The following is a 115,343-nucleotide window of genomic DNA, read 5'->3' as shown; positions in this document are numbered from 1 at the left end:
CGGTTGAATTGGCCTGTGACGACAAGCTGCTGTTGCTGGGGGTTCGGGTCAACCTGCGCGATTTCGCGGCCTCCTTGTAACCAGTTAGGACCCGCCCATGGACCTGCGTCGTAGGCTACCCGCATTGAAGCTGCTGTCGCGGCTGCCGCCACCGGCGTTTCTGGCGCTGCTCTATGGGACGTTGGTGGTGCTGGGGACGTTTCTGCTGAAACTGCCCGCGGCGCATAACGGGCCCCTCAATTGGATGGAGGCGTTGTTTACCTCGGCGTCGGCGGTGACGGTGACCGGGCTGTCGGTGGTGGATACGGGAACCGTGTTTACCGCGTTCGGACAGGCCGTGATCATGGTGTTGATCCAGCTGGGCGGCCTTGGCCTGATGACCTTTGCCGTGTTGCTGCTGTCGGCCATGGGGATCCCGATGGGCATGAACCAGCGGATCATCCTGCGCGAGGATCTGAACCAGACCTCGCTCAGTCGGCTCGGGACGCTGGCCCAGCTTATCTTGAAGATCGCGATTGCGTGTGAATTGCTGGGCGTGGCGGTGCTGGCCGTGGTGTTCGTGCCGGAATTTGGCTGGGGCACCGGGCTGTGGCATGCGTTGTTTCATTCCGTATCGGCCTTTAACAATGCCGGATTTGCGTTGTTCCCGGACGGGCTGTCGCGCTGGGTTGGCGACCCGATCATCAATCTGGCGATCCCGCTGATGTTTATTCTGGGGGGCTTGGGTTTCGTGGTGATCGGCGACATCTCGGCCAAACGGCGTTGGCGCACCTTAAGTCTGCACAGCAAGTTGATGCTGTCGGGCACTGCGGCGCTGATCCTTGGGCCGTGGGCCATTTTTCTGGCGCTGGAATGGACCAATCCGAACACGCTGGGCGCGATAGCTGATGTTCCGACCCGGGTGATGGCCGCGTGGTTTCAGGTGGTGACCACCCGGACGGCGGGGTTCAACACGCTGGAGATCGAATCGCTGCATGACAGCACGTCACTGATGATGATGCTGTTGATGGTGATTGGCGGCGGCAGCACCTCGACCGCGGGCGGCATCAAGGTGACGACGTTCATCTTGCTGTTGGTGGTGATGGTGGCGTTTTTCCAACGGCGCACGACTCTGCACGTGTTCGGGCGCAGCCTTGGGCTGGAAGAAGCGATGAAGGTGATGGCCCTGACCACGGTTAGTCTGCTGACCGTGATGGTGGCCGTGTTCGCAATCTCAATCTCACATGACGGGGCGATTTTCGATCTGGGTTTCGAGGTGGCATCGGCCTTTGGCACAGTGGGCCTGTCGCGCGGAACCACGACCGAATTGGACACGTTCGGGCGGTTGGTGATCATCGTGGTGATGATGATTGGCCGAGTCGGCCCGCTGACTTTGGGCTTCTTTTTGGCAACCCGTAGCGTGCCGCGGGTGCGCTATCCGGCGGGGCAGGTCCATTTGGGCTGAGCCCCGGCCCCCCATCCCTGCGACGCCGGGCTGTGGACTTGCGGGGAACAGAATGTCAGCATCAGGATCCGCGTAGGACATTAGGGGACGGCGATGGAACAGGGCTTGTCACATAAGGGGATGTCGGACCCGCGCACGATCGAGATCGATACGGCGCGGATCCTGTCCCGGCAGCAGGCGCATTACGGGGTCATCGATATCGGCTCAAACTCATTGCGCTTGGTGGTCTATGACGATCTCAGCCGCGCGCCGTTTCCCCGTTTCAACGAAAAATCGATGGTTGCGCTGGGGGCCGGGATCGACGCCGACGGCAACTTTACCGAGGATGCGATCCGCCGCGCTTTGCATGCGGTGGTCCGTCTGCATGCCATCGCCAAGGCCATGCAGGTCGACCGGATCGATGTGCTGGCAACCGAAGCGACCCGGCGTGCGGGCAATGGCGCGGATCTGATTCGGGCGATTCGGGACAAGACCGGGCTGCAGCCGCGCATTCTGACCGGCGAAGAAGAGGCGACCTTTACGGCAACGGGGGTGATCTCGGGGTTTTTTCAGCCCACCGGTCTGGTGGGCGATATTGGCGGCGGCAGTCTGGAAGTGGCCGAGGTGATCGGGGACCGGGTCGGGGACCGGCTAAGCAGCATGCCGTTGGGGGCGCTGCCGGTCGGGCGGATGATGGAAGACGGCGTGGATGCCGCCAAAAAGCAGATCGATGCGATTTTGGATGCGAATCTGCCGCCGATGCTGACCCAGCCGGCGTTTTATGCTGTGGGCGGTGGCTGGCGGGCCTTGGCGCGGATTCACATTGCCATGACCGGGGCGCCGATCAGTGTGGTGCATGGCTATAATCTGCCCGCGGCCGAGCTTCAGGCGTTGTCCAAAAAGATCGCCCGGATGTCCCAAGACGAGGTGGCGGATCTGCCGGACGTTCCGGGGCGGCGGATCAAGACCTTGCCTGCGGCAGCATTGGTAATGTGGCGGGTGTTGCGGAACCTCAAGCCGGAGCGGATCGTGTTTTCCGATTGTGGGCTGCGCGAGGGCTGGCTCTATGGGCAACTGGATCCGACCGAACAATACCGCGATCCGCTGTTGGAAGGGGCACAGGCCATCGGTTTGCCCATCGCCCGGGTGCCGGAATTCAGCGCCGCGTTGGCGCGATGGACCGATGATCTGTTCCCCGGCGAAAGCCAACAGGACCGACGGTTGCGGCTGGCGGCCTGCGCCCTGACGGATATGGCGTGGCGCGATCACGCCAAGGTCCGGGCGCGCGAGACCTTTCGGCGGCTGCTGCAATTTCCCTTTATCGGGGTGACACATCCCGAGCGGGCGTTTCTGGCGGTGACGATCTTGGCGCGTTACGGCGGCAAGGTGGATGGCACTGTGACTGAGATTACCGATCAGCTTCTGACCCCGAACGAGGTGCGCCGGGCCGAGATTTTGGGCCGGGCGTTGCTGTTGGGGCACCGGTTCTCGGCCAGCGTGCCCGAGTTGTTGGGCCATTGCCGTCTGCGGATTGAGGCCGACGCCGTCCGCCTTGAAGTGCTGAACAATGTCAGTGTGCCCGACAGTGATGCTGTCCAGACCCGGCTGCGGCAGTTGGCGTCGGCCACCGGGGTTGCCGGGGCCGAGGTCGTCATTGTCACCGAGGATGACTGACCGCGCCCGCTAGTCGTAGCGGGCGGCGGTCAGACCGTCGAAATCGATCTCGGGGGTCTTGCCCAGCACCACATCTGCGACGGCACGCCCCGACCCGCAGGCCATGGTCCAGCCCAGCGTGCCATGGCCGGTGTTCAGAAACAGGTTGGGGTATTTCGAGGCCCCCAGAACCGGGGTGCCGTCAGGGGTCATCGGGCGCAGCCCCGTCCAGCCTTCTGCCCGGTCCACGTCGCCGCCCTGTGGGAACAGATCGCCGATCACGTGGCGCACCGTATCGGTGGCATGGGGGCCGAGGCGGTTGGAATAACCAGCGATCTCGGCAGTACCCGCCACCCGGATCCGGTCACCCAGCCGAGTGATGGCCACTTTATGGGTCTCGTCCATGATCGTCGATTGCGGTGCCATGGCATCGTCGGTGACCGGCAGGGTCACGGAATAGCCTTTGACCGGATAGATCGGCAGCCGCACCCCGATCGGGTTCAGAACATTGGGTCCATAAGAGCCCAAGGCACAGACATAGGCGTCACCGGTGATCCGTCCCGCCGGATCGGTATCGACGCCGACGACCTTGCCGTTTTCGACGCAGATGCTGTCGATATTTTGGCCATAGAGAAACTCAACCCCCATCTCGGCGGCCTTTTCGGCCAAAGCGATGGTAAACAGCCGGCAATCGCCAGTGCGGTCGGCGGTCAGTTGCAACCCGCCGACAAATTTGTCCCGTACGAAGGCCAAGGCCGGTTCCGCGGCGATGCAGCCATCCCGGTCGAGGACCTGATAGGGGCTGTCGAACTCTGCCAAAATTTGTTGGTCAGCCTTCGAGCCTTTCAACTGCTTTTCAGTTCGGAACAGCTGTAACGTGCCCTGCGCCCGCCCATCATACTCAATGCCGGTCTCGGCGATCAGTTCGGGCATCACGTCGCGGCTGTAGTTCGAAATGCGCACCATCCGGGCCTTGTTCAGGGCATAGGCTTTGTCGTTACAATTGTTCACCATCTTCGCGGCCCAGACCCACATGGTCGGGCTGATCAGCGGCCAGATGAATAGCGGGCGGCGCTTCATGAACATCCATTTGACGGCTTTCATCGGGATGCCGGGCGCGGCCCATGGCGAGGTCATGCCATAAGACAGCTCTCCCGCATTGGCATAAGAGGTCTCAAGACCCGGCCCCTTTTGCCGATCCAGCACCGTGACTTCGGCGCCTTGCCGGGCAAGATAATAGGCAGTCGTGACGCCGATAACCCCGGCACCCATGACGATCACTTTCATGCCGCTTCCTTTCCGCGCGTGTCTGATGTGTGGTCACAGTGCGACGGCGACGTGATGGGTGCAAGGGGGCGCGGGGACGGCGCTGTTCCGCGATGGGCTTGGCCTTAGGCTTTGGGGTCAGGTCGGTCCTGCGACCCGTGTGACGGCCACGTGATGACCCGCCAAAGATACCAGCCCAGCATTCCGACCAAGACGGCAGTGGCGAGGGGATCCATCCACTTGCCCACGTCAGTATAGCTGGACCGCAGGGCGTAGCCCGCCACAGCCAGAAGTCCGGACCAGACTGCGGTGCCAAGGCTGGTCCAGATCAGGAACGAGCCTTGGCTCATCCGGGCCGCGCCGGCCGGGACCGAGATCAGGGTGCGCACTGCCGGGACCAAACGCCCCAGCAAGACCGCAATGGCGCCATGGCGGTGAAACCAGTCTTCGGCCCGGGTGATGTCCTGCGGCGACAGGGTAAGCCAGCGGCCATGGCGAGCTGCCAGTCGCCGCATCCGGTCACTGCCGACCCGGCGTCCGACCCAATACCACATCACCGCCCCGGCGACGGAGCCAAGGGTTCCGGCCAGAATGACCGCCCAAAGGTCGTGTTGACCGGTCGCGGCTGTAAAGCCTGCTAGCGGCATGATCAATTCTGACGGGATCGGCGGGAAGACGTTTTCGAGAAACATCAGCCACGCGATCCCGATCAGGCCCAAACCGCCGACCAGCGCCGTTACCCACTCTACCATTCACCTCATCCCGCGCAGAATAATCTTAGGACCAAACGCGGGGCACGGCGGGGCGGTTCCAGGCAGTGGGTCAGCCCGCATCCGGCAGGGGCGGAACGCTGCGCAGATATAGGATCAGCGCGTCCAGATCCTCGGGCGTCATCCGCGCCAGATAAGGATAGGGCATCGGCGGCAGCATCGCGCTGCCATCCGGGCGCTGGCCCGCGATGATCATGTCCGCGATCTCGGCGTCGGTATAGGCCAGCAGCCCGTCTGGCCCATTGGTGATATTCGGGGCAATCGACACCCCCCAAGGTCCGTGAAATTCAAACCCGCCAGCCCCCAGATGGGTGTCGATCATCGGCCCGGTTGGCCCCCAGCCGCTGTGGCATTCCATGCAATGGCTGACCTGCGCCACATATTCCCCCCATTCGACGGTCACGCCGCGGGGAAGATCGGCGACCGCATCCAGTGGGGGGCCATAGGCGGGCGGCAGTGGAATGTTCCAGACCGAAGCGGGCTGGACCAAATCGACGACAGGCACGCTGCGCAGATAGGTCACGATGGCGGCAAGGTCGGTATCCGAGATGTTGCGATAAAAGCCAAAGGGCATCAGCGGACCGATCACGGTGCCGTCTGGCCGGATGCCTTCGCGGATCGCGCGCCCCAGTTCCGCATCGGTCCAATCGGCGATCACGCCGCCGGGGGTGATGTTGGCGGCATAGGCGGTGAACATGTCCGAATCTTCGACCAGTCGCCCGCCGAGATGCTGATCCATGATCGGTCCGTCCGGCCCCAGTGGCGTGTGACAGTTGCCGCAACCCATCGGGCCTTCGACCAGATATTCGCCCCGTTCAAGCGCGGTTTCAGCATTGGTGGTGGTGGCCAAGGTGGTCGATAGAGTCAGGCAGCCGAACGCAAGCATAAAGCGATACATTGTGGTGTCCCTCCCGCAAAATAACATCAAGATCAATTCGTGCAGATCATCGTTATCGGCGGGTCAGGGGGGGGCGGGCCTTGCCGCAAGCCCCCGCGTCATGTCAGGGGGCGATCCGGCGTCCAGCTTCGTCAATTTAATACGAATCGTGCCCTCCCCGGCGCGCCTCACGGGAAGTTTACCTCAGATCGGGCTCTGTCGTTGGATTTTTTCCGGCGCGTCGATGATGCCGCACCGGAGAAATGATCGGATGCAGTTAGCCCGCGGACGACGTGAGCGACAGGAACACGTCCTCAAGATCGGGTTCTTCGGTGGCGACATCGCGCAGGACAATGGAGGCATTGCGCACCGCGTCCAGAATTTCCGCGGGCGATGTCAGCGAACGGCGATAGGCAAAGTCCAGACGCCCATCCGCGCGGGTCGTCACCTCGACATTCGGGATTGACGGCAACGGGCCGGTGGGGGGCGTTTCCGGCGTGACCACCAGTGTTTTGGCGTCCAAGCGGCCAAGCAGCGCTGTTGTCGTGTCGCGCACCACCACCTGACCGTGGTTGATGATGGCGATCTCGTCGCACATCTCTTGGGCTTCTTCCAGATAATGGGTGGTCAGGATGATGGTCATGCCTTGGTCGTTCAATCGGCGGACATTGCGCCACAGCATCTGGCGCAATTCGATGTCCACGCCCGCGGTGGGTTCGTCCAGCACCAAAACCTGCGGCGTATGGACCAGTGCCTTGCCCAACAACAACCGCCGCCGCATCCCACCAGACAGCGACCGGGAATAGGCATCGGCCTTGTCTGTCAGCCCGACCAGATCAAGAATTTCATCGGTGCGCCGCTGGGATTTCGGGACGCCATAGAGGCCGGCCTGAACCTCAAGCGAGGCACGCGGCGAAAAGAACGGATCGAGGTTCAATTCCTGCGGCATCACCCCGATGGCAGCCCGGGATTGGCGCGGGTTCACATCCTGATCAAAGCCCCAAATTCGGACGTTGCCGGATGTTTTCAGGACCAGACCGGCCATGATATTGATCATGGTCGATTTTCCCGCGCCGTTTGGCCCGAGAAGTCCGAAGATCGATCCGGCAGGCACGGCCAGATCCACCCCTTTCAGGGCGTGGGTCGCGGCCTGATTGCCGCGTGCCGTGTATGTTTTGGTCAAGCCGGTCAGTTCGATGGCGTTTTGTGTCATGTGTCCCCGAAGTCCGTGCGCGCCGCAGACCATTGGGTCGCGGTGATGCCAACCCATACGACCTGAGGGCGGCCCGGGCAAGGCAGCGTGCGGCCGGGATGTGGGCTGTGGTGGCAAAGATCAGGGTCGACAGGGAGGGTCCGGGCGCGGGGGCTGCGCGAATCTGCCATGGCGGGATCCTGCCGCCGGGGTGAGCTGCGGTCTTGTCGCGGCTTTCTGGATCGCTATGCTGCCCGCCAAAGATTAAGCCCCTGCCCAAGGAGACCGCGATGACCATTGCCCCGCCGGAAATAGAAGTGGTGACCGCGTTTCGCGTGGCCTGTGACGGTGGCGGCGCGTCGCTGGGACATCCGCGGGTTTGGTTGAGCATCCCGCATGACCGCGGCTGGGTCGAATGCCCCTATTGCGACAAGAAAATCGTGCACCAGGATTTCGCTGATCAAGCCTAAACGGCGGTCGCATCGGTGTGATACTTTGCAGGACGGACACAACTGGGCGCAGCCCCGGGCTTGTGCTTGTTCGGCTGTAGCCTGGAATTCAAGTCGTATGGTTATGAGTTTTACCACGTTCAAAGACCGGATTTGGTCGGTCTTTGACGGGGGCACCCGCCGGATCGCCGCCGCACCGAAGCCGATACAAGACGTCGGCTATGGTCTGATCACAGGGGTGCTGAACGGGGCATATTATCTGCCCGGGGCGCCTTTGCGCGCCATTGCTTCGGATCTTGTGGCGGTGTTGGGGTCGGGAACGGCGCGGCAGTATCACCGGGATTTTTCGGCGCGCTTCATGCTAAGCCTTCGCCGGATGGAGGCGTTACGGCTGGGCCAGACCGAAAAGATTGATGGATTGCTGCAAATCCCCGAACTGGATCGTCTGGATGCGCTCTCGGGGCAGGGCGGGATCATCATGGTGATGCCGCATTGCCACGCGTCGGTGCTGGTGGCGCGGGGGTTGGCGGCGCGATATCCGACATTGCTTTTGGTCCGCGAAACCAAAAACGAAGCCCGGGCCGAGGCGCAGCGGTCGTTCTATCGCAAACTGGGCTGCGATTATCTGGATGTGCGGCGCAACAACGAGGTGACGGTCGCGCGGACGGTGCTGGGTGCCTTGCGTCAGGGCAAAATTGTGATTGGCGTGGTCGACCGGATCCGAAATGCGCCGCGAGGCGGGGCAGAGTTCAGTAAATCCGATGACACCGTTCGCACGCGGACCTTTGGCCAGTCGGTTGGGGCGGTGGGCTGGCCCGCCCGGTTTGCCGTGAAATGCCGTGTGCCGATCTTGCCGGTGACGGTTGAACAAACGGACGCGGCGATGATTCTGCATCTGGGCGACGCCATCACTGGCGGCGATCTGGTGCCCACCACGCAGTCATGGATGACGGCGATCGAAGCGCTGATCTTGCGCTTTCCGAAAGACTGGCTGTTCGTTTATGACAAGCATTGGGCGCGGGTCCTGAAGACGGCGCGCGGCTGAACGGGCGCAATCGGGCTTTTGCGCGGCCGGGTTCCGCGTTAACACCTCAGTATCCGGTCTTTCGTGGTCATTCGGTGGCCACGGATCGCCCGGTGCCCATGATCCGACAGAAGGCCCACACCATGATCCGACTCTCATTTCCGTCTCTGCCGTTTGTTGCTGCTGGTCTGGCACTGTTCGGCCTCGCGGCTTGCGATGGTGGGCTATCGCCGCGCAAAGCCCCCAGTGCTGCCGAACTTCAGACCCAAGCCGATTTCGATCAGCGGATCGCCCCAAGCTTGGCTGGCCAATGCGCGCCCGAGGTAATCTCTGGCCTCAGAGAGGTTGCTGTGCTTGCCGTGACGGCGCAAATGGCCGGCGATTCCGGCGCGATGCGCAATGCCGCAGCCCAAGGGCAGACGATCACCGCCAATGCATCCCCCGCCTGTATGACGGCGCTGCAATCCATTCCGGCGGCGACCTAAGGCGCAGGCGGCGCTGTCGGTGTCATATTCAGCCGAACAGCGCCGGTTTCCGGTCGCCATAGGGCATGGGTTGTCCTAAACAGGCCCGATATCACGGGACCGGCGCAGGGACAAAGCACATGGCATTTGGCAAGGGACATCACCTTCACCTGATTGACGGCTCGGCCTTCATCTTTCGGGCCTATCACGCGCTGCCGCCGCTGACGCGGAAGTCTGACGGGCTGCCCGTGGGCGCGGTCAGCGGCTTTTGCAACATGTTGTTCCGCTATATCGAGGACAACCATGGTCCCGATGCACCGACCCATGCGGCGGTGATTTTTGACAAGGGCAGTCACACCTTCCGCAATGATATGTACGACCAGTACAAGGCCAACCGCGAAGCGATGCCCGAAGACCTGCGCCCGCAGATTCCCCTGACCCGGGAAGCCACCATCGCCTTCAACATCGCCTGCAAAGAGTTGGAGGGGTTCGAGGCCGATGACATCATCGCCACCTTGGCCTGCCAAGCCCGTGATGCAGGCGGGCGCGTGACCATCATCAGTTCGGACAAGGATCTGATGCAATTGGTGGGCGGCGGCGTGGAAATGCTGGATGCCATGAAGAACGCCCGGATCGACACTGCCGGGGTCGAGGCCAAGTTCGGGGTCAAGCCCGACCGCGTCGTCGATGTACAGGCGCTGGCCGGGGATGCGGTGGACAATGTGCCGGGGGCGCCGGGGATCGGGATCAAGACCGCCGCTCTGCTGATCAATGAATTTGGCGATCTGGAAACGCTGCTGGAGCGGGCGGGCGAGATCAAGCAGCCCAAACGGCGTCAGACCCTGATCGATCATGCCGATCAGATCCGCTTGTCGAAGCGGTTGGTGCAGCTCGATTGTGATATGGAACTGGATTTCGGGCTGGACGATCTGGAAGTGCGCGACCCGGAAGCCGAGGCCTTGTTGACGTTTCTCAGCGCGATGGAATTTCGGACCATTGCCAAGCGGGTTGCGGATCGATTTGGCGCGCCGGTCCCTCATGTGGTCGAGACCCCGGCCATCACTGGCGCAGGACCCGCTGCCGAAGCGCCGCCCTTTGATGTGTCCAAATATCAGACCGTGGGCGATGCGGACGCTCTGCAAGGCTGGATTGACCAGATTTATGAACGGGGTTGGGTCGCCGTCGATACAGAAACCACCAGTCTGAACGAAATGCGGGCGGAATTGGTCGGGATCAGCCTAGCGGTCGAGGCGGGCACGGCCTGCTACATTCCGTTGACGCACAAGGCCTCGGCCACGGACGATCTGTTCGGCGCCGAAGGGCTGGCCGAGGGGCAGATGCCGCTGGAACTGGCGCTGGAGATGCTGACGCCGATGCTGGAGGATCCCTCGATCCTGAAAATCGGCCAGAACATGAAATATGACGCCAAGATTTTCGCCAATCTGGGCATTACGGTCGCCCCCATCGATGACACCATGCTGCTGTCCTATGCGCAACATGCCGGGCTGCACGGACATGGAATGGATCTGCTGAGCGAACGGTATCTTGGCCACGTGCCGATTCCGATTAAGCCGTTGCTTGGCAGTGGAAAATCGGCGGTGACTTTTGACCGGGTGCCCATCGACAAGGCCACCCCCTATGCAGCCGAAGATGCCGACGTGACCCTGCGATTGTGGCATGCGCTGAAGCCGGGCTTGCACAAGGCGCAGGTGACGACGGTCTACGAGACGCTGGAGCGGCCACTGGTGCCGGTTCTGGCGGCAATGGAACGGTCCGGCATCAAGGTCGATCGCAACACCCTGAGCCGGATGTCGTCGGTCTTTGCCCAGAAAATGGCGGCGCTAGAGGCCGAGATCCATGACCTGGCGGGGGAAAAGTTCAACGTCGGCAGCCCCAAGCAACTGGGGGAAATCCTGTTCGACAAGATGGGGCTTGATGGCGGCAAGAAGGGCAAGACCGGGGCCTATGCCACTGGCGCAGATGTGCTGGAGGATCTGGCGACCGAGCATGAATTGCCCGGGCGGGTGTTGGACTGGCGGCAACTATCCAAGCTGAAATCCACCTATACCGACGCGTTGCAAGAACATATCAATCCAGACACCGGCCGGGTGCATACGTCCTATTCCATCGCCGGAGCGTCGACCGGGCGGCTGGCCTCGACCGACCCAAATTTGCAAAACATCCCAGTGCGCAGTGACGAAGGGCGCCGCATCCGCGAAGCGTTTGTCGCCGACACCGGCAAGGTTCTGGTGTCGCTTGACTATTCCCAGATCGAATTGCGTATTCTGGCCCATGTGGCGCAGATCGATAGCCTGAAACAGGCCTTCAAAGACGGGCAGGATATTCACGCGCTGACCGCCTCTGAGATGTTCAACGTGCCATTGGATGAGATGACGCCGCAAATTCGGCGGCAGGCCAAGGCGATCAACTTTGGGGTGATCTACGGGATTTCAGGCTTTGGTTTGGCGCGCAATCTGCGCATTCCTCGGGCCGAAGCGCAGGGCTTTATCGACCGTTATTTCGAACGCTTCCCCGGCATTCGCGCCTATATGGACGAAACCACGGCCTTTGCGAAAGAGCACGGCTTTGTGCAGACCCTGTTTGGCCGCAAAATCCACACGCCCGAGATCAGTGCCAAAGGCCCGCGTGCCGGATTTGCCAAGCGCGCCGCCATCAATGCGCCGATCCAAGGCACGGCTGCGGATGTGATCCGCCGCGCCATGATCCGGATGCCTGACGCGATCAAGGGGTTGCCGGCCACCATGCTGCTGCAGGTCCACGATGAATTGCTGTTCGAAGTGGCGAAAGACGCTGTGGAGGACACCATCGCCGTGGTGCGGGAGGTGATGGAGAATGCGTCAATGCCCGCGGTTCAGCTGAGCGTGCCGTTGACGGTCGAAGCCGGGCAGGGTGCCAATTGGGCCGAGGCCCACTAAACCTGTCCGCGTTGGCAGGGGCGGCGGCTTTAGTCTGCGAACAGGTCCGCCTCAGGGCAGATCGGGAAGAAGACCCCGCCCGACCACAAGCCGAACCATGGCTGGCCGTCGTGGTCTGTGATCTCGCAGGCGTCGATCAGCCGATAAAAGCTTTTGCGGTCAATCAGCGCCTCTAGATTGGCGCGGATCAGGATATAGGGCGCGGGTTCGTTGGTGTCGGGGTCACGCACGATCCGCACCGGGTGGTCGGGACCCGCAGTGGCGGTGTCCTCGACATTCGTGACAAAGGTCAGCGATTGCGCACGGCCGGTGCCGGACAGGGTGAAATCCACGGCGACAAACGGGGCGTCTTCGACGGTGATGCCGACCTTTTCGCCGGGGGTGACCAGAAAGTAGTCCTCGCCGTCCTTGCGCAGGATGCTGGCGAACAGTCGAACCAAGGGGGCGCGGCCGATTGGGGTGCCCAAATAGAGCCAGGTGCCGTCGCGTTTGATGACCATGTCGAGGTCGCCACAGAACGGCGGGTTCCACAAATGCACCGGCGCGGGGCCGCGTTTGGTGGCTTTGCGTGCCGCGGTGGCCAGAGAGTCGGCATCAGGGATCACGATGTTTTGTCCATCCGGAAAAATTGCGATTTAGGCTGGCAGAGTTATGTCGGTTGGTACAGCATAACCCGGGAACAAGGAGGTTGTCATGGCCGAGAATACGGATCTGATCGGGGACATCGAAGACCTCGGGGTGCAATTGTTGGCCGCCAAGGCCAGCATTACCAAGCGGTTCATTGGCCAAGAGCGGGTGGTTGATCTGGCCTTGACGGCGTTGCTTTGCGGCGGTCATGGTCTGTTGATCGGCTTGCCGGGGCTGGGAAAGACCCGGCTGGTCGAAACGCTGGGCACAGTCATGGGCTTGAATGAGGCGCGCATCCAGTTCACGCCCGACCTGATGCCGGCAGACATTCTTGGCTCTGAGGTGCTGGAAACCGCAGCTGATGGCAGCCGTAAGTTTCGCTTCCTCAAGGGCCCGGTCTTTTGCCAATTGTTGATGGCCGATGAAATCAACCGGGCCAGCCCGCGCACACAGTCGGCGTTATTGCAGGCGATGCAGGAAAAATCCGTGACCATCGCCGGGCAACCGCATGCGTTGGAGCCGCCCTTTCATGTGCTGGCAACCCAGAACCCGATTGAACAAGAGGGCACCTATCCGTTGCCCGAGGCCCAGCTGGACCGGTTTCTGGTGCAGATCGATGTGCCCAACCCCGACCGCGCGACGGAGCGCGATATCCTGCGAGCCACCACCGGGGTTGAAGATGCCCAATCGGTGCAGGTGTTTGACGGCCCCTCCCTGATTGCGGCGCAAACTGTCCTGCGGCGGATGCCGGTGGGGGATGCGGTGGTCGAGACCATCCTCGATCTGGTTCGCGCCTGTCGCCCCGAGGATCCGCAAGCCACGGCTATGGTGCGCAATTCGGTCAGTTGGGGGCCGGGGCCGCGTGCGGCGCAGGCGCTGATGCTGACCGTTCGGGCGCAAGCCTTGCTGGAGGGGCGGCTGGTGCCCAGCGTTGAGGATGTGGCGCGCATGGCCGTGCCGGTGCTGACCCATCGGATGCAACTGACCTTTGCGGCCCGGGCGCGCGGCGAGGCTCTGACCCCGCTGATCCGGCAGGTCGTCTCTGAAGTGACCCGGATTGAGGTTGCCGCGTGACGCAACCCCCTGCGTCTTTGACCGGTGGAGCCGGACTGCGCCGGGATGGCGAGGCCCTGTCAGCTGCGCTACCGCCGCTTCTGGCCGATGCCGAGCATCTCGCCGCGACCATGCTGCTGGGCGATCACGGGCGCAGGCGGCCCGGCATGGGCGAAGAATTCTGGCAATATCGTCCCGCCATGCCCACTGACGAGGCGCGGTTGATCGATTGGCGGCGGTCGGGCCGCTCGGACACCCATTACATCCGGCAGACGGAATGGCAGGCAGCGCAAAGCGTGGTGATCTGGGTTGACCAGACACAGTCGATGGATTTTGCCTCTGCCAAGGTGCCGACCAAGGGCGACCGCGCCCGGGTGCTGGCCATGGCAGTCGCGATCTTGTTGTTGCGGGGTGGCGAGCGGGTCGGCTTGACCGGGCAGACCGTCCCGCCGCGCCGGGGTGACCTCCAGCTTCTGCGGATCGCGAGCGGGCTTTTGGACCCGCCAACCGCCGCTGTGGGGGCGGATTTCGGCGCCCCTGAGGTTCAGGGGATGATCCCGAAATCACGGGCGCTGTTCATCTCGGATTTCATGGGGCCGCTGGAACCGCTGGAAGCGGCGCTGACCGAAGCCGCCGATCAGGGCGTGCGCGGGGCGCTGTTGCAAATTCTCGATCCCGAAGAAGAAGCCTTTCCCTATGACGGGCGCACGGTCTTTGAATCGATGGGCGGCGGCTTGCGCCATGAAACATTGCAAGCGGGCAGGTTGCGCGATGCCTATCTGCTGCGCTTGGCCGAGCGCAAGGCGCGGCTGGCCGATCTGGCGCGGATCACCGGCTGGCAAGTGCTGTGCCACCACACCAATAGCCCGGCCCAAGCCGCGCTGCTGTGGCTTTACGGCGCGTTGGAGCGGCGGCGCTGATGCTGGCGCTGGGCCCCCTTGCGTTCACCGTGCCGTGGCTTTTGCTTGGCCTTGGCGCACTGCCGGTTCTGTGGCTGCTGCTGCGGGCGGTACCGCCTGCGCCGATCCGGCGGCGCTTTCCCGGGGTCGCCCTGCTGCTGGGCTTGCGCGATGATGACAGCCAAAGCGACAAGACGCCGTGGTGGTTGCTGCTGATCCGGGTGCTGGCGGTGGCTGCGGTCATCCTTGGTTTCGCCGGGCCGGTGCTGAACCCGCAAACCCGTGAGCCGGGCACCGGGCCACTTCTGGTGCTGATTGACGGCACTTGGGCCGATGCACGGGACTGGTCCCCGAGGATTGAACGGGTCGGCACCCTCTTGGACGAGGCAGGCCGGGCCAACCGTCCGGTCGCCGTGGTGGTGACCACCGATGTGCCTGCGGGCGCGTTGTCGTTCCAGACGGCGGATGTCTGGCAGACCCTGCTGGCCAGCTTGCAACCAGTCGCTTGGGTGCCCGAGGACGGGGACCTGATGCGCTGGGCAGACAGTCGTGAGGGCCGGTTCGATACCGTCTGGCTGTCCGATGGCGTGGCGCGCGAGGCCAAGGGACCGGTTCTGGCCGCATTGCAAAATCGGGGCGCAGTGCGGATCATTGAAAGCGGCCGTCCGCTCTATGGCCTGCGTCCGGCCCGCTATGCCGAGGGCGAGATTGATGTGACGGTTATTCGGGACCGCCCCGGTATCGCCAGCACGGTTACGGTCGCCGCGTTGGGGCCGGATCCGGCCGGGATCACGCGGGCATTGGCTCAGGCCGACGTGACCTTTGATGCGGACGCGACCGAGGCGCAGCTGCGGCTGGCCTTGCCCGCGGAACTGCGCAATCGCGTCGCCCGGTTCGAAATTGTGGGTCAGCGCTCTGCGGCGGCGGTCAGCCTGACCGACGATGCGTTGAAACGGCGCGAAGTGGCCTTGATCGCGGGCAACGATCAGCGCGAGGGGCTAGAGCTGTTATCGCCGCTTCATTACCTTCAGCAGGCGTTGGAACCCACCGCCGACCTGATTGACGGCGACATCGCGCAGGTCCTTCTGGCCAACCCGGATGCGATTGTGCTGGCCGATGTGGCCCGCATCACCGACGCAGAAACCGCCGCGATGATCACGTGGCTTGAGGCAGGCGGGTTGTTGGTGCGCTTTGCCGGGCCGCGCTTGGCCGCCAGCGATATCAGCCGCGACATCGAAGACCCGCTGATGCCGGTGCGTCTGCGGGCCGGCGGGCGCAGCCTTGGCGGCGCCATGAGTTGGGGCGAGCCGAAGACCCTGCGCCCCTTTACCGAAGGCTCGCCGTTTTTCGGTCTGACCCTTCCTGACGATGTGACGGTGACGTCGCAGGTGTTGGCGCAGCCCGACCCGACCTTGGCAGAGCGCGAGATCGCAGCGCTGAGTGACGGCACGCCTTTGGTGTCGTCCAAGCAGGTTGGGGCGGGCCGGGTGGTGCTGTTCCATGTCACTGCCAATGCCGATTGGTCCACTTTGCCGTTGTCCGGTCTGTTCGTGCAAATGCTGGAGCGGCTTGCCGTCTCGACCCGCCCGGCCCAGCTGAGTGCTGCCGATCTGGACGGCACCGTCTGGGAACCCGAAGAAGTACTGAACGCCTTTGGACAGTTGGGCGACGCCGCGGCCTTGCCGGGTCTGCCCGGCGCACGTCTGGCGCTGGGCCACCCTGCCGCCGATATGCCGCCGGGGCTTTATGCCGGGGATGACCGCCGCATCGCCCTCAACGTCATCGGCGCTGAAACCCCGTTAACCGCCAGCACGTGGCCGCAGGGCACCCCCGTTGAAGGGATCTCCATCGCTGAGGAGACCCAGTTGACCGGCGCGCTGTTGACTGCGGCGCTGCTGGTGCTGGTGGCTGATCTTTTGGCCTCGCTGGCGGTGTCGGGAAAGCTGGGCTTGCGCCGGACGGGGCATGTGGCGGTCCTGCTGCTGGCGGCTGCCCTGATCGCTCCGGACGCCCGGGCGCAATCCCCGGCAAGCCCGGCCGAGGACGCCTTTGCCTTGGCCGCCACCAGCGATGTGATCTTGGCGCATGTGCTGACCGGAAACGCCGCCGTGGACCGCGCCGCGCAAGAGGGGCTGGAAGGCCTGTCCACCATGCTGTTCGCCCGGACCTCGGTTGAGCCGAGCACGCCGATGGGGGTCGATCTGGAACAGGACGAGCTGTCGTTCTTTCCGTTGCTTTATTGGCCGGTGACCGCAGATCAACCGCTGCCGTCATCCGAGGCTTACGCGAAACTCAATCGGTTTCTGCGCTCGGGCGGGATGGTCCTGTTCGACACCCGCGATGCGGATCTGGGCGGTGCAACATCGGCCAATGGCGCGAAATTACAGCAGCTTGCCCGACCCTTGGATATTCCGCCTCTGGAACAGATGCCGCCGGATCACGTGCTGACCCGGACGTTTTATCTGTTGCAGGACGTTCCGGGCCGGTTCAATGGCCGGGACCTGTGGGTCGAAGCCGCCCCGCCCGATGCCGAATTGGTCGAAGGCATGCCGTTTCGCAATCTGAACGATGGCGTGACCCCGGTGGTGATCGGTGGCAATGACTGGGCCTCGGCTTGGGCGATGAATGACAGCGGGCAGCCTTTGTATCCGGTCGGGCGCGGTTATGCCGGGGACCGGCAGCGCGAGCTGGCCTATCGCTTTGGGATCAATCTGGTGATGCATGTGCTGACCGGCAATTACAAATCTGATCAGGTGCATGTCCCCGCGCTTTTGGATCGGCTGGGGCAATAGATGACACAAGAGATTTTGCTGTCGCCGCTGATCAATCCGATGCTTCTGGCCGCTCTGGCCGGTGGAATGGCGCTGGTGACCGGCTTTGCCCTTTGGCGGCGGTTGTCGGGTTGGTGGCTGCGAGGGTTCGGGGCCGTTGTGCTGCTGCTGGCACTGGCCAATCCATCGCTGCAAACGGAAAACCGCGCGCCTTTGTCCGATATCGTGATTGCGGTGGTCGATGACAGCGCCAGCCAGCGGATCGGTGGGCGTCCAGACCAGTCAGCCGCCGCCTTGGCCCGGATCGAGGCCGAAGTGGCAGGCCTGCCCAATACCGAACTTCGGGTTGTGCGGGTAGGGGATGCGCCGGGCAATGAGGGCACGCTGCTGATGTCCGCCTTGGCCGAGGCGCTGGCCAATGAGCCGCGCAACCGGGTGGCAGGCATGATCCTGATCACCGATGGGCAGATCCATGATCTGGAACAGGCCCCCGATCTGCCAGCACCGCTGCACACGCTGTTAACTGGGGAAAAGACCGATTGGGACCGGCGGTTGACCGTGACCAACGCACCGGCCTTCGCGATCATGGGCGAGCCGGTGACGCTGACCCTTCGGCTGGAAGATCAGGGCCGGGTGCCTGCGGCGGAAGACGGCACCGCTGTCTTGCAAATTTCGGTCGATGGCGGCGCGGTCAGTGAGGTCGTCGTGCCGGTGGGCCGCGATTTGGAATTGCCGGTGACCTTGCCGCATGGCGGCATGAACGTCGTCCAGTTCACTGTTCCTGTCGCGGATGGCGAGTTGACCGAACGCAACAATGCCGCCGTGGTGCAGATCAATGGCGTGCGCGACCGGTTGCGGGTGCTGCTGGTCTCGGGCGAACCGCACGCGGGGGAACGCACCTGGCGCAACCTGCTGAAATCGGACAGTTCGGTCGATCTGGTGCATTTCACCATCCTGCGCCCGCCGGAAAAGCAGGACGGCGTGCCGGTGACGGAATTGTCGCTGATCGCCTTTCCCACCCGTGAGCTGTTTTTGGAAAAGATCGATGAATTCGATCTGATCATCTTTGATCGCTACAAGCGGCGGGGCATCCTGCCTGAGATCTATCTCGACAATATCCGGATGTACGTGGAACGGGGCGGGGCTGTGCTGGTGGCGGCGGGGCCGGATTTTGCCTCGGCCAGCAGTCTGTATCGCAGTCCTCTGGCCCAGATCCTGCCCGCCGAACCGACCTCGCGGGTGTTGGAAGAGGGGTATCTGCCGGCGATCACCGGGATCGGGCGGCGGCATCCGGTCACCGAAGGTCTGGACGGCGCGGCCGAGGCGCCTGAGGACGGCGCACCGCCGCCGTGGGGGCGATGGTTCCGGCAGGTCGATCTGCTGCCCAAATCTGGCGAAGTGGTGATGTCGGGCATTGAGGACCGCCCGCTTCTGGTGCTTGACCGGGTGGGCGAAGGACGGGTGGCGCTGTTGGCGTCTGATCATGCGTGGCTGTGGAACCGGGGCTTTGAGGGCGGCGGTCCGCAACTGGAATTGCTGCGCCGTCTTGCCCATTGGATGATGAAAGAGCCCGAACTCGAGGAAGAGGCGCTGTGGGTCGAAAGTGACGGCAGCAACATGACGATCATCCGGCGCACCCTTGGCGACGCAGTGGCAGATTTTGAGATCACCGCCCCCGATGGCACGATCACCCAGCACGCGCCGGTGCAGGTGTCGCCCGGGCGCTACGAACTGACGCTGGCTGGACAAGAGATCGGCCTCTATCGGATCACCGATGGCGACTTATCGGCGGTTGCGGCGCTGGGGCCGTCGGCGCCACGGGAATTTGAGCAGACCATCGCCAGTGGCACCCTGCTGGACCCGCTTGTGAGCAGCATGCGCGGCGGTATTCGGGCGATCGAGGATGGCCCGTTGGACCTTCGCTCAGTCGATGCCGGGCGTCCGGCGGCCGGGCGCGGCTGGATCGGGATTACCCCGCGCGGCGCGTATCAAACCGCAGATGTCACGGTCCGGCCTGTGTTGCCAGCTTGGCTCTATCTGGTGATTGCCGCGTTGCTGATTGTTGGGGCGTGGCTGTGGGAAGGACGTCGGCGCGCCCCGGTCCGTCCTTAAAATCGCAGGGTCATACCGAGGTTAAGGTGTCAGCTGGACTGAAAAGCCGGTCTCTGACCAGCCATCCATGCTACAGCGCGGGCGCAGGATCACGGTTTGGGTGCCGGTTGGGATGGCGACGGCGGGCAGGCTTCGGGTGAAGGGCTGTTCGGTCTCATGCGGGTGCAGCAACTCGCGCTGCCCCAGAACGGTGCCATCAGCCGTCTCAATCTGCCAGCCATCGGCGTAATGGTCCCAGCCGGTATCGGGGTGCAGCAAGGTCACGTCAAAGCGCCAGTCAGACCCTTGCTTGTCTGCGGTGACGGCGACCACCTCGGGCGCAGCGGCCAGAGCCGGATCCGCCATTGCACACAAACAGACCAGGATCGGACGTAGGATCGCGGACATGACGTTACTCGGGCAAGTTGTGGTCGGCGGCGACTCGGCGCATGGCCTCGGAGGTCGGGCGCGCCGGTGGGTCGCGCATGAGGGTGGCCCGGGTGGCCGAGGCGAATTCCCGCCGCCACAGCACCAGCACCGTCGTCACTGTCGCGACCAACAGCGGAAAGCTGCCCAGCAGCCATGCCAATGCGCCCAACGAAAAATACACCGACCGCAACCCGCGATTGAACGCCTTGGCGGCCGAGATATTCAGGTCGGCGGCTTGATCGGCGCGGTGGGTCGCCGCCGGATGGTGGACGTCGTTCGACACCGACGCCATCACGATGGAGCAATAGCCGAACACCCGATGCGACCAGACGAAATGCAAAAACGCGTTGGTGACGAAGAACAGCGGCAAAAGCAGCTTGATCTCCCACAGGACCGGCGGGCTGTCTTCGATGGACAACTCGGCGGCCAGTCCGGTCAGTTGATCGACATTCCCCATCAGCGCCAAGCACCCCCCGATGGCGATCATGGTGGCCGACGCGAAAAATGCGGTGCTTTCGCGCAAAGAGGCAATCACCATAGCATCATAGACCCGGGGATCGCGGGTGATGGTGTTGCGCATCCATTCCCGGCGATAGCTGATCATCAGGACCGAGACCGAGGGCCGGGTGGCGGCGCGGTTCTCGATGATCTGAGCCATCACGAGCCAACTGAGTAGAATAAGCGCCAGCGCCGCCGCGTCGAACATCGTTAACGGGCTAATAAGATTAAGCAGGTTGTTCAATGTCACGTTCATGGGCGGACATTAGCAATCATCCGGCACAACGCAATGACTGGTTAATCTGCGACAAGGATAAACAGACAAGGCGCAGTCATTCATGGCAGAAGAGGTCCATGCGAATCAGGTATTCTCTTCTGGGCCTCCTTGGCCTGTGTCTTGTCGGATCGATCACGCCGGCCTCGGCGCAAGATCCCCGGCGCATGTTGTCCTTTGACGAGCAGCAGGGCTGGCTGGCGGTCGGACGGTTGAATGTCATTGGGCAGGGCTATTGCACGGCGACGCTGGTGGCTCAGGATGTGGTGCTGACGGCAGCCCATTGTCTTGTCGATCGGCGGACCGGACTGCCTGTCGGTGCTGATCGTGTGCATTTCCTGCCGGGGTTTCGGACTGGCACCTATGCCGCGCATGGGCGGGGGGCGGAAATTGCCGTACCTACCAGTTTCAATCGTGCCGATCTGACCGTGGCCTCTGATATCGCGCTGGTACGCCTGACCGAACCGCTTGATCCGGGCATTGTGCCGTTGCAGATCGCGTTTGCTGTCTCGCCGGGGCAGGCGCTGACAACTTTGTCTTACGGCATCAACCGCTCACAGATTCCATCAATCGAGGCCGGGTGCGTGCCCGAACAACTCTATGGTGCGTTGGTCTATACTGATTGCGAAGCGGTGCCCGGTGTCTCCGGAGCCCCGGTTCTCCAACAGACCCTAGACGGGATGCGCCTTGTAGCGGTGGCGTCGGCGGTGTTGGGGGACAAGCCGCAGCCGATGCCGCATGGCAAGCTTTTGGCCGTGGCCATGACCCGGCATATGTTGATCACGCTCAGTCAGACATTTGACTTAGAGATCCTGATCACAGGACTGACATCACAGGACTAAGCTTGAGGCGGGGCCCTGCGGTGCCGTGTGCTTAAAAAAGCGCCGCTCGGGTCTTGAACCGGGGCGGGGTGCTTCCCAAATCCGATGGACCGGATCGCCATTATGGGGTCCGGAATGATCGAATGGCTGTCCAAGACGGAAGCTGTTTCTTGTTATCGCTCAATGGAGGATGACCCATGCGACACTATGATTTGACCCCCCTGTACCGTGCCACTGTTGGCTTCGACAAAGTTGCCGATGTGATGGACCGGGTGCTTGCTGCGGAAGTAAGCCAGACGTCCTACCCCCCTTACAATATTGAAAAGACCGACGAAGACGGTTGGCGGATTTCCATTGCCGTTGCGGGATTTGCCGAGGATGAACTGTCGGTGGAAGTGCGGGATCGCGCATTGATTGTCTCGGCCCGCAAGGCCGCCGAAGACACCCAGCGCACCTATCTGCATCGTGGCATTGCCACCCGCGCCTTTGAACGCCGGTTCCACCTTGCCGATCATGTCCGTGTCACCGGTGCCGCCAATGCGGATGGCATGCTGCACATCGATCTGGTTCGGGAAGTGCCCGAAGCCCTGAAGCCGCGCCGCATCGAAATTGCCCGCGGCAGCAAGGGCGACGTCCCGGTAAGTGAGCCACGTCAGGTCAACTGATCTGGCTTTAGCCTTTGCCGAACGGCACGTCCGTCTGGCAGTATTCTGACCCGTTGCGTGTTGCGCCTTGCGACGGGTCAGACCAAGGGTCCGTGCTTAATCGCACGGGCCTTTGTCGTTTTCTGACCAAGGCGGACGGTCAGTTTCGGACCCGGGTGGCTCAGGCGCCCTCGTCGACCGGAACCACATCCACGGCTTGGGAATATTGATGCGGCCCTGCGGTTCGCAGCACCCCCTTTACCGGTGATATGTCCGAATAATCGCGGCCATAAGCGACCACAATATGATCCTGCGCCGGTTCCACCGCATTGGTCGGGTCATATTCCATCCAACCGGTTTCGAACCCGCACCAAGCCTGCACCCAAGCGTGCATGGCGTCAGCGCCTTCCAGCCGGGCCTGCCCTTCGGGCGGGCGGGTGCGCAGATACCCGCTGACATAGCCCGCTGGAATTCCCAGCGCCCGCAAGCCAGTGATCATGATATGGGTAAAATCCTGACAGACGCCGCGCCGCAGGGCAAAGGCCTCTCGGGCCGAGGTGTCTACTTCGGTTGCGAGCGGATCAAAGGTCATGTCCCGATGAATCGCGCTGCCGATGGCCCGCACGATATCCACCGTCGTCATCTGGGCATTAACCTGCGACGCGGCGTAGGCGGCGATGGTCCGGTCCGGCACGATGCGGGGCGATTTCCCTAGATAGTGATGCGGCGAGCGTGCCTCAAGTTTTTGCACCCGGTCCAGTTCATAAGGCAGCGCCGATAGCGGCGGGGCGATGTTCAGCCCGGGATCGTCGACGCGCAGGCAATTCACCCGTGCATGGGCGGTGATCGCCATGGTGTCATGCGGGGTGTCATGCACCAATAGGGTGGTGAAATTTTGGAAATAGTCGTCAAACTCGCGTTGTTCCACTGGCTGTGGATCGACCGACAGGCGGCGTGACAGCACCGTCTGCCGGCCGGGCAGATTGGCCGGAAAGAGCCGGATCAGATGTCGGCCGCTGCGGGCTGAGCCGGGGTAATTGTGGGTGACGGTCAGGCGGACTTTGTACTGCACGGCGCGCCTCTCATTTCAGATAGGCCAGAGTCAGAAGGTCTGACAGCCGCCAAATGTCCCGGCGCAGGTCCAGCAACTTGCGCGTGGTCAGTGTGCCGGGGGTTTCCACCGCCAGCCGGGTCTGCAATTGCAGCGCCAGCCGCGCGGTCGGTGACATCCGGCCATGTTCGGCGCTTCCGGGCAGGTGGTCGATATGGCTGCGGCTGCGGCTGAGGTGATAGAGGATAGAGCGCGGGCTTTTGCCGTCCAGCGCCATCAGATCCGCGACGCTATGATGGCTGGCCCCGCCGGCATAGCGCAAGCGGTGGGCCATGGTGCTGTCCCCGACTTCCAAGACGACTTCCAGCGCGCCTTCTGCCGCCTCTTCATGGGCCAATGCGGCCAACACGGTGGCCATGGTCGCGGCCCGTTCCAGCGACATGCCAAGGCTGAGGAACCGCCACCCCGTCGAGCGGTACATGTTTTCATGGACCAGCCCGGAAAACCCGGTGATCTTGCGCAGCAGCACGCTGGCTTTGCGCGGGATCTCGTCCGGGGTCAGGCTTTGTCCGGCCATTTTGGCAACAGAACTCGACAGATCGCGCAACGACATCAGCGCATCCACCGACAGCCGGTCGCGAACCTGTCCGGCACTGGCCAAGGCGGCTTGCAGCGGCAATTCAAAGGTTCCGGTCAGGTCGCGGAAGGTCTTGCCCGCGCCGGGAGATAGGGTTTGGCGCAAATCCTTCAGCAAGGGGCGATCCGGGGCCACCCCTTCGGATTCGCGGGCGAAATAGGCGCGAAACAGTCGGATGTTCCCCTCGGCCCGTTCCACGTATCGTCCCAGCCAGAACAGGTTGTCGGCGGCGCGACTGGGCAGGGCTTCTTCGATCTGGGTCTCGAATTGCTGCGTCCGAAGGGCCGGGGCGGGCATCTGCGGATTCGGGCGGTCGGACTGCACCCAGACATCGGCCACCGCGCCGCCTTGCTGCATCGCGATCGCGGGTGTGTTATGGCCCGACCCGACCCGGGCATAGCCGCCGGGCATGACCTGCCAGCCGTCCTTGGTTCGGGCCAAAAAGACCCGCAGGATCATCGGACGCGGCACCAGTCGGCCGTCATGCCACACCGGCGTCGTCGACAGCGTCACCGCCTCTTGGCCCACCAGATCGCGGCCATCCTGATCCAGCAGCTCCTCTAGCGATGTTTTGGCGCCCACCCGGTTCACGGTGGATCCGTCTTCGGTGTTGAACGGCAATCGCGATGAGTAGGCCGAGCCGATCATCATCGTGTCCCGGTTGGCCAATACGTGGTCGCGCTCGCGCTTTTGACCGCACCACCATGTCGCGATGTTGGGCAAGGCCAGCGGTTGACCGGTTAGGACCCGGCTGATCTTGGGCAGGAAAGACATCATCGCCCGAGTTTCCAGCACGCCGCTGCCAAGGGCGTTCACCAGACTGACATTGCCTTGCCGCACAGCATCAACCAGACCCGGCGTGCCAATGGCCGAATGTTCGTCCAGTTCGATCGGATCGCAGGTCGCCCCGTCCAGACGCCGCCACAACACGCTGACCGGTTTCAGCCCGTCAACGGTGCGCACCATCACCTTGCCGTTTTGAACCGTCAGATCCTCGCCCTGCGCCAGCAGAAAGCCCAAGTGCCGCGCGACATAGGCGTGCTCGAAATAGGCGTCATTCATCGGGCCGGGGGTCAGGATTGCGATCAACCCGTCGGGATCGCTGCGACCCGCAGTCAAAGCTGTCTGAAATGCGCGGAAAAAGCCCGCCAGCCGGTGAATGCCAGAATCGCCATAGAAATTCGGATAAATCCGAGTGCTGGCGATGCGGTTCTCAAGGGCAAAGCCCGCGCCGCTTGGGGCTTCGGTCCGATCGCCCAGCACCCACCATTTGCCATCGGGCCCGCGCCCGATCTCGAAGGCCAGAAAGTGCAGATGATGCCCCGACACAGGGCGGACCCCCACCAGTGGCCGCAACCAAGCCTGATTTTGGGCGGTTAACGAGGCCGGCAGATAGCCCTCAGAGATCAGCTTGTTCTCGCCGTACAGGTCTTCCGCCACCGCCTCCAGAAGATCGGCACGTTGGCGCAGCCCGGTGGCGATGGTCTGCCATTCGGTGTCGTGGATGATGACTGGAATATGGCTTAGCGGCCAATCCCGTTCTGACGGGCCGCTGGTGTCGTATTTGCGGTAATAGACCCCGGCGTCATGCAAATGGCGATCCCCGCGGCCAAAGCGCGCCGCGATCTCATCGGCGGTCAGACCGGCAAGGTGCCGAATGAACGGTTTCCAGACCGGCCGCAACGTCCCGTCACGGCCGAACAATTCATCGGACACCCCCGCAGCGGTGCGGTAATCGCGCAAGAGGGCCGCGACCTGTGCGTCAGAGCCGCGCCCCGCAGAATGGGTCATTTTACAGTCCGGGGCGGCGCCGCAGATCGAGTGTCAGGGGAAACTCTGGATGCGGCACTTCGGTCGGTGGAACATACGCGCCGGGGGTATGTCCATGAGCTTGGAACCGCGACAGGCGGCGGGCCTCGGCCTCGTTGCCATTGATCGGGAAGGTGTCATAGCTGCGTCCGCCGGGATGAGCCACGTGATAGGTGCAGCCGCCCAACGCCCGCCCGGTCCATGTATCATAGATGTCAAAGGTCAGTGGTGCGTCCACTGGCAACACCGGATGCAGGGACGACGACGGTTGCCACGCTTTATAGCGCACGGCCCCAACCGCGACCCCGTTCTCTTTGGTCTTGTGCAGGGGGATGGTCCGGCCATTCACGGCCACAGTATAGCGCGACGGATCGGCCCCGGTCAGTTGGACCTGCATCCGTTCGACCGAACTGTCAGTATAGCGCACGGTGCCGCCGATGGCGCCGGTTTCGCCCAGCACATGCCAGGGCTCCATCGCTTGGCGCAGTTCAAGATTGACGCCTTCGACGGTGATTTCGCCGCAGAACGGGAACCGGAATTCGGCCTGTGCCTTAAACCAGTCGGGATCAACGTCGAGCCCGTGATCTTTGAGGTCACGCAGCACATCGAGGAAATCCTCCCAGACGTAATAGGGCAGCATGTACCGGTCGTGCAGGGTCGTACCCCAACGGGTCAGCGGCCCGGCCAGCGGGTCTTCCCACAGCCGCGTGATCAGCGCCCGGATCAAGACCTGCTGGGCAAGGCTCATGCGCGGGTCGGGTGGCATCTCGAAGCCGCGGAATTCGACCAAACCCAAACGCCCGGTGGGGCCATCTGGCGAGTACAGCTTGTCGATGCAAATTTCGGCCCGGTGGGTGTTGCCGGTGACGTCGATCATCGCATTGCGTAGCAGCCGGTCCACCAGCCACGGCGCGGGCGGTTCGCCAGCATCGGGATGCGGGATCTGGTCGAGCGCGATTTCCAGTTCATACAGACTGTCATTGCGGGCTTCGTCGATCCGCGGGGCCTGACTGGTCGGGCCGACAAAAACGCCCGAGAACAGATAGCTGAGGCTGGGGTGTCGGTTCCAATGCAGGATGGTGGACCGCAGCAGGTCGGGGCGGCGCAGGAACGGGCTGTCCAAGGTGGTGGCCCCGCCGACCACCACATGATTGCCGCCGCCGGTGCCGGTGTGGCGACCATCGGTCATGAACTTGTCCGCCCCGAGGCGGCACTGGCGGGCCTCGTCATAGACGGCTTCGGTGATGGCGACGCAATCGCCCCAAGTTGATGCGGGGTGCACGTTGACTTCTAGCACGCCGGGATCGGGGGCGACCCGGATCACGTTGATGCGCGGATCATGCGGCGGCGAGTAGCCTTCGATGTGAACCGGCAGGCCAACGGTTTTGGCGGCGTGTTCGGCGGCGGCGACCAGTTCCAGATAGTCTTCGATCCGCTCGACTGGCGGCATGAACACGCACAGGCGTCCGTCGCGCGGTTCGACACTGATCGCGGTGCGCACCGGGCCATCAAGCTCGGCGGTCTGGCCCATGATCTGCTGAACGCGGGTCTGGCCTTGCTCGCTGGCGGTAAAGCTGGCCGGGGCCAGTTCGCGCCGGTCGGTCTGGGCCATCGCCTCGGGTCCGAAATTGGGCAGCGGGCCACGGTCTTCGGTGGGATCGGCGGGATAGCTGTAGGGAAAGTCCACCGGACGCACATAGGGCAGGGTGCCCAGCGGCAACCGGTAGCCCACTGGACTGTCGCCGGGCACCAGAAACAGATATTTGCGCCGCAGCTTCCACTTCTCAGACCGCCAGCCCGCCGTCGCTTTGGCCTGCCACCGCTGGATCGGCAGAGCAAAGCCCGAGGGTTCGGTAAGGCCGCGCTCGAACACTTTGGCAAGGCGGTGGCGTTCTTCGGGGTCTTTCAGTTTGGAGTTTTCGGGGGTGACGTTGACCGGCAGATTGGCTTCCTTGGCCAGCCATTCGGCGGTGTCCTCATAGGCGGCCACAACGTTCTCGCCCGAGACCTCCAGAGTTTCGGCAATCGTTTTCAGCAGTTGCTCGGCTTCGGCCGGACCAACCTTGTTGTCAGATTTTTCTTCGGCGATCAGATCGACGTCATTCCAGATCGGCTTTTCATCGGCCCGCCAGTACAGTGAGAACGTCCAGCGCGGCAAGGTCTCGCCCGGGTACCACTTGCCCTGACCGTAATGCAGGAAGCCGCCCGGCGCGAAACGGTCGCGCAGCCGCCGGATCAACTGATCGGCCAACGCGCGCTTGGTGGGGCCAACGGCGCCCGAGTTCCATTCATCGGCTTCAAAATCGTCAATCGACACAAAGGTCGGCTCGCCGCCCATCGTCAGGCGGACATCCCCCTCTTTCAAGCGTTTGTCGACGTCATTGCCCAGCTTGTTCAGCGCGGTCCACGCGTCGTCCGAAAACGGCTTGGTGATGCGCGGATGCTCGGCGGTGCGGGTGACGGTCATGGCGAAGTCGAACTCGACTTCTGCGGCGGTGGCCATGCCCGAAATCGGTGCGGCGTTGCGGTAATGCGGCGTTGCGGCCAGCGGGATGTGGCTTTCGCCGGTCAACAAGCCCGAGGTCGGATCAAGCCCGACCCAGCCTGCGCCGGGCAGATAAACCTCGCACCACGCGTGCAAATCGGTGAAGTCGACCTCGGTCCCCGAGGGGCCATCAAGCGCCTTCAGGTCGGGTTTCAGCTGGATCAGGTAGCCCGAGACAAACCGCGCCGCCAAACCTAGATTGCGCAGAACTTGAACCAACAGCCAGCTGGTGTCGCGGCACGATCCCTTACCGGTTTCAAAGGTTTCCTCGGGGGTCTGCACGCCCGGTTCCAGCCGGATTACATAGCCAATCTCGCTGGCCAGCCGCGCATTCAGGCCCACCAGAAAATCGATCGTGCGCAGCTTGTTGCGCGAGATCGTGGTCATGAATTTCTTCAGATGCGGGCCCATCGGCTCGGGCTTGAGATAAATCGACAGGTCCGGGCTGATATCGTCGGGGTATTCAAACGGGAAGTCTTCGGCGAATTCCTCGACGAAGAAATCGAACGGGTTATAGACCGACATGTCGGCCACAAGATCGACCTCGATCTTCAGCTCGCGCACTGGTTCGGGAAAGACAAACCGGGCCAGCCAGTTGCCATAGGGATCTTGCTGGTGATTCTCGAAATAGCCGCCGGGCGACACCTTAAGGGAATGGGAAATCACCCGGGTCCGCGAATGGGCCGCTGGTCGCAATCGGATCACCTGTGGCCCAAGCGTGACGGGCCGGTCATACTTGTAGTGGGTGAGGTGATAGACGCTTGCGGTAATCGACATGGGGGCTCGCCTTAGACTGGTTCATCGCCCACTAGACGTGGGCAGGCATGAGAACGCAATGCAAATTGCCCCAAAAACCGTCAGATGGCTTGGATCAGCCCTGCCTGTGCTTACCAGACAGGCAGGACGTCCCCGGTCGTGTGGTCTCTTTCGAGGCCGTGATCACAGATTTTCGGACTGGGCCATGCCAAGGACGTGATAGCCGCCATCGACCCGGACAATCTCGCCCGTGGTGCAGGCTCCATAATCCGATGCCAGATAAACCGCCGTGCCGCCGACCGCATCCAGCGTCGCGTTGGACCGCAGCGGCGCATTCATTTCGGTGTGGCGATAGGTTTTGCGCGCCCCACCGATGGCCGCCCCGGCCAAGGTCTTCATCGGGCCGGGTGAGATCGCGTTGACCCGGATGCCTTCGGGGCCAAGGTCATTGGCCAGATAGCGCACGGCACTTTCCAAGGCGGCCTTGGCCACGCCCATGACGTTGTAGAACGGCGTCACCAAGTTTGAGCCCTGATAGGTCAGGGTCAGGATGGTGCCGCCATTGGTCATCATCGGCCGTGCCCGGCGGGCAACATCAATCAGCGAGTAGCAGGAGATCGCCAGCGAGTTCTGAAAGTTGGCACGGCTGGTGTCGATGAACCGGCCCTGCAACTCGGCTTTGTCGGAAAAGGCGATGGCGTGGACGACAAAATCCAGACTGTCCCAGCGTTCGCCCAAGGTGGCGAAACAGGCATCAAGCGAGGCCTCATCCGAGACATCAACATCAACCAAAAGGTCCGATCCGACCGACGCGGCCAGCGGCTCGACCCGTTTGCCAAAGGCGTCGCCCTGATAGCTGAAGGCCAACTCGGCCCCCTCGGCGGCCAGCGCGCGGGCAATGCCCCACGCGATGGAGCGTTCGTTCGCGACCCCCATGATCAGGCCGCGTTTTCCGGTCATCAGATTTGCCATGCTGTTACCCGTGATATTTGCTGAGGATCAGCGTGGCATTGGTGCCGCCGAAGCCAAAGCTGTTGGACAGGACCGTGTCCAACCCGGCATTGTCGACGCGGGTTGTGGCGATCTCGCCCGGATTGATCGCTGGGTCCAACTCGGTGATATTGGCCGAGGCCGCGATAAAATCATGCTGCATCATCAACATGCAATAGATCGCTTCCTGCACCCCGGTCGCGCCAAGTGAATGGCCGGTCAGGGATTTGGTCGATGAAATCGGCGGTGTGGTTCCGGTGCCAAAGACCCGGCGCACGGCTTCGACTTCGGTGACGTCGCCAGCTTGGGTCGAGGTGCCGTGCGCGTTGATATAATCGACCTTGCGGTCGCCGATGGTGGACAGCGCCTGCCGCATCGACCGCTCGCCGCCCTCGCCCGAGGGGGCGACCATGTCGTGCCCGTCAGAGGTGGCGCCGTAGCCGGTGACTTCGGCATAGATCTTGGCGCCGCGGGCCAGCGCGTGTTCCAGTTCTTCCAGAACCACCATGCCGCCGCCGCCACCGATGACAAACCCGTCGCGGGTGGCATCAAAGGCGCGGCTGGCCGTCTCAGGGGTGTCGTTATACTTTGAGGACATCGCGCCCATGGCATCGAACAGGCAGGACAGGGTCCAATCGACCTCTTCGCCGCCGCCAGCAAAGACCACGTCCTGCTTGCCCATCTGGATCAGTTCCGTGCCATTGCCGATGCAATGGGCGCTGGTCGAACAGGCCGAGGTGATCGAATAGTTGACGCCCTTGATCTTGAACGGGGTGGCCAGACAGGCCGAGACCGTCGACGACATGCAGCGGGTCACCATGAAGGGCCCCATCCGCTTGGGCGCGCCTTTCTCGATCACCGTCTGGTGCGCCGAGAACAGGTTCGACGTCGACGGCCCGCCAGAGCCGGCAACCAGACCGGTCCGCTCATTGCTGACTTCGGCTTCGGTCAATCCGCTATCGGCGATGGCGTTCTGCATCGCCAGATAGGCATAGGCCGCGGTCGGCCCCATAAAGCGCAACTGGCGCTTGTCGACGGCTTCTTCCAGATTGATCTGCGGAATGCCCGCGACCCGGCTGCGAAAGCCCAATTCGGCATAGCGTTCTTCGGCCCGGATGCCAGACCGGCTGGTCTTCAGGCTTTCGGTGACTTCTTCGGCGGTGTTGCCGATGGGGGAGACAATCCCCAAGCCGGTGATAACGACGCGACGCATTGCGCTCTCCTTTGGATCGGTGGGACTGGGTGCGTCGCTTATGCGTCCGCAGCGGCCAGACCGACTTTCATATCTTTGACGACGTAGATTTCTTCGCCATCGGCCAGAACCCGGCCATTGGCGACGCCCATCTTCAGCCTGCGGTCAATGACCCGGGTGAAGTCAACATAGTAAGTCAGCCGCTTTCGGGAAGGGGTGACCATGCCACTCAATTTGACCTCGCCGACGCCAAGGGCAAAACCTTGCCCCTGCCAGCCGCGCCAGCCCAGATTGAATCCGGTCAGTTGCCACAGCCCGTCCAGCCCCAGACAGCCGGGCATCACCGGATTGCCGGGAAAATGGCATTCGAAGAACCACAGGTCTGGCTGGATGTCGAATTCTGCAACCACATGGCCCTTGCCATGCGTGCCCCCATCCGCCGAGATGTCCGTGATCCGGTCCATCATCAACATCGGTGGCAGCGGAAGTTGCGCATTGCCGGGTCCAAAAAGTTCGCCCCGGGCGCAGGCCAGCAGGTCGTCCTTGTTGAATTGCGTTGGGAAATCGGCCATTGGCTGCTGCTCCGTCCCTATGGATTCCATTGTTTTTTACCCATTAGCACCCGACTTCGACCCTAGTAAAGGGCGCAGCGCATCTGGGGCTTCCTTGGGATGCGGCTGAATTTCAATTGAAAAGTGGCGGCGTCGCGCTTTATAGGTAGGGTGTGATGCAACAAAATAGTCCCTCTTCATGTGATCCTGACGCCCGCAACCGTGGTACAGCGTGGCTGGCGACGGCTGGGCTGCGCCCAACGCGGCAGCGCTTGATGCTGGCCGCTTTGCTGGTTGGGGATGGTGAAAATCGCCATGTGACGGCGGAAAGCCTGTATGCCGATGTGGTGCGCGGCGGCGAGAAAGTCGCCCTTGCGACGGTCTATAATACGTTGCGCGCTTTCTGTGATGCCGGGTTGATGCAAGAAGTCACCGTCGATGGCACCAAGTCCTATTTCGACACCAGAACCGACGATCACCCGCATTTCTATTGGGAAGACAGCGCCCGCCTGACTGATGCCCCGGCGAACGAATTGGTCATTTCGCGCCTGCCCAACGCGCCGGAAGGTGCCGAGATCGCCAAGGTTGACGTGGTGATCCGCCTGCGCCGACGTTAGGTCGGGTGTCGCAGTGATTGCGGTCGGGCCGGGCTTTGTGGTAGTCCGCGCCACGCCCCGTTCCCTGTAGTCAAAGGCCGCGCTTCATGTCCGACGCGAAGAAACTCTTTATCAAGACCTATGGCTGTCAGATGAATGTCTATGACAGCGAACGGATGGCCGAAAGCTTGGGCGGTTCGGGCTATACACAGGTGGCCACGGCGGACGAGGCTGACCTGATCCTGCTCAACACCTGCCACATTCGCGAAAAGGCGGCTGAAAAGGTCTATTCCGAACTGGGGCGGATGAAGCCGCTGAAAGACGCGCGACCAGACCTGAAAATTGGCGTTGCCGGTTGCGTCGCCCAGGCCGAGGGGGCCGAGATTCTGCGCCGTCAGCCCATCGTCGATCTTGTGGTCGGGCCGCAAAGCTATCACCGCCTGCCAGAAATGGAGGCGCGGATTCAGACCGGCAAGACCGCGCTTGATACCGATTTCCCCGCGGAAACTAAGTTCGATCAACTGGGCAAGCGCCCGACCGCCGCCCGGGCGCCGTCGGCGTTCATGACCGTGCAGGAAGGCTGCGACAAGTTCTGTACCTTCTGCGTTGTGCCCTATACCCGCGGCTCGGAAGTCAGCCGTCCGGTGGACCGGCTGTTGACCGAAGCGCGTGATCTGGTGGCGCGCGGCGTGCGCGAGATCACTTTGCTGGGCCAGAACGTCAATGCCTATCACGGCACCGGACCCGATGGCCGTGAGTGGGGATTGGCGCAGCTGATCCGCGCCTTGGCCGAGATCGATGGATTGGCGCGGCTGCGCTATACCACCTCGCATCCCAATGACATGGAAGACGACTTGATCGCCGCCCATGGTGATTGCCCGGAACTGATGCCCTATCTGCATCTGCCGGTGCAGTCGGGCTCTGATCGGGTGCTGAAGGCGATGAACCGCAACCACACTGCCGAGGGCTATTTGCGCCTGATCGAGCGGATTCGCGCCGTCCGTCCCGATCTGCTGCTGTCGGGCGATTTCATTGTCGGCTTCCCCGGCGAAACCGACGCCGAGTTTGACGCGACCATGGATTTGGTCCGGACGGTCGGCTACGGTCAGGCCTATTCCTTTAAGTATTCGCCGCGCCCCGGTACGCCAGCGGCAGAACGCACCCCGGTGCCCGAAGCGGTGGCCACCGACCGCCTGCACCGGTTGCAAGCCTTGCTGTCCGAACAGCAATACGCCGCCCAAGACGCCATGATTGGCCGCGAGGTCGGGGTGTTGTTTGAAAAAATCGGCCGGATGGAAGGGCAGCTGATCGGCAAGTCCGATCATCTGCATTCGGTCCATGCCGTGGCGGATCCGGCCCTGATCGGGCAGGTGGTTCCAGTGCGGATTGATGCCAGCGCGCGGAACTCTTTGTCTGGGACGGTGCTTAAGCCTTAAGCAAAGATGTGCAGCCAATCGTAACGGCTGTGCAACAAATTCAGAACTTCGCTTGCCATGTCCCTGTCAAGGCGTCAGGCTCTAAAAGAGGGCTCTGACCAAGGAGAAATTGTTGGACACCAGTCTGCTGAACCCGCTTCACCCTGCCGGGACCATCCCCGAGATCCATCTCGAGTTTCCCGACAATCGACTACTGATCGACCTGTGCGGCGAATTTGACCGCAACCTGACCCAGATCGAGACGGCGCTGGAGGTGCAGATCATCCGGCGCGGCAACCAGCTCGCATTGCTGGGCGCGTCCGACAGTCAGGCCCGTGCTGCCGAGGTCCTGAACGCGCTCTATGCCCGGCTGGAGCAGGGACGTCCGGTCGAACCCGGCGATATTGACGGCCAAATGCGGATGGGCGGGGCGTCTGACGCGCCGCCTGCTGGGGCCAGTCAGCTGGAAATGTTCAGCCGTGGCGCGGTCGAAGTGCGGACCCCGCGCAAGACGGTAGAGCCACGCACAGCGGCGCAAAAGGCCTATGTGGCCTCTCTGTTCAAGAACGAGCTGGCCTTTGGCATCGGGCCTGCGGGCACCGGCAAGACCTATCTGGCGGTTGCTGTGGGCGTGTCGATGTTCGTCGGCGGTCATGTGGACAAGATCATCCTCAGCCGACCGGCGGTTGAGGCGGGCGAGCGGTTGGGATTTTTGCCCGGTGACATGAAGGAAAAAGTCGATCCCTACATGCAGCCGCTTTATGACGCGCTGAATGATTTCCTGCCCAGTCGGCAAGTGGCCAAGCTGCTGGAAGACAAAAAGATCGAGATCGCGCCGCTGGCCTTCATGCGTGGGCGGACCCTGTCCAATGCCTTCGTGGTGCTGGACGAGGCCCAGAATGCGACCACCATGCAGATGAAGATGTTCCTGACCCGGCTTGGCGAAGGGTCGCGCATGGTCATCACCGGTGACCGCACCCAGATCGACCTGCCACGTGGGGTGCAAAGCGGCTTGCGCGAAGCCGAATCGCTGCTGGGGCACATCCCGAAAATCTCGTTCAACTATTTTACCGCCAAGGATGTTGTCCGACATCCCCTTGTCGCCGCCATCATCGAGGCCTATGACGCGGCTGATGCACAAACCGGTTGACCTGACACTGGAAGAAGACGCTTGGGGCCAGCTTGGTCTGGATGCGCTGGCGCAAGCCGCGGCGCAGGCGACCTTGGCGCGCTTCGGCTATGATCCGGCTGAGTTTGAAATCAGCCTTCTGGGCTGTGATGATGCCCGGATTGCTGCTTTAAACGGCAGCTTCCGCAATAAGGCCACGGCGACCAATGTGCTGTCTTGGCCGTCCGAGGAACGCGGTGCAGAAACGGCAGGCGGCGATCCGCTGCCGCCGCTGCCTGACATGCCGGGCGAGCCTATTGAACTGGGCGATATCGCCATCGCCTACCAGACCTGCGCCGCCGAAGCTGCGGCTGCCGGGCTGACCCTTGCCGACCACACCCGCCATCTTCTTGTGCACGGCATCCTGCATTTGCTGGGATATGACCATGTCCGTGACCAAGATGCCCTATTGATGGAGCGTCTGGAGGTAGAGATACTTGAAGTCATGGGCGTTTCTGACCCATATTGCGATGATGGGCCACAACGGGCCCGACAACTGGATTGAGGACATGATGGACGCCGACGGGCCGTCTAACGCAGCGCATGGCGCGCATTCTGACGAAAACCTTCCCTCTGCTGGGGTCTTGTCACGCTTTAATTTGTGGCCGGGCCGTAGAACCAATCGACATTCTGACGCCGAGATTATTGCCGAGGCCGAGAATCACCCCCTGATATCCGGCAACGGGGGCGGGCTTAGCCTGTCCAACCTGCGCCGGATGCGGATTGCCGATGTCGCCACGCCCAAGGGCGAGATCGACGCGGTGCCAAGTGAGATCGGGCTCGATGACCTGATCGCCGCATTTCGGGAAAGCGGCTTCACCCGTTTGCCGGTCTATGAGGGGACATTGGACATGCCGTTGGGCATGGTTCACCTCAAAGATGTGGCGATGAAGCACGGCTTCAATGGCGACGCGGCTGAATTTGACATGCAGTCGTTGATGCGGCCGATGATCTACGCGCCGCCCTCCATGCCCATCGGTGTTCTGTTGCAGAAGATGCAAAGCCAGCGGACCCATATGGCGCTGGTAATCGATGAATATGGCGGCACCGATGGTTTGGTCACGATCGAGGATCTGATCGAGCAGGTGATCGGCGAGATCGAGGACGAGCACGATGTCGACGAGGCTCAGCTCTGGACCGAAGAACGTCCGGGAATTTATCTGGCCCTCGCTCGGGCGCCGTTGGATGAGTTTGAAGAAGAAATCAACTTTGATCTGTCCCTGCCGGAGGCGACGGAAGACACCGATACGCTGGGCGGCTTGGTCTTCGTGTTGATTGGCCGGGTTCCGGCGCGGGGTGAGATCGTTCAGCATCCCTCCGGGGCCGAGATTGAGGTGGTCGATGCCGACCCACGCCGGATCAAACGGCTGCGGATTGCGCTGCCCGGTGCGCGACCGGATGCCAACTGAAACCACGGTCGCGGCTTCCGTGACAGGTTGGACGGCGCGCCGCCGGGCTTTGGCGGCGGCGGGTCTTGGCGGCGGCGTGGCCTTGGGGCAGGCGCCGTTTGCTTTGCCGCTGGTGGCCTTGGCCGCTTTGGCGCTGGCGCTGGTCCTGTGTTTGCGGGGCCGCACTGTGCGGCAGGCGGCCGGTCTGGGCTGGGCTTTCGGAGCGGGCTATTTCGCCGTGACCCTGCATTGGATTGTCGAGCCATTTCTCGTCGATATCGCCCGGCATGGCTGGATGGCGCCGTTTGCCTTGGTGCTGATGGCTGGTGGGCTGGCACTGTTCTGGGGGCTAGCCTTTGGTCTGGCAGTCTGGGCTGCCAAACCCACGCCTGATGGCGCATTTGGGCGGGTCGGACTGGCGCTGATCGTCACCTTCACCTTGTCCGAGATGCTGCGCTCGGTCATCTTCACCGGTTTCCCGTGGGGATTGCTTGGCACGATCTGGATCGACACGCCGCTGCGGTTGCTGGCGGGGTGGGGCGGGCCGCACGCGTTAGGGGCGCTGACCGTGGCGATTGCGCTGCTAGTGGCACAGGCGCTGGTGCTGCGGTCACGCCAGCAGCAGGGGCTGGCGCTTGGGGCCGCCGTCTTGGTGCTCGGCGGCGCCTTTCTGGCCGGCGCAGCCCGCGACCGCGCCATTCCCCGCAAGGCCCCCGCCGACGCGCCCATCGTCCGGGTGATCCAGCCAAATGCGCCGCAGGATCAGAAATGGCTGCCCGAGATGATGCCGGTGTTCTGGGCGCGCCAGCTTGACCTGACCCGGTGGGGCAGTGTGCCGGTGCCGGACGTTGCGGCTGGGACCGCGCAAGGGGCCACGGAGTCTTCCGCGCCTGATGTCGTGGCTCCGTCCGCGCCTGATGTCGTGGTCTGGCCCGAGGTCTCGCTGCCGTATCTGCTTGGCTCCCGTCCTTGGGCCGACGCCGACATCGCCGACGCCGCAGGCGGCGCGCCGGTGCTGGTCGGGGCACAACGGATCGACGGTCCGCGCCTGCTGAATTCCCTCGCGGTGATCGATGCCGAGGGCGCGATCACGGATGTCTATGACAAGCACCACCTTGTCCCGTTCGGCGAATACATTCCCGGCGGTGCGCTGGTGCGCCGTCTGGGGTGGACCGGCTTGGCCACGGACCGTCTGGGCGGCTTTGATGCCGGGCCGGGGCCCGCGGTGCTCGACCTGACGGCGCAAACGCCCCCCTCCGGTCGGTCGCTGGGCCGGGTGCTGCCGCTGATCTGCTACGAGGCGATCTTTCCGCGCCATGCACAGGTGCCGGGGCAGCGGCCCGACTGGATCGTGCAGATCACCAATGACGCGTGGTTCGGCAACTTTGCCGGGCCGCAACAGCATCTCGATCAGGCGCGGATGCGCGCGGTCGAGCAGGGGTTGCCGTTGGTGCGGGCGGCCAATACGGGCATTTCGGCGGTGATCGATCCTGCCGGGCGAATTGTGTCCGCACTGCCGCTGAACGTCGAGGGGGCGCTGGATGCGGCCTTGCCCGCCGCGCTGCCGCCGACCCTGTTTGCGCGGGTGGCAAATGTACCGCTGTTGATCATTCTCGCCGCGCTCGCTGCCGGTGTGGTCGTAACCCGCCGCCGCGAGCGTTCCCGTCACCACGACTCCCACCACAACTGATCCGCCTCCGTAGGGCGCAACCGCAGCCCGCGCCTCGCGCGGGCTGCCCGGCCCTACGCCGGCCCAGCGGCAACGCCGCGCCGTGCCGGGGGCGGGAGGGCCCCGGTTTCGTCGCGCTGCCGTCGATCAGTGGCGCCTCCCCCTACAGAAGGGCTTGACCTTTTCCGCTGCACTGCGCATCCCCGCGCCATGACCGATCCTGACCGTCACCCCTCCGGCGCCCCGTGGCGCAATTTCTATGGTCGCTTGCGCGGCAAGACCCTGCGCGACAACCAGAAAGATTACCTCGAGAACGATCTTGAGGCGCTCTCCCCCGGCCCGGTGGACTGGGATGTTAATCCCGACCGCGTGCCGCTGGACCTGACCGCCCGCTTTGGGGACCATCCGCTTTGGCTTGAGATCGGCTTTGGCGGCGGCGAACATCTGGCGCATCAGGCTGGCCTGAACCCGGACGTCCGCCTGATCGGCTGCGAGCCCTTCGTCAATGCCGTGGCGATGCTGCTGACCAAGATCCGCCGCGCCGGGCTTACCAATATCGCGGTGCATCCCGGCGATGTGCGCGACCTCTTCGATGTGCTGCCAGATGCGTCGATCGACCGGGCCTTTCTGCTCTATCCCGATCCGTGGCCGAAAAAGCGGCACCATCGCCGCCGCTTTGTCACCCGCGAGCATCTGGACCCGCTGGCCCGGGTGCTGAAACCCGGCGCGATTTTCCGGGTGGCCACCGACATTCCCGATTACGTCCGCCAGACGCTGGAAGAGCTGATGCCGCATCCCGATTTCGATTGGCTGGCCGAAGGGCCGGAGGATTGGCGCAAGCCGTGGTCCGACTGGACCCCGACCCGCTATGAACAAAAGGCGCTGCGCGAAGGCCGGGTGCCGCATTATCTGACCTTCCAGCGCCGCTAAGCACCCGGCGCGTCGGGGCCGCATCCGGCGCTGGACCCGACGGCTGCGATTGTCTAGACCGTCTGCGACCCCGTTCGGCCCCGCTACGCCCAGCCCCCTTCAGCCAAAGGACGCCAGATGTCTGCTCATGGACCCGCCCGCCCCCTGACCTCGCGCCGCGCCGGCCCGCTGACCGGCACCGCCGCCATTCCCGGCGACAAGTCGATCTCGCACCGGTCGCTGATTTTGGGCGCCCTGTCGGTGGGGGAAACCCGCGTGACCGGCCTGCTGGAAGGTCAGGATGTGCTCGACACCGCCAGCGCCATGCGGGCCTTTGGCGCCGAGGTCACCCGCCACAGTGAGGGCGCGTGGTCAATCCACGGTGTCGGCGTCGGCGGTTTCGCCGAACCGGACCGGGTCATCGATTGCGGCAATTCGGGCACCGGGGTTCGGCTGATCATGGGGGCGATGGCCACCACGCCGATCACCGCCACCTTCACCGGGGATGCCTCGCTCAACGGTCGACCAATGGGCCGGGTCACGGATCCGATTTCCCTGTTCGGCGCGGCCAGCTATGGCCGTAAGGGCGGGCGTCTGCCCATGACCATCGTCGGCGCGGCCCAGCCGGTGCCGGTGCGCTATGCCACGCCGATGCCCTCGGCGCAGGTCAAATCCGCGGTCTTGCTGGCCGGGCTCAACGCCCCCGGCCAAACTGTGGTGATCGAGGCCGAAGCGACCCGCGATCATTCCGAGCGGATGCTGGCGGGCTTCGGGGCCGAAATCACCACCGAGGTCACGCCTGAAGGCCGGGTCATCACCCTGACCGGCCAGCCGGAACTTGTCGCCCAGACCATCGCGGTGCCGCGCGATCCCAGCTCGGCGGCTTTCCCGGTTTGCGCCGCGCTGATCGTCGAAGGCTCGGACGTGTTGATCCCGAATATCGGCCTGAACCCAACCCGGGCAGGCCTGTTCACGACCCTACGGGACATGGGCGCCGACCTGACCTATGAGAATGAGCGCCTTGAGGGCGGCGAGCCGGTCGCCGATCTGCGCGCTCGCTTCTCGGACAATATGCAAGGGATCGAGGTTCCGCCCGAACGCGCCCCATCGATGATCGACGAATACCCCATTCTGGCCGTGGTCGCCGCCAATGCCACCGGCACCACGGTGATGCGCGGCGTCAAGGAATTGCGGGTCAAGGAAAGCGACCGGATCGATGCGATGGCGCGCGGGCTAGAGGCTTGCGGCGTGCGCATCGAAGAAGACGAGGACACCCTGATCGTGCACGGACTGGGGTCGGGCGGTGTGCCGGGCGGGGCCACGTGCGCCACTCATTTGGATCACCGGATCGCCATGTCCTTTCTGGTGCTGGGCATGACCACGGTGCAGCCGGTGACGGTGGACGATGCCGGGGCAATCACCACATCCTTCCCGATCTTCGAGACACTGATGACCGATCTTGGCGCCCAGTTCAGCGCCGACGCGGATCGCGTTCCGGCATGATCGCGCTGGGGGCCTGATGATCTTTACCGTCGCCATTGATGGACCCGCCGCCGCTGGCAAAGGCACCGTGTCGCGCGAACTGGCCCGGCATTTCGGCTTTGCCCATCTCGATACCGGGCTGCTGTACCGGGCCACCGGCGCCAAGGTCGCGGATGGCATGGCGCCCTTGGCCGCCGCGCAATCGCTAACCCCGGATGATCTGGCCCGCACCGACCTGCGCAGCGCCGCAGCCGGGCAGGCGGCCTCCATGGTCGCAGCACTGCCGGATGTCCGCGCCGCCTTGGTGGATTTCCAGCGGCGCTTTGCCCGCCGGGCCGGTGGCGCCATTCTGGATGGCCGCGATATCGGCACCGTGATTTGCCCCGAGGCCGAGGTGAAGCTCTATGTCACCGCCTCGGATCAGGTGCGGGCAGGCCGCCGCTTTGCCGAACTGTCCGTCACCGACCCGGCTTTGACCGTCGCCGCGGTCCTGAGCGACCTGCAGGCCCGCGATGCCCGCGACAGCGCCCGCGCCACCGCGCCGTTGTGCGCCGCTGACGATGCCCTCTTGCTCGACACGACCAATCTCGCTATAGAAGCAGCCGTCGAAAGAGCGGTTGCAGCCGTCGCAAAGGCATTGAAGCAGGGTCGGGATTAATCACCGGCCCTTTGTGTCATTTGCGGATCTCTGCTGCACCCGACCCAAGACCAAACCAAGACCGGCGGAGACAACCGCCTGGCCAGTAAACGCAAAAAGCTAAGGAACCCGTTGACCGTAATGGCAAACAACACATCTATGGAGGAATTCGAAGCCCTCCTTGAAGAAAGCTTCGAAATTGACACCCCTGACGAAGGGTCCGTTGTCAAAGGCCGCGTGATCGCTATTGAAGCAGGTCAGGCCATCATCGATGTCGGCTACAAGATGGAAGGCCGCATCGATCTTAAAGAATTTGCGAATCCCGGCGAAAACGCGGAAATCGCAGTTGGCGACGAGGTGGAGGTGTTCCTCCGTCAGGTCGAAAACTCGCGTGGCGAAGCGGTTATCAGCCGTGAAATGGCGCGTCGCGAAGAAGCTTGGGACCGTCTCGAAAAGGCTTATGCCGACGAGCTGCGTGTCGATGGCGCGATCTTCGGTCGGGTCAAAGGCGGCTTCACTGTCGATCTGGGCGGCGCGGTTGCGTTCCTGCCCGGCTCTCAGGTTGACGTGCGCCCCGTGCGCGATGCTGGCCCATTGATGGGTCTTAAGCAGCCGTTCCAGATCCTCAAGATGGATCGCCGCCGTGGCAACATCGTGGTCTCGCGTCGCGCGATCCTCGAAGAGTCCCGTGCCGAGCAGCGCGCTGAAGTCATCGGCAAGCTGACCGAAGGCGATGCCGTTGACGGTGTGGTCAAGAACATCACTGAATACGGGGCCTTCGTGGACCTCGGCGGTGTTGATGGTCTGCTGCACGTCACCGATATGGCTTGGCGCCGGGTCAACCACCCGTCCGAGATCCTGGCAATTGGCGAGACCGTCAAAGTTCAGGTTATCAAGGTCAACAAAGAAACCCACCGTATCAGCCTTGGCATGAAGCAACTGCAGGCCGATCCTTGGGAATCCGTGGAAGCCAAGTTCCCGCTGGAATCGGTGCATTCCGGCCGCGTCACCAACATCACCGATTACGGCGCCTTCGTGGAGCTGGAGCCGGGTGTCGAAGGCTTGGTACACGTCTCGGAAATGTCCTGGACCAAAAAGAACGTCCACCCCGGCAAGATCGTCTCCACCTCGCAAGAGGTTGAAGTCATGGTGCTGGAAATCGACACGGCCAAGCGTCGGGTCAGCCTTGGTCTCAAGCAGACCATGCGCAACCCATGGGAAGTGTTCGAAGAGAAGTTCCCGGTCGGCACCGAAGTCGAAGGCGAAGTCAAGAACATCACCGAATTCGGTCTGTTCATTGGCCTCGACGACGACATCGACGGCATGGTTCACCTGTCGGACCTGACCTGGGAAGGTCGTGGCGAGGACGTCATCGGCAACTACCGCAAGGGCGATATCGTCAAGGCGCAGGTTACCGAGATCGATGCCGAGAAAGAGCGTATCTCGCTCTCGATCAAGGCTCTGGGTGGCGATCCGTTTGCCGAGGTCGTCTCGGGCGTCAAGCGTGGCGCGATCATCACTGTTGAAGTCACCGCGATCGAAGATGGTGGCGTCGAAGTGGAATATGAAGGCATGAAATCCTTCATCCGCCGCTCTGACCTCAGCCGTGACCGGGCAGAACAGCGCCCTGAGCGGTTCCAAAAGGGTGACAAGGTCGACGTTCGCGTCACCAACCTCGACCCCAAGACCCGCCGTTTGGGTCTGTCGATCAAGGCCCGCGAGATTGCGGAAGAGAAAGAAGCCGTCGAACAGTATGGCTCCTCCGCCAGCGGTGCGTCCTTGGGCGACATCCTGGGAGCGGCGCTGAAAGGCGACGAATAATCCCGGATCATTCCGGAAACTGATAGGGGGCGCGCCGGCATATGTCGGCGCGCCCTTTTCCGAATCAGGGGCAGGCGGCGCAGCGTCTTCCGGCCCCCAGACCGCACAAAAACGCGCAATGTTTGGACCTTTTAGGTGTATTCCCGCTCATTATCAGGGATTTAGCCCCGGTTTCCTGCGGATTCCCAAAGGAAACGTCTTCTCAAATCGGTGAGGTTCGATATAGGTTGAGCCCAACTCGCCGTCGATCAGGCGACCAGACGGAACAGGGAACACGGCAATGATCCGATCGGAACTGATACAAAAAATCGCCGACGAAAACCCGCATTTGTATCAACGCGATGTGGAACGCATCGTGAATTGCATCTTCGAGGAAATCATCGAAGCGATGGCGCGGGGCGACCGGGTCGAACTGCGCGGATTTGGGGCCTTTTCCGTGAAGAAGCGGGACTCCAGAGTGGGACGGAACCCGCGGACCGGCGACTCGGTTGCGGTTGAAGAAAAACACGTTCCGTTCTTCAAGACCGGTAAATTGCTCCGGGATCGCCTGAACGGCAACTCCTGAACGGCATCCAAGGGGGCCCCATGCGGACCATCAAGTATCTTATTCTCGGATTGATCGGCCTCTGTCTGGTCGTCATCGGCTTCGCCAATCGCGGCGCGGTGACCCTGACATTGCTGCCCGATGAATTCGTGCCCTTCACCGGCTTCAACCTTCAGATCACGCTGCCGATCTACCTCGTGGTGTTCGGCGGGATCGTGGTTGGACTGTTGCTGGGCTTCTTCTGGGAATGGATGCGCGAACATAAGCACCGCCGCGAAGCCGTCGTGAACCGCCGCGAAAAGGCGGTTCTGGCCACCGAAGTCAAAAAGCTGAAATCTGACCGGAACGATGGCAAGGACGACGTTCTTGCCCTGCTGGAAGATGGTCACACTGCCCGTTAGAATCGTTTCAAGCCCCGTTGCGAAGGTCCGCGTCAAGATATGCGGTCTGACCCGGCCTGCGGATTTGGCTGCGGCCGTTGCTGCAGGCGCAGGCTATGTCGGGCTGGTGTTTTTCGCCAAGTCGCCGCGCCATGTCGGGCTTGAGGTGGCGCGCGATCTGGCGGTGGACGTGGCCCCCGGCATCGCCAAGGTCGCCTTGACCGTCGATGCCGATGACGCCTTTCTGGACCAGTTGATCGACACCGTGCCGCTGGACATGCTGCAACTGCACGGCCACGAATCACCCGCCCGCGTCACTGAATTGCGGACCCGCTATGGCCTGCCGGTGATGAAGGCGGTGGGGGTGGCCTCGGCCGCAGATCTGCCCGCCATCGACACCTATGCCGCCGTCGCTGACATGCTTCTGATTGATGCCAAGCCGCCCAAGGGCGCGCCGCTTCCGGGTGGCAACGGTCTGGCCTTTGATTGGCGCCTGATCGCGGGCCGCGACTGGACCGTGCCTTGGATGTTGGCCGGTGGCCTGACCCCAGACAACGTCGCCGAAGCGGTCCGCCTGACCGGTGCGCGGCAAGTCGATGTGTCCTCGGGCGTCGAAGCTGCCCCCGGCCTGAAAGACCCGGACCGGATCGCGGCTTTCATCGCCGCCGCACGGGCCTGACCCCCGGTTCATTCACCGCACCTACTTTACCGTCCCGCCCTTAGGCCTTACATGCGGACGTCAGACCTTAGGGGGAGCACGCCATGCCGGAAGACCTTTTTAACAGCTTCATGACCGGACCCGACGAGAACGGCCGCTTTGGCGATTTCGGCGGACGTTTCGTGTCGGAAACCCTCATGCCCCTGATCCTGGAGCTTGAGGCCCAGTACGAGCACGCCAAGACCGATGACAGCTTCTGGGCGCAGATGGATGATCTGTGGACCAATTATGTCGGCCGGCCCAGCCCGCTGTATTTCGCGGAACGCCTGACCGACCATTGCGGCGGCGCGAAAATCTATCTCAAGCGCGACGAGCTGAACCACACCGGCGCCCATAAGATCAACAACGTGCTGGGGCAGATCCTGCTGGCGATGCGCATGGGCAAGACCCGGATCATCGCCGAAACCGGGGCCGGGCAGCACGGCGTGGCCACGGCGACGGTCTGTGCCAAGTTCGGCCTGAAATGCATCGTCTATATGGGCGCGCATGATGTTGAGCGGCAATCGCCCAACGTTTTCCGCATGCGCCTGCTGGGGGCCGAAGTGATCCCGGTGACCTCTGGGCGCGGTACCCTCAAGGACGCCATGAACGACGCCCTGCGCGACTGGGTGACCAATGTCCGCGATACCTTCTATTGCATTGGCACCGTGGCGGGGCCGCACCCCTATCCGGCCATGGTCCGCGATTTCCAGTCGATCATCGGCAAGGAAGCCAAAGAGCAGATGCAGGCCCAAGAAGGCCGTCTGCCCGATACGGTGATTGCGGCCATCGGCGGTGGTTCGAACGCCATGGGTCTGTTCTATCCGTTCCTTGACGATAAAGAGGTCGCGGTGATCGGGGTCGAGGCCGGTGGCCACGGCGTCAACGCCAAGATGGAGCATTGCGCCTCGTTGACCGGCGGTCGCCCCGGCGTGCTGCATGGCAACCGCACCTATCTGCTTCAGGATGACGATGGTCAGATCCTCGAAGGGCACTCGATCTCTGCGGGTCTGGATTATCCCGGCATCGGCCCGGAACACGCATGGCTGCACGAAATTGGCCGCGCCAAATATGTGTCGATCACCGACAAAGAGGCGCTGGACGCGTTCCAAGTCTGCTGTGCGCTAGAAGGCATCATTCCGGCGCTGGAACCTTCCCACGCGCTGGCGCATGTCCTGAAAATCGCGCCCGAACTGCCTAAGGATCACCTGATCTGCATGAACATGTGCGGCCGTGGCGACAAAGACATCTTCACCGTCGCCAAAGCGCTTGGTCTGGATATGAACACCGGCGCTTAAGGCGCCCCGACATTGCCCCGACGGCGGCCAGATCAGCGCGTGATCTGGCCGCCGTCCCGCATATGCCGGGTCGTGTCAGCGATCGCGGCCTCTGGCAGGCGATAGCCCACCCCCAACTTCGATCATGACCGCCCGTAATCGGCACCAACTGCGGCCTATATTGGCGGCGATGATCCGGCGGGTCAGCACGCTGCTGGTAAACGGCGCGGGCGAGGGACGTGCTGCACGGTCCCACTGATCAGAGGCCCGCACATTGGTCCGCAAATCGGTCCGACGAAAGTCCGATAAAAGTCCGACGATTGTCCGACGACCGCTCGGCCTCAGGATTCAGGCACGGCGTAGGACTGCAAAATCTCCAGCGGCACCACATCCAGCGCGGCCCGATGGGTTGCGGACAAGCGGACAAACGGGGCCACACCTTCCTCATGCGCCTGCAAGAATCGCGCGGCGCACAGGCACCACTGATCGCCATCGCGCAAGCCCGTGAAGCCAAACTCCGGGCGCGGGGTGCTGAGGTCATTGCCCAAGTATTTGGAAAAAGCCAGAAATTCTGCGGTCACCACCGCGCAGACCGTGTGGCTACCCCGATCTGCCGCGCTGCTGTCGCAACAGCCATTGCGGAAAAATCCGGTGACCGGATCGTGCGAACAGGGGGCCAGCGGCAGGCCAAGAACGTTTTCAGAAGGGTACTTGTCCATGCCGTGTCCTTTTCTGGGGGTCAGCGAAACCGCGCCGCAAGTTTTTGAATCGGGCTAAGCTGTTGTTCGGGCGAATTTTCTTCGGTCTTTGCCGCTGTCTCTGCGGGCTTGGCTGCGGGCTTGACGGTCGTGGACGATCGCGGCGGCGCAACCCGCAAGGCCACTGCATTCAGGAATTTCGGGCCTGCGCCTTTGGCCAGTTCCGACGCGCCGTCGCTAATGCCGCGCAGCAAATCATCCAGCCAATCGGCGTCAGATTTGGCAAAGTCGCCAAGAACATAGGGGGAAACCTTGTCCTTGTGGCCCGGGTGGCCAATGCCCAGACGGACCCGGTGATAAGTCTCGCCGATATGGGCGTGAATCGATCGCAGCCCATTGTGGCCGGCATGGCCACCACCGGTTTTCAGGCGGCACTTGCCCGGTGCCAGATCCAGCTCGTCGTGGAAAACCGTGATATCGTCTGGGGTTAGCTTGTAAAATCGCATGGCCTCGCCGACCGATTGCCCGGACAAGTTCATAAACGTTTCCGGCTTCAGCAGCAGAACTTTGACGCCGCCAAGCATCCCTTCGGTGATCTGGCCCTGAAACTTTGACCGCCATGGCGCGAACCGGTGATCCTCCGCAAGGCGGTCCACCGCCATGAACCCGATATTGTGTCGGTTTTTGAGATATTTAGCGCCCGGGTTTCCCAGGCCGACAAAAAGCTGCATTTGAAACCTCTGTGCTGGCCTGCGCCACTTGTGACGTGAAACCGCCGGAAATGCCAGTCCCGGGCGCGGCCCTTTCCGACGCCCATGATCTGCGCCGTTTTCCTTTGTGAACAACTGGGCTAAACCTAAGCCACGCCAACAGGAGACGCCCCACGATGTACCTGACGATGAACCGCTTCAAGGTCAAACTCGGACAAGAAGACGCCTTTGAAACCCTATGGAAAAACCGTGATAGCCTCTTGGCCGATGTGCCGGGTTTCGTGGCATTTCATCTGCTGGCCGGTCCTGTGCGCGACACCTGCCGCATTTACGCATCGCACACCACTTGGGACAGTGAGGCGGCGTTTCGGAACTGGACCAAATCCGAAGCGTTCCGTCAGGCCCATGCGGGGGCAGGGGCGTCAAAAGACCTGTATGACGGCCCTCCAGAACTTGAACTTTTTGAAGAGGTGACCGGGGTTTAGGCGAACAGCCCCTAATCGTCGCGGGCGAATGGACAGGGTTGTCCCGCCGCATCTTACCCGCGATGTCCGCTGGCAGCATTCTGGCCCTCACCGCGACACAGATCGGAGTTCACGGATGTCTATTCGAGGCCTAGTGTGGCCCAGTTGCACGGGGATTGCGGTAATGCTGACGACAAGTGCCGCATTGGCAAGTCCGCCTCTGGCAGAGGTGGCCGTGCAAATGGCCGGAGCAGCGCCCGCCGTCTTGCAAATCCTGCCCGATTGGCAGGCCTCCCCGCCCAGGGCAGAGTTTGTCCTGACGGATCAGTCCGGTACGATGATCGGTCAGCTTCCGGCCGCGCCGCTGATGTCGGAATGGGCCTTCGATGGGGTGCAATCGTTGGACATTGTAGACCTGAATGGCGATGGCGCAGCGGACGTTCTGGCGATCCTGAACTTTGTCACCGGCATCGGGCCGACGGGCATGGCGCCGTTCCCGCAGGCGGTTGTCTATCTTCTGGATGGGCAAGATTTCATCCCGGCTCCTGACTTGACCCTATCGGTGAATGAGACCGCGGATTTCACCGATGTCGCTGGGGTAATTGCGGCCATCCGGGCGGAAGCGCGCAGGATCGGCGGCTAGGCTTGCGCCAAGCCGGTGCACCCTCTTGCAGCGCGTTGGCAGCTTCGCCATAACGCGAATATGTCCCTATCGCCTGATCAAATCACCGACCTGTTCCGCCGCGCCGACGGTCAGTATGCCTTCGCTCGATGGGGGCGGCCGCTTGCGCCGGTCGTGTTCGGTGTGACCGATGACACGCTCACCATCGTCAAACAGGCGGTGGTAACGGTTGCCGGCTTGGCAAATCATGAGATGACTGAGGTTGATCAGGATCTCGGCGCGAATTTGATGATCTTCTTTGTGGCAGACTGGGCCGAGTTGGCAGACACGCCGCATCTGGTCAAATTGGTGCCGGACATTGTCCCTCTGACCGCGCGATTGATTGAGGCGGATGCAAACCAATACCGGATTTTCCGGTTTGACGACGCCGGTGCGATCATGGCGTGCATGGTGTTCCTGCGGATCGATGGGCATCTGGCCGAAGTTCCGGCGGACGCGCTTGCGCTGTCACAAATGGTACAGGCGATCACCTGTTGGTCGGACAGTGCGTTTCGAACGACTTTGCCGGTGGATTACATCGATGGCGTCTTGCAGGTTGACCCGGATATCGCGGCCCTGATCCGGGCAGCCTATGATCCGGTCCTGCCTGTCGCCAGTCAGGACGAGGCGCATGCGCTTCGGTTGTTTGCGCGGGTTCAGGTCCTTGCAAATGCATGAGTTTCAGCTTCGGGTCTATTTTGAGGACACCGATCTGGCGGGCATCGTCTATTATGCCAATTACCTGAAGTTCATCGAACGGGCGCGGTCCGAATTTATCCGCACGCTGGGGGTCGATCAAGTCGCCCTGAAGCGCGATTTTGACACCGTGTTTGCCGTGCGCGCCGTCTCGGTGGACTATCTTCAGCCGGCCCGGTTTGACGACCTGCTTTGCGTCCAGACCCAGATCACGACAGTGGGCGGTGCCCGCGTTGGATTGGCCCAGACGGTCCGCCGTGATGCCACCGTTTTGGTGGTTGCTGAGGTGACATTGGTCTGCCTGACCGAAAGCGGCCGACCGACCCGCATTCCGGCGGAAGTATCTAATAAACTTCAATCACTTACACAGTAACGCGCTTGTCATGGTCAAAGCTTTTGCTTTGCGGTAAACTGGCGCGTAATCAAGAGCGGTCAGCGCGCCGCCGGTCATACAGGCATAGTCATGGAACCGATCGATTTTTCCCTTCTGGCGCTGTTTGCACGCGCCACCTTTACCGTGAAGCTGGTGATGCTTCTGCTGATGGCGGCGTCGGTCTGGGGCTGGGCCATTATCATTCAAAAACACATCGCATTTCGGGCCGCTCGCCGTGCTGCTGCGCGCTTTGACAAGGCGTTTTGGTCCGGTGAGCCGCTGGATGGGCTGTTTTCGGAAGTTGGGGTCAATCCTAAGACCGCGCCAGAGCGGATTTTTGCGGCCGGAATGACCGAATGGCACCGGTCTCACCGCGATTCCGGGGCGATGATTCCCGGGGCCACGGCGCGGATCGACCGCAGCATGGATGTGGCTATCGCCCGCGAATCAGAGCGTTTGAATGGCGGGCTGCCCTTCCTCGCCACGGTGGGGTCCACAGCGCCGTTCATCGGGCTGTTTGGGACCGTCTGGGGGATTATGAACAGTTTCGAAGAGATCGCGCAGCAGCAGAATACCTCTCTTGCGGTGGTTGCACCGGGGATTTCCGAGGCGCTTTTGGCGACGGGGCTTGGTCTGTTGGCGGCGATTCCTGCGGTGATTTTCTACAACAAGCTCAGCGCTGACAGCGGAAAGATCGTTGGCGGTTACGAGGTCTTTGCAGACGAATTCGCGACCCTGTTGTCGCGCGAGTCGGACGACTGAGATGGGGGCTTCTGTCACGCCTTCGGGTCAACCCAGTCAGCGCCGCGGCCGCCGTCGGCGCAGCCGTGTGGCGGTGCCCATGAGTGAGATCAACGTCACGCCCTTCGTGGATGTGATGCTGGTGTTGCTGATTATCTTTATGGTGGCGGCACCGTTGCTGACAGTGGGCGTTCCCATTGAATTGCCCGAAACCGCCGCCACGCCGTTGCCTCTGGATGAGGAAGACCCCCTGACCATCACGCTGGCTACCGATGGGAGTGTGCTGATTCAGACCACAGTGATCGAGACCGATGCACTGATCCCGCGCCTGCAAGCCATTGCTGCGGAACGCGACAATGACCAACTATATCTGCGGGCCGACGGGGCCATTCCTTATGAGCGGGTGATGCAAGTGATGGGCGCGCTGAACGCGGCAGGATTCACGAAAATCGGATTGGTGACTGATCCGGGCGGGCCGAGCTTCGGCGGCGTCGCCGGACAATAGGCGGGAAATTTTGGACACCGGATTCAAAATCTCGGCGGGCGGCCACGGGGTACTCTTGCTGTTTGCGGTGGTCGGGTGGCCGTTCATGCACGACAGCGAGACGATGGCCCCACAAAGCGTTTCTGTTTCGCTGATTTCGTCGGCGGATTTGCCCGTGGTCAGCAGTGCGGCGCCGCCACAGGCGCCGCAGCCGCGGGACACGTTGGCCGCGCTGCCATCTGTGGCGCCAACTCCGCCCCAGGCATCGGTGGCACCAGTCAGTCGGCCCGATCCGGCGCCGCAAGCCCCATCCCCGCAGCCGCCCGCCGTCGAATCGGCCCCACCGCCACCTCGCGTTGATCGTGTCGCCCCGGTGCCGCAACCGGCGCCGCCGAAGGATGTTCCGGTCGGCGATGTCCGCCAAGAGGCGGTTCAGAAACGTCCTGAAACCACGGCAGTGGTTCCTCCGCAGCCCGAGCAGGCGGCGCAGGCCCCTAAAGCTGCCGCACCCCAGATCGTGACGGAAGCCACCGACACGTCTGATCAAGCCAGTCTGCAGCCCAGTCTGGCGCCGGACACGGTCCGCCGTCCGCCACAGCGGCCAGAGAGACCGGCGCCGGTGGTTCAGCCGCAGCCCCCTGAGCCGACACCGCCCGCACCCGCACCAGAAAAGGTGGCGGTGGCAGAACCAAGCCCGCCTGAACCCACGCCTCCAAAGCCGACGCCCCCTGAGCCGACCCCATCGGAGCCGGTTGATGTGCAGGATTCGGTGTCCGCCGCTCTGGCCGAGGCGCTTGCTGCCCCAACAGAATCTGCGACGCCGCAAGCCACGTCGTCAGGACCACCCCTGACCCAAGGGGATCGCGACGGGTTGCGTCTTGCGGTCAGCCAATGCTGGAACTTTTCCGCCCTGTCGACGGATGCCTCGAAGGTGACCGTCGTGGTTGGCATGTCCATGACCCTCGATGGGCAACCATCGAATTTGCGGATGGTGTCTTTTGACGGGGGCGGGCAAGCTGCGGCGCAACAAGCATTTGATACGGCGCGCCGTGCCATTCTACGCTGCGCCGGGGAAGGCTATTCCTTGCCGCGGGAAAAATACGACCAATGGCGTGAAATTGAGATGACCTTCAACCCAGACATTATGAGGCGTAAATGATCCAGCTCCGCTTGACGGCCACCCTGATTGCCGCGCTTTTTGCCTTGGGCCTGACCTCGGATAGGGCCGTGGCGCAATCCAGTGGTGGCCCGCTGCGAATCGAAATCACCGAAGGGGTGATTGAACCGCTGCCGATCGCAATTGCGCCATTTCTGGTTGGCGCAGGGGCCTCGCCCGAACTGGCAAAACAGGTCGCGCAAGTGGTGGCCGATGATCTGGAGCGTTCGGGGCTGTTTCGCACCATTTCGCCGAATGCGTTCATCTCGCCGATTACCAGCTTCGACAGCCCGGTTCAGTACGCAGATTGGAAGGCGATCAATGCGCAGGCACTGGTCACGGGCGAGGTGTCGAAATCCGGCGACCGGGTCAGCGTCAAGTTTCGTCTGTTCGACATTTTCTCGGAAAATCAGATGGGGGATGGTCTGCAATTCGGGGGATCGGCGGCAAGCACACGGCGTCTTGGGCACAAGGTGGCCGATCAGGTCTATAGTCGGATCACCGGTGAGGGGCCCTATTTCGACAGTCGTGTCGTGTTCGTGTCCGAAAGCGGCCCCAAGAATGCCCGGCTGAAGCGACTCGCGGTGATGGATTATGATGGCGCCAATGTCAGCTATCTGACCAATAGCGATGATCTGGTGCTGGCACCGCGCATTTCGGCGACCGGGGATCAGGTCTTGTACACCTCTTACGCCAGTGGCTTTCCGCGTATCCGCATTCTGGACACCGCCACTTTACAACAACGGTCTCTGGATGATCAGCCGGGGCAGATGACGTTCTCGCCACGGTTTTCGCCAGATGGGCGGACCGTGCTGTTTTCGCTGAGCGATGGTGGCAACACCGATCTTTACACGCTTGATCTTGCATCTGGAAAGCGCACCCGCCTGACATCGGCCCCATCCATTGAAACCGCCCCCAGCTATTCGCCAGATGGCCGTCAGATCGTGTTTGAAAGTGACCGGTCGGGCAGTCAGCAATTGTATATCATGCCGGCCACGGGCGGTGAGGCGACGCGCATCAGTTTCGGCCAAGGCCGCTATGGCACGCCGGTCTGGTCGCCGCGTGGGGATTTGGTGGCCTTCACCAAACAGAATCAGGGCCGGTTCCATATCGGTGTGATGCGGATCGATGGCAGCGAAGAGCGTCTGTTGACCGCCTCGTTCCTAGATGAAGGCCCAAGCTGGGCGCCGAATGGCCGGGTCGTGATGTTCTCACGTGAGACGGCGGGGGCCAGTGGGGGCTCATCGCTGTATTCGGTGGATATCACTGGCCGTAATCTGGCCCGGGTTCCGACGCCTGAGGCGGCGTCTGACCCAGCATGGTCGCCCTTGCTGCCATGATCCGCCATTTCAAACTGCGCGCAGGGCTGATACCTTTCGGGCACCAGTAATCAGGAATTCAAGATGACACCGATTGTTCGCCTTTTTGCCCTCTGCATGGTTCTGCTCGTGGCGGGGTGTGCGTCTAACCGCAACGGCAGCGGCGCGGCCGTGGATGGTCTGTCCGGCGGCGCGGGGGCCGGAATGTCCGGCGGGGTCAATGACCCGACCTCTGTGGCCTACTTTCAGCAGTCTGTCGGGGACCGGATCCTATTTCCCGTTGATGAAAGCAGCCTGACCGCAGCGGCGCGGGCGACCCTGACCGAACAAGCGCGTTGGCTGATGAACAACGCCTCGTATTCGGCGGTGATCGAAGGTCATGCCGATGAGCAGGGCACGCGCGAATACAACCTCGCCCTTGGCGCGCGTCGCGCCAGTTCTGTGCAGGACTTCCTGATTGCGCAGGGGGTATCGCCGAACCGCATCCGCACCGTCACATTTGGTAAGGAACGCCCCATCGAGGTGTGTTCGGATGAGGCCTGCTATGCCCAGAACCGCCGGGCAGTGACCGTCCTTGCCGGTGGGGGGGCCGGTGTATGATCCGATCTGACCGCTGGATCCGCGGTGGCATTGCCGCGATCGTTCTGACTCTGTCTGGTCCTGCGCTTGGGCAGGACCGCACCGCGACGCTGGCCGACATCCGCCAGCAGATGACCGTAATGTCGGTGGAATTGCAAAATTTGCGCCGGGAATTGTCGACCACGGGCAGCGGTATGACCGCGACGCAGTCCGCCGCCCCGCTGGAACGGGTGGATGGTCTTGAAAAGGAATTGCGCCGCTTGACGGCCAAGACCGAAGAACTGGAATTTCGCATTCGCAAGATCGTGGAAGACGGCACCAATCGGCTGGATGACCTGAATTTTCGGGTGACCGAGCTTGAGGGGGGCGATCTGGGCAATCTGGGGCGCACCGAGGCCCTTGGTGGCGGTTTTCCGATGCCCAGCACGCCGATTCCCATGCCCGAGCCGACCCCGGAACTTGCCGTGGGCGAACAGGCTGATTTCGACCGTGCCATGGAGCTAAGCCAAAGCGGGACGCCCGCCGATGCCTTTGCGGCCCTAAACCAATTTGTCGACACCTATCCGCGCAGCCCATTGTCCGCCGAAGCGCATCTTTATCGCGGCAAGGCTCTGAATAAACTGGGCGATCTGGGTAATGCCGGGCGCGCCTATCTGGAAAGCTATACCCAAGCGGAACAGTCTGACCCCGGACTGGCCGCCGAAGCCCTGTATAATCTTGGCTTGACCCTGTCCGAATTGAAGCAGGTGCCAGAAGCCTGCATCACGCTTGGGCAGGTCAGCGCCCAGTTTCCGGGGACCACCGCTGCGACCAACGCTCAGACCTCGCTTGCGGGGCTCACCTGTCCGTGACGCCTGAGGCGGCGCTTGCAGAGGCGATGGCAGGGGCGGTTTCGTGCCTGCCCGGCGCTCGTATCGGTGTCGCGGTGTCCGGGGGCGGAGATTCCCTCGCGCTTCTGGTAATGCTGCGCGATTGGGCCGAGACGACGGGGGCGGAGTTATATGCCGCTACCGTCGACCATGGGCTTCGCCCGGAATCAGCCGCCGAAGCGACGCAGGTTGCGGCTGTGTGTGGCCGTCTTGGCGTGCCGCACAGCACGCTGCTTTGGACCGGTTATACCGGGCAGGGCAACCTGCAAGCCGAAGCCCGAATGGCGCGTCAGTCGCTTCTGGCGGGCTGGGCTTTGGACGTAGGCATTGACCATATCTGCCTTGGCCATACCCGTGACGATCAAGCCGAAACGGTCCTGATGCGGCTTGCGCGCGGCTCGGGTGTGGATGGCTTATCTGGGATGGCGGTTGTTCGCCCAGATCCCTCAGGCGTGATTTGGCTGCGTCCGCTTTTGGACGTGCGACGCGAGGCGTTACGCGATGTTTTGCGACGCCGGTCCTTGGTCTGGGCCGAGGATCCGTCGAACGGCGATCTGCGCTTTGACCGGGTCAAGATGCGCGACCTGTTGTCTCGTCAGGATCAGCATGGATTGGGGGCGGATCGGTTGGCCGACACCGCCGAGCGGATGTCCGCCGCCAGCCGGGTGTTACGGCGGGTGGCTTATGAGGCGGCGCTGACGCTTCTCGATATCGAGGACGGCGACATTGTGTTCCCGGCCCGGTCTTTCGCCGAGTTGGAGGACGAGACCAGATGGCGATTGCTGTCCATGGCCTTGTGCCGGGTGGCGTCGCAATCCTATCGTCCGCGCCTGAAAACCCTAAGATCCGCTGAGATCGCCGCAATGGCGGGACGACGCACCAGTTTGCATGGATGCTTGGTGGGGGTGCGGCAAGGGCTGCTTCGCATTCAGCGCGAGCCGTCGGCTGCGGCCCGGCATAGTCTTCGGGCGCCCGGTTTATGGGATGGCCGCTGGCAGGTTGAGGGGCCGGCCTCCGCAGGCCCACCGCCACTGATTTCCGCTTTGGGCGAGACCGGGCTGGCTTTGCGGCCGGATTGGCGGGCGTCTGGGCGTAACCGTATTGCGCTTTTGGCCTCGCCAGCAATCTGGGAAAACGGTATGGTGACCGCCTGTCCGCTGCTCGACCCAGCGTCTGAGTGGCACGCAAAACTGATCTGGGACAAGACGATGATCTGTGACGCGCTGTTAACGCATTGAACTGCGCGCCGTCGTGTCTATCTTGGAGTAAAGACGTGCGGTGATGCACAACCGATCGAATAAGGAGTCCCTTCGTGGGTAATGCAAGAAATATCGCCTTCTGGGTTGTGCTGTTTCTATTGATTCTAGCCCTGTTTAATTTGTTCAGCGGTGGCCAGTCGACGATGTCGTCCCGGTCGATCAGCTATTCTGATTTTGTGCAGGCGGTTCAGGACCAAGAAGTCAGCAGCGTAACGTTGGATGGCGAAAAAGTGTTGTTCCGTGGCAATGACGGGCAGGACTATGTGACGATCGTTCCTCAGGGCACCGAAGTGACCGAGCGGCTGATCGAAAAAAATATCAGCGTCAGCGCGCGGCCACAGGAACAGTCCGGCTTCACCACCCTGCTGATGACATTCCTGCCGTTTCTGCTGCTGATTGGCGTCTGGATTTACTTCATGAACCGGATGCAGGGCGGCGGCAAAGGCGGCGCGATGGGCTTTGGGAAATCCAAGGCCAAACTGCTGACGGAAAAGCATGGCCGCGTGACGTTTGATGACGTTGCCGGGATTGATGAGGCCAAGGAAGAATTGGAAGAAATCGTCGAATTTCTTCGCAATCCTCAGAAATTCAGTCGTTTGGGCGGCAAAATCCCCAAAGGCGCGCTTTTGGTCGGACCTCCGGGGACCGGTAAGACACTGTTGGCCCGTGCCATTGCTGGCGAAGCCGGGGTGCCGTTCTTTACGATTTCGGGCTCTGACTTTGTTGAGATGTTTGTCGGTGTCGGCGCGAGCCGCGTGCGCGACATGTTCGAGCAAGCCAAGAAAAATGCGCCCTGCATCGTCTTTATCGATGAGATCGACGCAGTCGGTCGGTCGCGGGGCGTCGGCTATGGCGGCGGCAATGATGAGCGCGAACAGACCTTGAACCAGTTGCTGGTTGAAATGGATGGTTTTGAGGCCAACGAGGGCATCATCATTGTGGCGGCGACCAACCGTCCTGATGTCTTGGACCCCGCACTGCTGCGTCCGGGCCGGTTTGACCGTCAGGTTCAAGTGCCAAATCCCGACATCAAGGGCCGTGAGAAAATTCTCGGCGTGCATTCGCGCAAAGTGCCGCTTGGGCCGGATGTGGATCTGCGGATCATCGCCCGTGGTACCCCAGGTTTCTCCGGTGCCGACTTGGCCAATCTGGTCAATGAATCCGCCCTGATGGCCGCACGGATCGGACGCCGGTTTGTCACTATGTCGGATTTCGAAAGCGCCAAGGACAAGGTGATGATGGGCTCTGAGCGGCGCTCCATGGTCATGTCGGAAGATGAGAAAAAGCTGACGGCCTATCACGAAGCCGGTCACGCTGTTGTCGGCCTCTATGTGCCGCAACATGATCCGATCCATAAGGCGACGATCATCCCGCGTGGACGTGCGCTGGGTCTCGTGATGTCGCTGCCAGAGCGCGATCAACTGAGTGTGACCTTCACCAAATATACCTCTAAGATCGCCATGGCGATGGGCGGTAAAGTGGCCGAAGAGCTGGTGTTCGGCAAAGAGAACGTCACCTCCGGCGCGGCGTCGGACATTCAACAAGTATCGCGGATTGCTCGGGCCATGGTGCAGCAATTCGGCTTCTCGGATGAGCTAGGCCATATCGACTATGCAAACGAGCAGCAGTCCTATCTGGGCAATTATCAGGCGGGCGGTACCGCTTCACCTGAAACTCAGCGCAAGATTGATGCCGAGGTGCGCCGGATCGTCGATGAGGGCTATGAAACCGCCAAGCGCATATTGATCGAACATGCGGACGAGCATCACCGCTTGGCCAACGCGCTTTTGGAATATGAAACGCTGACCGGCATTGAGATTACCAAGGTGATGGCGGGCGAGCCTTTGAACCGTGGCGATGATGAGGACGATTCGTCCTCTGGCAACAACATCCCGTCGATCACGGCGATTCCGAAGACCAAGCCGCGGGCGAAGCCGACAACTGACGGCGATGCGACGCCGGAACCGTCAGCCTGATCCTATTCTGCCAAAAACAGAAAAGGTCCGGTCCCTTCTGGGGGCCGGACCTTTTTTTACGTGCAGTCTGAATGGGTCATTCGGTATTGGTGGTGTCGCCTAGTACTTGATCCTCACGAGTGATTGACCACTCGATCAGGTCACGCCAGATCTGTTCGGCCAGATCCGCGTCCAGACCGCTGCGATCGGCGTTGGCGCGAACTTTGGCAACCACTTCTTCGACGCGATTGGGAATTCGGGCGGGAAGTGCCTCAGCGGGTTTCAATTGGATGGCCCGATCGATACAGGCTTGCCGCCGCGCCAGTCCTGCCACCAGATCGGCGTCGATCTGATCAATCAACTGGCGGAGTTCGGTCATGGAATTGCATTCGTCAGGGCGCTGCATCGGTTTCTCCGGTAATCATTTTTCGAGACTCTATGGTGCCGGGGCGGGCGAGGCCAGCCACCGAATTGACACGGTTGCCTGCACCACCGCTTAGGTGCGAACAGCATTGCTCCGCGCCATCGGGACAGCGTGACAGGCCGTCCCGGTCAGAACCGACAACGCTTTTGGCCCCATCAGCGGGCGAAACACCTCTGAGTTGGTCAAAAGGCCTCCGGTAAACGTTCCGAATGCGGGCAGGATAACACGGTCGTCATCGATCAGAAAACAAGGCCGGATCACCGAGGTACCGCGCAGTTTCAGGCGCGCTTTTGGGTGGTAATGCCCTGAAATCTCGCCCGAGGCGCCGACGCGGGCTTCGTGGCGAAAAGTCAGCCCGTGCAGATCATATTGGGCAAGATGCCTGCCCGGCATCGGGTTGGGACCGGGATCATGATTGCCTTCCACCCAAACCCAAGTCCGGCCCAAGATAAGACGCTCCAGCCAGCTTCGCAGGTCGTTGGGGAACGCGGTTGCAGCGGCGGGGTCGTCGAAACTGTCGCCAAGGCAGACCACATGCCGCGCTTGGGTGGCGTCCAGTTCGACCTCCAGCCGCGCAAGCGTGTCGTGCCCCTCATAGGGGGGCAGCATTGTGCCGCCGCGCCGGGCGATACGTTCGGCTTTGCCCAGGTGCAGGTCCGACACGCAGAGAAGTCCAACATCAGGCCACCAAAGCGTTCCAGAGGGGCGTGCCACCAGCTTTTGGCCGTGAAAGGAAATCGCAAAATCGTTCATGCTTCGTTCACATCACGAATCGCAACTGCGATGCAAGCAGGCTCACCTGTGGAGGCCGGCTGCGGCAAGAATTTGATCCGTTTCTTCGCGGAGCAGGCGTTCCTGCGCTGACCCTTTCACTGGAACGCGCCCCATTTCAAGGAAGAGCGGCGCCGCCAACGGCGTTACCCGGGGCAGTACGACGTGATCGATCCGATCCTGCACCCGGCCGATCAATTCCTCGATCCGGGCAAAATCAACCAATCCGCGCATCGCCTCTTCGCGGGTAATTTGCAGCAAAAGGTGGTCGGGATCGTATTTTTGCAGCGTGTCGTACAGAATGTCGGAAGAAAATGTCGCCTGTCGGCCTGACTTGCGCTGGCCGGGCGTCTTTCGGTCAATCAGGCCGGAAATGACCGCGCTGGACTTGAAGGTACGCTTCATGACGGCGTTGCCGGATAACCAGGCATCGAAGCCGTCGCGCAGGTCCGACCCCTGAAACAGCGCCGCAGCGTCCACCACCGGGTCGAGACCCCAGATCAGCAGGGCATAGTCGGTAGCGACGAATCCAAGCGGATGCAGGCCCTGCGTTTCCATTTGGCGGGTTAGCAGTAGTCCCAATGTTTGCATCGCGTTGCGACCCGCAAATCCATACACGCAGATGTGTTCCTGGCCCTGATGGGGAAAGCTTTCAATCAGCAGTCGGTCGGCGCACGGTAGCTGAGAAATCTGCCGCTGAAGCCGCAGCCATTCCGCTGTATGCTCGGGCAATTCCGGCCAATCCTCTTGCCGGAACATGGCCAGAATACGATCCGATAACTTGGTCGATGTGGTAAACTTTGTGCCCATGAATGTGGCGAGTTTGGGCTTGCGCCCGGGGTCTTTGGTGACCTGAAGGGTCATCTCACGCAGGCTGTCAAATCGCACGATCTGGCCCCCCATCAAAAACGTGTCGCCCGGTGTAAGAGTGGCGGCAAAGTTTTCTTCGACCTGACCCAGCGGGGTGCCGCCGCCGCGATGCTTCAAACGAACTTGGACCGTGTCACTGTCCTGAATGGTTCCGATATTCATCCGGATTTGGCGGGCGGCCCGTGGGTCGCGCAACTGCCATTGCCCGTCCGGACGCTGGACCAAACGTTGCCAGCGGTCATAACTGCGCAAGGCATAGCCACCAGTTGCACAGAAATTCAGACAAGCGTCGAAGGCGGCGCGGCTGAGATCAGCATAGGGACCGGCTGTGGTAATCTCGGCAAATAGTTGATCGGCATCGAACGGACCAGAGCAGGCGGTAATCAAGATGTGCTGGCAGACGACGTCTTTTGGGCCGGGGCCGCGCGGATCGCCGTCGAGATCAAAGTCGCGGACAGCAGCCAGCGCGGCTTGGCATTCAAGGACCTCGAACCGGTTGGCGGGCACAAGCAGGGCCTTCGAGGGCGCGTTGTAACGGTGATTGGCGCGGCCGATGCGTTGGACCAACCGTTTGACGTTCTTTGGCGCGCCGATCTGGATCACCAGATCGACATCGCCCCAGTCGATCCCAAGATCCAGACTGCCGGTGCAGACAATGGCCCGTAATGCGCCAGCCACCATCGCGGCCTCAACGCGGGTGCGTTGGTCGTGGGACAGGGCACCGTGATGAATGCCAATCGGCAGGCTGTCGACGTTTTGCAGCCAGAGGTGATGAAAGAATATCTCGGCCTGCGCCCGGGTGTTGTGAAAGATTAGCGTGGTCTTGTGGGCGCGCACCTGCGCCAGCACAGCAGGGATGGCATAGCGCCCGCCGCCACCGGCCCATGGGGGCGGGTCCGGCAAGTCCAGCATTCGGATGTCAGGGGGCGGGCCCGGGTCGGCAAGCACGATCGGGCAGGGGTCGGGATGCCGTGCCAGATACCGCCCCATCGCAGCAGGGTCTTCGACGGTAGCCGACAGACCAATGCGGCGCAGGCCGGGACAGAGGGTTTGCAACCGCGCCAGCGCAAGCAAAAGCTGATCCCCGCGTTTTGATTCGGCCAGCGCGTGGATTTCATCGACGACAATGCGTTGCAGGCCAGAAAAAATACGCGGCGCGTCCTCATAAGACAGCAACAGCGCCAGACTTTCCGGCGTGGTCAGCAGGATATGGGGGGGATCGGCCCGTTGTCGGCGCTTGGTGGTGTAGGAGGTGTCGCCGGTTCGGTCCTCAACCCGGATCGCCATCCCGGCCTCTGTGATCGGTGCCGAGAGGTTGCGCCGGATGTCGGCGGCCAGCGCTTTCAAAGGTGAGACATAAAGCGTGTGCAGCCCGGGGGGCGGGGTCGGGCCAAGTTCGGCCAGGGTGGGCAGGAACCCGGCCAGAGTTTTACCGCCCCCTGTTGGCGCAATAAGCAGCAAAGAAGGCTCATCGGCGCGCTCAAGCATCAGGCGTTGATGCGGATGGAGGTGCCAACCCTTCCGGTCAAGCCAGTCTGAAAGGGGCTCTGGAAGGGCTGTCATGAGGGACCAGCAGGGGCGTGGCTATACGTCGAACACATCCTCGAACTCTGGGTGGCGGCGCCGTTGGGCGTTGACGAACGGGCAAAGGGGAACGATCTTAATCCCAGCGATGCGCGCGTCCATGACCATTTTCTGGAACAACGCCACACCGGCCCCGGTTCCACGCAATGACGCAGGCACTTCGGTATGATCGACAATGATCTTATGGGCAGACACCACGGAAAACGTCAGTTTCGCCGTGGCACCGTCGCGGGTCAGGACATAGCTGCCCTTTGACCCGTCGACTTCTTTTTGGATGACGTCAGACAATGGTCGCCACAGTGGCGGCGCGCAGTTCGTCTTCGCTGACGCCTTCGGCGCATTCCACAATCTTGAGGCCGCCATCGACCACATCCAGCACACCGAGGTTGGTGATGATCCGGTCAACCACGGCTTTCCCGGTTAGGGGCAACGTGCATTCCTTCAAAAGCTTGGACTCCCCGTGCTTGTTGGTGTGATCCATGACCACGACCACGCGCCCGACACCGGCAACCAAGTCCATCGCGCCGCCCATGCCTTTGACCAGTTTTCCGGGGATCATCCAGTTGGCCAGATCGCCGTTTTCGGCCACTTCCATTGCGCCAAGAATCGCCATGGCAATTTTGCCACCGCGAATCATCGCGAAGCTTTGGGCGCTGTCGAAATATGCTGTCTGCGGCAGTTCGGTGATGGTCTGTTTTCCAGCATTGATCAGGTCTGGGTCGACCTCGTCCTCGGTCGGGAACGGCCCCATGCCCAGCATGCCGTTCTCGGATTGAAGGGTGACTTCCACGCCCTCGGGAATGTAGTTGCTGACCAAGGTCGGAATGCCGATGCCGAGGTTCACGTACCAGCCGTCTTCAAGTTCCTGCGCCGCACGGGCGGCCATTTGGTTGCGATCCCAAGCCATGATCAGCCCTTTCTCACGGTGCGTTGTTCGATGCGTTTCTCATGCGCGCCCTGCACGATGCGATGGACATAAATGCCCGGCAAATGGATGCAGTCTGGATCCAGCGATCCGGTCGGCACGATCTCTTCAACCTCTGCGATGCAGACCTTGCCGCAAGTGGCGGCGGGCGCGTTGAAGTTGCGGGCGGTCTTGCGGAACACAAGATTGCCGGTGGCATCAGCTTTCCAAGCTTTCACGATGGCGATGTCAGCAAAGATACCTTCTTCGAGAATGTATGTTTCGCCGTTGAAATCCTTGTGCTCTTTGCCGTCTGCAATGACGGTGCCAACACCGGTCTTGGTGTAAAAGCCGGGGATGCCAGCCCCGCCAGCACGCATCCGTTCAGCCAACGTCCCTTGTGGATTGAACTCCAACTCAAGTTCACCCGCCAGATATTGCCGCATAAACTCGGCGTTCTCACCGACGTAGGATGACAGCATTTTCTTGACCTGCTTGGTCTGTAACAGGATTCCAAGACCGAAATCGTCGACTCCGGCATTGTTCGATGCGACCGTGAGGTCTTTGGTGCCGGCTTGCTTGATTGCGTCGATCAGCAATTCTGGGATGCCGCACAGGCCGAACCCCCCGGCTGCGATCAACATTCCGTCGAACAAAAGCCCATCAAGAGCTTCCGTCGCGGACGAGTAGACCTTCTTCATTCACGCACCCCCATCAATTCGTAAGTATCTTGGGATGTTTTGCAGGTGACGGTCGGGGAAGTCAACGAACCGAGGCGGCCCGCGCAATGTCTTTGCTGCATCGCCGCTATGAATGAAACTTTCGGTCGCGTTCACCGGCGGCCGCAGCGTGGCCTGCCGGTGAACATGGTTCGATCTGGGTAGAACGCAGCGCCAAGATGGGCCTAGTCTTCGACCGAGGCGTCGGGCGTCGCCGCATCGGCTGTTGCGGCGGCTTTCGCTTTTGGTGCGGCCTTCTTGGCGGCCGTTGTTTTGGCTGCGGGTTTTTTAGCGGCAACCTTTTTGGCCGGGGCCTTCTTTTTCGCCGCTGGTTTCTTAGCTGCAGCTTTTTTCGCAGCCGGTTTCCGTCCGCCTTTCTTGGAAGCCTTCTCGGCGATCAGGGCCACGGCGGCGTCCATCGTCAACTCGGCCGGATCGATGTCTTTGGGCAAGGTGGCGTTGATCTTGTCCCATTTGACATAGGGACCATAGCGTCCGTTCATGACATTGACCGGCCCACCATTTTCTGGGTGTTCGCCCAGTTCTTTGATCGGCGCTGCCGGAGCGGCCCGGCCGGGGCCACGGCTACCCTTTTGTGCCAAAAGCTCGACCGCACGGTTCATGCCGACGGTGAACACTTCTTCCACGTCCGGCAGGTTGGCCGACGACGTGCCGTGGCGCAAATAAGGGCCGTAGCGCCCGATAGCCGCAGAGATCATTTCTCCGTCTTCCGGGTGCGGCCCAATTTCGCGTGGCAGGGACAGCAGCATCAGGGCTTTCTCAAGGTCGATGTCGCTGACGGACCATCCTTTGGGCAAGGATGACCGGGGCGGCTTTGGCACCTCTTCGGTGGCTTCGCCGCGCTGCACGTAAGGTCCGAAACGGCCCTTGCGGAGCGAAATTTCGTCGCCTGCGTCTTCCCCCAAGACCTTGCCGTCCGGGCCAACCTCGCCCTCGTCGGCACCGGGAGCCGAGAACGCGCGGGTGTAGCGGCATTCGGGGTAGTTCGAGCAGCCGATAAATGCGCCGCCCGAACGCGCGGTGCGCATGGACAACCGGCCATTGCCGCAGTTCGGACAGATCCGCGGATCGCTGCCATCGGCATTTGGCGGGTAGAGGTGGGGGGCAAGAACTTCGTCGATCTTGTCGAGAACTTCGCCAATTCTCAGATCAGCAGTTTCCGCGATTGCCGCGGAAAAGTCGCGCCAGAACCGGGCGAGAACTTCTTTGTAATCCCGCTCGCCCGCCGAGACATCGTCGAGCTGGCTTTCCAGATCCGCAGTGAAGTCGTAGCCGACGTATTTGCGGAAATAGTTGGACAAAAAGACGGTGACCAACCGGCCTTTGTCTTCAGGAATCAACCGGTTCTTGTCTTTCAGAACATAGCCTCGGTCCTGAATGGTGGTCACGATCGAGGCATAGGTTGAGGGACGCCCGATGCCCAGTTCTTCCATGCGCTTCACCAGCGTAGCTTCGGTATAGCGCGGCGGCGGTTGGGTGAAATGCTGCTCTGGATCGACGGCGGTCTTAGCCATGACATCGCCTTGGGCGACTTGCGGCAGTCTCCGGTCTTCATCATCCACGACTGAGTCGTCCCGGCCTTCCTCATAGACCTTGATAAAGCCGTCAAACAGCACGACCTGACCGTTGGCACGCAGGACCACCTGCCCATCGGCACTGGCGATATCCACGGCGGTACGTTCCATCCGGGCGGCGGCCATCTGGCTGGCGAGGGTGCGCTTCCAGATCAGATCATACAGCTTGCGCTGATCTGCTTCGAGGCTTTTGAGACTGGCCGCGTCCTTGGTCATTTCAGTCGGGCGAATACATTCGTGCGCTTCCTGCGCGTTCTTCGCCTTATTTTTGTAGATACGGGGGGTGTCCGGCAAATACTCGGCACCATAGCGTTCGCGAATGGCGTCGCGGGCTGCGGTCACCGCTTCTGGTGCCATGTCGATCCCGTCGGTCCGCATATAGGTGATATGCCCGGCTTCATACAGGCGCTGTGCAAGGTTCATGGTCTGGCGGGCGCCAAAGCCGAATTTGCGGCTGGCCTCCTGCTGCAGTGTCGAGGTCATGAACGGGGCCGAGGGGTTCCGGGTGGCCGGTTTCGCCTCGACGCTTTGCACCGTCAAATCCCGAGACCGCACCGCTTGCACCGCTAGATCGGCCGCTTCGGCGGTGGGGAGGTCAAATTTATCCAGCTTCTTTCCCGCCAGAACAGCCAGACGCGCGGTGATGGTTTGTCCCCGCGGCGTCTCAAGTACCGCGGAAACGGTCCAGTATTCCTGCGGATTGAAGGCTTCGATTTCCATCTCGCGTTCGACGATCAGGCGCAGGGTCACGGACTGCACGCGTCCTGCCGATTTCGCACCGGGAAGCTTGCGCCACAGTACCGGCGACAAGTTGAAGCCAACGAGATAATCCAATGCCCGGCGTGCCAGATAGGCCTCGACCAATTCCATATCCACGGCGCGCGGCGTCTTCATTGCCTCGGTGACAGCGGTTTTTGTGATGGCGTTGAAGACAACCCGGCTGACGGCGGTGGTTTTCTTGATCGCTTTGCGCTGGGTCAGGGTCTCTTGCAGGTGCCAGCTGATCGCTTCTCCTTCGCGATCAGGGTCAGTTGCAAGAATAAGCGTGTCGTCGCCTTTTAGCGCGTCAACAATCGCTTTCACATGCTTCTTGCTCTCGCTTGCGACCTCCCATTTCATGGCGAAATCGTGTTCGGTATCAACCGATCCGTCCTTGGGCGGCAAGTCCCGCACATGCCCATAAGAGGCCAGAACGATGTAGTCGTCACCAAGATACTTGTTAATTGTCTTGGCCTTAGCGGGGGATTCTACAACGACGACCGGCATACTGGCTCCAATAGTTCAGACGAGTAATCTGATCGCTAGATGTGGGAGCAGGTCCCTCTTTGTCAATGACGCCCGGTTGATGGGCCATCACTTGCAAGGGAAATCAGGCCGCCTGCATGGCGGATTACATGGCCGTCAAGTTCCAGATCGACAAGCGCTGGTGCGACCTGGCCGGCGGGCAGGGCAAGGTCGCGGATCAGTTGGTCTTCAGCGACAGGCGACGGGCCCAAACGCGCCAAAATATCGTTGTGCAGTCGAGGAATAGCCGATTTTTGGGCCGATTGCTTTGGGCGCGGACGGATCGGTCGAGAATGGGGCGGTGCCGGGTCGGGCGGGATTGGTTGCCGCGGGGCAGGGGCGTCTTTCGTTGCGATGCTGCTGAGCGCTTCGAGAATATCGTCGGCGGAGCGCACCAGTGTCGCACCGTCGCGGATCAACATATTGCAGCCCGAAGCCCGCGCATCGAACGGATGGCCCGGCACCGCGCAAACATCCCGGCCTTGATCCAGCGCGTTGCGCGCGGTGATCAGACTGCCCGAGCGTGCAGCGGCTTCGACCACGACCAGCCCACAGGCCAACCCCGAAATGATGCGGTTGCGGCGCGGAAAGTGACGGGCCTGCGGTGCTAGCCCCATTGGTTGCTCGGATATCCGCAATCCCAATGTGCCGATCTGTGTAAAGAGGGTCTTGGTCTCTTCGGGATAGACCATATCGACGCCGCCGCCCATGACTGCGATGGTGCCGTGGCTTAGCGATGCGTCATGCGTGGCGGCGTCAATTCCGCGTGCAAGTCCAGAGACGGTGACGTAGCCCGCCGCGCCCAGTTCGGCGGCCAAGCGTCGTGCCATCCGTTCCCCCAAGCTGGAGGCATTGCGCGCGCCGACAAGTGCAATCATCGGCCGATGCAGCAATTCGATGCGACCGATGGCCCAAAAGACCGGCGGCGGGTCTGGGATTTCTGCCAACGAGTTTGGGTAATTGGCGTCGCCAAAACAAACCATGTGCGCGCCACAATGACGGGCGGCGCGCATTTCGGTCTCGGCGCTATCTCGGGATGCGGGGGTATAGTTCGACACGCCGGCTTTCCCGGCGAGATCGGGCAATAACGCCAACACGGTTTCGGCACTGCCGTGTTCTTGCATCAATCGAAAGAACGTATGCACGCCAACGCCGCGAGAGCGAAACAGACGGAGCCACGACAACCTGTCTTCAACCGACCTTGGTGGGGTGAGGGGTGTGGTTGTGGTCGAGAACAGTGTGTCTGTCATCGTGGCTCCGCCCAAGGGGTGAGACCATTCATGCGGCGTCAGGGTTAATCAGACGTAAAGCATGACGGAAAAACCGCTCTGGCCGAAAATTTTTTGCGTTAGGCCGAGGCCGATCCGCCGACGGTCAACCCGCCAATCATCAATGTCGGTTGGCCGACCCCCACGGGCACCCATTGTCCGGCCTTGCCGCAATTGCCGATGCCCGGATCAAGCGTCATGTCGTTGCCGATAGCGCGAATCGTCTGCATCGCTGTGGGGCCGTCGCCGATTAGGGTTGCGCCCTTGACCGCAGCGCCGACTTTGCCATCCTTGACGTGGTAGGCCTCGGTGCAACTGAAGACGAACTTGCCATTGGTGATATCGACCTGCCCGCCGCCAAATCCGACCGCCCAAATGCCATCCTTCAGATCGCCGACGATTTCCGATGGGTCTGCGTCGCCGCCCAACATATAGGTGTTGGTCATGCGGGGCATCGGGCGGTGGGCATAGCTTTCCCGCCGTCCGTTTCCGGTGCTTTCGCCGCCCATCAGTCGGGCATTTTGGCGATCCTGCATGTAGCCGACCAACACCCCGTCCTCAATCAACACGGTCTTGCTTGAAGGTGTGCCTTCGTCATCCACGGTGATGGACCCCCGCCGGTCCGGAATGGTGCCGTCATCCAACACCGTCACACCGCGAGAGGCGACGCGTTGGCCCATCAGGCCTGAGAAAGCAGAGGATTTCTTCCGGTTGAAGTCCCCCTCAAGGCCATGTCCGACCGCTTCATGCAGCAAGATCCCCGGCCAACCCGGCCCAAGAACCACATCCATGAGGCCGGCAGGGGCGGGCACGGCATTGAGATTGACCCGCGCGATTCGAATGGCTTCCCGAACCGAGGCTTGCCAATTTGCGGGATCGATCAGACCGGATAACGGGCTGCGTCCGCCGCGTCCCGCCGAGCCACTTTCGCGTCGCCCGTTCTCTTCGATGATGACCGACACGTTCAACCGCGTCATGGGGCGGATATCTTCGGCCAAGGACCCGTCCGGCCTTAGAATGCAAATTTCTTGCAGCGAGGCGGCAAGGCTGGCCGAGACTTGAACCACCCGCGAATCCAGATCGCGGGCGAACGCGTCGATCTCACGCAATATATCGACTTTTACCGCGAAGGCATGTTCCTGCATCGGGTCGTCGTCGCCATAGAGGCGGCGATTGGTCTGCCGCGGCCCGGGCGCCATGGTGCCGCCGCCATCGCCCACGGCCAGCCGCACTGTGCCAACGGCGCGCCGCAGGGCCGACTCGCTGATTTCCGTTGCATGGGCGTAGCCAGACGCCTCGCCGCGCACGGCCCGCAGGCCAAAGCCTTCGGACGCGTCGAAACTTGCGGTCTTCAGGTTTCCGTCATCAAAGGCCAGCACTTCAGAGCGGCGACGTTCAAGGAATAATTCGCCGTCATCCGCCCCCGCTGTTGCCTCGCGTAAGCGGCCAAGTGCGGCAGCTTCGTCAAGTTGGTCATGGAAGGGATTGAATTTTTCAGTCGTCATGTGTCAAAGGGTCCTGTCTTTGATGCGGATCAGGCCGACCTCAATGTCGCAGTGGGGAAAGCTTGTCCGATACTGTCAAATATGGTCTTTGTAAGCATCACAGCAATGGGCGATTGCGGCAGGGGGATGTGCGCGTGTGGTGCAGACTCTCTGAACGACATCTACAGGAAGAGAATATGCACATCAAAATGCCGAGATTTGGCCTTGTTTCCGCTTCACTTGCCGTTCTGGCCGCATCCTCTGCTCAGGCGCAGGATGTGCTTGGTGATCTGCCGGTGATCGGTAAGCCGCACCAGGGGGGAATCGGGTTTCAGACGGCGGTGACCGAACTGTCCCACGATCTGCAGTGGCTGGACGGGTTCATTCTTGTCATCATCACGGCGATTGTTTTGCTGGTGACTGCGCTGCTGGTCTATATCGGGCTGCGCTTTAACGCCAAATCCAACCCCACCCCGGCGCAATTCACGCACAATTCTCCGTTGGAGATCGCTTGGACCATCGTACCGATCTTGATTCTGGTGTTCATCGGGGCGTTCTCTTTGCCGATCCTGTTCAAACAGCAGGAAATCCCGGAAGCAGACCTCACCATCAAAGTCACCGGCTACCAGTGGTATTGGGGCTATGAGTATGTGGATGACGGCGTTGCCTTCGACAGCTTGATGTTGGCGCGGGAAGACCTTGCCAGCTATGGTTATGCCGATGATGAATATCTGCTGGCGACGGACAATCCGGTTGTGGTGCCGGTGGGCAAGACTGTCGTGATGCAGGTGACCGGCGCTGACGTCATCCATTCGTGGACGATCCCGGCCTTTGGCGTGAAGCAAGATGCCGTTCCCGGCCGCCTTGCGGAACTGTGGTTCGCAGCAGAGCAAGAGGGCGTCTACTTCGGTCAGTGCTCTGAGCTGTGCGGTCAAGCCCACGCCTATATGCCGATCGTCGTGAAAGTGGTCAGCGAAGAGGTTTACGCTGCTTGGCTTGCAGGCGCGCAAGAAGAATTCGCGGGTCTGCCCGCAGCCTACGACGTCGCTTCGCGCTAAGAAACTGAACATCGGGTGTCCGCGTGCCGGTGATCCGGGCGCGGCGATCCACCGGAGTAACTGAATGACTGACGCATCCGTCAATACAGAGGTCCAAAGCGGCGACGCCGGCTTCGGCGACTACGTGTCGTTGCTGAAGCCGCGGGTCATGTCGCTGGTGGTGTTCACCGCCTTTGTGGGCATGATGGTGGCGCCGGGCGCCGTGCATCCGATGGTGGGCTTCGCCTCCATTCTGTTCATCGCATTGGGCGGCGGTGCCTCTGGTGCGTTGAACATGTGGTGGGACGCAGATATCGATCAACGCATGCGCCGGACCCGGACCCGCGCGATCCCCTCTGGACGGGTGCGCGCCGACGAGGCACGGGCCATCGGGCTGGCGCTTGCCGGGATTTCCGTGGTCATGCTGGCGCTGGCGTCGAATTTCGTTGCGGCAGGCCTTTTGGCTTTCACGATCTTTTTCTACGTGGTGATTTATACCATGTGGCTGAAACGCTGGACGCCGCAGAACATCGTGATCGGTGGCGCAGCCGGGGCGTTTCCGCCGATGATTGGCTGGGCCGTGGTGACGGGCAATGTCTCGCTGGAAAGCGTGCTGATGTTCGCGCTGATCTTCATGTGGACGCCGCCGCATTTCTGGGCGCTGGCCTTGTTCATGAAGTCTGATTATGCCGATGCGGGCGTGCCAATGCTGAACGTGACCCATGGCCGTCGGACCACCCGGCGTCATATTCTAGGCTACACGCTGATCCTTGCGCCGCTTGCGATTGCGACCGGTTTTTCGGGAATCGGCGGGCCGGTCTACCTTGCCACCGCCATCGTGCTGAACCTGATGTTCCTGCGCGGGGCGATCGCGATCTGGCGCCGGGATGATGCGGCGGCCGATGCGGATAATTACGCTGTCGAACGCAGCTTCTTCCGGCTGTCGCTTTACTATCTATTCTTGCATTTTGGCGCATTGCTGATCGATGCAAGCCTTGTACGCCTTGGACTGGAGATCTGGTAATGGCCCTGAACCCTGAACATGATCTGCATAAGCGTCGCTTCGGCCAGAACGTAGGGGTCGGTCTGGCCCTGTTGGCCTTCGTCGCCGTGGTGTTTGGCCTGACGCTGGCCAAGGTCGGCGCGACAGGCCCGACCGAAGCCTTTGATCACGTGGCGCGCCCGGCTTTGATTCCGCAGGAGGGGCAATGACCAAGTTGGATGGCCCACGCAAGACGGCTGCAATGGCGGTCGGGGTAGTGGTGCTTATGGGCAGCTTGGCTTGGGCCTCGGTGCCGTTCTATAGCTGGTTCTGCAAGGTCACAGGCTTTGGCGGGACGCCGCAGGTTTCGGATGCCGGGTCTGACACCATCTTGGATCAGACAATTCGTATCCGGTTTGATGCCTCCACCGACCATGAAATGCCGTGGGAATTTAAGCCGGTCGAGCGGTCCATGACCCTTCAGATCGGCGAAACCGGATTGGCCTTTTATGAGGCCTATAACCCAACCGATCGCCGGATTGCCGGCACGGCCAGTTTCAATGTGACGCCGTATTCCGCAGGGGGTTATTTCGACAAGATCGATTGCTTCTGCTTTGAGATGCAGGTGTTGGAACCGGGCGAACGGGTGATGATGCCGGTGACGTTCTATGTCGATCCGGAAATTGTCAAAGACCGGGACGCAAAATTCGTGCATCAAATCACCCTGTCCTATACATTCTACGAAACCGACCTGCCCGAAGAATACCGGGCAGACTTGGGCAGCACCGCAGCCCCTTTTACAGTCAACTGACGCCCTGGACGAGAGACATCGAGACCCATCATGGCCCATGAAAAGAACCACGACTATCACATCCTTCAGCCATCGCTTTGGCCTCTGATTGCCTCGATTGGTGCGTTTGTCATGCTGTTCGGCGCAGTGCTGTTCATGCATGATCACGGTCCGTGGATGTTTCTGATCGGCCTCGTGCTGGTCCTTTACGTGATGTACGGTTGGTGGGCCGAAACGGTTCAGGAAAACAAGGCGGGTGATCACACGCCGGTGGTGCAGATCGGTCTGCGCTATGGCGTGATCATGTTCATCATGTCCGAAGTGATGTTCTTCGCCGCGTGGTTCTGGAGCTTTTTCAAGCACGCCATGTATCCCGGCGGTCCCGAGCAGCCGATCGAGTTTTCGGTCTGGCCGCCCATGGGCATCGAAACCTTTGATCCTTGGCATCTGCCGCTGATCAACACGCTGATTCTGCTGTGCTCGGGTTGTGCAGCAACATGGGCGCACCATGCGTTGGTCCATGAAAACAACCGCAAGGACCTAAAGACCGGTTTGCTGTTGGCGATTTTGCTGGGTCTGCTGTTCTCGGTCTTTCAGGTGATCGAGTATAGCCATGCAGCATTCGGTTTTGCCGGTAATATCTATGGCGCGAACTTCTTCATGGCGACGGGCTTCCATGGCTTCCATGTGATCATCGGCACGATCTTCCTTGGGGTTTGCCTGTTGCGGACCATGAATGGTGATTTCACGCCAGAGCAGCATGTCGGCTTCGAGGCGGCGGCTTGGTACTGGCACTTCGTCGATGTGGTCTGGCTCTTCCTCTTTGCGGCGATCTACATCTGGGGCGGCTGAACCAGCCCTTGCCAATGATCCACAGGCGCGGGCACTTGGCCCGCGCTTTTCGTTTCCCGCTACTTTCCCGACCGGAGTTTGCATGACGCGCCGCATGATCCTGCCGCTTTTGTTCGGCATTGCCGGGACGGCGCTGTTGATCTGGCTCGGCCTGTGGCAAATGCAGCGGCTGGCGTGGAAAGAGGCGATCCTTGCTGATCTCGACGCGCGGATTGCCGGTGCCCCGGTGTCGCTTCCTGCGCAAGTCGATCCGGTTGATGACGCCTTTCTGCCTGTCACCGCCACCGGTACGATCCTCGCCGACGAAATCATCGTTCAATCCAGCCTGAAACTTGTTGGCCCTGGCTTTCGCGTCATTGCTCCGTTCGAGACAGGGGGCCGCCGCATCTTATTGGACCGGGGCTTTATCCGTCTGACTGATCGGGATCGGGTTCGGCCCGAAGTCACGGCGACAATTACCGGAAACCTGCATTGGCCGGACGAGGTCGACGGCTTCACCCCTGATCCCGACGTTGCGGGCGGGATGTGGTTTGCCCGAGACATTGACAGCCTTGCTGCTGCCTTGAATACCGAACCGGTGCTGCTGGTTGCCCGGACCACCTCGGAAAACCCACTGGCGGTGACGCCACTGCCGGTGGCAAGTGCCGGCATCCCCAACGATCACCTGCAATATGCGGTGACTTGGTTTCTGATGGCGGTGGTCTGGGTTGGCATGACCCTCTATCTGCTGGTAACGCTGCGACGACGCGCTTCTGAAGGCTGAGTTTGATGAAATATGTATCTACCCGTGGTCAGGCGCCGATCCTGACGTTCGAAGAGGCGATGCTGACCGGGCTTGCCCGAGATGGCGGCCTTTATGTGCCCGAGACCATTCCGGTGATGCCGAAGGCCGAGATCGCCGCGCTGGCCGGTCTGCCCTATGAAGAGGTCGCGTTTCGGGTCATGCGCCCGTTTATCGGCGACACCTTCACGGATAGCGAATTCCAAGACATCATCGCCCGGGCTTATGCCGGGTTTGCGCATCCGGCGCGGGCCCCACTGGTCCAGATCGCGCCGAATCAGTTCGTGCTAGAGTTGTTCCACGGCCCCACGCTCGCGTTCAAGGACTTCGCGATGCAGCTGATCGGCCAGTTGTTCGAAGAAGCCCTGAAGCGGCGCGGCGACCGGGTGACCATTGTCGGCGCCACCAGCGGCGATACCGGCGCAGCGGCGATTGAGGCCTTCAAAGGGCTGGATGCGGTCGACGTCTTCATTTTGTATCCGCATGGCCGGGTGTCCGAGGTGCAGCGGCGCCAGATGACAACGCCGCCTGATTCGAATGTCCACGCCATCGCGCTGGACGGTGATTTTGACGACTGTCAGGCGCGCCTGAAGGACATGTTTAACGACTTTGATTTCCGTGACCGGGTTAAATTGGCCGGGGTCAATTCGATCAACTGGGCCCGGGTTCTGGCGCAGGTGGTCTATTATTTCACGGCGGCAACCACCCTTGGCGCCCCAGATCGCAAGGTCAGCTTCACGGTTCCCACTGGCAATTTCGGGGATATTTTCGCAGGCTACGTCGCCAAGCGGATGGGTCTGCCGATCGAGCGTCTGGTGATCGCAACCAACCAGAACGATATCTTGCACCGGACATTCCAGACCGGTGCCTACAGCAAAGCCGGGGTCACGCCCTCGATCAGCCCGTCCATGGATATTCAGGTCTCGTCCAATTTCGAGCGGATCCTGTTCGATGTCTATGATCGGGACGGTGCCGCTGTTGCCCAGCAGATGGACGCGCTGTCAGCAACGGGTAGCTTTACGATCAGTCAGGGGGCATTTGACCGCCTGCGCGAGCTGTTTGACAGTGGCCGGGCCTCTGAGGACGACACCCTCGCGACCATTGCGCAGGTCTTTGCGGCCACGGGCGAGGTGCTGTGTCCGCATTCCGCCGTCGGGGTCAAGGTCGCAGCCGAGCACGCCGATCCGGCGGTTCCGATGATCACACTTGCCACGGCGCATCCGGCAAAATTCCCCGATGCCGTCGCGGACGCAACCGGTCTGCGACCGCCCCTTCCAATTCAGATGGCTGACCTTTATGAACGGTCAGAACGGGTTGAGGAAGCTGCTAACGATTTGAGTGCTCTGCAAGCACTCATAGAGAGGAAAATCGCAACGTGAGTGTACAAGTCCATCGGCTATCGAACGGCCTGCGCATCGTAACAGAACGGATGCCGGGCCTTAAATCTGCATCCTTGGGATTGTGGATCACTGCCGGAGGACGCCACGAACGCCCTGAACAGAACGGGATTGCGCATTTCCTCGAACATATGGCGTTCAAAGGCACCAAGCGGCGGACATCGCTGCAGATCGCCGAAGCCATTGAAGACGTGGGCGGCTATATCAACGCCTATACCAGCCGGGAAATGACCGCCTATTACGCCCGGGTGCTGGAAGACGATGTGATGCTGGCGCTGGATGTGATTTCGGATATCGTGCTGAATCCGGTGTTCAAGCCCGAAGAAATCGAAGTCGAGCGCGGCGTGATCCTTCAGGAAATCGGTCAGTGCCTTGATACGCCAGATGATATCGTGTTCGACTGGTTGCAGGAAGTGTCCTATCCCGATCAGGCGATCGGACGGACCATTCTGGGACCTGCAGAACGGGTCGGCAGCTTTTCCCGCGACGATTTAAGCACCTTTACCGGCGAACGTTATGGGCCTGAGCAGATGATCCTCGCCGCGGCGGGTTCGGTCGATCATGACGAAATTGTCCGCGAAGCTGAACGCCTGTTCGCCCATTTGAAGCCTGTAAATTTCGTTCAGCCAGAAGCTGCCCGCTTTTCCATGGGCGAAATGCGCCGGGACAAAGACCTTGAGCAGGTGCATTTTACGCTTGCCCTTGAAGGGCCCAGTTACCGCGATCAAGGCATCTACACGGCGCAGGTCTTTGCCAGTGCATTGGGTGGCGGCATGTCTTCGCGCCTGTTCCAAGAGGTTCGGGAAAAGCGGGGGCTGTGCTATACGATTTTCGCGCAGGCTTCGGCCTATGCGGATACCGGCACAACCACGATCTATGCCGGCACCAGCGCCGAGGATCTGGGCGATCTGTGCCGGATCACCATCGACGAGATGCGTCGCGCCGCGGATACTCTGACGCCTGAAGAACTGTCTCGTGCCCGGGCGCAGATGAAGGCCGGCCTGCTGATGGGGCTGGAAAGTCCTTCGTCGCGGGCCGAACGGCTGGCCCGTTTGATCGCGATCTGGGATCGCGTGCCGCCGCTGGAAGAAACCGTCGCCTTGATCGAAGGGGTCACTGCCGCCAAGATCCGCGACTATGGTACAAACCTTGTGGCGCGGGCGCCGATGGCAATGGCGGTGTACGGTCCGACGTCGAAGGCGCCGGTAATTGATGAATTGCGGGCCAGACTGGCGGCCTGATGGCAATGGTGCGCCCTGCCATCGACGGGGGCTAGGGGATCGTCATGGCGCGGATACACGCAATTGCCTTAGGGCCGCGCCGATGACGAATTGGCGGAAGGCGTGACAGGCGGCGTGATGATATTCAGACGTCAGAAGGTAGAGATCCATTCGGATCTTCTGGTTCTCAAGCCGCCCGGTCATATGGACTTTCCGGCTTGGGCCGCCTTGCGCCGCGAAAGCGCTGATTTCTTGAAGCCTTGGGAGCCGTCCTGGGCCAGCGATCACCTGTCACGCAAGGCCTTTAACAACCGCGTGTACTGGGCGCAGCGGTCCATCGGCAATGGTACTGCCTTGCCTTTGTTCATGTTTTCGGCGGCTGAAAAAGGGTTGGTTGGGGCGATCACGCTGGACAATATCCGCCGGGGGCCCGCGCAGGCCGGGACCTTGGGGTATTGGGTTGCACAGCGCTATGCGCGCCAAGGCTATATGCGGGACGCCATTCGGGCTGTCACCCATCATGCATTCTCGACCCTTGATCTCAGTCGAATTGAAGCTGCCTGCCTGCCAGAGAACGCCGCCTCGCGCGGTGTTTTAGAAGGGGCGGGATTCAAGTATGAGGGCGTCGCGCAAAGTTATCTTCAGATCAACGGTCGGTGGCGCAACCATGTGCTTTATGCCAATTTGCGCAGCGATCGTCGGGGCCGGACCGATGTTGGTTAGCCCGCACCACTGAAGCCGGGCTTTTTGTGCTAGACTGTCTCGAGACCCGACCGCGAATGGGTGCTTTATGGGACGGAGATCGCACATGCCTGCTCGTTTTCTGATTGCCTGCCTGACCGCTTGTCTGTTGTCCGTGACGGCCAGCGCGGCACAAGATCGTCGTCCCAGCCACTGCATTGCACTGGCGAATGCCGTCCCCGGCATTGCAGTCCTACATAATGCCGCCTTCAGAGATCCTGTGCCGCAATACACGGTGCGCCTCAGGTATATCGCCCATGCGATGTTTCTGCTGGAGGAGCCGGGCGGCTTGTCCGTTGTTACTGATTACACCGGTTTTTTAGGGCCGACCGGGTTTTTCCCGAATGTGGCCACGATGAATCGGGCGCATGGATCGCATTGGACCACAGCGCCGGACCCGCGCATCCCCCATGTGTTGCCGGGCTGGAACCCGGAAGGTGGGCCAGCTGATCACCATCTCGATCTTGGCAGTTTGCTGGTGCGCAGCGTCTCGACCGATATCCGCTCTGACGGACCGGGGGGCGGGCAAGATGGCAATTCGATCTTCGTGTTCGAGGTGGAAGGCCTGTGTATCGGCCATCTCGGCCATCTGCATCATGAGCCGACGCCGGAGCAATATGTAGCCCTTGGCCGCTTGGACGTCGTCATGGCCCCGGTGGATGGCGGCATGACGGTGCCTTTGCCGATGATGATCCGAATTCTGAAGCGTTTACAATCCTCTGTCGTGATTCCGATGCATTGGTTCGGACGTGGCACATTGGCTGCGTTCCTTGCCGGAATGGCGGATGAGTTTGTGATCGACGAAACCGGCGCGTCATCGGTCGAGGTGTCGTTGCGCACGCTGCCAGACCGGCCTACGGTTGTGGTTCTTGACCCAACATACCTGCAGGATGATGACTGAAACCGACAGCGACGCGGCGCGCCTTCTAGAGCGCCTGACACAGACTTTGCCCGCAGCCACATTCCGGCCACTTGGTCCCGCCTATCTGGAAGAGCCGCGCGGGCGCTTTCAGGGGCAGGCGGCGGGCGTGGTTGCGCCAAGCACCGTGGACGAGGTCGCCCTGATCGTGCGGGCGGCGTCGGATGCGGCGGTGCCTGTGGTGCCCTATGGCGGTGGAACCGGGCTGGTGGGCGGTCAGATTAAGCCTGACGGCGCCGCGCCGATCGTGCTGTCACTGGAACGGATGCGGGCCATTCGTGCGGTCTATCCCGACGAAAACATTTTGATTTCCGAAGCGGGTGCCACATTGCATGAGGTCCGGATGGCGGCTGAGGCGGCGGGGTTGCTGTTTCCGTTGTCGCTGGCCTCGGAAGGGTCCTGCCGGATCGGCGGCAATCTGGCGACCAATGCCGGTGGGGTGAACGTGCTGCGGTACGGCAATGCCCGGGACCTGTGTCTGGGGTTGGAGGCCGTGCTGCCGGATGGGTCGATCTGGCATGGGCTGAAGCGGCTGAGGAAGGACAATACCGGCTATGATCTGCGCAACTTGCTGATCGGGTCAGAGGGGACGCTGGGGATTATTACCGCCGCTAGCCTGCGGCTGTATCAGCGGCCCGCGTCGGACGCTGTGGCGTATTTCGTGGTGGATTCGCCGAGTAACGCATTGGCGCTGTTGCATCTTTTTCACGACCGCGTCGGCGAGGGCGTGTCGGCGTTTGAGCTGATCCACGGTCAGGGCATGGCCTTTTTGACTGAGACCATGCCAGAGTTGCGATTGCCATTTGGGACGCCGCCGGAATGGTCGGTGTTGGTGGAACTGGGGCTGCATGGCGATCAGAGTGCCCAGGATGCCATGCTGGAAGTCTTTGAAATCGCGCTGGAAAAGGGGCTGGTGACTGACGGGGTCATCGCTGAGTCCGTGGGCCAGAAACAGGCCTTCTGGGCGGTGCGCGAGACCATTCCCGAGGGCAATAGCCGGATCGGGGCGATCTCGTCCCATGATGTTTCGGTGCCGCTTGGGGCCTTGGCTGAATTTATTTCAGAGGGATTTCAACTGGTTGAAGGATTAGGCCCGTTCCGGGTGAATTGCTTTGGCCATATGGGCGACGGCAATCTGCATTTCAACGTGTTTCCGCCCAAGGGTGGAAAGAAATCCGATTACGTGGGTCAGCGCGACCAGATTATGCAGGCGATTCATGACCTTGTGCATCAGCATGGCGGATCGGTCAGCGCAGAACATGGCATCGGGCGGCTGAAGGTCGGTGAGTTAGAGCGCTATGGCGATCCGGCGCGATTGGCGGCGATGCGGGCGATCAAGACGGCGCTGGACCCTCAGGGCATCATGAACCCTGGGGCGGTGCTAAGGGGCTGAAATCGGGCGATTTTCGGCGTCGGACAATCGTCGGACTTTTATCGGACTTTCGTCGGACCGGTTTCGGGGGTGTCCCAGACCACCTGTGCAACGCCAATGAACCGGGCCATGCGGTCCAGCTCGGCCCTTAGCCGGTCGTGGCGGGCCGCGGGCCACGCCATCCCCGGTTCCGGCCAGAGGTTCAGCACCGTCAGGACAGAGCGGGCCCGGTCGGCCTTGACCTCAATCCGCCCGGTGAAGCGGTGGCCTTCGAGGATCGGGAAAACGTAATAGCCCCAGAGGCGTTTGGCGGCGGGCACGAACATCTCGACCCGATAGTCAAAGCCGAACAGGCGGCTCAGGCGGCTGCGGTCACGGATGGCCGGATCGAACGGGTTCAGGATGCGGGTGCGGGTGCTGGGGGCGGTCAGGGCGGCCAAGCGGGTTTCGATGTCGACCGGTGCCAGCGCCGGGGTCCAATCGCCCTGTGCGCTTTCTATCAGAACCGGGCGCAGGCTGGGGCCGTGCCGGTTGGCCCATGCGCGGACCTCGGCCGGGGTCACGGCGTCCCAGAATTTCTGTATCTCGCCCAGCGTGCCCATGCCCAGCCGGGTGAGGGCGGCATGACACAGCCCGTCGATCTGGTCCTGCTCGGGCAGGCACTGATCGCGCAGATGGGCCGGGAACACCCGCTCGGCCAGATCATAATATTTGTTGAAATTCACCCGGTGGCAGGTGGCCAGCTCACCGCTGTACCACATGTAATCCAGCGCCAGCTTGTGGGGCGGCCGCGACCACATTTTCCGGGGGCCGCTGACCTTGGTGTCAAATGCGTGGGTCGACAGCGGGCCTTCGGCGGCGATGCGGGCCTTGATGACGGCGCGCGCGGCGGCGTCTGGCAGGTCTTTGATCCAGCCCGCCCGGGCCATGTGCTGTGCCTTGCGGTCGAACTGTCGCCGCCACAGGGGCAGGAACGACATCGGCAGGACCGAGGCGTCATGGGTGAAATGTTCAAAGATGGCGCGGTCGCGGGCGAGGCAGGCATCCAGCATCGGTTCGCGGTAGGACTGATTGCGCGACCAGAGGATGTGGTGCTGGGCCCGAGCGACGACCTGAATCGAATCAAGTTGCACAAAGCCGAGCTGGTCGATCAGCCGGGGCAGGTCGAGCGGCCCAGTGGGCGGGCTGGCCAGCCCCTGTTGCGACAGCCACAGGGCGCGGGCAGCACGGTTTGAGATTCGAAGCGGCACTTGGGCGGTCGGGCTAATGTTCGGTTTCGCAAAAGCCGTGATCGGCGAGCGAGGCAAGGACATAGCAATTTTGCGCCACGCCCTGACCTTCGCAGCGGGTGGTGATCCGCGCCAGTTCGGTCTCTAGCCGTTGCAACCGGGCGATCTTTTCGCGGACATCGGATAGTTGGGTGCGGGCGATGGCATTGGCGGTGACGCAGGACCGGTCGGGATGGTCTTGCAGATCGATCAGGGCCGAGATCGCCTCAATCGAGAACCCCAGATCGCGGGCATGGCGGATGAAGCCGAGCCGTTCCAGTTGGGCCGGGCCATAGCGGCGCTGATTGCCGTCGGTGCGTTCCGGCGCGGCCAGAAGTCCGACCTGTTCGTAGTAGCGAATGGTCGGCACCTTGACGCCGGTACGCTTGGACAGGGTGCCAATCGACAACATCTGAAAAATACCTCTTGAACCTCTAGTCCCTAGAGACCCTACATCAGGGGCAGGCAGTGAGAAAGAGGATTCCCATGGCAGGCTGTTGCAGTCACGAGGCGAAGTTCGACGGGGTGTCGGCGGATTATAAGCGGCGATTGTGGATCGTCATCGCATTGAACGCGGGCATGTTCGCGGTCGAGATGAGCGCGGGTCAGATGGCGCGCAGTCAGGCGTTGCAGGCCGACGCGTTGGATTTTCTGGGCGATGCGCTGACCTATGGGATTTCCTTGGCGGTGATCGGGGCCTCGGTGCGGGTGCGCAGCGGGGCGGCTTTGGCCAAGGGGATTAGCCTGTTGCTGATGGGGCTGTGGGTGTTTGGATCGACCCTGTACCGGGTGTTTTATGTGGGCGTGCCCGAGGCCGGGGTGATGGGCGTGATCGGGCTGATGGCGCTGGCGGCCAATCTGGCCAGCGTGGCGATCTTGGTGCGCTATAAGGATGGTGATGCCAATGTCCGGTCGGTGTGGCTGTGTTCACGCAATGACGCGATCGGCAATGTGGCGGTGATGGTGGCGGCGTTGGGGGTTTGGGGCACCGCGACCGGGTGGCCCGACCTGATCGTGGCGGGGATCATGGCCGGGCTGTTCCTGACCTCGGCGGTGCAAATCTTGCGGCAAGCATGGCAAGAACAGCGCGACGCGGCGGTGCACGCCCATTGAGGGCGTGCAGAGGGGGGCGGCGTTACGCCCCCGAATAGGCGCAAAGGGCGTGGACATTCATGCCCATCGCCTCAAGCCGGGCGCGGCCACCCAAGTCGGGCAGGTCGACCACGAAGGCACAGCCGAGGATATCGCCGCCGAGCTGTTGGATCAGCTTGATCCCGGCCTCGGCGGTGCCGCCGGTGGCCAGAAGGTCATCGACGACCAGCACCGTCTGGCCGGGTTTGATGGCGTCATCATGGATCTCGACCGTGGCGGTGCCATATTCGAGGGTGTAATCCTGCGATAGGGTGGCAGCGGGCAGTTTGCCCTTTTTGCGGATCGGGGTGAAGCCCGCCGACAGCTGATGCGCCACCGCCCCGCCAAGGATGAAGCCGCGCGCCTCAAGCCCCACCACCTGATCGATGCGGCGACCGGCATAGGGCGCCAGAAGCTGATCCACTGCCATGCGAAAGCCGCGCGGATCGGCGAACAGGGTGGTGACATCGCGGAACAGGATGCCGGCATGGGGAAAGTCGGGAATGGTGCGGATGTAATCTTTGACGGTGGTCATCGGGGTCAGCCTTTCAGCACGCGGCCAGCCACCGCGTCGAGCTTGGCCAAAAGGGCCGGATCGCGTTTGTCGGGGGCGGTGAGGATGGCATATTCAAGGGCGCGGTCGCAGCCATGTGGGCAGGGGGCGTGATCGCGGCCCAGCAGATGCGGCAGGCTGGCCACAAGGGTCTTGGCCTTGCCTGCATTGCCCAGCAGGGTCTTGATGATCTGGGTCACGTCGACCTCGCCATGATCGGGGTGCCAGCTGTCGTAATCGGTGATCATGGCGACCGAGGCATAGCATAGCTCGGCCTCGCGGGCGAGTTTGGCCTCGGGCATGTTGGTCATGCCGATCACATCGCAGTTCCAGACCTCGCGGTAGAGGCGGCTTTCGGCGAGGGTCGAAAACTGCGGGCCTTCCATAGCCAGATAGGTGCCGCCCTGATGCACGGTGACCCCGGCAGCGGTGGCGGCTTCGGCGCAGGCATGGCCCAGATGCGGGCAGGTTGGGTGCGCGACCGAGACATGGGCGACGCAGCCGGTGCCGAAGAACGAGCTGTCCCGCGCCACGGTGCGGTCGATGAACTGATCGACGATCACGAAATCGCCCGGGGCCATGCGTTTGCGGAACGATCCGCAGGCCGAGACCGAGATCACATCGGTGACGCCCAGCCGTTTCAGGGCGTCGATATTGGCGCGGTAGGGCACGGTCGAGGGGCTGTGAACATGGCCGCGGCCATGACGCGGCAGAAACGCCATCCGGATATCGCCCAGCACGCCGGTCAGGATCTGGTCCGAGGGGGCGCCCCACGGCGTCTCGACCGTTTGCCACTGGGCGTCTTGCAGCCCGTCGATTTCATAGACGCCAGAGCCGCCAATTACGCCGATCACGGTTTCAGTCATGCGAGGGGGGATCCTTTATCGTGGCTCGGAAGGGTCATTCGCCGGGACGGGTGAGGCTGAACACCTCGGTCACGGCGGCATAATCGCGATAGCCCAATCGGGCCAGCGGTTGAAAGCGGGTGACGTCGAAGTGGCCATCGACCACGCAATCGTCGCGCATATGAATGCCGGTCACTTCGCCGAAGACGACGAAATTGGCCGCGCCGGGCAGTTGCACAATCTGGGTCAGTTTGCATTCCAGATTGGCGGGGGCATGGGTGACCCGGGCACACGCGATGGTGGTGCAGGGGCTGCGGTCGATCCCGGCATGGCTGAATTCATCGATGTCGCGCGGATAGGTGCCGGAGGTGGCGTTCATCGCATCGCGCATGGCGTGGGCGACGATGTTGACGCAGAACACCCCGGTCTCACGGATATTGGCGACGCTGTCTTTGGTGCCGTCGCGGTCGGGCTTGTCACTGGTCGAGGCGAACATGACCTGCGGCGGCACATAGGCGACGGCGTTGAAGAAGGAATAGGGGGCAAGATTGTCCTGACCCGTCGCCCCGCGCGTGGAAATCCATCCGATGGGTCGGGGGGTCACGATGGCGTTGAACGGGTTGTGCGGCAATCCGTGGCCGTCTTGCGGTTTGTAGAACACGGGGGCGCGCACCTTGAGCAGGAAAGAAAAAGCCGGTCAGACTGACCTAAACGGCAGGGGCGCGGGGGATCAAGCCCGGAAAGTGACGGAAGGGCCGCCCAAGGCGGCCCTTCGCGGGATCGTGCGCCGGATGTGATCGCCCGGAATGATCGCCGGGGCGATCAGCGGTCGCGGTTATGCCCGGCCAGACCGCCCGAGATTTCATCGGTCGATTCGTCCGACAAGGGCGTCGGCAGGATCAGGTTGAGGATGATCGCAATGGCAGCGGCGGGCAGAATGCCGCTGGTCAGCAGGATCTTCAGGGTCTGGGGCAGGTGCTGCAACGCGCCGGGTTCCAGTTGCAGCCCAAGGCCGATGGACAGGGAAACAGCGAAGATCACCATGTTGCGCTTGTCCCAGTTCACGTCGGACAGCATCGAAATCCCAGACGACACCACCATGCCGAACATCACGATGACGCCGCCACCCAGAACCTCAATCGGGACGGTGCGGATGACCGAACCGACCTTGGGTATCAGGCCGCAGATGATCAGGAAGATGGCGCCGCAGGTGACCACATGGCGGCTCATGACGCCGGTCATGGCGATCAAGCCGACATTCTGGCTGAACGAGGTATTGGGAAAGGCGCCGAACAGGCCCGCAACCGCCGTACCGAACCCGTCGGCATAGGTGGCACCGGTGATTTCTTCGGTGGTGGCTTCGCGGCCCGCCCCGCCTTTGGTGATCCCCGACACGTCGCCGACGGTTTCAATGGCCGAGACAAAGGCCATCAGGCAAAAGCCGATAATGGCCGCCGCGCTGAGTTCGAACCCGTATTTGAACGGCACCGGCAAGGCGAAGACGGCGGCGTTGTTGAAGCTGCCTGAGATGGTGGCGACGCTGAGCATGCCGGTGAACAGGGCAAAGACATAGCCTGCGACGAGACCGATCAGCACCGCCGAGATGGACCACATGCCTTTGGCGAAGAACTTGACCCCCAAAGTGACGAAGACCACGACAAGGGCCGCCGACCAGCTTTGCAAGCTGCCATAGGCCTCGGTGCCGATCTTGGGAACGCCGCCTGCCGCGTATTGAATGCCGACCTGCACCAGCGCGAGGCCGATCATGGTGACCACAAGGCCGGTGACCAGCGGCGGCAGGGCAAAGCGGATTTTGCCGATGAACGTGCCGATAAACACGTGAAACAGGCCGCCGATGATGACGCCGGTAAACAGCGCCGACAGCCCGTCGATGCCTTTTCCGGCAACCAGCGGGATCATGATCGGCAAGAAGGCAAAGCTGGTGCCTTGGACGATGGGCAGGCGGGCGCCAACCGGGCCCATGCCAATGGTCTGGATCAGCGTGGCGATGCCGGCAAACAGCATCGACATCTGGATCAGGTACAGCAATTCGGGGAAATCGGGCGAATTGGACCCGAAGCCAAAGCCCGCCGCACCGGCCACGATAATGGCGGGGGTGACGTTGGACACAAACATCGCAAGCACGTGCTGAATGCCGAGAGGGATCGCCTTATGCAGCGCCGGGGTAAAATTTGGATCGCGCAATTGTTCAGGCGTGCCGATAGAAAGGTCTGACATTCAACATGTCTCCTTTAAAAAAGTGGCCCTTCCATTCCCATTCGAGCGATGGGTTCCCGTCACTCTATCCAGATCGAAGTGGGGAGCAAGCACTCTTCCAAATTGGCGGTGTCGCCGATCCGGTCGACCACTGCGAACAGGCCCGGCGCGCTGAGCGGGGTCAAGACGCCGTGCCAGACATTGCGGTGAAAGTTGATGCCTTGGCCGGGGGCGGTCAGGAACGCCCGAAAGCGGTGCGGGCCTTGGGGGCCATCTTCGGCGACAATGACCAAAAACGGGTCTTGGCTGAGGCAGAGAAAGGCCTGACTGCCCTCGGGATGGCGTTCGACCAGATCCAACTTATAGGGCAGGCTGCGCGGCTGGGCCTGAAACAGGCTAATCCCGGCGCGTCCGCCGGCGCCGAAATCCATGCGGGCGCGGTCGTGGAAGCGGCTGCACAGGCCTTGGTTGATGATCTTGTCCGGGGCGCCCGTGGCCTCAAGCACGTCGCCGAACGGGGCGAAGGCGGCTGCGGTCAGCGGTTCGGTGTGGATCACGGGCGCGGCGGTCATGCGCCCAGCCGCAGCTTGGGGTGCCGGTTCACGTCTTTGTAGAGCAGATAGCGGAACGGCTCGCGTCCCGCAGCATAGCAGCCTTGCGGGCAGAAGGCGCGCAGCCACATGTAATCGCCGGCCTCGACCTCGACCCAGTCTTGATTGAGCAGGTAATTGCCGCGCCCTTGCAACACATAAAGCCCGTGTTCCATGACATGGGTTTCGGCAAAGGGAATCTCGCCGCCCGGTGCAATCGTGACGATGGTGATGTGCATGTCGTGACGCAGATCGGTGGGATCCACGAAGCGCGAGGTTTGCCAGACGCCGTTCGTGCCGGGCATCGACAGCGGGGCGCAATCGGCATCGCAAGAGAAGATCGGGTCGGGCGCGGTCAGGCCGGGCGCCGGTTCCCAGATCTTGCGGAACCAGTGAAAGACGGCGCGGTCATCGCCGGGATTGGTGACCTGCCAATTGGCACCGGGGGGCAGGTAGGCATAGCCGCCGGGGGCCAGATCATGGGCAGTGCCATCCAGCGTCACGGTCAGCGCGCCTTCCAGCACGAACAGAACCGCTTGCGCCCCGGCGTCGGGTTCGGGGCTGTTGGAGCCACCGCCCGGTTTCAGTTCTACGATGTATTGCGCGAAGGTTTCGGCAAAGCCGGACAGGGGCCGGGCCAGAATCCACGCGCGGGCGTCGTGCCAGCCGGGTAGAAACGAGGTCACGATATCGCTCATGACGTCGCGTGGCATCACCATATAGGCGTCGGTAAAGACGGCGCGGTCACGGACTCGGCGGTCTTGGTCGGGCAGGCCGCCTTTGGGGGCGTAATAGGTTGGGGTCATCGGGGCAGGATCTCGTTCAATCTGTGGCGGGCAATGCGTTCAACCTGAGAGCAGGCTTCGACAAACTCGGCGTCGCGAGAGTTGCTTAGACGCTGTTCGAACGCGGCCAGAATGCCGGGTTTGTCATAATCGCGCACGGCGACGATGAAGGGAAAGCCGAACCGGTCGACATAGGCGCGGTTCAATGCCTGAAACTGGCTGCGCTCGGCGTCGGTGAGCAGGTCCAATCCGGCGCTGGCTTGTTCTGCGGTGGATTCTGCGGTCAGGCTTTTGGCCTCGGCCAATTTTCCGGCCAGATCGGGATGGGCTTTTAGAACGCCAAGGCGGGCCTCGGGGCTGGCGCGGCGGAAGGCGCGGGCGAGGGCATTGGACAGGCCTGCTGCGCTGTCATGGGCCGGGCCCAATTCCAGATCGAAGGCCTGTTCGGCCACCCAAGCGGAATGCTCGTAAATGCTGCCATAGGCTGCGACAAAGCGGGCGCGGTCCATTTCCGACGGGCGTTCGAACGCGACCGGCGGGTGGGTGTCGGCCCAGTGCCGAGCGATGTCGATGCGCCGGGCGACCCAGACGTCATCAAAGCTGGCGATATATTCAAGGAAACGGCGCAGCGCCATGACCCGGCCTGGACGTCCGATCAGGCGGCAATGCAGCCCGACGGACATCATCTTGGCGGCCCCGGCTTGGCCTTCGAGATACAGCGCATCGAAGCTGTCCTTCAGATAGGTGAAGAACTGCTCGCCCGCGTTAAAGCCCTGCGGCGTGGCAAAGCGCATGTCATTGGCGTCCAGCGTATAGGGCACCACCAACTGATCGCGGTCGCCAACCCGCATCCAATAGGGCAGATCATCGGCGTAACTGTCGGCAAGATAGGCGAACCCGCCTTCTTCGGCGGCGACGGTCATCGAATGCATCGAGGTGCGCCCGGCATAAAAGCCCAAAGGCCGGCTGCCGGTGACTTCGGTGTGCAAGGCGACGGCGCGGTCCAGTTCGTCACGTTCCTGCGCGGCGGTGTAGTCTTTGTATTCGATCCATTTGTAATGGTGGCTGGCGATTTCCCAGCCCGCGTCTTTCATCGCCTCGACCTGCTCCGGTCCGCGCGCCAGTGCGGTGGCCACGCCATAGACTGTGACCGGCATGTTCATCTCGGTGAACAGGCGGTGCAGACGCCAGAACCCGGCCCGAGCGCCGTATTCATAGATACTTTCCATGTTCCAATGGCGCTGACCGGGCCACGCGGCGGCACCGACGATCTCGGACAGGAAGGCTTCTGAGGCGGCGTCGCCATGCAGCAGATTGTTTTCGCCGCCCTCTTCGTAATTGATCACGAATTGCACCGCGATTTTGGCCCCATTGGGCCATTGCGGGTCGGGGGGGGTCGGGCCGTAGCCGGCCAAGTCGCGCGGATAGCGGGACACATCTGCTGTCATTTCGGGACACTCGCTTGGAAATATGCCTAAGTCCTAGATCATTGCGGCCTCTGGATGCAAGGCGCGCGACGGCGCCGCGATGGGCTGCATCGTGGGTTTTGCATCAGCGCCTGATTTCGGGCAAAGCAGAGGGCAGGACCGACGCAACAGGAGGGCGCGATGCCAACAGGATTTTTGACGACCCATGTACTGGATACCGCCCGAGGGGTTCCGGCCCCCGGATTGCGCATCGAGCTGTTCGATGGGGCAGGGCAGAAGCTGGCCGAAGCGGTGACCAATGCCGATGGCCGGACCGACACGCCGATTTTGCCCAGCAAGGACTTCGCGACCGGGACCTATGAGTTGGTGTTTCATGCCGGGGATTATCTGCGGGCGACCGGGCAGGCCGGGGGCGAGCCGCTGTTTCTGGACCGGGTGCCGCTGCGCTTTGGCATTGCCGACCCCGAGGCGCATTATCACGTGCCGCTCTTGCTGTCGCCGTTTGCCTATTCGACCTATCGCGGCAGTTGATACACGGCGGCGCTGGACCCGGGCGTCCGCATTCTGAATGGTTTTTCATCACCGCGCGCACCAAACGCGCAAGCAAGCCCCGGCCTGCGTTTCGCGGCAACAGAACCGCGCGGCGGTGCGCCGGGGCTTGCTTGCGGCGTGTCGCCGTGGTCAGGTCTGAGACAAATGCGTGAATGAGGGATTGCGATGTTTGAACTGGCTGTCATGGGCGCCTGGCTGGAATTTGCCGTGCGTTGGCTGCATGTAATCACCGGTATCGCCTGGATTGGCGCGTCCTTCTATTTCATCGCGCTGGATCTGGGTCTGCGCAAGGTCGTGAATGGTCCGGTGGGGGTCAGCGGCGAAGAATGGCAGGTTCATGGCGGCGGGTTTTATCATGTGCAGAAATACGTGGTGGCCCCGGCGGCCATGCCCGAGGACCTGATCTGGTACAAATGGGAGGCCTACAGCACATGGCTGTCGGGGTTTGCCCTGATGGTGCTGGTGTATTATTTCGGCGCTGAGCTGTTTTTGATTGATCCTACGGTGATGGATCTGGCCGTCTGGCAGGCGGTGGCGATCAGCATCGGGTCGCTGGCCTTTGGCTGGGTCGCCTATGACAGCATCTGCAAGACCAAGTTCGGCGATGACAATACCCGGCTGATGGTCGCGCTGTATGCAATTTTGGTGGTGGTGGCGTGGGGATATGCCCAAGTCTTTTCAGGCCGCGCTGCCCTGCTGCATCTGGGGGCGTTTACCGCCACGATCATGTCGGCCAACGTGTTCTTCATCATCATGCCAAATCAGCGCATCGTGGTCGCGGATCTGAAGGCCGGGCGCACGCCGGATGCGAAATACGGCAAGATCGCCAAGCAGCGTTCGACCCATAACAACTATCTGACGCTGCCGGTTATTTTCCTGATGCTGTCGAACCATTACCCGCTGGCCTTTGCCAGCCAGTATAATTGGGCGATTGCGTCGCTGGTGTTCCTGATGGGGGTGACGATCCGGCACTTTTTCAACACCATGCATGCCAAGAAGGTGACGCTGTGGTGGACATGGGCGGCGACCGCGATCCTGTTCATCCTGATCATGTGGCTGTCGACGGCGTTTCCCTATGGCAGTGCCGCGGGCGAGGATGGCGAGGTGGCGGACCTGTCCGGCACGGCGGCGACCTTTGCCGCCGCCGACGGCTTTGATGAGGTCACCGATATCGTGATGGGGCGCTGTTCCATGTGCCACGCGTCCGAGCCGGGCTGGGAAGGGATGCTCTGGGCGCCGAAGGGCGTGATTTTGGACAGCCCCGCCGCCGTGGCCAAGCATGCCCAAGCGATCTATGTGCAGGCCGGGATCACCCATGCCATGCCGCCGGGCAACTTGTCGTTCATCGAACAGGATGAGCGCGACAAGATTGCCGCGTGGTATCGCACCGCCCTGAAGTAATCTGGCGGTGCTGCTTGGTTAAAGCTGAAAGCTCCACCGGGTGATCTGCTCATAGCTGTGGCCTGCCCGCAGCACGACCGACGGAAAGCTGGGCTGGTTCGGCGCGTCGGGCCAACCTTGGGCCTCAATGGCGACGCCGGAATATTTGCCAAACGGCTTGCCGTCATGGCCCGGTGCGTCGCCGGAACTGTAGGTGCCAGCATCGTAGACCTGAATGCCGGGTTCGGTGGTGTGGACGGTCATGGAGATGCCGGATGTGCCGGTCAGGGTCAGCACGGGCCGGATCGGTTGGCGCGTCTCGGACAGGCAGAAATTGGTGTCGATCCGGGGATCGGTGCCGGGGGACAGCACCTTGGGTTCGCGGAAATCCATCGGTGTGCCTGCAACCGGAAGGACCTCGCCGGTGACGAGGGCGTTTTCATCGGCCACACAATAGCGGTCGGCGTCCACTTGAAGGGTGTGCCCGGCAAAGGTGTCGGTGCCGTCCAGATTCCAGAAGCTGTGATTGGCGAAATTGATCCACGTGTCAGCATCTGTGGTCGCGGCGACGCGCAGTTCCAGGGTGCGCGGGCCGATCAGTGCAAACCGCGCGGCGATCACCCGGTTGCCGGGAAACCCACCGTCGCCGTCCGCAAGGCTGAGTTCAAACACGGCGCTGGCGGCATTGCATTCGGTCAGGAACCAGTTGCGATGATGGGCGCCGGTGCTGCCGCTATGCAGGGTCGCGTTTGGGCCGTTCGCTTCGAACTGGTAGACCTGTCCGTCCAAACTGGCCTTGGCATTGGAGATCCGGTTGACCACCGGCCCGATCAACGAGCCGCACGCCGACAGATGCGCCGCATAGGCCGCGACCTGATCGGTGCCAAGGGTCACCGAATAGGGCACGCCGGCCAAGCGCACATCTTGAACGATGGCCCCGAGGGACAGCAGCGCCACGGTCATATTGCCGTTATGCAGCGTCACCTTTTGAACCGGTTGCCCGTCAATGTTCAGATCGAGGGCATCAATGCCCTGTTGGGTTGGAATACTCATCAGATGCCACAGACCTCGCGCGCGTTGCAGGGGTATACAGCGCGAACTGGGCTAAAGATCAACACAAACCCGACAAAGACGCCGCAGAACCGTCAGTTGCGGCGATTGGTCCCGGGGCGGGCCGAGGGGCTGCCGGTGGCGGTGGGGCGCGGAGGCGCGCTGCGTCCGGTGCGGGCCAGATCGAGACCTGCCCGGGTCATCGCCGCGGCATCGGCCAGAAGCGGCGCTGGGCCAAGGTGGGTCAGCGCGGCCACGTAGGGGCGTGCGGTGGCGGTTGGAGCCAGCACGGCGACGGGGTGATCGCGCCAATAGGGGCGCGCGGCCAGCAATTCAGCCCCCAGCAGTCGTCCGGCGAGGCGGGCCTGCGCGGTCACCGGGGACAGGTCGGATTGCAGCCCGTCGGCACGAATGCCAAACAGGGCCGCGGTCAGTCGCGCCGGGTGGGCCATCGCATCGTCAAGGGTGGCCAGAAAGGCCGTCTCATCCCAATCTTGCGCCGATGGCGCAGCGGTCAGGCTGTGGCGCAAGACGCTATGGTCTGCCAGCGCCTGATGCAGCCCGCCGGTCAGAAACGAGCGGAAGCTGACGATTTCCCCGGCCGAGACCCGGACCCAGCGGCTGACGTTGCCGGGCAGGCAGGCGACGCCGTCGAAGTCGGGGGTGTAGGCCAGAAATCCGGCAAGGCAGGTTTCTGCGCCACAAAGAAGGTCGGGCGTCGGTGTGGTTTGGCGCAGACCGGGCACGGCGCGAATATGAAGCCGGGGGTCGGCGCAGGGGATCGTGATCGGCTCTGCCGGTAAGGGCAGGCTGGGCACCGTGGGCCAGTCCGTGGCGGGCTGGGCGGCAAGATACCCGGACAGCAGGACCGGGATGGGGGCGTCGCCGGGGGGCGCGTCGCGCCATGGCTGGACCAGCGCCGTAAGCGCGTCGGTCAATTGGGCGCGGTTGGGGGTGTCCTCGGACAGAGACATCTCGGCACTGTCCTGCGCGGTGCGACCGGACATCCGCCAGACCCGCAGAACGGGGCCGTCTAAGATCGCCGCGATCCAGTCGGACCCACTTGGCTCTTGATGTTCCATTATTTGAAACCTAGTTTCAGACTGTGACCAGTGGCCGGAATGACGGCCAATTTGACCCGGACGGGCGGGGATGTCCATGGAAAGGGCGTGGAATGCAGATGGCTGATGGCAAGGCGCAGGACGCGCTGGGCAATGACCGCACCGGCGGACCCGGCACTGTGGCCAAGGCGCTTGAGGTGTTGGATGCCGTGGCCGCGCATCCCAAGGGGGTTCGGTTTTCCGAGCTTCAGATCACAAGTCGCTATCCCAAGGCGACGCTGTACCGCTTGGTGCAGACGCTGGTGAAGGAAGGGATGCTGGTCCTCAACCCAGAGACCAATATTTATACGCTGGGCGTGCGTCTGGTGCGTCTGGCCCATGCGGCATGGGGGCAAAGTTCGCTGGCGCCCATCGCGCGACCACATCTGGACCGGTTAAGCGCCGCCCTGTCGGAAACGGTTCATTTGGCGCAACTGGATCATGGTCAGGTCCTGTATGTCGACAAACGCAACGCCGCCGAGACGGTGGAAATGTATTCCCAAGCCGGGAAGGTGGGCCCGGCCTATTGTACCGGGGTGGGCAAGGTGTTGTTGGCCTATCTGGAGCCCGATGCCCTTGAGCAAATGCTGCCGCAACAATCGTTTCACCGCTTTACCAGCCACACACTGACGGACCGAAACAGCCTGAGCGCCGAATTGGCCGCCATCCGGGCGCGGGGTTATGGGTTTGACCGCGAAGAGCATGAGCCGGGCATCATCTGCGTGGCGATGCCGGTGCTGACGGCCTCGGGGCGGTGTCTGGCGGCGCTGTCGGTCACCGGATTGACCGCCCGTGTGTCGTTGGCGGCACTGGAAGAGCATGTGCCGCTGATGCGGGCTGCGGCGCAGCGGATTGCCGATGACGCTCAGGCGTGGCGGTTCCCGGATTCGGCGCAGCGCTGAGTGGGCCGGGCCGGGCCGCGTGGCCCGTCCCCGCCGTGCGGTTAGTGGCCGGGCGGTGTCGCCGCTGCGGTCCGAGGCCCATAGCCGAAGGATTGGCTGTAGCGCGACCCGGCAAAGAGCGTGCGCAGGCGATCGGCTTCGGGGCCTTGAAAGATCTCGGACAGGGTGGCGGCATGGGGCTTTGCGCCGCTGGTATTCTCGCGCGGCAGGGGCGGCAGTGGCCCCAGACCCAAACTGTCGATCAAGCGGCCCAATTGCGGTTCCAGATCCTCGTATTTCAGGATGGCAAAGGTGGCCTCGCCGTCGTCCCGACGCAAAAATCCGTCCGTCTCGGTGTAGGCCGCCAGCGTATGATCCAGCGCCTTTTCGTAATGCAGTTCAAACCAGTTGAACGGGCGGGTCAGCAGAAGGAAAAGGTCGCGTAAGGCCGGATGAAACCAGACGCCTTTGGCCAGATCGGTGTGAAACCCCGGCAGCGCCAGCGCTGCGACGGCCCGATCGACCCCCCCGAGCGTGGTCAGCACATCCGCAAAGGCCCCAAGCATGCCTGGACCCGTGGCGCGCAACAGGGCGTCATCATCGGGCGCGTCGGGGGCGATGTCCCGAAAGCTGGGCAGATAGCCTGTGATGTCTTGGGTCACGGCGGATTGGAACCATGTCATCGGGTCCCGGGCACAGCTGATCACCAACAGGCGTTCGCCGGGGATCTTGCCAGCCCGAATGCGGTTGACCCGGTGGGTGATGTCCATGTTTTGCACGAACTGACCGCGTTGGTGGAAATGAAAGTAATCACTGAGATCGGGACTGAGCACCTGTTGCAGGATCTTTTCCAGCGCGACCCGGCCAAGAAAATGGCACTGCACTGCCTCGACCCCGTCAAGTTGGTTCAACAGCGCCACGGTCGAGGTGCTGGCCACCTTGCCGTATTGGTAGACCACGGCATAGACCTGAGGCTGGGCCGGGTCTTGTGGCGCGGCGTCGGTCATGCCAGCAACTCCGTGTTTTCTAGCAGCCACGCGCAGTAGTTCTTCCCATCGCAATTGCGCGGATTCGGGAAGGCGGTGCGCAGATCAGCGCGGTTCCGGTACAATTCGCGGGCGGCCTTGGGGATGCGGGTGCCGTTTTCAAAGACGCCATAATACCACCAGCCGGGCGGAATATCCGTGCGGGTCGCGGCTTCGACCTGCATCCTGTACCAGCTCCATATCTCATAGACTTCGGTGTTGCCGGCGGCATAGCGCTGGGTCATGACATCGCCGATCGGTCCCAGCTTGGTGAAGTGGAAAAAGCGCAAGGGCTGGCCATTGACGGTCAATTCCCCGGTGTCGTCGAAGGCGAGGGTGCGCTGACTGAGGTTCCAACTGGCCACGTTATAGCCGGGATCGCGCCAGATTTTCACATCGTCGAAAAAGCAGGGGACCAGATTGCACCATTTCTGATCGACGAAGACGCCGATATCCAGCCGGTCGTGGCACCAGTCGGTTAATCGCTCGGTCCACCAGCGGGCAAAGCGCCGGGTTTCGGCATCGTTGCGCACGGCCAGAAAGCCCAGATTGAACGTGCCATAATGGAGCGAGGTGATTTCGTTGTCGATGATGGCAATGCGGTTGGTATCGGGGGTGACCTGATGCGGCGTGAGCAGAATCGAGGCGTGATCCAGCGCGTCCACCATTGGATCGTGCCGGTTGAAGATGGCGGTGTCGGGGTCGAAATAGAACACCTTTTCAACCTCGGGCTGGTCCAGAATATGTTCCAGAGCCGCCCCCTTCACGGCGGTGCAGGCCTCGATCACGTCGTGGCAAAACAGCCATGCCTCGGCGGTATCGCCCAGCAGGTCATCCGACATCAGCACCCGGTCGAACACATCGGTCAAGGCGGCAGGGTCGAAGCCTTCGGGGGCGCGATCGGTCAGCACCGCCCACAGCACCCATTCGGGATGGGCGCGGCGGGTGGACTCGGCCCAGACCCGGGCGCGGTTGTAATAGCTGAGTGAAAAGCTGGTATAGGCGTGGACGGCCATCAGAGGGCTTCCTTCTGCATGGGCGACACGATGCTCGGGGCAGCCATCACCAGATCGCGGGATTGGGCGGCGTGTCCGGCGCGGCCCTGTTCCAGCAAGCAGGTGAACTGCTCTGAGGTCAGGTACTGCATCAGGGTTTCCGTGTCGGGCAGGACCGCCCCGCGGCCCGTGGCGTCGACCGTACTAGCGACATTGCCTGAGATCGGGTTGGTCAGAACCATGGCACCGGCGGCGATGGCTTCGAAGGTCGAGAACGAGAACGTCTCGGGCCAAGACGCCCAATGCAAGACCATGTCGATGTCCTGAGCGCGCAACGCGGCGATCATGGCGTCGGGGGTTTCGGCGGTGACATGGACCGGAACCGCTGTGATCCGGCTATCGGAAATTTCCGCAGTGCCGAAGTAATAGAACTGAAACCGGTCCGCATTGCCAAATTTGCGCGCCAACCGCGAAAACAGTTGCCAACCCTTGTGCGGCACCGGACTGCCGACATAGGCGATCCGGGCCGGGCCGGTGCGCTGCGGCAGCGGGTCGGGCCGATCGGTGGTGCTCAAGCTGGCATGGGGTTGGGTGATCAGGGCTTGGCGGGGCAGGTCTGACCGCGCCGACCACAGGTCATGGGTGGAACCGGAGGGGGCAATCACCCGCATGGGCAGGCGCTGGAATAAATCTGCGATCCGGGCCAGATGATCGGGGCGTTCGGTGCCAAAGACACAAATGCCGCAGGCGGTGGATGTCGGGGCAGGGGCGTTGCAGAACGTGACGCGATTGCGCTGAAGGGCGAAGCTAGGGCAGAGCGAAAAGAAATCATGCAGCCAGAACGTGGCGTCAGGGCAGCCCGCCGCTTGGGCCAGATCGGCGATCTGCTCGGGGTTGTGACCCAGCAGGGAATGGATCACCATCTGAACGCCCAGCGTGGATTGGCTCAGCTTAGTGAAGGCCGCGGTCAGGGCGGACATCGGCGCTTTGCCAATGGTCTGGCCATCTAGGGTCAGAATAACCCCGGAGTCGCCGTCGGGGGTGTCGCCGGGATGGGCCAAGCGCGGTAGCGGCTGAACTGGTCGCAGGTTCAGGTAGATTTGCCCGGCGCGGCTGACCGCTTGCTCTTCGCGCTGGATGCAGAATTGCACCCCGCCTGACACCGCGCGGTAATCGTCATGGCCAATGCTAAGGACCAGCCCGGTGGTGTCTGCCGCGCAGCGATAGGTCAGGGTCGAGACCACCTGATCGACGGTCATCTGCGGGATGTCCCCGGTCGGGGACGCATTGGCGATCCACTGGACGACCTGTTGCTCTAGCGGTTCGAGGGTTTTCAAGATCTCGGCCTTGTAGCCCCCGGGGTGCCGACCAAGATCCCGGCCTTCGGAGATGCCCATGGCCAGATAGTGCCAGAACGGGTTCAAACCGGCTGCGGCAACATCGGGATTGGCAGCAAGGTAATCGGCGCAAGAAAAGTCGGCAGAGGGATCGCGCCCCTCACGCCAGCCGGTTGTCATGAAATGTGTCAGCGGGTCGTCGCCGGTCTTTGCCAGTTCGGGGTCGAGGTCGAGGTAGTAAACCGGGTCAAAGGCCGGTTCCATTACCTCACGTTCGGTTGGCTGCGCTACGGCTGGGGGGCCGGACTGCGGCGCTTTTGGGCGCGGCTGACGAAATTCAGCCTGACCATATTTCACGAAGTGCAACAGCGGGTTCATACCGCTGCCGGCCACGTCTGCGTTGGTGTCCAGATAAAACCGAGTGGAGAACCGGGGGCTGGGGTCATGGTCAAGCTGCCAACCCACGGTCAGGTAATGCTTCAGCAGCGCGGTCGGGTCGAGATCGCCGAGGTCGCCGGCCTGTTCGCGGTAGAATGCGGCGTCGAAGGCGTGGCTGAGCAGGCGCAGATCTGCGTCGTCGGGCAGGGGGCTCGGCCCCGGCGCTTGCGGCTTTGCGGGCTCGGCGGCAGCAGTCTTGGTTGAGCGAAGTCGAATCACAAACGGGCCTCGTCACTGATAGGGATGCCTTGGGCTTTAACCACAGACAGTTACACGATGGGCGAACCGCATAAAAGGCTTCCTTGGTCGCCAGATGTCAGCCGGGGCGGCAGGCGCCGCGCCCGACCGGGCGATCCGAAGGGTCAGAGCCGGATGCGATACAGCGCGAACCCGTCGGGATCGGTGCCTGCGGCTTCCATATGCACGCCGCTCACACTGTCAGCATAGGGGGCGGCATTTGGTCCGGTAGGAAACAACACGCTGGTTCCGGCCAGCGGCGCGAAGGACCAGTTGGCATCGGCCGAGGGGCTGATTGTGCCTTGTTCGACGATGAAGCGCACCAGCACGTCGCGATTGGTGTCCGGGGCATCGAAGATGACGGTACTGCCATCGGCACCGGGAAAATCACCGCCGCCCTCGGCGCGGTAGTTGTTGGTGGCGACGATAAAGCTCATGTCATCGGTGACGGGTGCACCCTGATAGGTCAGATCGAGGATGCGCTGGGCCTCGGGGTTGATCACGTCGCCCTTGGCGCTGAACCGGGATGGCTGACTGAGGTCGATCTTGTAGGTGACCCCGTCGATCACGTCGAAATTATAGCTGGGAAAGTCGGGATTCAGCAGGGCGGCGTCTTCGGCCCCGGCGCTGATCTGATTGAACATTCCCGCCGAGCGTTCCAGCCAGCCGCGCAACTGTTCCCCGGTGATTTTCACGGCGCGCACGGTGTTGGGATAAAGATAAAGATCGGCCACGTTCTTGATCGCAACCGGTCCGGCGGGCACATCGGTGTAGTAATCCGGCCCGCCCCGGCCCCCCGCCTTGAAGGGTGCCGCGGCGGATAAAAGCGGCAGATCGGCGTATTCGGTGCCCTCGAGCATCTGTTTGATGTACCACATCTGCGCGATGGACACGATCTGGACCGACGGATCATCCGCGACCAGCGCAAAATACGATTGCAGGGGGGCGTCGGTCTCGCCCACCGCCCGGCGGACATAGGCAAGGGTGGCCTCGTGATCCTCAATGGCGGCTTCGAGGACCTGTGCATCATCCCCGACCAGCGGTGTGATGGAGCGGTCTTCGTTGCGCTGGGCAATCGGGCGGGCTTCGGTGGTGAAACTGACGACGCGCCACGTGTTGCCGTCCCGTTCCAGCAGCAGATCAATCAACCCCATATGCGAGCCCCAGAAACCCGCCATGACCCCCGGCTTGCCCTGAATGCTGCCCGCGGCGACATCGACCCCGGCCGTGTCGGCAAAGGTCGGTGACGGGAAGACCAGATGGTTGTGGCCAGTGACGATGGCGTCGATGCCGTCCACCGCCGCCAGAGGGATCGAGGCGTTTTCCATGCCGTCGGTATGGGTGGCCGCGCCGATGCCGGAATGGGACAGGGCGATGACGATATCGGCACCGGCCTCTTTGATCTGCGGAAGCCAGGCTTGCGCGGTCTCGACGATGTCGCGGGTGGTGGCCTTGCCATCCAGATGCTGGCGATCCCAGTTGACGATTTGGGGGGGCACAAAGCCGATCAGCCCGATGCGAATGGGGTGCTGGACCCCGTCGCCATCCGTCACCATCCGGTCGAGAATGACGTAAGGGGGCAGCAGGGTGGTGTCGCGGGTCGGGTCGCTGCCTTGAGCGGTTGCTACATTGGCCGAGATCACCGGGAAATTCGCGCCCGCCAAGGATTTCATCAGGAAATCCAGGCCGTAGTTGAATTCGTGATTGCCCAAGGTCGAGGCATCGAAGCCCAACGTGTTCATGGCGGCAATGACCGGGTGCAGATCGCCGTCCTTCATCCCGCGCTCATAGGCGATGTAATCGCCCATCGGGTTGCCTTGCAGGAAGTCACCATTGTCCAGCAACAACGTGTTGGTGGCTTCGGCGCGGATCGCGTCGATGAGGGACGCGGTGCGCGACAGGCCCACCGTGTCGTTGGGCTTGTCGGCGTAATAATCATAGGGAAACACATGCACATGCAGGTCGGTGGTTTCCAGAATGCGCAAATGGGCCTGATTGGAGGCGGCCCGGGCGGAATAGGGGTGCAGAACAATCAGGGCGGAACTGGCGACCGAACTGGCCAGAAATCCGCGTCGTGACAGCGTGAACCGAGTGGTGCCGGACATTGTGTGATCCCCCTGAGGTTGCCGATGCAGCGCCTGTGCTGACTACAGCGCGATGACGGCCCCGAGGCAAGACAATTACCGCCGCACCGGCATCGGGGGCGGGAAACTGCACAAGGCAGGGCGGCGGCAGGTTAAAGGATTAGCCCGGGGTTTGTCTCGAGGGATAGGCCGGGAAAGATCACCTGTTCGATTTCGGCTCGGGGCAGGCCAAGCAGATCCCGCATCAGCCATCCGGCGATCGCGCGCACGTCCCGGGTCGGCATCAGATCGCGGCCTTGATAGAGGTCGGCCTCGGCCAGTCCGGGCCATTGGCCATAGACCCGCCCCCCCCGGATCGCGCCCCCAGCCAGAAGCACCGCGCCTGCGGTGCCGTGGTCGGTGCCCTTGGTGCCATTTTCGCGCGCGGTGCGGCCGAATTCGGTCATGGCGATGATTGCAGTCTTGCTCCAGTCCGGGCCGAGCCCTGCCCGCAGGGCCAGAATCGTGTCAGACAGTCGTCCCAGCGGGGTGGCGATAGCGGTTGCCTGATCCGCGTGGGTATCCCAGCCGTTCAATGAGAACGAGGCGATCCGCGTGTCGCCGCGCAGCTTTTCGGCGGCAAACGCGGCGATGCCGATATGCTGGTCCGCGGCCGTCGTGGGCGGCGTCATCCCCTGTGACGAGGCACGATCTTCGCCGGACCCGGACAGGGCGATGGCCTCAAGGATGGCATCGCGGAACAGGGGGTCTTCTTGTGCGGCCATGGTGACCAGGCGCAGGGCAGCGGGAGAGGCGGCCAAACTGGCATCGGGGGACCATTCGGCCACTGGGGCGGGGCCGAGCAGCACCCGCATCTGATCGCGGCCCACGGCATAGGCGGTTTCCGCGTCCACCCCGGGTCTGTGTTGCAGCATCCGGTTCAGCCAGCCGTCGCTGGACCCGGCGCGGCCAACGGTGCCGGCCTCTAGCATATCCTGCCCGTCGAAATGGCTGCGTTTGTCGCGATAGGGGGTCGAGACGGCATGGGCGAAGGCCAGTTCGCCGCGCTGCCACAACGGATAGAGATCGGCCAAAGCGCCGTGCAGCGCAAAGAACCCATCCAGATCGAGGGCGGTGGTGTCGTCAAAGCCGAAGGACTGGCGCAATCCGGCAAATTGCGGATCGCCATAGGGTTGCACGACGTCCAGCCCATCCATGCCTCCGCGCAGGATCAGCACCACCAGCCGGGTGTCCCACGGGGCCGAGGCAAAGGACACGGGTGTCAGCATCGGGCTGGCCGCAGCCGAACACCCGATCAGGGCCGAGCGGGTCAGAAAGGCGCGTCTGGATAAGGTGGTGGTCATAAATCCCTCGGTCTCACATCCGTTGAAAGGCAGGAGAGGACAGCAGAACGCCAACGCCTGAAGGTCGATCCTCGGCTGCGGAGACGGCGAAGATCAGCGATTTGGGGGCGCGGCCCGAAAGGGCGGTGTCCAGCAAGCCCCGGGGATCGGGCAACGGGCGGAAGATCCGCGCCGGGACGGTCATCGACCAATCAACCCGGGCTGCAAGGCGCAATGGCGTGATCCACGCGGCATCCTCCTCGGGCCAGCCATCGGGGCCAGTCGGGGTTTCCCACACCTGTCCCATTCGGCTTAGCGGATAGAGCAACGCCCTGTTGACCGTCTTGGGGTCAAGGACGGCAAGATGCGCGGCGGTGCCGCCAAGGGCGCGCAGCGACGATGCGATGAAATCGATAGGCTGCTTGATATTGCCCGGCGCCGGGTCCCAAGCCGAGGGGTGGCTGAGCAAGACCTCGTAGACGGCGGGCAAATTGCCATCCGTGTCCATGTAGCGGGCGGTCATGGCCGTGATCAGCGTCTCGTCGGGCTGATCGCCAAGAAAATGCACCGCCAGTTTGCGCGACAGGTGCTGCGCCGTCGCCGGGTGCCGCGCCAAATCAATCAGAGCCGCGTCGATGTCTTCGATTCGGGCCGCGTCGCCGCCATAGCCGGTGCCAAGCACGATTTCCGGGCCCGGCTCGGCGATTTGGGGGGCGAAGCGGAACCCGGTCTCCACGTTAAAGCGCAGGCCGGTCAGCAATTCAGCCAATTGGCGGACATCGGTCTGTGTATAGGGGCCGGTCACGCCCAGCGTGTGCAGTTCCAGCATCTCCCGAGCCAGATTTTCATTCAGCCCGGTTGGCCGCGTGCTGGCGGCGGCGGCGGGGCTGTTGGGGCCGAATGAGCGGTGCTGGTCCAGATAGGACAGCATCATCGGCGCGCGCGTCACGGCGGCCAACATCGTGTGGAACGACCCGGTGACATGGGGGCGAATCGATTCCTCGACATAGGGTGTGTTCATTCCGACCAGAAAATTTCCGGAACCGATGGCGGTGAAATGATCGGCCCAGAACGACACCAGACGTTCGCGGAAGCCATCAGAGGTTTGCAGCCGTCGTTGCAGACGGGCGCGGAACCATTCGGTCTGGTCAGCCTTCACCGCATTGCGCAAGACCCGGCCCGCGGCCAGACGGCCCGCCGGATCGTCGGGCAGCGACGCGCTGCCGATCTGGCCGGCCTCGAGCAAGTGCAAGCGATAAGCGTCGAAGGTCGGGATCACAAACCGTGCGGCCATACGATCTGGTCCGCTTAAACGGCGCAGCATTTGGCGGGCGCTGTCGTAATCAGGCCCACTGGGCCGCAAGCCACAGCCAAACCGGATGTCAGCCAGGATCGGATCGAATGCGGTCATCCACGATTTTCCTCGAAACGCTGCGACTGATCCCTGACCATGTGGCCGGTGGGGGTGGGAGGGTCGCAGTTCACAAGATGCCCAACGAAATAACGCGCTGTCCCGATGATCTGTACCAGAGCGAACCGGGGCTGCGATAGACGCCTTCCACGGGTTGGGCGGTCATCGGCGGGTCTCTGCCAGCGCGGCGTATGCGTCGCGACGGGCGGCATGGGTCGAATTTCCACTTTTGACCCGCGCCCCCAGCCGCTAAGGGTCACAAGACATTCAAAAGGATCCCGGCCAGTGACCCGATCTCACGTTCCATTTGACCTGCGGCTTCGCGGGTGCGAGGTGCCGCCTCGTTTCACCTGCGGTTGAGCTGGCGATGTCCGGGGTTCTTCTTGCCGAGCAGGTGCTGAACGGGGTTCAGCTTGGGATGATGCTGTTTCTGATGGCCGCCGGACTGACGCTGGTCTTTGGCGTCATGGGGTTGATCAATCTGGCGCATGGCTCGCTGTTTATGGTGGGGGCTTTTGCTGCGGCTGCGGTCGCTGCGGCGACGGGATCGTTCCTTTTGGCGCTGGCGGCGTCTTTGGCTGCTGCCGCGGCGGCGGGGGCATTGGTCGAGATTCTGGTGCTGCGCCGCTTATATGACCGCGACCATCTGGATCAGGTTCTGGCCACCTTCGCGCTGATCTTGGTGTTTTCGGAAGGGACGCGTTGGCTGTTCGGATCGTTCCCGCTGTATCTGAGTATTCCGACCTATCTGTCCGGCCCGGTGACCCTGCCGCTGGGCATTCAATATTCCACCTATCGCCTGACCCTGATCGGGGTCGGACTGGCCATCGCGTTCGGCCTGTTCCAACTGATCCGTCGCACCCGATTTGGCATCCAGATCCGCGCGGGCGAGAATGACCGAGAGATGATCGCGGCCCTTGGGGTGGATATTTCGCGGCTCTATACCTTGGTGTTTGCGCTGGGCGCGGCCCTTGCCGGACTGGCTGGGGCACTGATCGGCGCGATCCAGTCGGTGCAGGTTGGCATGGGCGAGCCGGTTCTGATCCTTGCCTTCGTGGTCATCGTCATTGGCGGTATCGGCTCGATCAAAGGGGCGCTGGTGGGGGCCATTCTGGTCGGTTTGACCGATACGCTGGGCGGCCTGCTGCTGCCCGCGCTGCTGAGCCATGTGATGGACGCATCTGCGGCGGCCACTACCGGATCGGCGCTGGCGTCCATGTTGATCTATGTGCTGATGGCGGCGGTTCTGATCGTGCGTCCCACCGGCCTATTCGGAGCGCGCCCGTGACCCGTGAGCATCTCGTCAATACAGTCATGGTGTTGGGGCTGATTTTGGTGCCGCTCTGGGCGTGGCTTGCCGGAGAGCCGTTTATCATCACGCTGGCCACCCGGGCCGCCATTTTGGCGCTGGCCGGGGTCGGGTTGAACATTGCCTTGGGCCTGGGCGGGCTGGTCAGCCTTGGCCATGCGGCGTTTTTCGGCATCGGCGGCTATGCCATGGGCGTTCTGGCCAGCCATGCCCAAAGCTATCGCCCGATCCTTGAGACGCCCTTTTTGATTGAGGGCACCAAGTCGATGCCGGTGATCTGGGGCGTTGCGGTGCTGGCGGCGGGCTTGGCGGCGGTGCTGATTGGCGCGTTGTCGCTGCGCACCGCCGGGGTCTATTTCATCATGATCACACTGGCCTTTGGGCAGATGTTCTATTTCTTTGCCGTCAGTTGGCCCGCTTATGGCGGCGATGACGGCCTGTCGATCTATGTTCGCAACGGCTTTCCGGGGCTGAATACGCTGGACCCGATCCAATTCTATAGCCTTGTCTTTGTCATTTTGATGCTGGCCTTGGCGTTTTCGGCGCGGCTGGCCCGATCGCCATTCGGCCTTGCCCTGAACGCGGCGCGTCAGTCGGCGACGCGGGCGGCAACGGTGGGGCTGTCGCCCTATCGCTTGCGGCTGGTGGCGTTCGTGTTTTCGGGCATGATCACCGGTTTGGCCGGTGCGCTCTATGCGGATTTGAACCGTTTTGTCAGCCCGAGCATGTTCAGTTGGCAGACCAGCGGCGAGATCATGATCTTCGTCATTCTGGGCGGCGTTGCGCGTCTGTTCGGTCCGGTGGTGGGCGCGGTGTTGTTCATCGTGCTAGAACGTCTTTTGGGCGGCTTGTCCGAGTTTTGGCATATCTATCTGGGGCTGCTGCTGCTTGGAATTGTGCTGTTCGCGCGCGGCGGCATCATCGGGCTGTTGGCCGGACGCGGAGGCGGACATGACTGAACCGGTCCTGCAAACCCTCGGCTTGAGCAAAAGTTTTGGCGCGTTGCAGGCGAGCCGGGACATTTCGCTGGATCTGAGGCCGGGTGAAATCCACGCGCTGATCGGCCCGAACGGGGCGGGAAAGTCCACCCTGATCGGACAGATCGCAGGTACGATCCGGCCGGATGCGGGCCAGGTGCTGTTGGCTGGCGAGGATGTGACCGGCCTTGATACCCCGACGCGGGCGCGGCGGGGGTTGGGGCGGACGTTTCAGGTTTCGGCGCTGGCGATGGAAGACACGGTCCTGCAAAATGCCCTGCTGGGGGCGGTGGGTGCCCGGGGCCGCGCATACGGGCTTTTCCGTCCGGCACTGGCGCAGCGGGACCTGCGGGCCATCGCCGAGGCGGCGCTAACCCGGGTCGGGCTGGCCGATCATGCCGCGACCCGGGCGTCGGACCTGTCCCATGGGCAGCGGCGTCAGTTAGAGGTGGCGGTTGCCCTGACCTTGTCGCCGAAGCTGTTTGTGATGGACGAACCGATGGCCGGCCTTGATGGCGAGGGGGCCAAGACCCTGACGGCGATGCTGGATGACTTGCGGCATGAAGCCCCCATCCTGCTGGTCGAGCATGATATGGATGTGGTGTTTGCTTTGGCCGACCGGATTTCGGTTCTGGTCTATGGCGCGATCATCGCCACCGGCACTGTCGATGAGATTCGGCGCGATCCCGAGGTCCGCCGTGCCTATCTGGGAGAAGACGCATGAGCCTGTTGTCGGTCGCAGGCGTGACCGCCAAATATGGCGCGTCGCAAGCGTTGTTCGATGTGTCGTTCACCATCGCCGAGGGTCAAGTTCTGGCGCTGATGGGGCGCAATGGTATGGGCAAATCGACGACGATCAAAACCATCTGTCGCCTGCTGCCCATCTCTGGTGGCGAAATCCGGTTCGCCGGGCAGAATTTGGCCGGGTTGCCCGCGCATAAGGCCGCCCGGATCGGCCTTGGGCTGGTGCCAGAGGGGCGCCGGTGTTTTGCTGATCTCAGCGTGACTGAAAATCTAATTGCGGCGGCGCGTCCCGGCCATTGGACCGAGGCGCGGGTGGCGGCCCTGTTTCCCCGGTTGGACGAGCGCAAGAGCCAAGTCGCCCGGTCCCTATCGGGGGGCGAGCAACAGATGCTCGCCATCGGTCGGGCCTTGATGACCAACCCACGCCTGTTGATTCTGGATGAAGCGACCGAAGGGCTGGCCCCGATCGTGCGGCAGGAAATCTGGGATGCGATCGCCCGACTGAAGGTCGAAACCGGGCTGTCGATCCTTGTGGTCGACAAGTCGCTGACCGATCTGGCCCGCGTCGCCGATACTGCCACCATCCTGCAACGGGGCCGAACCGTCTGGTCCGGGTCCTTTTCGCAGCTTGGGCCCGAGATCACTGCGCAGTATCTTGGCGTCTGACGCCGCTGGGCACAGGCGCGATCTTAACCATCGTTGACGAATGATGGATGGCTCTGCTCCGGCTTAAGCTCACCTTCATCCCCGGAATGCTACCTAGGCGACGGGTGAGTTGTGGGGTGTGTGATGAGTAGTGAGGCACTTGCGCCGATAATCATAAAGCGAAAGAAGGTCGTGGCGGGCGGCGGCCATCATGGTGGCGCATGGAAAGTTGCCTATGCCGACTTCGTCACCGCGATGATGGCGTTCTTTTTGTTGATGTGGTTGCTGAATGCTACCACCGAACAGCAACGCAAAGGGTTGGCAGATTATTTTTCGCCGACCATTCCGATCACCAAGATGTCGGGCGGCGGCGATGGCTCGTTCTGGGGGGATGACGTGTTCTCTGAGGATACGCTGGCCCAGACCGGCACTGGTGCATCAAAGGAATTTCAGGCGGAAATGAACAAGGCCCGGGGCGATCTTGCCCTAGAGGCTGGCGGCGCAGGGCAGGGGTCGTCTGGACCCGGCGCGCTGGCCGTGGCTGAGGACCTGCTGGAAACCCTGACAGCGCGGGGGGGCGAAAGCATGGCGGCCCTGAAAGAGGCCCGTCATGTGGTGACGCGGCTGTCTGATGAGGGGTTGGTGATCGACATTTTCGACAGTCCTTCAGCCCAGTTGTTTGACCCCGGGACCACGCGCCCGACTCCGCTGCTTGAGGATACCTTGGCCAGTGTCGCCAGCCTTTTGGGATTGGTGACGAATGACATTTCGGTCGCGGGCTATTTGGCTGCCCGCCCGATCGTGGTGCGGGATAACCCGGTGTGGGATCTGTCAACATCACGGGCTGACACGGCGCGCGCGATGCTGGAAGGGTCTGGATTCGATCCCCGGCGCATCCAGCGCGTGACCGGCTTTGCAGATCGAAAACCTGCCGATCTGAACCGGATGAGCCTCCGCAACAACCGGATCGAGATCGTCGTGCTGCGCGACGATCTTTAGACGCCCGCCCAGACGGATGGCCGGTGGGTTTCAATGGCACCGGCGAAATCCCTTGACACCACAGCGCAACACTTCTAGCCAGCGACTTCCGGGATTTTCTCGGAAGCATTGGTGTTGGTGGCTTCCGCAAGGAATTGCCTGTCGACCGGATCGGGCCACCGAACCGGGAGAGGACAACGCCCTTCTACACCGCGCCGCCCTCATGGCGCCACATCGAAGGAGATCAGCCGTGACCAAACGCACGTCTGCCAAGTACAAAATTGACCGCCGCATGGGCGAAAACATCTGGGGCCGTCCGAAGTCGCCAGTGAATCGCCGTGAATACGGCCCCGGCCAACACGGCCAGCGCCGCAAGGGCAAAGTGTCTGACTTTGGTCTGCAGCTGCGCGCCAAGCAGAAACTCAAAGGCTATTACGGCGACCTGACTGAAAAGCAGTTCCGCCGCATCTTCGCCGAAGCCGAGCGTGTGCGCGGTGATACCGGTGAGAACCTGATTGGTCTGCTCGAGCGTCGCTTGGACGCCGTCGTGTACCGTGCCAAGTTCGTAGCAACCGTTTTTGCGGCCCGCCAGTTCGTGAACCACGGCCACGTCACTGTGAACGGTCAGCGGGTCAACATCCCGTCCTACCGGGTCAAAGAAGGTGACGTGATCGAAGTGCGCACCAAGTCCAAGCAGTTGGCATTCGTTCTGGAAGCCAGCCAGTTGGCCGAGCGTGACGTTCCCGACTACCTTGAGGTCGACCAATCCAAGATGACCGCGTCGTTCGTGCGCACCCCGGGTCTGGGTGATGTGCCGTACCCCGTCATGATGGAACCGAACCTCGTGATCGAATATTACGCTCAGAACTAATCGGTTCCCGAGCAGGTATCAGGCCGCGCCGGGATTCCCGACGCGGCCTTTTTTGTGTTTGCGGTTTGCCGAAAACCCGGTAATTCCGGCGATATTCACCCCGTAGAGAAAGCCGTCAGCATGTCCTCCGCCTTAATGCCGCAACCCGGAATCATGGAGATCGCGCTTTACGAGGGCGGCGCCGATAAAATTCCCGGCGTTCAGCAAGTGATCAAGCTGTCGTCGAACGAAAACCCCTATGGCCCGTCGCCCCGCGCCATCGAGGCCGCCACACGCAGTCTGGCGGCAATGCACCGCTATCCCCCGACCGACCATGCCGAATTGCGTCAGGCCATCGGGGATGTACTGGGGCTGGATCCCTCGCGGTTGATTTGTGGTGCCGGTTCGGATGAGATTATTGCCTTTCTGTGTCAGGCCTATGCCGGACCCGGCGACGAGGTGCTGTACCCCGAGCACGGGTTCTTGATGTACAAAATCTCGGCGCTTGCGGCTGGGGCGACCCCCGTGGCGGCCCCTGAGACTGCGCGCCGGACCGATGTGGATGCGCTGTTGGCGGCGGCAACCGACCGGACCCGTCTGGTCTTTGTTGCCAACCCGAACAACCCCACCGGGACGATGGTGGGCATGGAAGAATTAACCCGTCTGGCCGAGGGCCTTCCCCCGGCCGCGCTGCTGGTTCTGGACGGTGCCTATGCCGAGTTCGTCGACGGCTATGACGGCGGTGCGGCGTTGATCGACGCGCGGGACAATGTGGTGATGACACGCACCTTTTCAAAGCTTTACGGGTTGGGCGGGCTTCGGATCGGCTATGGTTATGGTCCGAAGGCGGTGATTGATGTGCTGAACCGGGTGCGGGGGCCATTTAACCTGTCGCAGACCCAACAGGCCGCAGCGACGGCCGCCATCGCCGATACGGATTATGCCGATTACTGCCGTGCCGAGACCGCAAAGTGGCGCGATTGGCTGGCACAGGCGCTTGAAGCTGTCGGGGTGCCGTCTGATCCGTCATTTGGCAATTTCATTCTGGCCCGCTTTGCCGATGCCGCCGAGGCCGAGGCGTGTGACCGGAAGTTGCAGGAAAACGGACTGATTGTGCGGCGGGTCGCCGGTTATGGCCTGCCACACTGCCTGCGCATTTCGATCGGGGATGAAGCGGCCTGCCGCCGGGTCGCCGCCGTCATCGCCGCATTCAAGGCGGCAGCAGCGTGACCCCGATTTATGACCGCGTTGCCCTGATCGGCCTTGGCCTGATTGCGTCGTCAATGGCCTTGGCGATGAAGCGCCAAGGGTTGGCGGGCGAGATTGTCGGCACCGCCAGATCGGCGGCGACCCGTCAGATCGCTGTCGAGATCGGGCTGTGTGATCGGATCACGGAAACCGCTGCTGACGCCGTCAAGGGCGCGGATCTGGTTGTGCTCTGTGTGCCGGTGGGCGCAATGGGGCAGGTGGCGGCAGAGATCGGCCCGCATCTGGCACGGGGCGCGACCGTCACTGATGTGGGGTCGGTCAAGCGCGCCGTGATTGAGGCGGTTCAGCCTCATCTGCCCGATTATGTCGAGTTTATCCCGGCGCACCCTCTGGCCGGGACCGAGCATTCGGGGCCGCGCTCTGGGTTTGCAGAACTGTTCGACAATCGCTGGTGCCTGTTGGTGCCCCAGCCAGACAGTGACCCGGAGGCCGTGTTGCGATTGCGGCAGTTCTGGGAAGGCCTTGGCGCCAACGTGGACGAAATGGACGCGGATCACCATGATCTTGTCTTGGCCGTCACCAGCCACGCGCCCCACCTGATCGCCTATACGATGGTCGGTGTTGCCGACGATTTGCGCCGGGTGACCGATAGCGAAGTCATCAAGTATTCCGCAGCGGGCTTTCGGGATTTTACCCGGATTGCGGCGTCGGATCCGACCATGTGGCGGGATGTGTTCCTGAACAACAAAGACGCCACATTGGAAATTCTGGGGCGATTCACCGAAGAGCTGTTCGCGCTTCAGCGGGCGATCCGTACAGGTGACGGCGATCACTTGCATGCCTATTTTACCCGGACGAGGGCCATTCGTCGGGGCATCATTTCGGCCGGTCAGGACACGGATGCGCCTGATTTCGGGCGCTCGGGTCGCAAGGTCTGATGGGGTTCCGGGCCGCGTTGCTGACAGGGCTGTTGGTCTTGTCGGCTTCGGCGCTCCCGGCGGCTACGGACCTGTCGCCGCGACCGACGGTGCGGCCCTTTGATGGCGACACCGGCGCCCGGGCTATTCCGCAGGAAACCGGGGCGACGCTGGTCTCGCCGCGCCCGGCACTGCGGCCGGACAATCTGAAACGCAAGACTGCGGTGCGTCAGGCCGGGTTCGTGCCTGTTCCGGCCCCACAGGTCCGGTCGCCCGGCAAAGGTGGTACCAGCGGCAAAGGCGCCACAGGCGGGCTGTGCGGGGTGTCGGGCCTTAGCGGCCGGCCCATTGCGCCGATCGCCGCCAAGACTGCGGGCTGCGGGCTGAGCGACGGCGTTTTGATCACGGCGGTGGATGGCATCGCCCTGTCACAACCCGCAACGCTGGATTGTCCTACCGCGCAGGCGCTGCTGACATGGGTGCGAGGCGGCTTGAAACCGGCTGTCGGGCGCACCGGCGGCGGGGTTCAGGAAATTCAGGTTGCGGCGCATTACAGCTGTCGGCCCAGAAACAATCAGGCCGGGGCCAAGGTGTCAGAGCACGGGCGCGGGCGGGCCATTGATATCTCGGGCATAGCGTTGCGCAACGGTGTCTACATGACCGTGCTGACCGGCTGGAAGGATCCGGCCCAAGGCAAGGTGCTGCGGTCGATGCACAGCTCTGCCTGCGGCGTGTTTGGCACGGTGCTTGGGCCGGGCGCCGACCGGCATCATCAGGACCACCTGCATTTCGATACGGCGCGCTATAGCGGCGGCGCGTATTGCCGGTGATCTAACGCAAGATCATGCGCGGGGTCGGGCCAAGCGGGATCAGACCGCCCAAGGTGACGCGGCCATCGCGAAGGGTCAGCGGTGCTGTGATCGTGTCTTTGTCGGCACTTCCCGACAGACGGGCCAGCGTCGACAGGCCGCTTTCGATGATCGGGTACAGGCTGTCGGGAATTGCCCCGACATTGCGCGCCAGTTGCAGCATGTCCTTCCAGTTTCGGGCCTTGATCGTGATCTCCCCGCTGGGCGTGCCACGCGGGTCGATGGCCAGATCGCCGCTGATCTGAAGGTCAAGCTCGCCCCAACTGGCCCGTGCTGTCGTCAGTTTGATGCGGGTGGGCTGCGGACGGCGCTGTTCGATGGCCAGACGGTCCCACGGGGCATCGAAGGTGACGGTGGCATCCAGTTTCAGGGTTTGGACCGTATCACTGGCCATGCCGCGCGCGCGCAGCGGTTCCGTCAGGCGATCCGGCAGGATCAGGTCGCGGGCATCCAGCGCGATGTCATAGCTGAGCGGGCTGACCGGGGTTTGCCGGATGGCGAACTGCCCGTGATCCAGCGCGGCGTTCCAGCCAAGGGTTGAAACCAACCCGACGGTGTCGAACTCAATCGTGGCATGGTCTAGCTCAAGGTCAGAGCCGCGATGAAAGATGGCCGAGCCGCGCATGTTGTTGCTGGTGACGGTGATCGTCTGAAGCGGTGTCGCGATGCTTTGCCGCTCGGGCCAGAAGACCAGCACGTGATTGGGATTGTAGCTGAGCGCGAGAATCTGGAACAGCGGCGCCCGCCAAGCCAGCCCGGTGTCGGGGTCGGCCAGATCAAGATCGGTAATGCTGGTGTCGAACCGGTAGGGAAAGCCCCCCGTCGAGACATCCGAGGCGCTGACGACCCAGCCTTCGGCCTCGCGCATGGCGAGCCAATCCTGCACGGCTGTTTCGGCGGTTCGGGCGCCGATAAACCAATATCCGGTCCAGCCGAGGGCTGCCAAAATAATCACTGCCAGAAGAATTCGCATTGTCGGGCCTTTTCCGTTCGCTCCTCCCGTGTTTACAGAGGGGACCATGCAAGGGCCAGTGCCATGAACACACCAGATCAGACTTCGGATGTCGCCCTTTGGGTTTTCGGCTATGGATCGCTGGTCTGGAACCCCGGGTTTCCGTTTGTCCGGCGCGAGCTGGCGACCTTGCCCGGGTATCACCGGTCGTTCTGTATGCGCTCCATCCACCATCGCGGCACGGTTGACGCGCCGGGCTTGGTGCTGGCGCTGGATCCGCGGCCCGATGCGGCGTGTTCCGGGGTAGCCTTTGGGGTGGCCCCCGCGGCGGTCGAGCAAACTTTGTTTGATCTACGCGAACGGGAACTGGTGTCCTCGGCCTATCTGGAAATGCGCCTCGACGTGCGCCTCGACCACGGGCCGGAGGTGTCGGCGCTGACCTATGTGGTGGACCCAGACCACGGCCAGTATTGCGGCGGTCTGCCGTTGGACGAACAGGCCGCGATCATCGCGCGGGCCCATGGCGGGCGCGGGCCGAACGCAGACTATCTGATCCATACGGCCAGCCACCTCAGCCAACTTGGCCTTGAGGACCCGGAATTGGATTGGCTGGTGGCGCGAGTGCTGGAATTGACAGACGTCAACCGCACCGCCGACCACTGACAATGCGTGTTTGCAGATTTTGCAGTGCAGCCTATGCTGCGTTGACTTAGGGAAAGAGGCGAAACAATGGTTTACAGGGACCGCGAGGTCAGGGCGCAATTTTCGCAGCCCATCCGCCAGATCCTGTTGATGCTCATTGTCGTGGTCGCTTTCGCGATCGGGGCATATGTGGCGTATCCGAAGGTGTCGTCGGTCTTTCTGTCCAGCCCGTGGCTGAATGGCGCGATCGTGCTGGTCTTCGTTTTTGGCGTTTTGGCCTGTTTCCTTCAGGTTTTTCAGCTGATCTCATCGGTCAGCTGGATCGAAGGCTTCGCGCATAGCCGTCCGGGGTTCGACCTGAAACATCCGCCTCGGTTGCTGATTCCGCTGGCGGCGCTGCTCCGGTCCCGTGGCGCGAAGATGCAAATTGGCGCGTCGTCGTCGCGGTCGATCCTCGATTCGGTGGCGACCCGTCTGGACGAGGCACGCGATATCACGCGCTATATTACCAGTCTGTTGATTTTCCTTGGCCTTCTTGGGACGTTTTACGGTCTGGCAACGACAATTCCTGCGGTTGTTGACACGGTGCGCTCGCTTGCACCGGCACCGGGGGAAAGCTCGACCGAAGTGTTCGGACGGCTGATCACCGGCCTCGAGAAACAGCTTGGCGGCATGGGCACTGCATTTTCGTCCTCTTTGCTGGGGTTGGCCGGGTCACTGGTGGTCGGCTTGTTGGAACTTTTCGCAGGGCACGGGCAAAACCGGTTCTATCGCGAGTTAGAAGAATGGCTGTCCTCGATCACCCGGGTTGGGTACTCGGCTGGCGATTCCGAGGGTGGCAGCGCCGAAAGCGGCATGTTCGCCACCCTGATGGACCAAATGACCGAGCAGTTTGACCAATTGCACACGACGTTCATGCAGTCGGACCGTAGCCGAAGCTTGGTGGATGAAAAGCTGAGTGCGCTGGCCGGATCACTGGATCGCATGACCCAGAAGTTGACCGAGGATGCCGATACCAAAGCCGCGTTGACCCGTATTGCCGACGGGCAAGAGGCGCTGGTGGCGGCACTGACCGCCTCGGTCGCGCGGCCCCTTGCTGAGGCCGAGGCGCAGCAAGCCGAAGCGCGGGCGCGTCTGCGTAGTATCGATGTCCAATTGTTGCGTGTTCTGGAAGAGGTCACGGCGGGGCGTCAGGAAATGACGGCCGATTTGCGTAAGGATTTGGCGCGGTTGACCCGGGTGATTGAGATCGCTGCCGCCATCCCGACCGACACCGAGAGGCGTTGAGCCGTGGCTCTGAATCGACGCAGCGGGCAACGGTTTCAGGCTTCGATCTGGCCCGGATTTGTCGACGCGATGACGGGGCTGTTGCTGGTTCTGATCTTTGTGTTGACCATTTTTATGGTGGTTCAATCGATCCAGACCGAGACGATCACAGGTCAGGAAACTGAACTAGACAGCCTGTCGCAGCAGATTAACGACCTGTCTCAGGCGCTTGGCGGGGAACAGCAGCGCAATTTTGCTTTGCAAGATCAGATGGATAAGCTGGGGCTTGATCTGCAAGGGGCCTTGTCCGACACTGCGTTTCAGACCCGTTTGGTGGAAACCCTGACCACGGAAATTGAACGGCGCAACGCCGCACTGAGTGATGCTCAGACCAAGATCACGGCTTATGAGGCGCAAGTCACGCAACTGCTGGTGGATCGGGATACTGCGCGGGATCAGGTCGCCGACCTGCAAGTGACGGTGACCGAGCAGACCGAGCAACGCGATGCGCTGGAAACCGCATTGGCCTTGGCCCGCAGTGAAGTAGATGCCGGAACCGAAGCGGCGCGGCTGGCTGCGGCCCGGCGAGAGGCGCTTGAGGCGCTGATTGCCGATCTGCGGCGCGATGCGGCGGGTGCTGAGGCCGCGCTTGCGCAGAGCGAAGAACAACTTTCCGAAGTCACGGCGGCGTTGTCGGAAGAAGAGGCCGCGAAACTGGCCGAGGCGGCGGCGGCCGAAGCCTTGCGGGCGCGCTTGCAGGCCTCTGACGCGGAACTGACGGCCATGACCCTGTCCTTGGAAGCGCAGCGCAAGGAGGCGGAGAATACCCTGACGCTGTTGGCGGCGGCGACTGCGGCGCGGGAGGATCTGGATGCGCGATTGGCCGCGGCGCTGTCCGACAGCGCGGCTACTGCCGAGGATCTGGCGGCAGCCATTCTGGCACGTCAAAGCGCCGAGACGGCTGCACAGGAAGCCCTGACAGACGCAGAGCGGCAAAATCGTCTGTTGGCCTTGGCCAAGACCGAACTGTCCGATCTTGAGGGCGCAAGCGACGCCGATAAGCGGATGATGGCCGCGTTGAATGCGCAGGTCGCGGATTTGCGGCGTCAGGTTGGAAGCTTGCAAGACCTTCTCGACAGCGCCAAAGCCGACGACGTCGCCGCGGACGTACGCATTCAGTCGCTGGGGGCGGACCTGAATGTGGCGCTGGCCCGGGTCGCATCCGAGCAGAAACGCCGCGCCGAACTGGAAGCGGCCGAGCGGACCCGGCTTGAGGCGGAAGCCAAACAGCTTGCCAATTACCGATCCGAGTTTTTTGGCCGACTGCGCGAGGTTCTGGGCGATCAACAGGGCGTCAAGGTGGTCGGGGATCGCTTTGTCTTTGATTCCGAGGTGTTGTTTGCCTCTGGGTCGGCGGACCTCTCGCAAGAGGGGCGGTTCGAGATTTCCAAAGTCGCCCGGATTTTGCAAGAGGTCGCGGCGGTGATCCCATCGGGCATTGATTGGATCATCCGCGTCGATGGACATACTGACGATGTTCCGCTGTCCACGGGCGGGCGCTTTTCGGACAATTGGGAACTCAGCCAGGCACGGGCGCTGTCCGTTGTGCGCTTTATGGTCGACGTGTTCGGCTTTCCGCCAGATCGTCTGGCCGCTGCCGGTTTTGCAGAGTTTCAGCCGGTCAATTCAGCGAGTACGCCCGAGGCGCGGGCGCAGAACCGCCGGATTGAACTCAAGCTGACCGAACGCTAGGCACCCCGCCCAGAAAAACATCACCCCGCCTGCAAGCAGACGGGGTGATTGTGAGTGCGAACCTTTTGCTGTGTCGCGCCATGGTTGGGTCGACGATCAGTCCGCCGTGAGAAGGGGCGGCTTGTCCCCGGACAGGCGGGCCTTTTCGGGTGGCGTGCTGATCAGGACAATCTCGCCGTCCTTCAACACCACCCGCACCAAGCCGCCTTTTGCGAGTTTCCCGAACAGCAACTCTTCGGCCAACGGCTTCTTGATGTATTCTTGGATGACCCGGCCCAAGGGGCGGGCCCCCATCCGGTCATCATAGCCTTTGACTGCCAGCCATTCGGCGGCCTCAGGCGACAGTTCGATAGCGACGTTTCGGTCCATCAATTGCGCTTCCAGTTGCAGCACAAATTTTTCGACCACCTGCATGATGACGCTTTCAGGCAACGGCTTGAAGCTTATGATGGCGTCCAGACGGTTCCGGAATTCGGGGGTGAAAATCCGTTCAATAGCTGCGGTATCTTCTCCCTCGCGCCGATCCCGGCCAAACCCGATAGCCGATTTGGCCTGCTCAGCAGCGCCTGCATTGGAGGTCATGATCAAGATCACATTCGAGAAGTTCACCGTCCGGCCATTATGGTCGGTCAGTTTGCCGTGATCCATAACCTGCAACAGGATGTTGTAAACATCCGGGTGAGCTTTCTCGATCTCGTCCAGAAGCAGAACGCAATGGGGATGCTGATCGACACCATCGGTCAACATGCCGCCCTGATCGAACCCGACATAACCGGGGGGCGCACCGATCAGGCGACTGACCGCATGTTTCTCCATGTATTCCGACATGTCGAAGCGGAGTAATTCAAGACCCAGACTATCGGCCAGTTGGCGCGCGACCTCGGTTTTGCCGACCCCGGTCGGTCCAGCAAAAAGATAGTTGCCAATTGGCTTTTCGGGTTCGCGCAATCCGGCACGCGCCAGTTTGATCGC

108 protein-coding genes and 1 pseudogene (2 of these 109 running past the window's edge) are annotated in these 115,343 nt (G+C 62.2%); 66 read left to right on the top strand and 43 right to left on the bottom strand.

Annotated features, from left to right (window positions below):
* From BV911_RS01040 to BV911_RS01030, 3 genes are all read left to right on the top strand, one after another.
* Positions 1-80: the 3' end of a TrkA family potassium uptake protein gene (locus tag BV911_RS01040; RefSeq protein ID WP_086051720.1), read on the top strand. Its footprint begins 583 nt before the window's first position; only the last 80 of its 663 coding nucleotides appear in the window; the start codon falls outside the window, past its left edge; its stop codon occupies positions 78-80.
* A 17-nt stretch (positions 81-97) separates the two neighbouring features.
* Positions 98-1,444, top strand: a complete 1,347-nt coding sequence (locus BV911_RS01035; protein WP_086051719.1) for a TrkH family potassium uptake protein — start codon at positions 98-100, stop codon at positions 1,442-1,444.
* A gap of 105 nt (positions 1,445-1,549) precedes the next feature.
* Positions 1,550-3,097 (top strand): Ppx/GppA family phosphatase, encoded by a 1,548-nt coding sequence (locus BV911_RS01030; protein WP_168183947.1) that lies wholly within the window; start codon positions 1,550-1,552, stop codon positions 3,095-3,097.
* A gap of 9 nt (positions 3,098-3,106) precedes the next feature.
* Here the strand turns inward: BV911_RS01030 and BV911_RS01025 are convergent, their stop codons facing one another.
* The 4 genes from BV911_RS01025 to BV911_RS01010 all read right to left on the bottom strand — a co-directional run bounded on the left by BV911_RS01025 (position 3,107) and on the right by BV911_RS01010 (position 7,202).
* Positions 3,107-4,363, bottom strand: coding sequence for a D-amino acid dehydrogenase (locus BV911_RS01025; RefSeq protein ID WP_086051717.1), 1,257 nt, complete (start codon positions 4,361-4,363; stop codon positions 3,107-3,109).
* Positions 4,364-4,467: 104 nt separating this feature from the next.
* A complete protein-coding gene (locus BV911_RS01020) occupies positions 4,468-5,094 on the bottom strand; it encodes a DedA family protein (protein WP_086051716.1) in 627 nt (208 codons plus the stop codon).
* A 70-nt stretch (positions 5,095-5,164) separates the two neighbouring features.
* Positions 5,165-6,010, bottom strand: coding sequence for a cytochrome c (locus BV911_RS01015; protein ID WP_240512096.1), 846 nt, complete (start codon positions 6,008-6,010; stop codon positions 5,165-5,167).
* Between the two features lie 256 nt (positions 6,011-6,266).
* A complete protein-coding gene (locus BV911_RS01010; protein ID WP_086051715.1) occupies positions 6,267-7,202 on the bottom strand; it encodes an ABC transporter ATP-binding protein in 936 nt (311 codons plus the stop codon).
* Positions 7,203-7,471: 269 nt separating this feature from the next.
* On the opposite strand from BV911_RS01010, the gene BV911_RS01005 reads away from it, so the two are divergent.
* From BV911_RS01005 to polA, 4 genes are all read left to right on the top strand, one after another.
* Positions 7,472-7,651, top strand: coding sequence for a zinc-finger domain-containing protein (locus BV911_RS01005; RefSeq protein ID WP_086051714.1), 180 nt, complete (start codon positions 7,472-7,474; stop codon positions 7,649-7,651).
* Between the two features lie 103 nt (positions 7,652-7,754).
* A complete protein-coding gene (locus BV911_RS01000; protein WP_086051713.1) occupies positions 7,755-8,675 on the top strand; it encodes a hypothetical protein in 921 nt (306 codons plus the stop codon).
* A 122-nt stretch (positions 8,676-8,797) separates the two neighbouring features.
* Positions 8,798-9,139, top strand: a complete 342-nt coding sequence (locus BV911_RS00995) for a hypothetical protein (RefSeq protein ID WP_139840008.1) — start codon at positions 8,798-8,800, stop codon at positions 9,137-9,139.
* Positions 9,140-9,258: 119 nt separating this feature from the next.
* On the top strand, positions 9,259-12,054 hold the full coding sequence (polA, locus tag BV911_RS00990) for a DNA polymerase I (protein ID WP_086051711.1): 2,796 nt from the start codon (positions 9,259-9,261) through the stop codon (positions 12,052-12,054).
* Positions 12,055-12,083: 29 nt separating this feature from the next.
* Here polA and BV911_RS00985 read toward each other — a convergent pair whose 3' ends face one another.
* Positions 12,084-12,659: a DUF1285 domain-containing protein gene (locus BV911_RS00985; RefSeq protein WP_240512095.1), complete on the bottom strand. Its 576-nt coding sequence runs from the start codon at positions 12,657-12,659 to the stop codon at positions 12,084-12,086.
* Positions 12,660-12,747: 88 nt separating this feature from the next.
* Here BV911_RS00985 and BV911_RS00980 point away from each other — a divergent pair, with 88 nt between their 5' ends.
* From BV911_RS00980 to BV911_RS00965, 4 genes are read left to right on the top strand one after another with little or no spacing between them, the layout of a single operon-like run.
* Complete coding sequence (locus tag BV911_RS00980; protein ID WP_086051709.1) at positions 12,748-13,755, top strand: MoxR family ATPase; 1,008 nt, start codon at positions 12,748-12,750, stop codon at positions 13,753-13,755.
* Between the two features lie 17 nt (positions 13,756-13,772).
* On the top strand, positions 13,773-14,654 hold the full coding sequence (locus tag BV911_RS00975) for a DUF58 domain-containing protein (protein ID WP_371587767.1): 882 nt from the start codon (positions 13,773-13,775) through the stop codon (positions 14,652-14,654).
* On the top strand, positions 14,654-17,425 hold the full coding sequence (locus BV911_RS00970; protein WP_086051708.1) for a DUF4159 domain-containing protein: 2,772 nt from the start codon (positions 14,654-14,656) through the stop codon (positions 17,423-17,425). The genes BV911_RS00975 and BV911_RS00970 overlap by 1 nt, the downstream gene beginning before the upstream one ends.
* Complete coding sequence (locus BV911_RS00965; protein WP_086051707.1) at positions 17,426-19,516, top strand: hypothetical protein; 2,091 nt, start codon at positions 17,426-17,428, stop codon at positions 19,514-19,516.
* Positions 19,517-19,537: 21 nt separating this feature from the next.
* On the opposite strand, the gene BV911_RS00960 is transcribed toward BV911_RS00965, so the two are convergent.
* Both BV911_RS00960 and BV911_RS00955 read right to left on the bottom strand, forming a co-directional pair.
* Complete coding sequence (locus BV911_RS00960; RefSeq protein ID WP_086051706.1) at positions 19,538-19,903, bottom strand: hypothetical protein; 366 nt, start codon at positions 19,901-19,903, stop codon at positions 19,538-19,540.
* 4 nt (positions 19,904-19,907) lie between these two features.
* Entirely contained in the window at positions 19,908-20,678 is a 771-nt protein-coding gene (locus tag BV911_RS00955; protein WP_086051705.1) for a DUF599 domain-containing protein, read from the bottom strand.
* A gap of 98 nt (positions 20,679-20,776) precedes the next feature.
* On the opposite strand from BV911_RS00955, the gene BV911_RS00950 reads away from it, so the two are divergent.
* Positions 20,777-21,538: a serine protease gene (locus tag BV911_RS00950; RefSeq protein ID WP_168183946.1), complete on the top strand. Its 762-nt coding sequence runs from the start codon at positions 20,777-20,779 to the stop codon at positions 21,536-21,538.
* A gap of 176 nt (positions 21,539-21,714) precedes the next feature.
* A complete protein-coding gene (locus tag BV911_RS00945; protein WP_086051703.1) occupies positions 21,715-22,182 on the top strand; it encodes an Hsp20 family protein in 468 nt (155 codons plus the stop codon).
* A gap of 160 nt (positions 22,183-22,342) precedes the next feature.
* On the opposite strand, the gene BV911_RS00940 is transcribed toward BV911_RS00945, so the two are convergent.
* The 6 genes from BV911_RS00940 to fabA form a co-directional block, all read right to left on the bottom strand.
* Positions 22,343-23,233, bottom strand: coding sequence for a transglutaminase family protein (locus BV911_RS00940; protein WP_086051702.1), 891 nt, complete (start codon positions 23,231-23,233; stop codon positions 22,343-22,345).
* A 10-nt stretch (positions 23,234-23,243) separates the two neighbouring features.
* Entirely contained in the window at positions 23,244-25,640 is a 2,397-nt protein-coding gene (locus BV911_RS00935) for a circularly permuted type 2 ATP-grasp protein (RefSeq protein ID WP_086051701.1), read from the bottom strand.
* Position 25,641: 1 nt separating this feature from the next.
* A complete protein-coding gene (locus BV911_RS00930; RefSeq protein WP_086051700.1) occupies positions 25,642-28,980 on the bottom strand; it encodes a DUF2126 domain-containing protein in 3,339 nt (1,112 codons plus the stop codon).
* A gap of 162 nt (positions 28,981-29,142) precedes the next feature.
* Complete coding sequence (locus BV911_RS00925) at positions 29,143-29,931, bottom strand: enoyl-ACP reductase (protein WP_086051699.1); 789 nt, start codon at positions 29,929-29,931, stop codon at positions 29,143-29,145.
* A 4-nt stretch (positions 29,932-29,935) separates the two neighbouring features.
* A complete protein-coding gene (gene fabB / locus BV911_RS00920; protein ID WP_086051698.1) occupies positions 29,936-31,162 on the bottom strand; it encodes a beta-ketoacyl-ACP synthase I in 1,227 nt (408 codons plus the stop codon).
* Between the two features lie 38 nt (positions 31,163-31,200).
* The gene (gene fabA / locus BV911_RS00915; protein WP_086051697.1) at positions 31,201-31,713 is read right to left on the bottom strand and encodes a bifunctional 3-hydroxydecanoyl-ACP dehydratase/trans-2-decenoyl-ACP isomerase; all 513 of its coding nucleotides are present in this window, start codon (positions 31,711-31,713) and stop codon (positions 31,201-31,203) included.
* A gap of 155 nt (positions 31,714-31,868) precedes the next feature.
* Here fabA and irrA point away from each other — a divergent pair, with 155 nt between their 5' ends.
* The 14 genes from irrA to trpB all read left to right on the top strand — a co-directional run bounded on the left by irrA (position 31,869) and on the right by trpB (position 45,696).
* The gene (gene irrA, locus BV911_RS00910; RefSeq protein ID WP_086051696.1) at positions 31,869-32,309 is read left to right on the top strand and encodes an iron response transcriptional regulator IrrA; all 441 of its coding nucleotides are present in this window, start codon (positions 31,869-31,871) and stop codon (positions 32,307-32,309) included.
* A gap of 86 nt (positions 32,310-32,395) precedes the next feature.
* Positions 32,396-33,724: a tRNA (N6-isopentenyl adenosine(37)-C2)-methylthiotransferase MiaB gene (gene miaB / locus BV911_RS00905; protein WP_086051695.1), complete on the top strand. Its 1,329-nt coding sequence runs from the start codon at positions 32,396-32,398 to the stop codon at positions 33,722-33,724.
* 112 nt (positions 33,725-33,836) lie between these two features.
* Positions 33,837-34,853, top strand: a complete 1,017-nt coding sequence (locus BV911_RS00900; RefSeq protein ID WP_086051694.1) for a PhoH family protein — start codon at positions 33,837-33,839, stop codon at positions 34,851-34,853.
* Positions 34,837-35,376, top strand: a complete 540-nt coding sequence (ybeY, locus tag BV911_RS00895) for an rRNA maturation RNase YbeY (RefSeq protein WP_086051693.1) — start codon at positions 34,837-34,839, stop codon at positions 35,374-35,376. Before BV911_RS00900 ends, ybeY begins: the two co-directional genes overlap by 17 nt.
* Before the next feature lie 4 nt (positions 35,377-35,380).
* The gene (locus BV911_RS00890; protein WP_086051692.1) at positions 35,381-36,280 is read left to right on the top strand and encodes a hemolysin family protein; all 900 of its coding nucleotides are present in this window, start codon (positions 35,381-35,383) and stop codon (positions 36,278-36,280) included.
* Positions 36,213-37,949, top strand: coding sequence for an apolipoprotein N-acyltransferase (gene lnt / locus BV911_RS00885; protein ID WP_240512093.1), 1,737 nt, complete (start codon positions 36,213-36,215; stop codon positions 37,947-37,949). Before BV911_RS00890 ends, lnt begins: the two co-directional genes overlap by 68 nt.
* Before the next feature lie 189 nt (positions 37,950-38,138).
* Positions 38,139-38,858: a tRNA (guanosine(46)-N(7))-methyltransferase TrmB gene (locus BV911_RS00880; RefSeq protein ID WP_086051691.1), complete on the top strand. Its 720-nt coding sequence runs from the start codon at positions 38,139-38,141 to the stop codon at positions 38,856-38,858.
* 117 nt (positions 38,859-38,975) lie between these two features.
* Positions 38,976-40,340 carry a 3-phosphoshikimate 1-carboxyvinyltransferase gene (gene aroA / locus BV911_RS00875; RefSeq protein WP_086051690.1) on the top strand — a complete coding sequence of 455 codons (1,365 nt, stop codon included), beginning with the start codon at positions 38,976-38,978 and terminating at the stop codon, positions 40,338-40,340.
* A 16-nt stretch (positions 40,341-40,356) separates the two neighbouring features.
* The gene (locus tag BV911_RS00870) at positions 40,357-40,977 is read left to right on the top strand and encodes a d(CMP) kinase (protein ID WP_086052005.1); all 621 of its coding nucleotides are present in this window, start codon (positions 40,357-40,359) and stop codon (positions 40,975-40,977) included.
* Between the two features lie 120 nt (positions 40,978-41,097).
* The gene (rpsA, locus tag BV911_RS00865) at positions 41,098-42,777 is read left to right on the top strand and encodes a 30S ribosomal protein S1 (RefSeq protein ID WP_086051689.1); all 1,680 of its coding nucleotides are present in this window, start codon (positions 41,098-41,100) and stop codon (positions 42,775-42,777) included.
* Positions 42,778-43,057: 280 nt separating this feature from the next.
* Positions 43,058-43,342, top strand: coding sequence for an integration host factor subunit beta (ihfB, locus tag BV911_RS00860; RefSeq protein ID WP_086051688.1), 285 nt, complete (start codon positions 43,058-43,060; stop codon positions 43,340-43,342).
* A gap of 20 nt (positions 43,343-43,362) precedes the next feature.
* Positions 43,363-43,722 carry a LapA family protein gene (locus BV911_RS00855; RefSeq protein ID WP_086051687.1) on the top strand — a complete coding sequence of 120 codons (360 nt, stop codon included), beginning with the start codon at positions 43,363-43,365 and terminating at the stop codon, positions 43,720-43,722.
* A complete protein-coding gene (locus tag BV911_RS00850) occupies positions 43,703-44,380 on the top strand; it encodes a phosphoribosylanthranilate isomerase (protein WP_086051686.1) in 678 nt (225 codons plus the stop codon). The genes BV911_RS00855 and BV911_RS00850 overlap by 20 nt, the downstream gene beginning before the upstream one ends.
* Positions 44,381-44,463: 83 nt before the next feature.
* Entirely contained in the window at positions 44,464-45,696 is a 1,233-nt protein-coding gene (gene trpB / locus BV911_RS00845; protein ID WP_086051685.1) for a tryptophan synthase subunit beta, read from the top strand.
* Positions 45,697-46,016: 320 nt separating this feature from the next.
* On the opposite strand, the gene BV911_RS00840 is transcribed toward trpB, so the two are convergent.
* Complete coding sequence (locus BV911_RS00840; protein ID WP_086051684.1) at positions 46,017-46,394, bottom strand: DUF2237 family protein; 378 nt, start codon at positions 46,392-46,394, stop codon at positions 46,017-46,019.
* 20 nt (positions 46,395-46,414) lie between these two features.
* Positions 46,415-47,104: an aminoacyl-tRNA hydrolase gene (gene pth / locus BV911_RS00835; RefSeq protein ID WP_086051683.1), complete on the bottom strand. Its 690-nt coding sequence runs from the start codon at positions 47,102-47,104 to the stop codon at positions 46,415-46,417.
* 155 nt (positions 47,105-47,259) lie between these two features.
* Between pth and BV911_RS00830 the strand changes: the two genes are divergently transcribed.
* From BV911_RS00830 to ftsH, 12 genes are all read left to right on the top strand, one after another.
* Positions 47,260-47,568 (top strand): antibiotic biosynthesis monooxygenase, encoded by a 309-nt coding sequence (locus BV911_RS00830; RefSeq protein WP_086051682.1) that lies wholly within the window; start codon positions 47,260-47,262, stop codon positions 47,566-47,568.
* Positions 47,569-47,731: 163 nt separating this feature from the next.
* On the top strand, positions 47,732-48,190 hold the full coding sequence (locus BV911_RS00825; RefSeq protein WP_086051681.1) for a hypothetical protein: 459 nt from the start codon (positions 47,732-47,734) through the stop codon (positions 48,188-48,190).
* A gap of 60 nt (positions 48,191-48,250) precedes the next feature.
* Positions 48,251-48,886 (top strand): hypothetical protein, encoded by a 636-nt coding sequence (locus BV911_RS00820; protein WP_086052004.1) that lies wholly within the window; start codon positions 48,251-48,253, stop codon positions 48,884-48,886.
* On the top strand, positions 48,879-49,277 hold the full coding sequence (gene ybgC / locus BV911_RS00815; RefSeq protein WP_086051680.1) for a tol-pal system-associated acyl-CoA thioesterase: 399 nt from the start codon (positions 48,879-48,881) through the stop codon (positions 49,275-49,277). Before BV911_RS00820 ends, ybgC begins: the two co-directional genes overlap by 8 nt.
* Positions 49,278-49,367: 90 nt before the next feature.
* A complete protein-coding gene (gene tolQ, locus BV911_RS00810; protein WP_086051679.1) occupies positions 49,368-50,039 on the top strand; it encodes a protein TolQ in 672 nt (223 codons plus the stop codon).
* A gap of 1 nt (position 50,040) precedes the next feature.
* A complete protein-coding gene (gene tolR, locus BV911_RS00805) occupies positions 50,041-50,523 on the top strand; it encodes a protein TolR (protein WP_086051678.1) in 483 nt (160 codons plus the stop codon).
* Between the two features lie 10 nt (positions 50,524-50,533).
* Positions 50,534-51,661, top strand: coding sequence for a hypothetical protein (locus tag BV911_RS00800; protein WP_086051677.1), 1,128 nt, complete (start codon positions 50,534-50,536; stop codon positions 51,659-51,661).
* Positions 51,658-52,998, top strand: a complete 1,341-nt coding sequence (tolB, locus tag BV911_RS00795; protein WP_086051676.1) for a Tol-Pal system beta propeller repeat protein TolB — start codon at positions 51,658-51,660, stop codon at positions 52,996-52,998. Before BV911_RS00800 ends, tolB begins: the two co-directional genes overlap by 4 nt.
* 63 nt (positions 52,999-53,061) lie before the next feature.
* Positions 53,062-53,577 (top strand): peptidoglycan-associated lipoprotein Pal, encoded by a 516-nt coding sequence (gene pal / locus BV911_RS00790; protein WP_086051675.1) that lies wholly within the window; start codon positions 53,062-53,064, stop codon positions 53,575-53,577.
* Positions 53,574-54,407, top strand: a complete 834-nt coding sequence (locus BV911_RS00785; RefSeq protein WP_086051674.1) for a tetratricopeptide repeat protein — start codon at positions 53,574-53,576, stop codon at positions 54,405-54,407. Before pal ends, BV911_RS00785 begins: the two co-directional genes overlap by 4 nt.
* Positions 54,404-55,663: a tRNA lysidine(34) synthetase TilS gene (tilS, locus tag BV911_RS00780; protein ID WP_086051673.1), complete on the top strand. Its 1,260-nt coding sequence runs from the start codon at positions 54,404-54,406 to the stop codon at positions 55,661-55,663. Before BV911_RS00785 ends, tilS begins: the two co-directional genes overlap by 4 nt.
* A gap of 74 nt (positions 55,664-55,737) precedes the next feature.
* A complete protein-coding gene (ftsH, locus tag BV911_RS00775) occupies positions 55,738-57,660 on the top strand; it encodes an ATP-dependent zinc metalloprotease FtsH (protein ID WP_086051672.1) in 1,923 nt (640 codons plus the stop codon).
* A gap of 76 nt (positions 57,661-57,736) precedes the next feature.
* On the opposite strand, the gene BV911_RS00770 is transcribed toward ftsH, so the two are convergent.
* The 9 genes and pseudogenes from BV911_RS00770 to tldD all read right to left on the bottom strand — a co-directional run bounded on the left by BV911_RS00770 (position 57,737) and on the right by tldD (position 68,563).
* Positions 57,737-58,045: a chorismate mutase gene (locus tag BV911_RS00770; protein ID WP_086051671.1), complete on the bottom strand. Its 309-nt coding sequence runs from the start codon at positions 58,043-58,045 to the stop codon at positions 57,737-57,739.
* Positions 58,046-58,135: 90 nt separating this feature from the next.
* Positions 58,136-58,816 (bottom strand): ligase-associated DNA damage response endonuclease PdeM, encoded by a 681-nt coding sequence (gene pdeM / locus BV911_RS00765; RefSeq protein WP_086051670.1) that lies wholly within the window; start codon positions 58,814-58,816, stop codon positions 58,136-58,138.
* 42 nt (positions 58,817-58,858) lie between these two features.
* The gene (locus BV911_RS00760; RefSeq protein ID WP_086051669.1) at positions 58,859-61,267 is read right to left on the bottom strand and encodes a ligase-associated DNA damage response DEXH box helicase; all 2,409 of its coding nucleotides are present in this window, start codon (positions 61,265-61,267) and stop codon (positions 58,859-58,861) included.
* 21 nt (positions 61,268-61,288) lie between these two features.
* Positions 61,289-61,576 (bottom strand): GNAT family N-acetyltransferase, encoded by a 288-nt coding sequence (locus BV911_RS00755; RefSeq protein ID WP_240512092.1) that lies wholly within the window; start codon positions 61,574-61,576, stop codon positions 61,289-61,291.
* Between the two features lie 58 nt (positions 61,577-61,634).
* Positions 61,635-62,174 (bottom strand): annotated as a pseudogene (locus tag BV911_RS00750) (3-oxoacid CoA-transferase subunit B); the annotation flags it as partial.
* Between the two features lie 23 nt (positions 62,175-62,197).
* A complete protein-coding gene (locus BV911_RS00745) occupies positions 62,198-62,893 on the bottom strand; it encodes a CoA transferase subunit A (RefSeq protein ID WP_086051666.1) in 696 nt (231 codons plus the stop codon).
* 203 nt (positions 62,894-63,096) lie between these two features.
* On the bottom strand, positions 63,097-65,772 hold the full coding sequence (gene topA / locus BV911_RS00740) for a type I DNA topoisomerase (RefSeq protein ID WP_086051665.1): 2,676 nt from the start codon (positions 65,770-65,772) through the stop codon (positions 63,097-63,099).
* Between the two features lie 62 nt (positions 65,773-65,834).
* Positions 65,835-67,040 carry a DNA-processing protein DprA gene (gene dprA, locus BV911_RS00735; RefSeq protein WP_086051664.1) on the bottom strand — a complete coding sequence of 402 codons (1,206 nt, stop codon included), beginning with the start codon at positions 67,038-67,040 and terminating at the stop codon, positions 65,835-65,837.
* A gap of 98 nt (positions 67,041-67,138) precedes the next feature.
* Positions 67,139-68,563 (bottom strand): metalloprotease TldD, encoded by a 1,425-nt coding sequence (tldD, locus tag BV911_RS00730; RefSeq protein WP_086051663.1) that lies wholly within the window; start codon positions 68,561-68,563, stop codon positions 67,139-67,141.
* A 176-nt stretch (positions 68,564-68,739) separates the two neighbouring features.
* Between tldD and coxB the strand changes: the two genes are divergently transcribed.
* The 11 genes from coxB (at position 68,740) to BV911_RS00675 (ending at position 78,654) form a co-directional block, all read left to right on the top strand.
* Entirely contained in the window at positions 68,740-69,600 is an 861-nt protein-coding gene (coxB, locus tag BV911_RS00725; protein WP_240512091.1) for a cytochrome c oxidase subunit II, read from the top strand.
* A 64-nt stretch (positions 69,601-69,664) separates the two neighbouring features.
* Positions 69,665-70,603 (top strand): heme o synthase, encoded by a 939-nt coding sequence (gene cyoE, locus BV911_RS00720; protein ID WP_086051662.1) that lies wholly within the window; start codon positions 69,665-69,667, stop codon positions 70,601-70,603.
* Positions 70,603-70,791 (top strand): hypothetical protein, encoded by a 189-nt coding sequence (locus tag BV911_RS00715; RefSeq protein WP_086051661.1) that lies wholly within the window; start codon positions 70,603-70,605, stop codon positions 70,789-70,791. Before cyoE ends, BV911_RS00715 begins: the two co-directional genes overlap by 1 nt.
* The gene (locus tag BV911_RS00710) at positions 70,788-71,372 is read left to right on the top strand and encodes a cytochrome c oxidase assembly protein (RefSeq protein ID WP_086051660.1); all 585 of its coding nucleotides are present in this window, start codon (positions 70,788-70,790) and stop codon (positions 71,370-71,372) included. The genes BV911_RS00715 and BV911_RS00710 overlap by 4 nt, the downstream gene beginning before the upstream one ends.
* A gap of 30 nt (positions 71,373-71,402) precedes the next feature.
* Positions 71,403-72,203, top strand: coding sequence for a cytochrome c oxidase subunit 3 (locus BV911_RS00705; protein ID WP_086051659.1), 801 nt, complete (start codon positions 71,403-71,405; stop codon positions 72,201-72,203).
* An 82-nt stretch (positions 72,204-72,285) separates the two neighbouring features.
* Complete coding sequence (locus BV911_RS00700; RefSeq protein ID WP_086051658.1) at positions 72,286-72,966, top strand: SURF1 family protein; 681 nt, start codon at positions 72,286-72,288, stop codon at positions 72,964-72,966.
* A 5-nt stretch (positions 72,967-72,971) separates the two neighbouring features.
* A complete protein-coding gene (gene thrC / locus BV911_RS00695; protein WP_086051657.1) occupies positions 72,972-74,363 on the top strand; it encodes a threonine synthase in 1,392 nt (463 codons plus the stop codon).
* The gene (locus BV911_RS00690; protein WP_086051656.1) at positions 74,360-75,622 is read left to right on the top strand and encodes a pitrilysin family protein; all 1,263 of its coding nucleotides are present in this window, start codon (positions 74,360-74,362) and stop codon (positions 75,620-75,622) included. The genes thrC and BV911_RS00690 overlap by 4 nt, the downstream gene beginning before the upstream one ends.
* A 117-nt stretch (positions 75,623-75,739) precedes the next feature.
* Positions 75,740-76,324 carry a GNAT family N-acetyltransferase gene (locus tag BV911_RS00685; RefSeq protein WP_086051655.1) on the top strand — a complete coding sequence of 195 codons (585 nt, stop codon included), beginning with the start codon at positions 75,740-75,742 and terminating at the stop codon, positions 76,322-76,324.
* Positions 76,325-76,409: 85 nt separating this feature from the next.
* On the top strand, positions 76,410-77,243 hold the full coding sequence (locus BV911_RS00680) for an MBL fold metallo-hydrolase (RefSeq protein ID WP_086051654.1): 834 nt from the start codon (positions 76,410-76,412) through the stop codon (positions 77,241-77,243).
* Positions 77,236-78,654, top strand: a complete 1,419-nt coding sequence (locus tag BV911_RS00675) for an FAD-binding oxidoreductase (protein WP_086051653.1) — start codon at positions 77,236-77,238, stop codon at positions 78,652-78,654. Before BV911_RS00680 ends, BV911_RS00675 begins: the two co-directional genes overlap by 8 nt.
* 38 nt (positions 78,655-78,692) lie before the next feature.
* On the opposite strand, the gene BV911_RS00670 is transcribed toward BV911_RS00675, so the two are convergent.
* Both BV911_RS00670 and BV911_RS00665 read right to left on the bottom strand, forming a co-directional pair.
* Positions 78,693-79,946: a winged helix-turn-helix domain-containing protein gene (locus BV911_RS00670; protein ID WP_086051652.1), complete on the bottom strand. Its 1,254-nt coding sequence runs from the start codon at positions 79,944-79,946 to the stop codon at positions 78,693-78,695.
* On the bottom strand, positions 79,897-80,313 hold the full coding sequence (locus tag BV911_RS00665; RefSeq protein ID WP_086051651.1) for a helix-turn-helix domain-containing protein: 417 nt from the start codon (positions 80,311-80,313) through the stop codon (positions 79,897-79,899). Before BV911_RS00665 ends, BV911_RS00670 begins: the two co-directional genes overlap by 50 nt.
* Before the next feature lie 74 nt (positions 80,314-80,387).
* Here BV911_RS00665 and BV911_RS00660 point away from each other — a divergent pair, with 74 nt between their 5' ends.
* Positions 80,388-81,014: a cation transporter gene (locus BV911_RS00660; protein WP_086051650.1), complete on the top strand. Its 627-nt coding sequence runs from the start codon at positions 80,388-80,390 to the stop codon at positions 81,012-81,014.
* 22 nt (positions 81,015-81,036) lie between these two features.
* Here BV911_RS00660 and BV911_RS00655 read toward each other — a convergent pair whose 3' ends face one another.
* The 7 genes from BV911_RS00655 to puuE all read right to left on the bottom strand — a co-directional run bounded on the left by BV911_RS00655 (position 81,037) and on the right by puuE (position 87,458).
* On the bottom strand, positions 81,037-81,567 hold the full coding sequence (locus BV911_RS00655; RefSeq protein WP_086051649.1) for an adenine phosphoribosyltransferase: 531 nt from the start codon (positions 81,565-81,567) through the stop codon (positions 81,037-81,039).
* A gap of 5 nt (positions 81,568-81,572) precedes the next feature.
* Complete coding sequence (locus BV911_RS00650; RefSeq protein WP_086051648.1) at positions 81,573-82,451, bottom strand: S-methyl-5'-thioadenosine phosphorylase; 879 nt, start codon at positions 82,449-82,451, stop codon at positions 81,573-81,575.
* A 34-nt stretch (positions 82,452-82,485) separates the two neighbouring features.
* Positions 82,486-83,091, bottom strand: coding sequence for a flavin reductase family protein (locus BV911_RS00645; RefSeq protein ID WP_086051647.1), 606 nt, complete (start codon positions 83,089-83,091; stop codon positions 82,486-82,488).
* 161 nt (positions 83,092-83,252) lie between these two features.
* A complete protein-coding gene (locus BV911_RS00640) occupies positions 83,253-84,668 on the bottom strand; it encodes a uracil-xanthine permease family protein (RefSeq protein WP_086051646.1) in 1,416 nt (471 codons plus the stop codon).
* 59 nt (positions 84,669-84,727) lie between these two features.
* Positions 84,728-85,219 carry an ureidoglycolate lyase gene (locus BV911_RS00635; RefSeq protein ID WP_086051645.1) on the bottom strand — a complete coding sequence of 164 codons (492 nt, stop codon included), beginning with the start codon at positions 85,217-85,219 and terminating at the stop codon, positions 84,728-84,730.
* Positions 85,216-86,043, bottom strand: a complete 828-nt coding sequence (locus tag BV911_RS00630; RefSeq protein ID WP_086051644.1) for a bifunctional allantoicase/(S)-ureidoglycine aminohydrolase — start codon at positions 86,041-86,043, stop codon at positions 85,216-85,218. Before BV911_RS00630 ends, BV911_RS00635 begins: the two co-directional genes overlap by 4 nt.
* On the bottom strand, positions 86,040-87,458 hold the full coding sequence (gene puuE, locus BV911_RS00625) for an allantoinase PuuE (RefSeq protein WP_086052002.1): 1,419 nt from the start codon (positions 87,456-87,458) through the stop codon (positions 86,040-86,042). The genes BV911_RS00630 and puuE overlap by 4 nt, the downstream gene beginning before the upstream one ends.
* A gap of 171 nt (positions 87,459-87,629) precedes the next feature.
* On the opposite strand from puuE, the gene uraH reads away from it, so the two are divergent.
* Both uraH and BV911_RS00615 read left to right on the top strand, forming a co-directional pair.
* The gene (gene uraH / locus BV911_RS00620) at positions 87,630-87,980 is read left to right on the top strand and encodes a hydroxyisourate hydrolase (RefSeq protein WP_086051643.1); all 351 of its coding nucleotides are present in this window, start codon (positions 87,630-87,632) and stop codon (positions 87,978-87,980) included.
* 186 nt (positions 87,981-88,166) lie between these two features.
* Positions 88,167-89,402 carry a urate hydroxylase PuuD gene (locus BV911_RS00615; RefSeq protein ID WP_086051642.1) on the top strand — a complete coding sequence of 412 codons (1,236 nt, stop codon included), beginning with the start codon at positions 88,167-88,169 and terminating at the stop codon, positions 89,400-89,402.
* 18 nt (positions 89,403-89,420) lie between these two features.
* Here BV911_RS00615 and BV911_RS00610 read toward each other — a convergent pair whose 3' ends face one another.
* Positions 89,421-90,434, bottom strand: coding sequence for an aldose epimerase family protein (locus BV911_RS00610; protein WP_086051641.1), 1,014 nt, complete (start codon positions 90,432-90,434; stop codon positions 89,421-89,423).
* 92 nt (positions 90,435-90,526) lie between these two features.
* On the bottom strand, positions 90,527-91,513 hold the full coding sequence (locus BV911_RS00605; RefSeq protein ID WP_168183945.1) for a 2-dehydro-3-deoxygalactonokinase: 987 nt from the start codon (positions 91,511-91,513) through the stop codon (positions 90,527-90,529).
* A 92-nt stretch (positions 91,514-91,605) separates the two neighbouring features.
* On the opposite strand from BV911_RS00605, the gene BV911_RS00600 reads away from it, so the two are divergent.
* Positions 91,606-92,433, top strand: coding sequence for an IclR family transcriptional regulator (locus tag BV911_RS00600; protein ID WP_240512089.1), 828 nt, complete (start codon positions 91,606-91,608; stop codon positions 92,431-92,433).
* A gap of 41 nt (positions 92,434-92,474) precedes the next feature.
* Here the strand turns inward: BV911_RS00600 and BV911_RS00595 are convergent, their stop codons facing one another.
* The 6 genes from BV911_RS00595 to BV911_RS00570 form a co-directional block, all read right to left on the bottom strand.
* Positions 92,475-93,419, bottom strand: a complete 945-nt coding sequence (locus BV911_RS00595; RefSeq protein ID WP_086051639.1) for a hypothetical protein — start codon at positions 93,417-93,419, stop codon at positions 92,475-92,477.
* Positions 93,416-94,453, bottom strand: coding sequence for a hypothetical protein (locus BV911_RS00590; protein ID WP_205963781.1), 1,038 nt, complete (start codon positions 94,451-94,453; stop codon positions 93,416-93,418). Before BV911_RS00590 ends, BV911_RS00595 begins: the two co-directional genes overlap by 4 nt.
* On the bottom strand, positions 94,453-96,426 hold the full coding sequence (locus tag BV911_RS00585; protein ID WP_086051638.1) for a hypothetical protein: 1,974 nt from the start codon (positions 96,424-96,426) through the stop codon (positions 94,453-94,455). Before BV911_RS00585 ends, BV911_RS00590 begins: the two co-directional genes overlap by 1 nt.
* Positions 96,427-96,569: 143 nt before the next feature.
* Entirely contained in the window at positions 96,570-98,549 is a 1,980-nt protein-coding gene (locus BV911_RS00580; RefSeq protein WP_086051637.1) for a bifunctional 2',3'-cyclic-nucleotide 2'-phosphodiesterase/3'-nucleotidase, read from the bottom strand.
* Between the two features lie 131 nt (positions 98,550-98,680).
* Positions 98,681-99,871 carry a DUF1501 domain-containing protein gene (locus BV911_RS00575; protein WP_086051636.1) on the bottom strand — a complete coding sequence of 397 codons (1,191 nt, stop codon included), beginning with the start codon at positions 99,869-99,871 and terminating at the stop codon, positions 98,681-98,683.
* A 13-nt stretch (positions 99,872-99,884) separates the two neighbouring features.
* Positions 99,885-101,261 (bottom strand): DUF1800 family protein, encoded by a 1,377-nt coding sequence (locus BV911_RS00570; RefSeq protein WP_086051635.1) that lies wholly within the window; start codon positions 101,259-101,261, stop codon positions 99,885-99,887.
* A gap of 367 nt (positions 101,262-101,628) precedes the next feature.
* Between BV911_RS00570 and BV911_RS00565 the strand changes: the two genes are divergently transcribed.
* The 9 genes from BV911_RS00565 to BV911_RS00525 all read left to right on the top strand — a co-directional run bounded on the left by BV911_RS00565 (position 101,629) and on the right by BV911_RS00525 (position 109,720).
* The gene (locus tag BV911_RS00565; protein ID WP_086051634.1) at positions 101,629-102,549 is read left to right on the top strand and encodes a branched-chain amino acid ABC transporter permease; all 921 of its coding nucleotides are present in this window, start codon (positions 101,629-101,631) and stop codon (positions 102,547-102,549) included.
* Positions 102,546-103,529, top strand: coding sequence for a branched-chain amino acid ABC transporter permease (locus tag BV911_RS00560; protein ID WP_205963780.1), 984 nt, complete (start codon positions 102,546-102,548; stop codon positions 103,527-103,529). Before BV911_RS00565 ends, BV911_RS00560 begins: the two co-directional genes overlap by 4 nt.
* Complete coding sequence (locus tag BV911_RS00555; protein ID WP_086051633.1) at positions 103,522-104,271, top strand: ABC transporter ATP-binding protein; 750 nt, start codon at positions 103,522-103,524, stop codon at positions 104,269-104,271. Before BV911_RS00560 ends, BV911_RS00555 begins: the two co-directional genes overlap by 8 nt.
* Positions 104,268-104,957, top strand: a complete 690-nt coding sequence (locus tag BV911_RS00550; RefSeq protein ID WP_086051632.1) for an ABC transporter ATP-binding protein — start codon at positions 104,268-104,270, stop codon at positions 104,955-104,957. Before BV911_RS00555 ends, BV911_RS00550 begins: the two co-directional genes overlap by 4 nt.
* A gap of 123 nt (positions 104,958-105,080) precedes the next feature.
* Positions 105,081-105,935, top strand: a complete 855-nt coding sequence (locus BV911_RS00545) for a flagellar motor protein MotB (RefSeq protein ID WP_086051631.1) — start codon at positions 105,081-105,083, stop codon at positions 105,933-105,935.
* 229 nt (positions 105,936-106,164) lie between these two features.
* Complete coding sequence (gene rpsD / locus BV911_RS00540; protein ID WP_086051630.1) at positions 106,165-106,785, top strand: 30S ribosomal protein S4; 621 nt, start codon at positions 106,165-106,167, stop codon at positions 106,783-106,785.
* 120 nt (positions 106,786-106,905) lie between these two features.
* On the top strand, positions 106,906-107,994 hold the full coding sequence (gene hisC / locus BV911_RS00535; protein WP_086051629.1) for a histidinol-phosphate transaminase: 1,089 nt from the start codon (positions 106,906-106,908) through the stop codon (positions 107,992-107,994).
* Entirely contained in the window at positions 107,991-108,911 is a 921-nt protein-coding gene (locus tag BV911_RS00530) for a prephenate/arogenate dehydrogenase family protein (protein ID WP_086051628.1), read from the top strand. Before hisC ends, BV911_RS00530 begins: the two co-directional genes overlap by 4 nt.
* Positions 108,911-109,720, top strand: coding sequence for an extensin family protein (locus BV911_RS00525; RefSeq protein WP_086051627.1), 810 nt, complete (start codon positions 108,911-108,913; stop codon positions 109,718-109,720). Before BV911_RS00530 ends, BV911_RS00525 begins: the two co-directional genes overlap by 1 nt.
* Before the next feature lies 1 nt (position 109,721).
* Here BV911_RS00525 and BV911_RS00520 read toward each other — a convergent pair whose 3' ends face one another.
* The gene (locus BV911_RS00520) at positions 109,722-110,732 is read right to left on the bottom strand and encodes a DUF2125 domain-containing protein (RefSeq protein ID WP_168183944.1); all 1,011 of its coding nucleotides are present in this window, start codon (positions 110,730-110,732) and stop codon (positions 109,722-109,724) included.
* Positions 110,733-110,795: 63 nt separating this feature from the next.
* On the opposite strand from BV911_RS00520, the gene BV911_RS00515 reads away from it, so the two are divergent.
* The 3 genes from BV911_RS00515 (at position 110,796) to BV911_RS00505 (ending at position 114,371) form a co-directional block, all read left to right on the top strand.
* A complete protein-coding gene (locus BV911_RS00515) occupies positions 110,796-111,374 on the top strand; it encodes a gamma-glutamylcyclotransferase (protein ID WP_086051625.1) in 579 nt (192 codons plus the stop codon).
* Between the two features lie 66 nt (positions 111,375-111,440).
* Complete coding sequence (locus tag BV911_RS00510) at positions 111,441-112,640, top strand: biopolymer transporter ExbB (RefSeq protein WP_086051624.1); 1,200 nt, start codon at positions 111,441-111,443, stop codon at positions 112,638-112,640.
* Between the two features lie 3 nt (positions 112,641-112,643).
* A complete protein-coding gene (locus BV911_RS00505) occupies positions 112,644-114,371 on the top strand; it encodes a peptidoglycan -binding protein (protein ID WP_086051623.1) in 1,728 nt (575 codons plus the stop codon).
* Between the two features lie 96 nt (positions 114,372-114,467).
* Here BV911_RS00505 and clpA read toward each other — a convergent pair whose 3' ends face one another.
* Positions 114,468-115,343 carry the 3' end of an ATP-dependent Clp protease ATP-binding subunit ClpA gene (clpA, locus tag BV911_RS00500; RefSeq protein WP_086051622.1) on the bottom strand. 1,446 nt of this gene lie beyond the right edge of the window, so 876 of the gene's 2,322 nt are visible here — the last part of the coding sequence; its start codon lies beyond the right edge, outside the window; its stop codon occupies positions 114,468-114,470.

Source organism: Pseudoruegeria sp. SK021 (assembly GCF_002119405.1).
Lineage (GTDB): Bacteria > Pseudomonadota > Alphaproteobacteria > Rhodobacterales > Rhodobacteraceae > Meridianimarinicoccus.
This window is presented reverse-complemented; position numbering and strand designations above follow the sequence as displayed.

Excerpts from the sequence above, each read along its gene's own strand:
- aroA (WP_086051690.1), top strand. The coding sequence starts at position 38,976 with ATGTCTGCTCATGGACCCGCCCGCCCCCTGACCTCGCGCCGCGCCGGC.
- hisC (WP_086051629.1), top strand. The coding sequence starts at position 106,906 with ATGTCCTCCGCCTTAATGCCGCAACCCGGAATCATGGAGATCGCGCTT.
- BV911_RS00595 (WP_086051639.1), bottom strand. The coding sequence starts at position 93,419 with ATGACCGACGCCGCGCCACAAGACCCGGCCCAGCCTCAGGTCTATGCC.
- ybeY (WP_086051693.1), top strand. The coding sequence starts at position 34,837 with ATGCACAAACCGGTTGACCTGACACTGGAAGAAGACGCTTGGGGCCAG.
- polA (WP_086051711.1), top strand. The coding sequence starts at position 9,259 with ATGGCATTTGGCAAGGGACATCACCTTCACCTGATTGACGGCTCGGCC.
- BV911_RS00555 (WP_086051633.1), top strand. The coding sequence starts at position 103,522 with ATGACTGAACCGGTCCTGCAAACCCTCGGCTTGAGCAAAAGTTTTGGC.
- coxB (WP_240512091.1), top strand. The coding sequence starts at position 68,740 with ATGCACATCAAAATGCCGAGATTTGGCCTTGTTTCCGCTTCACTTGCC.
- tolR (WP_086051678.1), top strand. The coding sequence starts at position 50,041 with ATGGGGGCTTCTGTCACGCCTTCGGGTCAACCCAGTCAGCGCCGCGGC.
- BV911_RS00930 (WP_086051700.1), bottom strand. The coding sequence starts at position 28,980 with ATGTCGATTACCGCAAGCGTCTATCACCTCACCCACTACAAGTATGAC.
- BV911_RS00840 (WP_086051684.1), bottom strand. The coding sequence starts at position 46,394 with ATGGACAAGTACCCTTCTGAAAACGTTCTTGGCCTGCCGCTGGCCCCC.
- BV911_RS00710 (WP_086051660.1), top strand. The coding sequence starts at position 70,788 with ATGACCAAGTTGGATGGCCCACGCAAGACGGCTGCAATGGCGGTCGGG.
- BV911_RS00855 (WP_086051687.1), top strand. The coding sequence starts at position 43,363 with ATGCGGACCATCAAGTATCTTATTCTCGGATTGATCGGCCTCTGTCTG.
- BV911_RS00655 (WP_086051649.1), bottom strand. The coding sequence starts at position 81,567 with ATGACCACCGTCAAAGATTACATCCGCACCATTCCCGACTTTCCCCAT.
- BV911_RS01000 (WP_086051713.1), top strand. The coding sequence starts at position 7,755 with ATGAGTTTTACCACGTTCAAAGACCGGATTTGGTCGGTCTTTGACGGG.
- cyoE (WP_086051662.1), top strand. The coding sequence starts at position 69,665 with ATGACTGACGCATCCGTCAATACAGAGGTCCAAAGCGGCGACGCCGGC.
- BV911_RS01015 (WP_240512096.1), bottom strand. The coding sequence starts at position 6,010 with ATGTATCGCTTTATGCTTGCGTTCGGCTGCCTGACTCTATCGACCACC.
- BV911_RS00685 (WP_086051655.1), top strand. The coding sequence starts at position 75,740 with ATGATATTCAGACGTCAGAAGGTAGAGATCCATTCGGATCTTCTGGTT.
- pth (WP_086051683.1), bottom strand. The coding sequence starts at position 47,104 with ATGCAGCTTTTTGTCGGCCTGGGAAACCCGGGCGCTAAATATCTCAAA.
- rpsA (WP_086051689.1), top strand. The coding sequence starts at position 41,098 with ATGGCAAACAACACATCTATGGAGGAATTCGAAGCCCTCCTTGAAGAA.
- BV911_RS00870 (WP_086052005.1), top strand. The coding sequence starts at position 40,357 with ATGATCTTTACCGTCGCCATTGATGGACCCGCCGCCGCTGGCAAAGGC.
- miaB (WP_086051695.1), top strand. The coding sequence starts at position 32,396 with ATGTCCGACGCGAAGAAACTCTTTATCAAGACCTATGGCTGTCAGATG.
- BV911_RS00590 (WP_205963781.1), bottom strand. The coding sequence starts at position 94,453 with ATGGCCGTCCACGCCTATACCAGCTTTTCACTCAGCTATTACAACCGC.
- trpB (WP_086051685.1), top strand. The coding sequence starts at position 44,464 with ATGCCGGAAGACCTTTTTAACAGCTTCATGACCGGACCCGACGAGAAC.
- ihfB (WP_086051688.1), top strand. The coding sequence starts at position 43,058 with ATGATCCGATCGGAACTGATACAAAAAATCGCCGACGAAAACCCGCAT.
- BV911_RS01010 (WP_086051715.1), bottom strand. The coding sequence starts at position 7,202 with ATGACACAAAACGCCATCGAACTGACCGGCTTGACCAAAACATACACG.
- BV911_RS00610 (WP_086051641.1), bottom strand. The coding sequence starts at position 90,434 with ATGAGTATTCCAACCCAACAGGGCATTGATGCCCTCGATCTGAACATT.
- BV911_RS01020 (WP_086051716.1), bottom strand. The coding sequence starts at position 5,094 with ATGGTAGAGTGGGTAACGGCGCTGGTCGGCGGTTTGGGCCTGATCGGG.
- BV911_RS00680 (WP_086051654.1), top strand. The coding sequence starts at position 76,410 with ATGCCTGCTCGTTTTCTGATTGCCTGCCTGACCGCTTGTCTGTTGTCC.
- BV911_RS00675 (WP_086051653.1), top strand. The coding sequence starts at position 77,236 with ATGACTGAAACCGACAGCGACGCGGCGCGCCTTCTAGAGCGCCTGACA.
- BV911_RS00770 (WP_086051671.1), bottom strand. The coding sequence starts at position 58,045 with ATGCAGCGCCCTGACGAATGCAATTCCATGACCGAACTCCGCCAGTTG.
- BV911_RS00850 (WP_086051686.1), top strand. The coding sequence starts at position 43,703 with ATGGTCACACTGCCCGTTAGAATCGTTTCAAGCCCCGTTGCGAAGGTC.
- lnt (WP_240512093.1), top strand. The coding sequence starts at position 36,213 with ATGCCGACCCACGCCGGATCAAACGGCTGCGGATTGCGCTGCCCGGTG.
- BV911_RS00600 (WP_240512089.1), top strand. The coding sequence starts at position 91,606 with ATGCAGATGGCTGATGGCAAGGCGCAGGACGCGCTGGGCAATGACCGC.
- dprA (WP_086051664.1), bottom strand. The coding sequence starts at position 67,040 with ATGACAGACACACTGTTCTCGACCACAACCACACCCCTCACCCCACCA.
- BV911_RS01025 (WP_086051717.1), bottom strand. The coding sequence starts at position 4,363 with ATGAAAGTGATCGTCATGGGTGCCGGGGTTATCGGCGTCACGACTGCC.
- BV911_RS00640 (WP_086051646.1), bottom strand. The coding sequence starts at position 84,668 with ATGTCAGACCTTTCTATCGGCACGCCTGAACAATTGCGCGATCCAAAT.
- BV911_RS00955 (WP_086051705.1), bottom strand. The coding sequence starts at position 20,678 with ATGAACGTGACATTGAACAACCTGCTTAATCTTATTAGCCCGTTAACG.
- BV911_RS00715 (WP_086051661.1), top strand. The coding sequence starts at position 70,603 with ATGGCCCTGAACCCTGAACATGATCTGCATAAGCGTCGCTTCGGCCAG.
- BV911_RS00825 (WP_086051681.1), top strand. The coding sequence starts at position 47,732 with ATGCTGACGACAAGTGCCGCATTGGCAAGTCCGCCTCTGGCAGAGGTG.
- BV911_RS00745 (WP_086051666.1), bottom strand. The coding sequence starts at position 62,893 with ATGAAGAAGGTCTACTCGTCCGCGACGGAAGCTCTTGATGGGCTTTTG.
- BV911_RS00945 (WP_086051703.1), top strand. The coding sequence starts at position 21,715 with ATGCGACACTATGATTTGACCCCCCTGTACCGTGCCACTGTTGGCTTC.
- fabB (WP_086051698.1), bottom strand. The coding sequence starts at position 31,162 with ATGCGTCGCGTCGTTATCACCGGCTTGGGGATTGTCTCCCCCATCGGC.
- fabA (WP_086051697.1), bottom strand. The coding sequence starts at position 31,713 with ATGGCCGATTTCCCAACGCAATTCAACAAGGACGACCTGCTGGCCTGC.
- BV911_RS00880 (WP_086051691.1), top strand. The coding sequence starts at position 38,139 with ATGACCGATCCTGACCGTCACCCCTCCGGCGCCCCGTGGCGCAATTTC.
- BV911_RS00965 (WP_086051707.1), top strand. The coding sequence starts at position 17,426 with ATGACACAAGAGATTTTGCTGTCGCCGCTGATCAATCCGATGCTTCTG.
- BV911_RS00570 (WP_086051635.1), bottom strand. The coding sequence starts at position 101,261 with ATGACCGCATTCGATCCGATCCTGGCTGACATCCGGTTTGGCTGTGGC.
- BV911_RS00995 (WP_139840008.1), top strand. The coding sequence starts at position 8,798 with ATGATCCGACTCTCATTTCCGTCTCTGCCGTTTGTTGCTGCTGGTCTG.
- BV911_RS00660 (WP_086051650.1), top strand. The coding sequence starts at position 80,388 with ATGGCAGGCTGTTGCAGTCACGAGGCGAAGTTCGACGGGGTGTCGGCG.
- BV911_RS00550 (WP_086051632.1), top strand. The coding sequence starts at position 104,268 with ATGAGCCTGTTGTCGGTCGCAGGCGTGACCGCCAAATATGGCGCGTCG.
- BV911_RS00760 (WP_086051669.1), bottom strand. The coding sequence starts at position 61,267 with ATGACAGCCCTTCCAGAGCCCCTTTCAGACTGGCTTGACCGGAAGGGT.
- uraH (WP_086051643.1), top strand. The coding sequence starts at position 87,630 with ATGCCAACAGGATTTTTGACGACCCATGTACTGGATACCGCCCGAGGG.
- pal (WP_086051675.1), top strand. The coding sequence starts at position 53,062 with ATGACACCGATTGTTCGCCTTTTTGCCCTCTGCATGGTTCTGCTCGTG.
- BV911_RS00980 (WP_086051709.1), top strand. The coding sequence starts at position 12,748 with ATGGCCGAGAATACGGATCTGATCGGGGACATCGAAGACCTCGGGGTG.
- BV911_RS00565 (WP_086051634.1), top strand. The coding sequence starts at position 101,629 with ATGTCCGGGGTTCTTCTTGCCGAGCAGGTGCTGAACGGGGTTCAGCTT.
- BV911_RS00575 (WP_086051636.1), bottom strand. The coding sequence starts at position 99,871 with ATGACCACCACCTTATCCAGACGCGCCTTTCTGACCCGCTCGGCCCTG.
- BV911_RS00630 (WP_086051644.1), bottom strand. The coding sequence starts at position 86,043 with ATGACCCCAACCTATTACGCCCCCAAAGGCGGCCTGCCCGACCAAGAC.
- BV911_RS00615 (WP_086051642.1), top strand. The coding sequence starts at position 88,167 with ATGTTTGAACTGGCTGTCATGGGCGCCTGGCTGGAATTTGCCGTGCGT.
- BV911_RS00705 (WP_086051659.1), top strand. The coding sequence starts at position 71,403 with ATGGCCCATGAAAAGAACCACGACTATCACATCCTTCAGCCATCGCTT.
- BV911_RS00670 (WP_086051652.1), bottom strand. The coding sequence starts at position 79,946 with ATGTCCTTGCCTCGCTCGCCGATCACGGCTTTTGCGAAACCGAACATT.
- BV911_RS00925 (WP_086051699.1), bottom strand. The coding sequence starts at position 29,931 with ATGGCAAATCTGATGACCGGAAAACGCGGCCTGATCATGGGGGTCGCG.
- tolB (WP_086051676.1), top strand. The coding sequence starts at position 51,658 with ATGATCCAGCTCCGCTTGACGGCCACCCTGATTGCCGCGCTTTTTGCC.
- BV911_RS00545 (WP_086051631.1), top strand. The coding sequence starts at position 105,081 with ATGAGTAGTGAGGCACTTGCGCCGATAATCATAAAGCGAAAGAAGGTC.
- BV911_RS00935 (WP_086051701.1), bottom strand. The coding sequence starts at position 25,640 with ATGACCCATTCTGCGGGGCGCGGCTCTGACGCACAGGTCGCGGCCCTC.
- BV911_RS00960 (WP_086051706.1), bottom strand. The coding sequence starts at position 19,903 with ATGTCCGCGATCCTACGTCCGATCCTGGTCTGTTTGTGTGCAATGGCG.
- BV911_RS00580 (WP_086051637.1), bottom strand. The coding sequence starts at position 98,549 with ATGTCCGGCACCACTCGGTTCACGCTGTCACGACGCGGATTTCTGGCC.
- BV911_RS00525 (WP_086051627.1), top strand. The coding sequence starts at position 108,911 with ATGGGGTTCCGGGCCGCGTTGCTGACAGGGCTGTTGGTCTTGTCGGCT.
- tldD (WP_086051663.1), bottom strand. The coding sequence starts at position 68,563 with ATGACGACTGAAAAATTCAATCCCTTCCATGACCAACTTGACGAAGCT.
- irrA (WP_086051696.1), top strand. The coding sequence starts at position 31,869 with ATGCAACAAAATAGTCCCTCTTCATGTGATCCTGACGCCCGCAACCGT.
- tolQ (WP_086051679.1), top strand. The coding sequence starts at position 49,368 with ATGGAACCGATCGATTTTTCCCTTCTGGCGCTGTTTGCACGCGCCACC.
- BV911_RS00605 (WP_168183945.1), bottom strand. The coding sequence starts at position 91,513 with ATGGAACATCAAGAGCCAAGTGGGTCCGACTGGATCGCGGCGATCTTA.
- BV911_RS00700 (WP_086051658.1), top strand. The coding sequence starts at position 72,286 with ATGACGCGCCGCATGATCCTGCCGCTTTTGTTCGGCATTGCCGGGACG.
- BV911_RS00665 (WP_086051651.1), bottom strand. The coding sequence starts at position 80,313 with ATGTTGTCGATTGGCACCCTGTCCAAGCGTACCGGCGTCAAGGTGCCG.
- BV911_RS00635 (WP_086051645.1), bottom strand. The coding sequence starts at position 85,219 with ATGACCGCCGCGCCCGTGATCCACACCGAACCGCTGACCGCAGCCGCC.
- BV911_RS00515 (WP_086051625.1), top strand. The coding sequence starts at position 110,796 with ATGAACACACCAGATCAGACTTCGGATGTCGCCCTTTGGGTTTTCGGC.
- BV911_RS00650 (WP_086051648.1), bottom strand. The coding sequence starts at position 82,451 with ATGACTGAAACCGTGATCGGCGTAATTGGCGGCTCTGGCGTCTATGAA.
- BV911_RS00890 (WP_086051692.1), top strand. The coding sequence starts at position 35,381 with ATGATGGACGCCGACGGGCCGTCTAACGCAGCGCATGGCGCGCATTCT.
- BV911_RS00950 (WP_168183946.1), top strand. The coding sequence starts at position 20,777 with ATGCGAATCAGGTATTCTCTTCTGGGCCTCCTTGGCCTGTGTCTTGTC.
- BV911_RS00520 (WP_168183944.1), bottom strand. The coding sequence starts at position 110,732 with ATGCGAATTCTTCTGGCAGTGATTATTTTGGCAGCCCTCGGCTGGACC.
- thrC (WP_086051657.1), top strand. The coding sequence starts at position 72,972 with ATGAAATATGTATCTACCCGTGGTCAGGCGCCGATCCTGACGTTCGAA.
- BV911_RS01035 (WP_086051719.1), top strand. The coding sequence starts at position 98 with ATGGACCTGCGTCGTAGGCTACCCGCATTGAAGCTGCTGTCGCGGCTG.
- pdeM (WP_086051670.1), bottom strand. The coding sequence starts at position 58,816 with ATGAACGATTTTGCGATTTCCTTTCACGGCCAAAAGCTGGTGGCACGC.
- topA (WP_086051665.1), bottom strand. The coding sequence starts at position 65,772 with ATGCCGGTCGTCGTTGTAGAATCCCCCGCTAAGGCCAAGACAATTAAC.
- BV911_RS00830 (WP_086051682.1), top strand. The coding sequence starts at position 47,260 with ATGTACCTGACGATGAACCGCTTCAAGGTCAAACTCGGACAAGAAGAC.
- BV911_RS01005 (WP_086051714.1), top strand. The coding sequence starts at position 7,472 with ATGACCATTGCCCCGCCGGAAATAGAAGTGGTGACCGCGTTTCGCGTG.
- BV911_RS00970 (WP_086051708.1), top strand. The coding sequence starts at position 14,654 with ATGCTGGCGCTGGGCCCCCTTGCGTTCACCGTGCCGTGGCTTTTGCTT.
- BV911_RS00510 (WP_086051624.1), top strand. The coding sequence starts at position 111,441 with ATGGTTTACAGGGACCGCGAGGTCAGGGCGCAATTTTCGCAGCCCATC.
- BV911_RS00785 (WP_086051674.1), top strand. The coding sequence starts at position 53,574 with ATGATCCGATCTGACCGCTGGATCCGCGGTGGCATTGCCGCGATCGTT.
- ybgC (WP_086051680.1), top strand. The coding sequence starts at position 48,879 with ATGCATGAGTTTCAGCTTCGGGTCTATTTTGAGGACACCGATCTGGCG.
- BV911_RS00820 (WP_086052004.1), top strand. The coding sequence starts at position 48,251 with ATGTCCCTATCGCCTGATCAAATCACCGACCTGTTCCGCCGCGCCGAC.